This is a genomic window from Streptomyces sp. NPDC096193 (assembly GCF_040302905.1).
Classification (GTDB): domain Bacteria; phylum Actinomycetota; class Actinomycetes; order Streptomycetales; family Streptomycetaceae; genus Streptomyces.
This window is the reverse complement of the sequence record NZ_JBEOSJ010000004.1, coordinates 364,820-475,252: the sequence shown is the minus strand read 5'-3', so window position 1 is coordinate 475,252 and position 110,433 is coordinate 364,820. Positions and strand designations below refer to the sequence as shown.

Annotated in this window: 99 protein-coding genes and 5 pseudogenes; 54 read left to right on the top strand and 50 right to left on the bottom strand. The window is 71.2% G+C overall.

Annotated features, from left to right (window positions below; all coding sequences use genetic code 11):
- Positions 1-158: 158 nt before the first annotated feature.
- From ABTX78_RS09950 to ABTX78_RS09940, 3 genes are all read right to left on the bottom strand, one after another.
- The gene (locus ABTX78_RS09950) at positions 159-1,520 is read right to left on the bottom strand and encodes a carotenoid oxygenase family protein (protein ID WP_352206277.1); all 1,362 of its coding nucleotides are present in this window, start codon (positions 1,518-1,520) and stop codon (positions 159-161) included.
- 63 nt (positions 1,521-1,583) lie between these two features.
- On the bottom strand, positions 1,584-3,509 hold the full coding sequence (locus ABTX78_RS09945) for an MFS transporter (protein ID WP_352206276.1): 1,926 nt from the start codon (positions 3,507-3,509) through the stop codon (positions 1,584-1,586).
- A 138-nt stretch (positions 3,510-3,647) separates the two neighbouring features.
- Positions 3,648-4,214: a TetR/AcrR family transcriptional regulator gene (locus ABTX78_RS09940; protein WP_502993827.1), complete on the bottom strand. Its 567-nt coding sequence runs from the start codon at positions 4,212-4,214 to the stop codon at positions 3,648-3,650.
- 105 nt (positions 4,215-4,319) lie between these two features.
- Between ABTX78_RS09940 and ABTX78_RS09935 the strand changes: the two genes are divergently transcribed.
- Both ABTX78_RS09935 and ABTX78_RS09930 read left to right on the top strand, forming a co-directional pair.
- Positions 4,320-4,493: a hypothetical protein gene (locus ABTX78_RS09935; protein ID WP_352206274.1), complete on the top strand. Its 174-nt coding sequence runs from the start codon at positions 4,320-4,322 to the stop codon at positions 4,491-4,493.
- A 168-nt stretch (positions 4,494-4,661) separates the two neighbouring features.
- Positions 4,662-5,024 carry a DUF3040 domain-containing protein gene (locus ABTX78_RS09930; RefSeq protein ID WP_352206273.1) on the top strand — a complete coding sequence of 121 codons (363 nt, stop codon included), beginning with the start codon at positions 4,662-4,664 and terminating at the stop codon, positions 5,022-5,024.
- 176 nt (positions 5,025-5,200) lie between these two features.
- On the opposite strand, the gene ABTX78_RS09925 is transcribed toward ABTX78_RS09930, so the two are convergent.
- Positions 5,201-5,572 carry a DUF6479 family protein gene (locus tag ABTX78_RS09925; RefSeq protein ID WP_352206272.1) on the bottom strand — a complete coding sequence of 124 codons (372 nt, stop codon included), beginning with the start codon at positions 5,570-5,572 and terminating at the stop codon, positions 5,201-5,203.
- A gap of 225 nt (positions 5,573-5,797) precedes the next feature.
- Here ABTX78_RS09925 and ABTX78_RS09920 point away from each other — a divergent pair, with 225 nt between their 5' ends.
- Positions 5,798-6,610 (top strand): VOC family protein, encoded by an 813-nt coding sequence (locus tag ABTX78_RS09920; protein ID WP_352206309.1) that lies wholly within the window; start codon positions 5,798-5,800, stop codon positions 6,608-6,610.
- A gap of 48 nt (positions 6,611-6,658) precedes the next feature.
- Here ABTX78_RS09920 and ABTX78_RS09915 read toward each other — a convergent pair whose 3' ends face one another.
- Together ABTX78_RS09915 and ABTX78_RS09910 are read right to left on the bottom strand one after the other, a co-directional pair.
- Positions 6,659-7,627 carry an iron-containing redox enzyme family protein gene (locus tag ABTX78_RS09915; protein ID WP_502993839.1) on the bottom strand — a complete coding sequence of 323 codons (969 nt, stop codon included), beginning with the start codon at positions 7,625-7,627 and terminating at the stop codon, positions 6,659-6,661.
- A gap of 107 nt (positions 7,628-7,734) precedes the next feature.
- The gene (locus ABTX78_RS09910; RefSeq protein WP_352206271.1) at positions 7,735-8,433 is read right to left on the bottom strand and encodes a HemK2/MTQ2 family protein methyltransferase; all 699 of its coding nucleotides are present in this window, start codon (positions 8,431-8,433) and stop codon (positions 7,735-7,737) included.
- Between the two features lie 283 nt (positions 8,434-8,716).
- Here ABTX78_RS09910 and ABTX78_RS09905 point away from each other — a divergent pair, with 283 nt between their 5' ends.
- The gene (locus ABTX78_RS09905; RefSeq protein ID WP_352206270.1) at positions 8,717-9,493 is read left to right on the top strand and encodes a 2OG-Fe dioxygenase family protein; all 777 of its coding nucleotides are present in this window, start codon (positions 8,717-8,719) and stop codon (positions 9,491-9,493) included.
- A 43-nt stretch (positions 9,494-9,536) separates the two neighbouring features.
- Here ABTX78_RS09905 and ABTX78_RS09900 read toward each other — a convergent pair whose 3' ends face one another.
- The 3 genes from ABTX78_RS09900 to ABTX78_RS09890 form a co-directional block, all read right to left on the bottom strand.
- Entirely contained in the window at positions 9,537-10,640 is a 1,104-nt protein-coding gene (locus ABTX78_RS09900; RefSeq protein ID WP_352206269.1) for a carboxylate-amine ligase, read from the bottom strand.
- 99 nt (positions 10,641-10,739) lie between these two features.
- Entirely contained in the window at positions 10,740-10,970 is a 231-nt protein-coding gene (locus ABTX78_RS09895; protein ID WP_352206268.1) for a DUF6296 family protein, read from the bottom strand.
- A 74-nt stretch (positions 10,971-11,044) separates the two neighbouring features.
- Positions 11,045-11,650 carry an ASCH domain-containing protein gene (locus ABTX78_RS09890; protein WP_352206267.1) on the bottom strand — a complete coding sequence of 202 codons (606 nt, stop codon included), beginning with the start codon at positions 11,648-11,650 and terminating at the stop codon, positions 11,045-11,047.
- A gap of 78 nt (positions 11,651-11,728) precedes the next feature.
- On the opposite strand from ABTX78_RS09890, the gene ABTX78_RS09885 reads away from it, so the two are divergent.
- A complete protein-coding gene (locus ABTX78_RS09885; protein WP_352206266.1) occupies positions 11,729-12,535 on the top strand; it encodes an alpha/beta fold hydrolase in 807 nt (268 codons plus the stop codon).
- 287 nt (positions 12,536-12,822) lie between these two features.
- On the opposite strand, the gene ABTX78_RS09880 is transcribed toward ABTX78_RS09885, so the two are convergent.
- Entirely contained in the window at positions 12,823-13,932 is a 1,110-nt protein-coding gene (locus ABTX78_RS09880; protein ID WP_352206265.1) for a serine hydrolase domain-containing protein, read from the bottom strand.
- Positions 13,933-14,082: 150 nt separating this feature from the next.
- On the opposite strand from ABTX78_RS09880, the gene ABTX78_RS09875 reads away from it, so the two are divergent.
- On the top strand, positions 14,083-14,262 hold the full coding sequence (locus ABTX78_RS09875) for a hypothetical protein (RefSeq protein ID WP_352206264.1): 180 nt from the start codon (positions 14,083-14,085) through the stop codon (positions 14,260-14,262).
- 45 nt (positions 14,263-14,307) lie between these two features.
- Here the strand turns inward: ABTX78_RS09875 and ABTX78_RS09870 are convergent, their stop codons facing one another.
- From ABTX78_RS09870 to ABTX78_RS09855, 4 genes are all read right to left on the bottom strand, one after another.
- Positions 14,308-14,643, bottom strand: coding sequence for a hypothetical protein (locus tag ABTX78_RS09870; protein WP_352206263.1), 336 nt, complete (start codon positions 14,641-14,643; stop codon positions 14,308-14,310).
- A 121-nt stretch (positions 14,644-14,764) separates the two neighbouring features.
- Entirely contained in the window at positions 14,765-16,021 is a 1,257-nt protein-coding gene (locus tag ABTX78_RS09865) for a Tm-1-like ATP-binding domain-containing protein (protein ID WP_352206262.1), read from the bottom strand.
- Positions 16,022-16,214: 193 nt separating this feature from the next.
- A complete protein-coding gene (locus tag ABTX78_RS09860) occupies positions 16,215-17,429 on the bottom strand; it encodes a cation:proton antiporter (RefSeq protein WP_352206261.1) in 1,215 nt (404 codons plus the stop codon).
- 151 nt (positions 17,430-17,580) lie between these two features.
- Positions 17,581-18,894: a chloride channel protein gene (locus ABTX78_RS09855; protein WP_352206260.1), complete on the bottom strand. Its 1,314-nt coding sequence runs from the start codon at positions 18,892-18,894 to the stop codon at positions 17,581-17,583.
- A 218-nt stretch (positions 18,895-19,112) separates the two neighbouring features.
- Here ABTX78_RS09855 and ABTX78_RS09850 point away from each other — a divergent pair, with 218 nt between their 5' ends.
- A complete protein-coding gene (locus tag ABTX78_RS09850) occupies positions 19,113-19,553 on the top strand; it encodes a DUF7144 family membrane protein (RefSeq protein ID WP_352206259.1) in 441 nt (146 codons plus the stop codon).
- A 122-nt stretch (positions 19,554-19,675) separates the two neighbouring features.
- Here ABTX78_RS09850 and ABTX78_RS09845 read toward each other — a convergent pair whose 3' ends face one another.
- A complete protein-coding gene (locus tag ABTX78_RS09845) occupies positions 19,676-20,542 on the bottom strand; it encodes a (2Fe-2S)-binding protein (protein ID WP_352206258.1) in 867 nt (288 codons plus the stop codon).
- Positions 20,543-20,683: 141 nt separating this feature from the next.
- Between ABTX78_RS09845 and ABTX78_RS09840 the strand changes: the two genes are divergently transcribed.
- The 7 genes from ABTX78_RS09840 to ABTX78_RS09810 all read left to right on the top strand — a co-directional run bounded on the left by ABTX78_RS09840 (position 20,684) and on the right by ABTX78_RS09810 (position 29,618).
- Entirely contained in the window at positions 20,684-21,886 is a 1,203-nt protein-coding gene (locus ABTX78_RS09840) for an ATP-grasp domain-containing protein (RefSeq protein ID WP_352206307.1), read from the top strand.
- Complete coding sequence (locus ABTX78_RS09835) at positions 21,883-23,661, top strand: IucA/IucC family protein (protein WP_352206257.1); 1,779 nt, start codon at positions 21,883-21,885, stop codon at positions 23,659-23,661. Before ABTX78_RS09840 ends, ABTX78_RS09835 begins: the two co-directional genes overlap by 4 nt.
- A gap of 6 nt (positions 23,662-23,667) precedes the next feature.
- Positions 23,668-25,425 carry an IucA/IucC family protein gene (locus ABTX78_RS09830; RefSeq protein ID WP_352206256.1) on the top strand — a complete coding sequence of 586 codons (1,758 nt, stop codon included), beginning with the start codon at positions 23,668-23,670 and terminating at the stop codon, positions 25,423-25,425.
- Positions 25,422-26,684 carry a type III PLP-dependent enzyme gene (locus ABTX78_RS09825; protein WP_352206255.1) on the top strand — a complete coding sequence of 421 codons (1,263 nt, stop codon included), beginning with the start codon at positions 25,422-25,424 and terminating at the stop codon, positions 26,682-26,684. The genes ABTX78_RS09830 and ABTX78_RS09825 overlap by 4 nt, the downstream gene beginning before the upstream one ends.
- A gap of 76 nt (positions 26,685-26,760) precedes the next feature.
- On the top strand, positions 26,761-27,747 hold the full coding sequence (locus ABTX78_RS09820) for a pyridoxal-phosphate dependent enzyme (RefSeq protein ID WP_352206254.1): 987 nt from the start codon (positions 26,761-26,763) through the stop codon (positions 27,745-27,747).
- A 54-nt stretch (positions 27,748-27,801) separates the two neighbouring features.
- On the top strand, positions 27,802-28,398 hold the full coding sequence (locus ABTX78_RS09815; RefSeq protein WP_352206253.1) for a gamma carbonic anhydrase family protein: 597 nt from the start codon (positions 27,802-27,804) through the stop codon (positions 28,396-28,398).
- A gap of 185 nt (positions 28,399-28,583) precedes the next feature.
- Positions 28,584-29,618 carry a CE1 family esterase gene (locus ABTX78_RS09810; RefSeq protein WP_352206252.1) on the top strand — a complete coding sequence of 345 codons (1,035 nt, stop codon included), beginning with the start codon at positions 28,584-28,586 and terminating at the stop codon, positions 29,616-29,618.
- 155 nt (positions 29,619-29,773) lie between these two features.
- On the opposite strand, the gene ABTX78_RS09805 is transcribed toward ABTX78_RS09810, so the two are convergent.
- Positions 29,774-30,160 carry a helix-turn-helix transcriptional regulator gene (locus ABTX78_RS09805; RefSeq protein ID WP_352206251.1) on the bottom strand — a complete coding sequence of 129 codons (387 nt, stop codon included), beginning with the start codon at positions 30,158-30,160 and terminating at the stop codon, positions 29,774-29,776.
- Between the two features lie 127 nt (positions 30,161-30,287).
- Here ABTX78_RS09805 and ABTX78_RS09800 point away from each other — a divergent pair, with 127 nt between their 5' ends.
- On the top strand, positions 30,288-30,710 hold the full coding sequence (locus ABTX78_RS09800) for an STAS domain-containing protein (protein WP_352206250.1): 423 nt from the start codon (positions 30,288-30,290) through the stop codon (positions 30,708-30,710).
- A 248-nt stretch (positions 30,711-30,958) separates the two neighbouring features.
- On the opposite strand, the gene ABTX78_RS09795 is transcribed toward ABTX78_RS09800, so the two are convergent.
- Both ABTX78_RS09795 and ABTX78_RS09790 read right to left on the bottom strand, forming a co-directional pair.
- Positions 30,959-31,312 carry a DUF8825 domain-containing protein gene (locus tag ABTX78_RS09795; RefSeq protein WP_352206249.1) on the bottom strand — a complete coding sequence of 118 codons (354 nt, stop codon included), beginning with the start codon at positions 31,310-31,312 and terminating at the stop codon, positions 30,959-30,961.
- Between the two features lie 156 nt (positions 31,313-31,468).
- On the bottom strand, positions 31,469-33,043 hold the full coding sequence (locus ABTX78_RS09790; RefSeq protein ID WP_352206248.1) for a hypothetical protein: 1,575 nt from the start codon (positions 33,041-33,043) through the stop codon (positions 31,469-31,471).
- A gap of 375 nt (positions 33,044-33,418) precedes the next feature.
- On the opposite strand from ABTX78_RS09790, the gene ABTX78_RS09785 reads away from it, so the two are divergent.
- Both ABTX78_RS09785 and ABTX78_RS09780 read left to right on the top strand, forming a co-directional pair.
- Positions 33,419-37,711 carry a hybrid sensor histidine kinase/response regulator gene (locus ABTX78_RS09785; RefSeq protein WP_352206247.1) on the top strand — a complete coding sequence of 1,431 codons (4,293 nt, stop codon included), beginning with the start codon at positions 33,419-33,421 and terminating at the stop codon, positions 37,709-37,711.
- A gap of 73 nt (positions 37,712-37,784) precedes the next feature.
- Positions 37,785-40,265, top strand: a complete 2,481-nt coding sequence (locus ABTX78_RS09780; protein ID WP_502993823.1) for a SpoIIE family protein phosphatase — start codon at positions 37,785-37,787, stop codon at positions 40,263-40,265.
- A gap of 39 nt (positions 40,266-40,304) precedes the next feature.
- Here the strand turns inward: ABTX78_RS09780 and ABTX78_RS09775 are convergent, their stop codons facing one another.
- From ABTX78_RS09775 to ABTX78_RS09765, 3 genes are all read right to left on the bottom strand, one after another.
- Entirely contained in the window at positions 40,305-40,493 is a 189-nt protein-coding gene (locus ABTX78_RS09775; RefSeq protein ID WP_352206246.1) for a DUF6381 family protein, read from the bottom strand.
- 12 nt (positions 40,494-40,505) lie between these two features.
- Positions 40,506-40,727 (bottom strand): DUF5133 domain-containing protein, encoded by a 222-nt coding sequence (locus ABTX78_RS09770; RefSeq protein WP_352206245.1) that lies wholly within the window; start codon positions 40,725-40,727, stop codon positions 40,506-40,508.
- Positions 40,728-40,822: 95 nt separating this feature from the next.
- On the bottom strand, positions 40,823-41,269 hold the full coding sequence (locus tag ABTX78_RS09765; protein ID WP_352206244.1) for a universal stress protein: 447 nt from the start codon (positions 41,267-41,269) through the stop codon (positions 40,823-40,825).
- A gap of 253 nt (positions 41,270-41,522) precedes the next feature.
- Between ABTX78_RS09765 and ABTX78_RS09760 the strand changes: the two genes are divergently transcribed.
- From ABTX78_RS09760 to ABTX78_RS09750, 3 genes are all read left to right on the top strand, one after another.
- The gene (locus tag ABTX78_RS09760; protein ID WP_352206243.1) at positions 41,523-41,909 is read left to right on the top strand and encodes a hypothetical protein; all 387 of its coding nucleotides are present in this window, start codon (positions 41,523-41,525) and stop codon (positions 41,907-41,909) included.
- Between the two features lie 118 nt (positions 41,910-42,027).
- Positions 42,028-42,522 (top strand): HIT family protein, encoded by a 495-nt coding sequence (locus ABTX78_RS09755; RefSeq protein WP_352206242.1) that lies wholly within the window; start codon positions 42,028-42,030, stop codon positions 42,520-42,522.
- A 218-nt stretch (positions 42,523-42,740) separates the two neighbouring features.
- Positions 42,741-43,748, top strand: coding sequence for an alpha/beta fold hydrolase (locus ABTX78_RS09750; RefSeq protein ID WP_352206241.1), 1,008 nt, complete (start codon positions 42,741-42,743; stop codon positions 43,746-43,748).
- Positions 43,749-43,770: 22 nt separating this feature from the next.
- Here the strand turns inward: ABTX78_RS09750 and ABTX78_RS09745 are convergent, their stop codons facing one another.
- Genes ABTX78_RS09745 through ABTX78_RS09735 form a run of 3 tightly spaced genes read right to left on the bottom strand, consistent with a single transcriptional unit; the run spans position 43,771 to position 45,803 of the window.
- Positions 43,771-44,391 carry a DNA polymerase ligase N-terminal domain-containing protein gene (locus tag ABTX78_RS09745; RefSeq protein ID WP_352206240.1) on the bottom strand — a complete coding sequence of 207 codons (621 nt, stop codon included), beginning with the start codon at positions 44,389-44,391 and terminating at the stop codon, positions 43,771-43,773.
- A gap of 28 nt (positions 44,392-44,419) precedes the next feature.
- Positions 44,420-45,433, bottom strand: coding sequence for a non-homologous end-joining DNA ligase (gene ligD, locus ABTX78_RS09740; RefSeq protein WP_352206239.1), 1,014 nt, complete (start codon positions 45,431-45,433; stop codon positions 44,420-44,422).
- 43 nt (positions 45,434-45,476) lie between these two features.
- Entirely contained in the window at positions 45,477-45,803 is a 327-nt protein-coding gene (locus ABTX78_RS09735; protein WP_352206238.1) for a plasmid stabilization protein, read from the bottom strand.
- A 232-nt stretch (positions 45,804-46,035) separates the two neighbouring features.
- On the opposite strand from ABTX78_RS09735, the gene ABTX78_RS09730 reads away from it, so the two are divergent.
- From ABTX78_RS09730 to nthA, 4 genes are all read left to right on the top strand, one after another.
- Positions 46,036-46,455 (top strand): CBS domain-containing protein, encoded by a 420-nt coding sequence (locus ABTX78_RS09730; RefSeq protein ID WP_352206237.1) that lies wholly within the window; start codon positions 46,036-46,038, stop codon positions 46,453-46,455.
- 207 nt (positions 46,456-46,662) lie between these two features.
- On the top strand, positions 46,663-46,944 hold the full coding sequence (locus tag ABTX78_RS09725) for a hypothetical protein (protein ID WP_352206236.1): 282 nt from the start codon (positions 46,663-46,665) through the stop codon (positions 46,942-46,944).
- Positions 46,937-47,224 carry an SH3-like domain-containing protein gene (locus ABTX78_RS09720; protein ID WP_352206235.1) on the top strand — a complete coding sequence of 96 codons (288 nt, stop codon included), beginning with the start codon at positions 46,937-46,939 and terminating at the stop codon, positions 47,222-47,224. The genes ABTX78_RS09725 and ABTX78_RS09720 overlap by 8 nt, the downstream gene beginning before the upstream one ends.
- The gene (gene nthA / locus ABTX78_RS09715) at positions 47,221-47,808 is read left to right on the top strand and encodes a nitrile hydratase subunit alpha (protein WP_352206234.1); all 588 of its coding nucleotides are present in this window, start codon (positions 47,221-47,223) and stop codon (positions 47,806-47,808) included. Before ABTX78_RS09720 ends, nthA begins: the two co-directional genes overlap by 4 nt.
- 15 nt (positions 47,809-47,823) lie before the next feature.
- On the opposite strand, the pseudogene ABTX78_RS09710 reads toward nthA, so the two are convergent.
- The 3 genes and pseudogenes from ABTX78_RS09710 to ABTX78_RS09700 all read right to left on the bottom strand — a co-directional run bounded on the left by ABTX78_RS09710 (position 47,824) and on the right by ABTX78_RS09700 (position 50,510).
- Positions 47,824-48,785: pseudogene (locus ABTX78_RS09710) on the bottom strand (GlxA family transcriptional regulator).
- Positions 48,786-48,808: 23 nt separating this feature from the next.
- Positions 48,809-49,384 carry an HD domain-containing protein gene (locus tag ABTX78_RS09705; RefSeq protein ID WP_352206305.1) on the bottom strand — a complete coding sequence of 192 codons (576 nt, stop codon included), beginning with the start codon at positions 49,382-49,384 and terminating at the stop codon, positions 48,809-48,811.
- Between the two features lie 223 nt (positions 49,385-49,607).
- A complete protein-coding gene (locus tag ABTX78_RS09700; protein ID WP_352206304.1) occupies positions 49,608-50,510 on the bottom strand; it encodes a DMT family transporter in 903 nt (300 codons plus the stop codon).
- Between the two features lie 198 nt (positions 50,511-50,708).
- On the opposite strand from ABTX78_RS09700, the gene ABTX78_RS09695 reads away from it, so the two are divergent.
- On the top strand, positions 50,709-52,991 hold the full coding sequence (locus ABTX78_RS09695; protein WP_352206233.1) for an FUSC family protein: 2,283 nt from the start codon (positions 50,709-50,711) through the stop codon (positions 52,989-52,991).
- A gap of 13 nt (positions 52,992-53,004) precedes the next feature.
- Here the strand turns inward: ABTX78_RS09695 and ABTX78_RS09690 are convergent, their stop codons facing one another.
- On the bottom strand, positions 53,005-53,742 hold the full coding sequence (locus ABTX78_RS09690; protein ID WP_352206303.1) for an SAM-dependent methyltransferase: 738 nt from the start codon (positions 53,740-53,742) through the stop codon (positions 53,005-53,007).
- A gap of 245 nt (positions 53,743-53,987) precedes the next feature.
- Here ABTX78_RS09690 and ABTX78_RS09685 point away from each other — a divergent pair, with 245 nt between their 5' ends.
- The 3 genes from ABTX78_RS09685 (at position 53,988) to ABTX78_RS09675 (ending at position 56,559) form a co-directional block, all read left to right on the top strand.
- Positions 53,988-54,974 carry an aldo/keto reductase gene (locus ABTX78_RS09685; protein WP_352206232.1) on the top strand — a complete coding sequence of 329 codons (987 nt, stop codon included), beginning with the start codon at positions 53,988-53,990 and terminating at the stop codon, positions 54,972-54,974.
- 115 nt (positions 54,975-55,089) lie between these two features.
- Positions 55,090-55,977, top strand: coding sequence for a SigB/SigF/SigG family RNA polymerase sigma factor (locus ABTX78_RS09680; RefSeq protein ID WP_352206231.1), 888 nt, complete (start codon positions 55,090-55,092; stop codon positions 55,975-55,977).
- A gap of 111 nt (positions 55,978-56,088) precedes the next feature.
- Positions 56,089-56,559 (top strand): hypothetical protein, encoded by a 471-nt coding sequence (locus tag ABTX78_RS09675; RefSeq protein ID WP_352206230.1) that lies wholly within the window; start codon positions 56,089-56,091, stop codon positions 56,557-56,559.
- 66 nt (positions 56,560-56,625) lie between these two features.
- Here ABTX78_RS09675 and ABTX78_RS09670 read toward each other — a convergent pair.
- Positions 56,626-59,079, bottom strand: a pseudogene (locus ABTX78_RS09670) (excinuclease ABC subunit UvrA).
- Positions 59,080-59,466: 387 nt separating this feature from the next.
- Here ABTX78_RS09670 and ABTX78_RS09665 point away from each other — a divergent pair.
- From ABTX78_RS09665 to ABTX78_RS09635, 7 genes are all read left to right on the top strand, one after another.
- The gene (locus ABTX78_RS09665; RefSeq protein WP_352206302.1) at positions 59,467-59,820 is read left to right on the top strand and encodes a nuclear transport factor 2 family protein; all 354 of its coding nucleotides are present in this window, start codon (positions 59,467-59,469) and stop codon (positions 59,818-59,820) included.
- A gap of 473 nt (positions 59,821-60,293) precedes the next feature.
- Positions 60,294-60,485 carry a putative ATP-grasp-modified RiPP gene (gene tgmA, locus ABTX78_RS09660; RefSeq protein ID WP_313942532.1) on the top strand — a complete coding sequence of 64 codons (192 nt, stop codon included), beginning with the start codon at positions 60,294-60,296 and terminating at the stop codon, positions 60,483-60,485.
- A gap of 13 nt (positions 60,486-60,498) precedes the next feature.
- Positions 60,499-61,425 carry an ATP-grasp ribosomal peptide maturase gene (gene tgmB / locus ABTX78_RS09655; RefSeq protein WP_352206229.1) on the top strand — a complete coding sequence of 309 codons (927 nt, stop codon included), beginning with the start codon at positions 60,499-60,501 and terminating at the stop codon, positions 61,423-61,425.
- 186 nt (positions 61,426-61,611) lie between these two features.
- Positions 61,612-62,016, top strand: a complete 405-nt coding sequence (locus ABTX78_RS09650) for an ATP-binding protein (protein ID WP_352206228.1) — start codon at positions 61,612-61,614, stop codon at positions 62,014-62,016.
- Between the two features lie 264 nt (positions 62,017-62,280).
- A complete protein-coding gene (locus ABTX78_RS09645) occupies positions 62,281-63,597 on the top strand; it encodes a phytase (RefSeq protein ID WP_502993820.1) in 1,317 nt (438 codons plus the stop codon).
- 114 nt (positions 63,598-63,711) lie between these two features.
- Positions 63,712-65,019: an ATP-grasp domain-containing protein gene (locus tag ABTX78_RS09640; protein ID WP_352206227.1), complete on the top strand. Its 1,308-nt coding sequence runs from the start codon at positions 63,712-63,714 to the stop codon at positions 65,017-65,019.
- 52 nt (positions 65,020-65,071) lie between these two features.
- The gene (locus tag ABTX78_RS09635; protein WP_352206226.1) at positions 65,072-67,117 is read left to right on the top strand and encodes a CocE/NonD family hydrolase; all 2,046 of its coding nucleotides are present in this window, start codon (positions 65,072-65,074) and stop codon (positions 67,115-67,117) included.
- Between the two features lie 35 nt (positions 67,118-67,152).
- On the opposite strand, the gene ABTX78_RS09630 is transcribed toward ABTX78_RS09635, so the two are convergent.
- The 6 genes from ABTX78_RS09630 to ABTX78_RS09605 form a co-directional block, all read right to left on the bottom strand.
- Positions 67,153-68,196, bottom strand: coding sequence for an NAD(P)/FAD-dependent oxidoreductase (locus ABTX78_RS09630; RefSeq protein ID WP_352206225.1), 1,044 nt, complete (start codon positions 68,194-68,196; stop codon positions 67,153-67,155).
- A 120-nt stretch (positions 68,197-68,316) separates the two neighbouring features.
- Positions 68,317-69,282: a YihY/virulence factor BrkB family protein gene (locus ABTX78_RS09625; RefSeq protein ID WP_352206224.1), complete on the bottom strand. Its 966-nt coding sequence runs from the start codon at positions 69,280-69,282 to the stop codon at positions 68,317-68,319.
- A gap of 270 nt (positions 69,283-69,552) precedes the next feature.
- On the bottom strand, positions 69,553-69,720 hold the full coding sequence (locus ABTX78_RS09620) for a hypothetical protein (RefSeq protein ID WP_352206223.1): 168 nt from the start codon (positions 69,718-69,720) through the stop codon (positions 69,553-69,555).
- A 32-nt stretch (positions 69,721-69,752) separates the two neighbouring features.
- The gene (locus tag ABTX78_RS09615) at positions 69,753-70,109 is read right to left on the bottom strand and encodes a PRC-barrel domain-containing protein (protein WP_352206222.1); all 357 of its coding nucleotides are present in this window, start codon (positions 70,107-70,109) and stop codon (positions 69,753-69,755) included.
- A 295-nt stretch (positions 70,110-70,404) separates the two neighbouring features.
- Positions 70,405-71,712, bottom strand: a complete 1,308-nt coding sequence (locus ABTX78_RS09610) for a hypothetical protein (protein WP_352206221.1) — start codon at positions 71,710-71,712, stop codon at positions 70,405-70,407.
- A gap of 217 nt (positions 71,713-71,929) precedes the next feature.
- Positions 71,930-73,261 (bottom strand): YncE family protein, encoded by a 1,332-nt coding sequence (locus ABTX78_RS09605; protein WP_352206220.1) that lies wholly within the window; start codon positions 73,259-73,261, stop codon positions 71,930-71,932.
- Positions 73,262-73,422: 161 nt separating this feature from the next.
- Here ABTX78_RS09605 and ABTX78_RS09600 point away from each other — a divergent pair, with 161 nt between their 5' ends.
- The gene (locus ABTX78_RS09600) at positions 73,423-74,073 is read left to right on the top strand and encodes a TetR/AcrR family transcriptional regulator (RefSeq protein WP_352206219.1); all 651 of its coding nucleotides are present in this window, start codon (positions 73,423-73,425) and stop codon (positions 74,071-74,073) included.
- Positions 74,074-74,289: 216 nt separating this feature from the next.
- Here ABTX78_RS09600 and ABTX78_RS09595 read toward each other — a convergent pair whose 3' ends face one another.
- The 6 genes and pseudogenes from ABTX78_RS09595 to ABTX78_RS09575 all read right to left on the bottom strand — a co-directional run bounded on the left by ABTX78_RS09595 (position 74,290) and on the right by ABTX78_RS09575 (position 79,808).
- Positions 74,290-74,790: an SRPBCC family protein gene (locus tag ABTX78_RS09595; protein ID WP_352206218.1), complete on the bottom strand. Its 501-nt coding sequence runs from the start codon at positions 74,788-74,790 to the stop codon at positions 74,290-74,292.
- Positions 74,787-75,170, bottom strand: a complete 384-nt coding sequence (locus ABTX78_RS09590) for a metalloregulator ArsR/SmtB family transcription factor (protein WP_352206217.1) — start codon at positions 75,168-75,170, stop codon at positions 74,787-74,789. Before ABTX78_RS09590 ends, ABTX78_RS09595 begins: the two co-directional genes overlap by 4 nt.
- Before the next feature lie 68 nt (positions 75,171-75,238).
- On the bottom strand, positions 75,239-75,637 hold the full coding sequence (locus ABTX78_RS09585) for a nuclear transport factor 2 family protein (protein WP_352206216.1): 399 nt from the start codon (positions 75,635-75,637) through the stop codon (positions 75,239-75,241).
- Positions 75,638-76,083: 446 nt separating this feature from the next.
- A complete protein-coding gene (locus tag ABTX78_RS09580) occupies positions 76,084-76,341 on the bottom strand; it encodes a zinc-binding dehydrogenase (protein WP_352206215.1) in 258 nt (85 codons plus the stop codon).
- A 394-nt stretch (positions 76,342-76,735) separates the two neighbouring features.
- Positions 76,736-77,038 (bottom strand): annotated as a pseudogene (locus ABTX78_RS36125) (alcohol dehydrogenase catalytic domain-containing protein); the annotation flags it as partial.
- An 82-nt stretch (positions 77,039-77,120) separates the two neighbouring features.
- Positions 77,121-79,808: an NPCBM/NEW2 domain-containing protein gene (locus ABTX78_RS09575; RefSeq protein WP_352206214.1), complete on the bottom strand. Its 2,688-nt coding sequence runs from the start codon at positions 79,806-79,808 to the stop codon at positions 77,121-77,123.
- Between the two features lie 341 nt (positions 79,809-80,149).
- Here ABTX78_RS09575 and ABTX78_RS09570 point away from each other — a divergent pair, with 341 nt between their 5' ends.
- Complete coding sequence (locus ABTX78_RS09570; RefSeq protein WP_352206213.1) at positions 80,150-80,638, top strand: GtrA domain-containing protein; 489 nt, start codon at positions 80,150-80,152, stop codon at positions 80,636-80,638.
- Between the two features lie 93 nt (positions 80,639-80,731).
- Here ABTX78_RS09570 and ABTX78_RS09565 read toward each other — a convergent pair.
- Positions 80,732-81,551 (bottom strand): annotated as a pseudogene (locus ABTX78_RS09565) (nitroreductase/quinone reductase family protein).
- Here ABTX78_RS09565 and ABTX78_RS09560 point away from each other — a divergent pair.
- Positions 81,438-81,737: a hypothetical protein gene (locus tag ABTX78_RS09560; RefSeq protein WP_352206311.1), complete on the top strand. Its 300-nt coding sequence runs from the start codon at positions 81,438-81,440 to the stop codon at positions 81,735-81,737. The pseudogene ABTX78_RS09565 and the gene ABTX78_RS09560 sit on opposite strands and share 114 nt — an antisense overlap.
- 893 nt (positions 81,738-82,630) lie before the next feature.
- A complete protein-coding gene (locus tag ABTX78_RS09555; protein WP_352206212.1) occupies positions 82,631-83,683 on the top strand; it encodes a LacI family DNA-binding transcriptional regulator in 1,053 nt (350 codons plus the stop codon).
- A gap of 9 nt (positions 83,684-83,692) precedes the next feature.
- Here ABTX78_RS09555 and ABTX78_RS09550 read toward each other — a convergent pair whose 3' ends face one another.
- Positions 83,693-85,432, bottom strand: coding sequence for a discoidin domain-containing protein (locus ABTX78_RS09550; protein ID WP_352206211.1), 1,740 nt, complete (start codon positions 85,430-85,432; stop codon positions 83,693-83,695).
- 332 nt (positions 85,433-85,764) lie between these two features.
- Between ABTX78_RS09550 and ABTX78_RS09545 the strand changes: the two genes are divergently transcribed.
- The 3 genes from ABTX78_RS09545 to ABTX78_RS09535 all read left to right on the top strand — a co-directional run bounded on the left by ABTX78_RS09545 (position 85,765) and on the right by ABTX78_RS09535 (position 92,935).
- Positions 85,765-87,948 carry a pectate lyase-like domain-containing protein gene (locus ABTX78_RS09545; protein WP_352206210.1) on the top strand — a complete coding sequence of 728 codons (2,184 nt, stop codon included), beginning with the start codon at positions 85,765-85,767 and terminating at the stop codon, positions 87,946-87,948.
- A 241-nt stretch (positions 87,949-88,189) separates the two neighbouring features.
- Positions 88,190-89,248, top strand: a complete 1,059-nt coding sequence (locus ABTX78_RS09540; protein ID WP_352206209.1) for an NAD(+)/NADH kinase — start codon at positions 88,190-88,192, stop codon at positions 89,246-89,248.
- Between the two features lie 309 nt (positions 89,249-89,557).
- Complete coding sequence (locus ABTX78_RS09535) at positions 89,558-92,935, top strand: pyruvate carboxylase (protein ID WP_352206208.1); 3,378 nt, start codon at positions 89,558-89,560, stop codon at positions 92,933-92,935.
- A gap of 30 nt (positions 92,936-92,965) precedes the next feature.
- Here ABTX78_RS09535 and ABTX78_RS09530 read toward each other — a convergent pair whose 3' ends face one another.
- Both ABTX78_RS09530 and ABTX78_RS09525 read right to left on the bottom strand, forming a co-directional pair.
- Positions 92,966-95,869, bottom strand: coding sequence for a helix-turn-helix transcriptional regulator (locus ABTX78_RS09530; protein WP_352206207.1), 2,904 nt, complete (start codon positions 95,867-95,869; stop codon positions 92,966-92,968).
- A gap of 189 nt (positions 95,870-96,058) precedes the next feature.
- Positions 96,059-97,855 carry a S8 family serine peptidase gene (locus ABTX78_RS09525; protein ID WP_502993838.1) on the bottom strand — a complete coding sequence of 599 codons (1,797 nt, stop codon included), beginning with the start codon at positions 97,853-97,855 and terminating at the stop codon, positions 96,059-96,061.
- 407 nt (positions 97,856-98,262) lie between these two features.
- Between ABTX78_RS09525 and ABTX78_RS09520 the strand changes: the two genes are divergently transcribed.
- From ABTX78_RS09520 to ABTX78_RS09510, 3 genes are all read left to right on the top strand, one after another.
- A complete protein-coding gene (locus ABTX78_RS09520; protein ID WP_352206206.1) occupies positions 98,263-99,312 on the top strand; it encodes a glutathione S-transferase family protein in 1,050 nt (349 codons plus the stop codon).
- A 284-nt stretch (positions 99,313-99,596) separates the two neighbouring features.
- Positions 99,597-100,145 (top strand): NAD-dependent epimerase/dehydratase family protein, encoded by a 549-nt coding sequence (locus tag ABTX78_RS09515; RefSeq protein ID WP_352206205.1) that lies wholly within the window; start codon positions 99,597-99,599, stop codon positions 100,143-100,145.
- A 5-nt stretch (positions 100,146-100,150) separates the two neighbouring features.
- Positions 100,151-100,525: a Rossmann-fold NAD(P)-binding domain-containing protein gene (locus ABTX78_RS09510; RefSeq protein WP_352206204.1), complete on the top strand. Its 375-nt coding sequence runs from the start codon at positions 100,151-100,153 to the stop codon at positions 100,523-100,525.
- Between the two features lie 15 nt (positions 100,526-100,540).
- Here the strand turns inward: ABTX78_RS09510 and ABTX78_RS09505 are convergent, their stop codons facing one another.
- Positions 100,541-101,407, bottom strand: a complete 867-nt coding sequence (locus ABTX78_RS09505) for a class I SAM-dependent methyltransferase (RefSeq protein ID WP_352206203.1) — start codon at positions 101,405-101,407, stop codon at positions 100,541-100,543.
- A 176-nt stretch (positions 101,408-101,583) separates the two neighbouring features.
- On the opposite strand from ABTX78_RS09505, the gene ABTX78_RS09500 reads away from it, so the two are divergent.
- Positions 101,584-102,261 carry a winged helix-turn-helix transcriptional regulator gene (locus tag ABTX78_RS09500; protein WP_352206202.1) on the top strand — a complete coding sequence of 226 codons (678 nt, stop codon included), beginning with the start codon at positions 101,584-101,586 and terminating at the stop codon, positions 102,259-102,261.
- Between the two features lie 71 nt (positions 102,262-102,332).
- Here the strand turns inward: ABTX78_RS09500 and ABTX78_RS09495 are convergent, their stop codons facing one another.
- Positions 102,333-102,794 carry a GNAT family N-acetyltransferase gene (locus tag ABTX78_RS09495; protein WP_352206201.1) on the bottom strand — a complete coding sequence of 154 codons (462 nt, stop codon included), beginning with the start codon at positions 102,792-102,794 and terminating at the stop codon, positions 102,333-102,335.
- 136 nt (positions 102,795-102,930) lie between these two features.
- Here ABTX78_RS09495 and ABTX78_RS09490 point away from each other — a divergent pair, with 136 nt between their 5' ends.
- Together ABTX78_RS09490 and ABTX78_RS09485 are read left to right on the top strand one after the other, a co-directional pair.
- Positions 102,931-103,749 (top strand): methyltransferase domain-containing protein, encoded by an 819-nt coding sequence (locus ABTX78_RS09490; RefSeq protein ID WP_352206200.1) that lies wholly within the window; start codon positions 102,931-102,933, stop codon positions 103,747-103,749.
- Positions 103,750-103,850: 101 nt separating this feature from the next.
- Positions 103,851-103,994: a hypothetical protein gene (locus ABTX78_RS09485; protein WP_352206199.1), complete on the top strand. Its 144-nt coding sequence runs from the start codon at positions 103,851-103,853 to the stop codon at positions 103,992-103,994.
- A gap of 16 nt (positions 103,995-104,010) precedes the next feature.
- On the opposite strand, the gene ABTX78_RS09480 is transcribed toward ABTX78_RS09485, so the two are convergent.
- The gene (locus tag ABTX78_RS09480; protein ID WP_352206198.1) at positions 104,011-105,936 is read right to left on the bottom strand and encodes a glycoside hydrolase family 5 protein; all 1,926 of its coding nucleotides are present in this window, start codon (positions 105,934-105,936) and stop codon (positions 104,011-104,013) included.
- Between the two features lie 145 nt (positions 105,937-106,081).
- Here ABTX78_RS09480 and ABTX78_RS09475 point away from each other — a divergent pair, with 145 nt between their 5' ends.
- From ABTX78_RS09475 to ABTX78_RS09465, 3 genes and pseudogenes are all read left to right on the top strand, one after another.
- Positions 106,082-107,359: a 4-hydroxybenzoate 3-monooxygenase gene (locus ABTX78_RS09475; RefSeq protein WP_352206197.1), complete on the top strand. Its 1,278-nt coding sequence runs from the start codon at positions 106,082-106,084 to the stop codon at positions 107,357-107,359.
- Positions 107,360-107,464: 105 nt separating this feature from the next.
- Positions 107,465-107,767, top strand: a pseudogene (locus ABTX78_RS09470) (methyltransferase domain-containing protein); the annotation flags it as partial.
- A gap of 79 nt (positions 107,768-107,846) precedes the next feature.
- Positions 107,847-108,002, top strand: a complete 156-nt coding sequence (locus tag ABTX78_RS09465) for a hypothetical protein (protein WP_352206310.1) — start codon at positions 107,847-107,849, stop codon at positions 108,000-108,002.
- On the opposite strand, the gene ABTX78_RS09460 is transcribed toward ABTX78_RS09465, so the two are convergent.
- A complete protein-coding gene (locus tag ABTX78_RS09460; protein WP_352206196.1) occupies positions 107,994-108,443 on the bottom strand; it encodes an HGxxPAAW family protein in 450 nt (149 codons plus the stop codon). The two genes, ABTX78_RS09465 and ABTX78_RS09460, sit on opposite strands and share 9 nt — an antisense overlap.
- A gap of 102 nt (positions 108,444-108,545) precedes the next feature.
- Between ABTX78_RS09460 and ABTX78_RS09455 the strand changes: the two genes are divergently transcribed.
- On the top strand, positions 108,546-109,055 hold the full coding sequence (locus ABTX78_RS09455) for a MarR family transcriptional regulator (protein ID WP_352206195.1): 510 nt from the start codon (positions 108,546-108,548) through the stop codon (positions 109,053-109,055).
- Positions 109,056-109,202: 147 nt separating this feature from the next.
- Here ABTX78_RS09455 and ABTX78_RS09450 read toward each other — a convergent pair whose 3' ends face one another.
- Entirely contained in the window at positions 109,203-109,613 is a 411-nt protein-coding gene (locus ABTX78_RS09450; RefSeq protein WP_352206194.1) for an ATP-binding protein, read from the bottom strand.
- A gap of 263 nt (positions 109,614-109,876) precedes the next feature.
- Between ABTX78_RS09450 and ABTX78_RS09445 the strand changes: the two genes are divergently transcribed.
- Both ABTX78_RS09445 and ABTX78_RS09440 read left to right on the top strand, forming a co-directional pair.
- The gene (locus ABTX78_RS09445) at positions 109,877-110,140 is read left to right on the top strand and encodes a DUF397 domain-containing protein (RefSeq protein ID WP_352206193.1); all 264 of its coding nucleotides are present in this window, start codon (positions 109,877-109,879) and stop codon (positions 110,138-110,140) included.
- Between the two features lie 87 nt (positions 110,141-110,227).
- Positions 110,228-110,433: helix-turn-helix domain-containing protein (locus ABTX78_RS09440; protein ID WP_352206192.1), on the top strand; the 206-nt coding region annotated here is incomplete at its 3' end.

The following is a 110,433-nucleotide window of genomic DNA, read 5'->3' as shown; positions in this document are numbered from 1 at the left end:
ACCCCCCCCTTTTACCTTTTCGGGCAACCCTTTTCCGGGGGGGGGCCCCGGGCCACTGCCCTATGGGGCCGGGGCCCGGCTAGGCCCGCCCCCGGGCCACGGGGCTCACCGGGCCGTCAGCGGTCAGCCGTCAGCCCTCAGCCCTCAGCCCTCAGCCGTCAGTCGTCGGTGTCGCCGTCCGGCACCCACGAGCCGTGGATGGTCGCGGGCACCCGCCGGGGCAGACGGACGGTGGCCACCGGCGGGCCGGCGACGTCCGAGGCGTCGAGCACCAGCAGCCTGGAGGCGTCGCGGTTCAAGTCGCTGACGGCGGTGAGGAGATAGCCGCCGTCCTCGTCGGCGTCGGACGCACCGGCCGCGGGCACGAAGACCGCTTCACTGGGCAGTTGACCGGTCCCCACGTGATGGATCTGCCGGGCCCCCGTCTTCCGGTCGTACTTCACCACGCCGTGGTTGCCGATGCCCTGGTCGTCCGGGTACGAGACGGCGTAGTGGAAGCGGTGCTCACGGCCCGTGAGTTCGCCGTTGATGGTCGGGAACTCCACGACCAGATCGTCGATCTGCTCCTCCGTGACCCGCTTCGCCGACGGATCGACCGTCCAGCGACGCAGATGGGAGCCCGCGGCGGACTCCGCACCGGGCTCGTCGATCCTGCCGGCCCAGAAGTTCCACGACCGGCGCCAGCCCGATCGGTCGACGCACGGCCCCTCCACCACGATCCGTCCCCGCTCGTCCTCATAGGCGTTCGCGAGGTGCAGCGCACAGCCGGGCGCTATGTCGTACCACGTCGTTCCGGCCGCTCCGCCGGCCCCGCGCGGCATGACCCCGATCCGCGGCTGCTGTGTGTCGCTCCAGCCGTACGGGATGCCCGAGTGCTCGTTCGGATCGAAGGTCACGGACATCTCCAGGAACACGACATGGTTCGTGGTGATGGCGAAGTCGTGCTTCAACGCGGCGCTCGCGCCCGGAACTTCGGCGCTGAAGAGGATGTCGCCGTTCGCCGATGCGACGTGGTAGGTCAGGAACGGCGGGAAGGGGGACGAACCGAAGAAGTGCAGTTCGCCGGTGAGCGGGTCCTCCTTGGGGTGGGCGGTCATGGCCGTCGTCAGCTTTCCGCCGAAGTCGTAAGCCCCGACCGTGTCCAGGCCCCGTGTCAGTTCGAAGGGAAGGTTCGACTCGCACAGGGCCAGCAGCCGGCCGGCGTGCTCGATCACATGGGTGCCCGCGGTGCTCGCGGTGAGATCCGGACCCCGGTCGGTCATGTAGGGGGCGCCGTCCAGGGCGGGCGTGTGGACCCACCGATTGCGGTACCACTCGGCCTTGCCGTCGCGCAGCCGCAGGCCGTGGACCATGCCGCTGCCCTTGAACCAATGGGTGGGCGTCACACCGGGCTTGGGGTTGTGACTGTTGCGGATGAGCCGGCCGCTGAGCTCGGGCGGCAGGGTGCCCTCGACCACGAGCTGCGACGAGGTGAGCTCGTCGACGACAGGGGTGTAGTGGCCGGTGAGGTACGTCGTCATGGTGATGTCTCCTTCTGGCGCGGTGTGTCGGCGATGTGACTCGTGAGGTGTCGGTGGGGTGGTTCACCGGCGGGCGGCGGGCCGCTCGGCGGTCTGCTTGAGGTGCTGGAGCCAGGCGGTGAGCGAGGCTTCGAGTGCTGCGCGCATCTCCTTGGGCCGGGCGTCGATCGGTTCGCCGCTCCAGGACTCGACCGTGTGGACGTGCACTCCGCCCGCGGTCTCCTCGAAGGTCCACAGATGGATTCCGTCGATGCCGTGGGCGGGACCGCCCCATGCGATGCGCTCACCCGGGACGAGATGGCGGACCGTCGAGACGATGTCGAGGCCGTGGGTGTGCCAGCGGAACTCCGCGCCCTTGGCGAGCGGCCCGGCGAGGGTGGCGCGCGTGACGTCCGGGTTCCAGTCGGGCCAGGCGTGGATGTCGGTGTGCAGACGCCACACCTCGGCGATCGGGGCCTCGATGGTGATGTCGCGGCGTACGACGACGGGTGCCTCGGTGTCGACGGTGAAGTTCTCGGTCATGACGGTGTCTCCTTCGGGAGTCGGTGTGGAGGGGAGAGCCGAGGTGCCGCGGCGCGAGGTGAGCAGCACGAGGGCGAGAGCGGCGCCGATGACGGCCGCCGATACGAGGAAGGCGGTGCGGTAGCCCTCGTTGAGGGCCGCGACCGGGCCGTGGGTGTGCTGCGCCGAGGCGGTACGGGAGGCCGCGAGGGTGCTGAGGACGGCGAGTCCGACGGCGCCGCCGAGCTGCCGGGTGGTGTTGACCAGTCCGCCGGCCACCCCCGAGTCGGCGGGCCGTACCCCCGCCACGCCCGCACCTGTGAGCTGGACGAAGGCGATGCCCAGACCGGTGCCGACGCTGACCGAGGGGCCGAGGACATCTCCGGCGAAGGTGCCGTCCGCCGACACCTGCCCGAGCCACAGCAGGCCGGCCGCCAGCAGGACCAGGCCGGTGGCGGTCGTGATCCGCTGTCCCGTCCGGCGCTCCAGGCGCGGGGCGAGGAAGGAACCGAGCATGTTCGCTGCGGCCAGCGGTATCTGGGTCAGTCCGGCCCGCAGGGGTGAGTCGCCGAGAACCTGCTGTTGGTAGAGGGGGAGGAAGAAGAACAGTCCGACCCACACGGCGCCGAGGAGGGCCATGGCCGCCTGTGCGGCCCCGAGTCCGGGGACGGTGAAGATGCGCGGCGGAAGAAGCGGATCCGGGTGCCGGCGTTCCACGGCGACGAACACCGCCAGCAGGATGCCGCCCGCGATCAGCGGGACCACGACCCCGCTGTCCGCCCAGCCCGTGCGCCCGGCCGACGCCAGCGCGTACACGACGGCGACCAGCCCCGCGGTGACGGTGAGCGCACCGATGAGGTCCGGCCGCCCCCGGGGGCGGCCGCTGGACGTACCCGGCACCAGGATCCCGACGCCTGCCGTGACCGTGACCGCGATGGGCACGGTCACGAAGAAGACGGAGCGCCAGCCCAGGGCTTCGGTGAGAACACCACCGAGCACCACCCCGGCGGCTCCGCCCGCGCCGGACACCGCGCCCCAGACCGCGAGAGCCCTGCCGCGCTGATCGCCCCCGGGGAACACGACGAGGAGCAGGGACAGGGCGGCCGGCGCCATCGCGGCCGCGCCGACTCCCTGAGCCGCCCGGGCGGTGATGAGGAACCACGGCGTGCTCGCCAGACCGGCCGCGAGGGAAGCCACGCCGAAGACGGTCAGACCTCCGAGGAGAACCGTCCGGCGCTTCAGCAGATCGGCCGCCCGGCCGCCCAGCAGGAGGAGGGCGCCGAAAGCCAGGCCGTAGGCGTTGACGACCCATGACATCCCCGACTCGGACAGCTGGACACCGTCACGGACGGCGGGCAGAGCCACGTTGACGATGGATGTGCTGAGCACCACGGTGAACTGGGCAGCGGCCAGCACCGCCAGCGCACCCCGGCGCTGCCGCGTGGTGAGAGCGGTGCTCTCTTCCGTGCTCTCTGCCGTGACCGGCATGACGGGCTCCTCGGGTCGATGACATGTGTGGTCAACCACTCACTCACTGGCCATGCTAAGTGCTGAGTACTGTCTGTGCAGTGCTGAGTCGGGTTGGGGGCGGGGGAGGGGGCCCGGGAGGTCAGGCCCCCTTTCGGATCACGGGTGCCTGATGCCGGCCGCGAGCGTCCGCGTCCAGGGCGCGTCGATCTCCTGGGCACCGATGGACACCACGAGATGGCACAGCATGCCCCGGGCGAAGAACTCCTGGACCTGGCTGTCGTCACCGCCCGACGCCCCGCGCACGTACTCCACGAGTCGCGCGTAACCCGCACGGACGGCCTCGCGCACGGCAGGCTCGGAAGCCGACGCGGCCTGCGCGTGGAGCTGGAGCAACAGCAGCTCCTGGTCGGCGATCAGTTGTGCGTACGCCTCGGCCATCGAGGACAGCACCACGTCGGACGAACTGCCCGGCGCGGCGGCCGCGCCCCCTTCCAGGCTCTGCCGGATACGGACGAAGCAATGCTCGACCACCGCGACGAACAGTGACTCCTTGTTGGGGAAGAGCCGGTACACGTACGCCTGGGAGATGCCGGCCCGCTTCGCGACCTCGGTCGTCGTCGTGCCGAAGTACCCGCGGGACGCGAAGGCTCCGATGGCGGTGCGCAGCACCGTCTCCCGGCGTTCTTCGGCGGTGGACAATTGACGAGTGCGTTCCGACTTCATGTGAGTACTCAATCACTTACACTCTTCTCTGGCAACAGAAGGCAGGCCGGCGGCACCGGATCGGGCCCGCACTCCCCGCCTCGAACCGCGCGACGGTTGTGCAGAGTGCCTGGGACGATCCGCGGGGCCGCAGACGCCACCGCCACCGCCACCGCCACCGCCACCGACACCGACACCGACACGGCGATCGGCGGGCTCGTGGTCGACATGCAGCCGCCTCTGTGCTATCTCGCCGCCCCGCGTCCGACTGAAGCTGCCCCCACCGGGTATGCGCAGTGAGACGAAATTCCGGCAGTGGGCCAGCGAATCCGCCGGTTGTCACGCACACTTGAGGGGAAGGTGCCCGCCGTGACCGCGGTCCGGGCCGGCACCCGACGCTGGGCAACATCGTCCGGGGAGACGACTGGGCCCTGAGATGTCTTCTGCGAGCGTAGGGAGGCGCCAGTCATGGACGGAGCCGGACTTTCGGAGCCCGAGCGGGTGATCCTGGCTGAGATCGAGCGCGAGCTGCGCACCGACGAAGCCCTGGACCGCAGACTGCGGACCATGCGCCCGACGGCGCCCGTTGGAGGAGCCTTCGGCTCGTTCCGCGGATTCCGGCAGGCGACACTGGCATCGTTGCTGTCCGCCGTGGCCGTGATGCTGTTCGTCATGGCCGCCGTCAGTTCAACTCCCGCTCTCTTGTGGGCCTTTGCCGGCGTCTGGGTGATCACCGCGGTCTGCCTGCTCCAACTGGCCTGCCGCCGGGGCGCGCGACGTCTTGCTACCCGGCACGGAGTGCCTGCCGAGACGTCGGCCCACGAAAGCTGACGACCTGAACACCACACGGTTCTGACGCCGTGGGACGGGGCCGTGTGTCATCACGGCCCCGTCCGCTGTTGCCGGTCGCCGCGCGAGAGGTGTCGCAGCGAACTCCCCGAAGCGGCAAGGCCGAAGGATGCGTCGCGGCCCTACCCCCGGACGCCGGGGGGAGAGCTGTCGGGGCTTCAGCCTCCGAGCCCGCCGCTGCCGAAGGAGCCGCCGGATTCATCGGTGTCGCGCGGACGACCGCCGGACGCGGGCCTCGATCCCTGGTTCCCGTAGCCGCCGAACTCATGAGGTGACAGCCGTTCACCGTCCGCCCCGAAATCCTCGGGCTCCCGTCGCGCCTCGACGTGAGTCCGCTGCGCGGGCTGCTGGGGCTGCTCCTCCGGACGCGGCGGCCTGTCCCGGCCACGGCGCGCGCCCACCCGCCAGACCACTCCGACGAGCAGGACGAGGAGAGCCGCGGCGATCAGGACGAAGACCATGACTGCTGGAGCACCGTCACCGGCGGCGAGCCTGTGCCCGTCGTCGGCCGGCTGGATGAAAGATCTCATGAACCACGGGTACCCCGCCCCGGCCGCATCGCGCATCCGTGATGTCAATGCGGTGAATCGTGCGACGCAACCACTCAGAAGAGGTCTGGCCAGGATGGACACCCGCCTGCGGGTTTCGCGGCACTCCGCCGGACCGGTCTTTCGATGATCTCCCGGATGGATCGACCCGATTCGGGTACCCATCGGCTGACGACTGCCCGCCTCGATCCCTGGACACCCGGCGTGATGGACAAGAAGACGACGACTACGCAGACGGCACCAGGTGCGACGACCAGCCACGAGGTGTTCGGGGCACCCTGCTGGATCACCCTCATGGCACGCGACCTGCCGGCCTCCCAGGCCTTCTACGGCGCAGTGCTCGGGTGGGACTTCCGGCGGGCCCGTCTGGGCGACGACTTCAGCCTCGCGCTCTACGAGGGAACCCCTGTCGCGGGCATCGGAGCGCTGGCGCCCGCCCTGCGCGTGCCCGTGGCCTGGACGCCGTACTTCGCCGTTGCCGACGTGGACGAGACCGCCGCCCGTATCCGCGAGCGCAGTGCCACCGTCGCCGTCGGGCCGCTGCGTTTCCCGGTGGGCCGCGGGGCTCTCGCGGCCGACCGGGACGGCGCCGTCTTCGGGATCTGGGAGGGCCAGCTCGTCTCCGACTGGCAGGCCTGGCGGCAGAACGCACCGGCCTGGCTGCGGCTGCGGACCCGCGATGCGTTCGACGCCGCGATCTTCTACGGAGAGGTGCTCGAATGGGCCTGTGACCGGCCGGGCTGCTGCGATGTCGACTACCGGCAGGACGAGGTCGTGCTGAGCCAGCACGGGCACGTCCTCGCCCGGCTCAGTTCGGGAGCGGTCGACACCGCCCCCGACCCGCTGATCCAGCCCCGCTGGCACGTCCATTTCCCGGTACGGGACGTCGCCGAGACGACGGCCGCAGCCGTCCGCCACGGCGGGTCCGTACTACGGGAGGGGCCGGCGCTCTACGGCACGGAGACGACGCTGCTGGACCCGGACGGAGCCCTGTTCACGGTCACGAGCCGGCCGCGCTGAGCGCGTCCGAGTGCGGGCGAGACCTCCGCCTCACCCGCACCAGCGGCTTCACAACGGTTTGCGCAGACTCGACTCGCCCTTGCGCCACGACGTGAGCAGCCGGTCGCCCAGCCTGGCGTCGGCCCATTCCGTCGCATCGATGCCGAAGGCCACGTCCGCCTCCAGCCACGGTTCCTCCTCCAGGAGCCCCGCGATCACCTCACGCCGCACCACCTGCTCGTGCACCGCGTCCGCCTCCACGTGCTCCGCGTAGAAGTGGACGGCGGCCGGCCCCGCCTCCAGCCGTCGCATGGCCGCGGCCATGCGACGTGAGCCGGGCGACGACGTCACTTCGACGGCCGCGAAGTGCCCCACCAGGGCCCCGCGCAGTGCCCGGTGCAGCCCGAACAGGGACATCAGATTGGCGAGCGTCAACATCTCCGAGGCCGCCGCGTCGACATAGTGCCCGTACGTCGTGTCCAGGCCGAGATCCGCCATCAGATCGGCGAACAACTGGGCGTGCACACGCTCCGCGCGGCCCGCACCGAACTCGTCGTACTCCACAGCGACCATGGCCGCCTTGGCCCTGCCCCACAGCCGGGGGATGACCCAGGCGTGCGGGTCGGCCTCTTTGAGGTGGTAGAGCGACCGATGGGCGGCGTACTCGCGCAGCTGCCACACCTCGCCCTCGTCCTTGAGAAAGTGCGAGGTACCGGAGCCGTCGACCGGTTCGACCAGGATCTCCTCCAGCGCTTCCGCCACGCTCTCCCGCCGCGGTACGTCGGCACGGAGTGCGGTCAGGAAGCGCTGCTCCATGGCGCCGCGCAGCCGCAGCAGCTCGGGATCCCACTCCCAGTCCGGGTCGACACCCGCGAATCCCCGGTAGTGGAGCTCGTAGCAGAGGTAGAGGGCGAGCTGAAGGTCGTCGCCGTACGGTTCCGCCCGCGTCACCGCGTCGGCCGGGGGGAGCGGCGTACCGGGGCGGGAGCGCAGGGTGGTCGCGACGGCGGACGACAGTTCGCCCCGGTGCTCGGGCAGGGCGGGCCCGGCCGAACACCCACTGTCGTTCCTGCCGGCGGGCCGTTCACCTCCCTGCGGCTGTCCGGACGTCTGTTCGGGGGCCTGTCCGGAGGTCTGCACGGTCGTCACTTCCCGGCCTCCTCGGCGCGTTCGGCACGGATGACCACGAGCTCTTCCTTCTCCTCACCGGGCCTGATCAGCCCCTGCGTCTCCAGCCATTTCCTTCGCGAACTCAGCACCGGTCCGAAAGGCACGTAGCGGCGGTCCTCCACCGTCGCGCGCAGACCGGCCCGGCTCAGGCGATCCAGGGTCGGCGGGACACCGCACAGACCGGAATGCACCAGCAGCAGCACACCGCCGGGGCGCAGCACGCCCGCCGCGCCGTCGCAGATCCGGTCCACCAGCGCCCGGCCGCTGTGGCCGGCGTCCCAGGCGAGCGAGGGGCCGCGCCGCGGGAGCCCCGGCTCGGGCGCAGGGACGTACGGCGGATTGCTGAGGACGACATCGAACCGCCGGTGCGCGACGGGCTCCAGCAGGTCGCCGCGCAGCACCTCGACCCGCAACCCGGAGAGGGCCGCGTTGAGGCGGGTTGTGACGACGGCCCGCCGGGCGCGGTCGACGGCGGTCACCTTCGCTCCGCGCCGGGCGGCGGCCAGGGCCAGGGCACCCGTTCCGGTCCCGACGTCCAGCACGTCCGCCCCCGGCGGCAGTGGGTGGCGCCCCAGGGCGTCGGCGAGGAGGAAGGTGTCCTCCTGGGGTGCGTACACGCGTGGTGGTACCCATACGCGGCACCCGAGACCGGTTCCGTCCACAAGGCCGAGCATCCACATCACCTCTGCAATTCGGGACCCCTGACTCGGCGCCGACGCGGTACCGGACGGTCATGGGCGGGTTCTTCGCGCGGTGGCTGATGTGTCCCAACCTCCGGATCTCTCACGGTGCCCGTGTGCCCAGTGAGACGGACTCCTCACCGCCGAAGGGGACATTTCGCATGGCCGGACTGATCGTCGCAGGTCAGGAATGTTTTCCCGAGGATTGTTATGTGCGGTTCCTCGGGGTATTCGCAGGGGCACACGCTCTGTGTCCCAGGAGGAAGGCAGGCACCTCATGGACCACCTCGTCGACATCTCCGGACGCACTCCCATCGCCCCCTCCGCCGATCCCGCGGCTGCCGCCGGGCAGGCGCTGGCGACCATCGGCGCGCATCTGATGCCCGCGGCCGCCACGATGGCCTGCCTGGGTGTCGATGAGGACCAATGGCGCCGTTTCACCTCCCACTGGGAGTTCCTGACGGCGGATCCTTACGCGTCCGAGCGGGGTACACGCAGGCTGCGCCGGTACGGGCACTTCGTCTTCTCCGCCCCGCGAAGGTGCTTCCACCTGTTGCCTCCGGACACTTTTGTGCAGCCGGAGGACAGTAATCCGCTCTACGTCGACGTCGACCGCCGATTCGATCCCCTGACCAGCTACTTCGTCGCCGACCCCGTGGTGGGTGCCGTGCTGCGGATGCTGGGCCGGCTGGCGACAGGTCTGGACGACAGCGAGCTGTGGGACGTGAAGGTGCATCCCTTCCGGGTCATCGCCTCCGGCGACGCGGAGGGGCTGCCCACCCCCGAGGGACTGCACCGCGACGGCGTCACCCTCGTCTCGTCGCTCATGGTGGGACGGCGCAATGCCACGGGAGGGGAGAGCGAGGTCTGTGACATGGACGGGAAACGGCTGCTCGCCACGACCCTCGACGAGCCGGGGACACTGCTGCTCGGTGACGACCGGCGCACTCTGCACGGGGTATCGGCCGTGCGTCCGCGGGACTCCCACGCCCAGGCGCGGCGGGACGTCCTGGTGGTGACGTTCGCGCCGCGCGGCGACGCGACGACGGACTGACCCGGGTCGGGGCCGGCCGACGGCGACCGCCCGCTGACGTGCGTCAGCGGGCGGTCGCGGCGACCAGGTCGTCCACGACCGCCGCGAGCCCGCCCCGCTCGCTCGCCGCCCTCTGACGCTCCGCGCCGGAGCCACGCGTCGCGAGCCGCCCCAGGAACGCCGTCACCGTGCCGAGGTCACCGTGCTCCTCCAGGGCCGGACGGACGAACCGCACCAGGCGTTCGGCCTGCACCGCCGAGGGGAGGATCCCGCCGCCCAGCGCGTCGACGCCGCTGCCGGCCCAGCCGTCCCGCGCGGCCCGCCAGTACGCGGCCCGCAGCACCTCGCTGCTCACACGCGGCCCCGGATCGCCCTGCCCGACCCGTGCCGCAGCAGTCACCACCAGCGCCCTGACGAGGAGGGTCAGCGCCACGGTGTCCTCGATGTCCGGCAGGACGTCCATGGCCCGGACCTCCAGCGTCGGCAGGCGCGGATTCGGCCGGATGTCCCAGAACGGAGTCGCGGCGTCCAGCATCGCCTCGGTCTCCTCCATGGCGGTGGCCAGGCGTTCGTGGTGCTCGAGCGACTCGGCGAAGGGCGGAGGGCCGAGGCACGGGAACCGGCCACGGATCACCGAACGCCAGCTGGCATAGCCCGTGTCGTGGCCCTGGTGGAAGGGGGAATTGGAACTCATCGCCACCAGAAGCGGCAGCCACGGCCGGAGGTGGTTGCCGACGAGCACGCTCGCTTCCCGGTCCGGCAGATGCACATGGACGTGCACGGCGCAGACGGCGAAGTCGTCGAGCATGGCCCGGTACTGGTCCACCCCCGCCCGATAGCGCCAGTGGTCACCGACCTCCGCGGGATCGCTGTGCCCGAGGACCGGTGTGCCCGAGGCACAGAGCCGCAGACCCTCCTTCTCGGCAGCGGTGCAGAGCGCGGCACGCATGCCGGTCAACTCGTTCCGCAGGTCCGAGGACAGCGCGCACGGCTCGGTCCTGCCCTCGACTTGATACCGCGTGAACTCACCGCAAACACTCTCGCCCACCGCTGTTCGGGCGCGTGCCACGACCCGGGGGCCGGCGGCCTCGACGGCTCGGGTGAGGGGGTCGACAAGGAGATACTCCTCCTCCACTCCCACCGTCGGGCCCTGGGTGCCGAAGGACATCACGACGTGCCCCGTCCGCTCGATTCGCCTGGTTGTGCCGGTCTCTGCCGGATTCCTCGACAGAGCAGATCTACACCTCGGACAGCACGGTCTCGGACTTCACGATTCCAGGGACCGCACGGTCACCGGCATGCCGGGCGCCTGATGGCCGCCGCTGGCCAGCATGCGCACCTCGCCGCGGTCGCTTATCTCGGCGCGCACGATGCCGGTGTCGTCCTCGTACACGGGGGAGCCGCTCGCTCCCGCTCTCTCGGTACGCCGGACGATCACCACATCGTCCTCGACGGTGGACGCGCGAAACACCAGTTCATAGCTGTCCGGGTAGCTCATGGATACTCCTGACACGGGGGCGCAGAGCTGGGACCTGCGTCTTTCCATCGTGACCCAGGTCCGGTCAGGGCGCCTCAGGAAGCGGGCGGTGCGGGCCCTTCACCACGGCCGAGGGCCGCGAGCGCGGCACGGCCGCGTGGGGAGAGCCGGTATCCGACATCCAGGCTCTCGGTGAGCCCCAGCTCCTTCAGCTTGCGGACGTCCGCCTTGAAGGGAAGCCGTTCGCGGCCGACGCGGGGTGCGAGTTCGGCGGAGTTCGTCGCCGGATGGTCCGCGATCAGGGTCAGCACCCGGAGCGTCCACGCACCGTGCCGGGAGGCCGCGTCCAGCCGGTCCAGCCGCCGGCGCAGCTCGTCCAGCGCCACGTCGTCGAATTCGTCGTCACGACGCAGCTCCTCGCGCGGGTCGGCGCCGGCGTGACGCACCTCCATACGGTACGGCGTCCCCTCGCGCCCTTTCAGAAACGACAGAAGGGAGTCGAGCGACGGCGAGCCGGCCCGTACGGCGTCCTGCTCGGACAGCGTGTCCAGCGCGACCGGCTCCACGGACAGCACCTCGACGAGGCCGACGGCAGTACGCATCCGGGTGCCTGCCCGCACGCGTGGCGCCCGCCAGGTACGGAACACCAGATCGACCCGGCCCTCCACGATTCCGTCCAGCACGGTGCGCGGAATGAGCACGACTCACCTCCTCGCTCTTTTCTGCCGCCTCCGCCGTCCATCCTCTGATCCCTCTGCCCGCGGTGCATGCTGGTGGGCATGGCCGACCTTCTCGCGATATCGGGCGACGGCGTCCCGGTCACGGCACTCGTCGAGGGCGAAGGACCCACCCTGCTGGTGGTCCACCCGGGCGGCGGCCCCGTCACCTCCTGGAACGGCGTGACGGCCCACCTCGCCGGCCGCTTCCGGGTGGTCCGCGTAAACCGGCGGATCTATGTCTCACCGCGGTCCGCTCTCCCCCCGACCCACTCCCTGCGGACGGAGACGGCGGACGTGCTCGCCATCGCCGGTCTCCTCGACGGCCCGGTGATCCTGGTAGGCCACTCCTCCGGCGCGGTGGTCGCCCTGGAGACCGCCCTGCGCTCGCCCGCCGCGTTCGCCGGGGTGATCGCCTACGAACCCCCGATGCCCACCCGCTCCCCGGCGGCGGGAGAGGCGGGCCGCCGCGCCCGCACCGCGCTCGACGCGTCCGACCCCACCGAGGCGATGCGCATCCATCTGCGCGACATCGCCGGGATGCCCGCCGCGTCGGTCGACGCGATGCTCGCCGACGCGCCGACCAGGAACGCGCTCGCCGCGTACGCCGCGGCACAGATCACCGACAACGAGGCGATCGACGCACTCGGCGTGGGCATCGACCGCTATCGGCAACTGTCCCTGCCGACCACGCTGATCGAGGGCGACCGCAGCCCGGCACATCTGCACGAGCGCGTGTCCGACCTGGCGACGACGCTCCCGAACGCCCAGGTGATCACCCTCCCCGGCCTGGGCCACACGGCGCACCGGGACGCACCGGGGGTGCTGGCGGGGGTGATCGGGGAAGTGGCGGAGGCAGTGTGGAGGTGATCGGGCCGGGGCGAGCCACACCCGGTGGGGGGACTGGCTGGTCGTGCCGCGCGTCGGCGCGCCGCGGCCGTCCGGACCAAGCCGAACCTGCGGAGAATCGCCGCCGCATGGGCAGAGCTGTCGGGTCACGACCACCCGGATGTACCGGCGCCCACGATGAACTGGGCGAACACTCTTGCGACTTGCGACTTGCGGCTATCGGCACGCGGCGCGGACGACGTACCAGTCCGCCCTGCCGGAACGACGAGGGGCGTCGGTTCGTACGGACGCCCTCCCTCGCACACCCGTCAGCCCTTCTCCAGCCCCTCGTTCACCACCCTGATCAGATCCGTCGCCGCACTGAAGTCCATCGTCAGCCGGTTCTTCGTCATCGCGAACGCGATCCCCGTCGCCGTGTCCCCGTACGCGTAGCTTCCTCCCGCACCGCCCATCGAGAAGGCGCTGCGGGTCGCCTCCTCCGCCCCGGGCAGGCCCAGGGCGTAACCCAGGCCCCACGAGGACTCGTTGCCGAAGACCTGGTCCACCCCGCTCGCCGCCGGTGCCGTCACCTCACGCAGGCGTTCCGGGGAGATCAGCGCGACGCCGGGGATGTCGCCGAGCAGTGCGGCGTACATACGGGCCATCGCGCGGGCCGATGTCTTGCCGCCCGCGGGGATGTCGGCGGCGAGGATGTCGGTGCGGTTGCCGAGTTCGGCCGTCGGGAACAGGGACAGCGGTCCCGCCTTGAGCATCGGCAGGTCCTCCGGCATGCCTGTCATCATGTCGGCCGCGCCCGCCTGATCCTCCAGCCGGGCCAGTCGGCCGTGCTGACTCGTCGGCATGCCGAAGTACAGCTCGTCGGCCACGCCCAGCGGGCCGGTGACCTCGTCGCGCAGGACCTGGGAGATGGGTTTGCCCGTTGCCCGGCGGACCACCTCGCCGAGGATGTAGCCGAAGGTGTAGGCGTGGTACCCGACGGCCGTGCCCGGCTCCCACCACAGTTCGGCGTCGGCGACCTTCGCGCAGATCCTGTCCCAGTCGCAGATGTCCTCGGCGGTGGTGTCGAGCGGAAGGCCGGGGACTCCGGCCGAGTGCGTCAGGACCTGCCGGACGGTCACGTTCTCCTTGCCGTGCGCCGCGAATTCCGGCCACAGTTCGGCCACCGGAGTGTCGTAGGCGAAGGTGCCGCGCTCGACGAGCACGTGCACCACGGTCGAGGTGGCCGCCTTGCCGATCGAGAAGTTGTAGAAGACGGTCTCCGGGGTCACCGCCCGCCCGGTGGCGGGATCGGCGATGCCTGCCACCGCGTCCACGAGCAACTCACCGTGCCGGAGGACGGCGACCTGCACACCGCGCTCGGTCCCTGATTCCACGAGCTGGTCGATCCTCTGCTGCACCTGCGTCTGAATGTCGCTCACCACGGCTCCTCACGGCCTGATCCGGTCATGAGTAGGACAGCTTGCCGAGGCCGAACTCATCGCTGCGGGCCGCGCCGGCTCGCACCGTACGAAGTCGCAGCGGGGGAGTACCGCCCACATGTGTGTTCGCCGCCAGCGTTAGGGTGCAGCATGGGCACCTACAACCTCCCGGAGATCACCCGCACCGAGTGCACCAGGTGCGGGACCGAGGTGCGGGGCGTCAACGGCCGGTACGCGTGCCCGAACTGCGAGTGGGTCAATCACTGGAGCGACGGGCACAACCAGCTGCCGAGCGCCGAGGCGGACCCCGACTGCCCGCGTCCCCGGTAGGGGCCCACCCCGCCTGCCCCGGGGTTCTCCGTTGGTCCGACGCCTCTACCGGGCGGCGGACCCGTGGTCCTGCTCGCCCGCCAGCTCGCCCTGGACGAACGGGTCGGCCTCGGGGTCGTAGGCGCCGGCGTGATCCGCCAGGGCATCCACGATGCGTTCCCACTCCTCGATCTCCGCCTGCATGCGTACGGCTTCGGAGGCATCGGCGGAGGTGTCCTTCTTCGCCGCGTGCCGAGCGGCTTCGAGTGCTGCCTTCGCCTCGTGATGCGTCATGCCGGCGGCACGCTTCCGGGCAGCTGTCCAGCCCGTCTTCTCCGCGGGAGAGGGCATCTCGGACGCCTGCTCCGAGACGGCGCGGGACTGGTCCTGCTGCGTGCTCATCCGGCTTCCTCACGGTCGTGGGGCATGTGGTGCCCGGGTCTGGGTTCAGGCCTGACGGACGGATATCCGCGCCACGCCCCTTCATGCGCGGCGCCGGTCCTCTGCCGGCCGTCGGTGGCCGTCAACTTGCCGCGCGTGCCGCCTCCGCGCCGATCATGCTGTGCAGTTGATCGGCCGCAGCCCGCCCGAACGCGGGATCGTTGAGATGCGTGTCGACGGTACGCAACTCCACGGCCGAGCCGCCGAGACCCGCCGACAGCTCCGCGACGAGCGCGGCGTCCGCCTGCGGATCGTGATATGGCCCTGTGGCGACGCCGAGCGTCGACAGCCCGTGCAGGGGAGCGAGAACCGTCGTCGGCCCCGTCGCCGTCCGCAGTTTCGCGGCCATGAGACGCCCGAGCTCCGCGCACTCCGTCGCGGTGGTGCGGATGACGGTGATGGACGCGTTGTGCACATGGACGTGACGGTCGCGGAACCGGCGGGGGAGGCTGTCCAGCGGCCCGAACTTCACCATGTCCAGGGCGCCCAGGCTGACCACCTGGGGCACGCCGGCCCGCCCGGCGGCCTCCAGCCGGTCGGGCCCGGCTGTGAGGATGCCGCCGACCAGTTCGTCGGCGAGTTCGCAGGTGGTGAGGTCCAGCACACCCGCGAACAGTCCCTGGCCCGCCAGCGACTCCAGTGACCGGCCACCCGCTCCGCTGGCGTGGAACACCAGTACCTCGTAGCCGAGTCGGGTGAGCCGCTCGCGTGCCGCGTCGACTCCGGGGGTCGTCACGCCCGCCATGGACGCCGCGATCAGCGGCCTGCCCCGGTCGCGCAGATCCGCCGCCCTGATGGCTCGCGGTGATCGGGCGAAACCCTCGGCCATGCCGGCGACGGCGTCGGCGGCGTTGGCGAGCAGGGGCGCCGAGATCCGGTTGACGCCCGCGATGTCGACGACGCTGTACATCATGGTGATGTCGCAGGCACCCACGTACGGGGCCACATTGCCCGAAGCCATGGACGAGACCATCACCTTGGGCACACCGAGCGGCAGTGCCCGCATCACCTGGGTGGCCATGGAGGTGCCGCCGCTGCCGCCGAGAGCCAGTACACCGTGCAGCCGGCCTCGTTCGTACAGATCCACGACGACGTTCGTGGCCCCGCGCGCCATGGTCGCCACGGCCCGTCCGCGGTCCAGGCCCCGGACGTTGACGAGTTCGGTGCCCGCGGCCCGCGCCACGTCGGCGCCGGAGATGTCCGGCTGCACCCGGGGTGTCCCGAACGCACTCGTGTCGACGAGAACCGTCTCGGCCCCCCGCCGGTGCAGATGGTCTCGCAGCAGGCCGTACTCCGAACCTTTGGTGTCCAGCGTCCCCACCAGCGCAACGATCGCCATGACAGGCCATCCTCATGCCCGCCCGGTCGCCCGACAAGAGCGCACGGGCACCGCGCACGGAACACCCGGGGGCGCGATGCGGGCCCGGGACCGACCGACCGCGGGCCCGAGCAACCCCGGGCCCGACCGACCGCGGGCCCGAGCAACCCGGCGCCCGCCGAGCAACCCGGGGCTCGATCAACCTGCGCGCAACTCACCACGATTCGTGGCCGTCGCCCCTGCCTCCGGACTGTGACGCCTTCCCGCCCGCGGCCCGCAGTTTGAGAGCCACCAGCGGGAACACGAGAACGGACACCATGGCCGCACCCACCAGGGCCGCCGCCTCGCCCGCGTCCAGGACCTTCTCCTCGACGCCGATCGTCGTGATCGCGACGACGAGCGGCAGACACGTCGAGGCGAAGAGGGTGAGGGCACGGCGGTCGGCGCCGTGCAGGTCGCGCGGCGCGAGTGCGTACGCCGGCAGTCCGCGGACGACGAGGAAGAGCAGCAGGAAGGCCGGCAGCAGTGCCAGGGCCCGTCCGCCGTCGAGGAGGGACGCGAGGTCGAACTCGATACCGGTGACGATGAAGAACAGCGGGACCAGGAAGCCGAATCCCATCGCCTCGATCCGCCCGAGAATCTCCTCGCTGCTTTTGGGGGCCGCGCCGTTCAGGATCAGCCGGGTCAGCAGGCCCGCGGCGAACGCGCCGAGCAGGGTGTCCAGCCCGAACACCACCGACAGGCCGAGCATCGAGACGAGGAGCAGCATCACGAATCGCACGGCGAACTGCGCGCTGCTGTGCAGGGTCTTCTCGATGACGGTGGAGAACCAGGGGCGGCGCGGCCGCAGTGCCCAGAAGACCGCGGCGGCCGTTACGGCGGCGAACGCGACCAGCAGGGCCGCCGATTCGCCGGGCCGGCCGCCGCTGAGGAGCAGGGCCATGGCGATGATCGGCCCGAACTCGCCCACCGCGCCGAAGGCCAGCATCACAGTGCCGAACCTGCCGTGCAGATCGCCGCTGTCGCGCAGGATGGGCAGCACCGTGCCGAGCGCGGTGCTGGTGAGCGCCGTCCCGATGACGACGGTCTTGTCGATCTGCGCACCCGTCAGCGCCAGTGCGACACCGAGGCCGAGCACGAGCGAGATCAGCCAGGCCCGGATCGAGCGCCGCAGGGTGTCTCCGCGGATCGCGGCGAAGTCGATCTCGTATCCGGCGAGGAAGATCAGCATCGCGAGACCCAGATTCGACAGGGTGTCGATCACGGTGCCCGTGTGCGCCCAGCCGAGCACGTCCGGCCCCAGCAGGATGCCGAGGAGAATCTCGAAGATCACGAGCGGGATGCGGATCCAGCGGCCGCATCCGTAGGCCAGCAGAGGCGCGAGCACCGCTGCGGTCATGATCAGGACGAGGGTTCCCGGTTGCACCATGGGTTTTATTTATCAGGAATGTCAGGGTTTGACGGTCATGAGCCTCGCAAGGCTCCCTTCACCCGAGAAGTCGGTCCACCGGATCCTCCGGCCCGACACGGACTCACGGGACGACACGGAGCCCGCAGGACGACGCGGACCCGCCGCCCTCTCAGTTCCCCGGCTTCCTCGTCCGCTCGACCAGTTCGGCGGTAATGAAGCCGACCACCGCACAGAGCACGATGAGGGGCATCTGGTTGTGCGCGTCGCGGCCGAGGAGGAGTACGGCGAGCACGGAGCTGGTGACCGGGAGCCGGGTGACGACGGCCGTCGCGGTGGCCACGCCGAGCGCCAGCCCCGCTGTCGTACCGAGCCCGGGCAGGCCCGAGGCGGCGATGCCCGCCGCGGCTCCGATCAGCACGGCGGGGAAGATGGGGCCGCCGCGCAGACTGCCGAGGCTGATGCCCCAGGCCAGGCCCTTGAAGACGATGAGCAGGATCAGCGCGGAGACGGCGAAGGTGTGCGGTTGCCCCGCCACCACGGCGAGTGTCGCCTGGCCCGACAGCGCCGCTTCGGCCGGTGAACGCCCGGTGGTCAGCGCGTACGCCGAGATGCAGACGCCCACGGCGACGGCGCACAGCACCGTGCGGAGGGCGGTGCGCTTCTGCGTCCAGGCCGCGGTGAGGTGCCCGAGCCGGTGCATCGTCGAGACGACGGCCGCGATCAGCATCGCCAGGGGGATGCCCCACAGAAAGTCCGCCGCGTCCGGGGTGACGTCCGGCGGTACCGCGGGCAGGGACAGCGCCCCGATCGACAGCCCCGTCCACTGGCCGAAGCCGGTGAAGACCAACGCGCCGGTGCCGCTGGCCACCAGACACGGCAGCAGCAGGACGAAAAGCTGTGCACCGCCCATTCCGGCCGCCTCCAGCACCAGCACGGCGGCCACCACGGGTCCACCGAGGATGGTGGAGATCGCGGCGGTCGAACCGGCAGTGCCGAGGACCAGGGCGGTTTTCGGCTCCGTGGCTCTCTTGGACCGGCGCAGAGCGAGCAGAGCGAGGCCGCTGCCCAGCGCCATCAGCGGAGCCTCCGGACCCAGGACGACTCCGAGCGGCAGCGTGGCGACGGCGGCGAGGACCACCCCCGGCAGTTCCCTCGGCCCGAGCATCGGTCCGCCCAGTCCGTGGGCGGGCACATGGCCGCCCGTGCCCGGGAACCGGGTGACGATCGGCATCAGCAACAGCCCTGCCAGCAGCAGCGCCGGCAGGGGCCACCACCACGGCGGCTCGTCGTAGCCCACCGCCTCCGGCAGGGCTTCCCAGACCTGGTGCTGCAGTTCGTGCTGGAGGCTGACGAGACAGAAGCAGGCGAAGGCGATCGGTACGCCGGCGATCACGGACAGCAGCAGGAGTTTGAGGTAACCGCGACTGAGGATCATCTCGTGCAGCGCGGGGGAGGGCGGTGTCTCGGCCGGTGGCGTGGTCATGCGGCTCCTCCGGACACGCGGGCTGAACGGGGCGGACTCGCCCGCGCTTGGATGCTTACCGGGGGACGGGCCCGTGGTGGTGCGGCACGCGCCGTCCCTGCACGGAAAGGACCCGGGCCTCACCCGAACGGACGCATCCGAATGGCGGCGACCCGGGCGGGGACGGAGGCTCGAAGCCCCGTCCGCTACCGGCGTACGGGACGACGAAGGGTTAAGCCATGACCCAGCAAACCCACCCGGCCGGCGCGAGGCCGTCGACGACCGGGACGAACAGCGGCTGGGTGGCAGGGGGAGTCGCCTTCGCCGGTGTGCTGATGGTGTGCAACGGTGTGCTCGCCATCCTCCAGGGCATCGCGGCCATTGCCACGGACGAGGTGTACGACAACGTCGGCAGCTATGTGTACCGGATCAACCTCACCGGCTGGGGCTGGATCCACCTCATCATCGGCGTGGCGGTCCTGCTCGCCGGCGCGGGGGTGCTGCGCGGCGCCTCATGGGCCCGCTACGTGGGCATCCTGCTGGCAGCCGTCAGCCTCGTGTTCCAGTTCCTCTTCCTCCCGTACTCGCCCGTCTGGTCGGTGATCGTGATCGCGATCGATCTCTTCGTGATCTGGGCGCTGGCGTCGTACCACCCGCAGCACCACACGCACACGACCTGAGCGACAGTGCCCCTTGCGGTCACCAGCCGCAGGTGGGATCCGACCCCGGGCGGAACGCATTCGGGCGGACCCGTCTCGTCGTCTCCGGACGACCGGACGGGTCCGCCCGTCGTGCGATCCGCTCAGCCGGCCGGCGTCTCGGCCTCGATCCGCCGCAGCCGCTCGCTGTCACACGTCCTCGGGCAGGTGCCGCACGCTTCCGCGGGACGGATCGTGTAGTAGAGGCAGCAGCCGAGGCGAGTGCGCGTGGGGTGCGAGCGGCCGTGGCGGTCCGTCAGCCGGCGGAAGTCGGCACCTCCGAGGTACGGCGCCACGGGCCCCGGCAGCAGTTCCCCGGCCTCCCGCACACCGCGTTCCTCATCGCCGGCCGACCTGCCGAGGTACCAGATCCCGGACACCAGGTCGTCCCCGACCATGCCCCACAGGGCTCGCGGTCCGCGCCGTATCCGCGGGGCGATCGCCGTCAGCAGGGGGCCCACGTGGTCGGCCACGGCCCGGCGCAACTCGTCCCGCAGCGCACCGGCGTGCGGAAGGACACGTACGCCGGGCAGTCCGGCGGCGGGATCGTCGGGCAGACACGAGAAGCCGCCCGGGACCACGGCATAGGCATCGGCCCTACGGCTGACGCGGACGTCTGCGGGGCGGACACGAGGAACGCGCCGCGCCAGGTACCAGGGGCCGCTCATCAGCAGGCAGACGGACCAGAGATAGCCATGCAGTGCGCGGGAGGCGATGACATCGGGGCGGGCGGTGTGCCCGTACCGCTCCCGGACGCGCGTCGCCTCGGCGTCGAGGAAGGCGTCCAGGAGTTCGGGACGGTGGGCCAGTTCGGCGCCGTCGATCCAGCCCTGTCCGGCCGGTGAGAACGGTTTCGCGACGCTGACGTCCAGAGCCTGGCACAGGGCGGCGAGCCGTCGGTAGTCCGATGCGAGCAGGGTGGAGCAGCTCGGGGCAGCTCCGGCCGGTGCCCATGCCGGGGCCAGGATCACAGGTACTCCTCAGCGCTGAACATGAGTGAGGGGGTAAGGAGAGGCTCACCTTAACCACAACTTCCTGAGGCTCCCTCATCCGGGCCCGCGACACGGCGAATTGGCACTATTAGGGATGCCTAACCTAAGCTCCGGGTGGTGATCCAGACGTACCTCCTCGCCCTCAAGCCGACCGACTCGGTCTCCGAGGGCTTCCTCCCCGCCGCACGCCGGCTCGGACTGCGTGTCACTCTGCTGACGGACCAGCCGGAGGCGCACCGGGCGCGCCATCCCGACATCGAGGTACTGGTCTGCGACGTCCGTGACCACCACGCCGTCATCAGCGCGATCGCGGAACGCACCCGGTCGGGGGCCCGCGCCCCCGCGGCGGTGTTCAGCAACAGCGATCACCTCCAGACCCAGACCGCCCTGGCCGCGGACTACTTCGGTCTGCCGGGCAAGAGCTGGCACACCACGCTCCGCACCAAGGACAAGGCGCTCATGCGGCGCCACCTGGCAGCCGCGGGCGCCGACACCGTACGTTCGGCCGAACTCGCCCCGGGGCAGGAACCCACCGGTCCGTTGGGCGACGTGCCCTTCCCCTGTGTGGTGAAACCACGTGAGGGCGTGGCGAGCGAGGACGTGTTCTGTGTCGGGAACGCCGAGGAACTTTCCCGGCGCTGCGACGAGATCCGTGCGCGCAGGCCCGGCGCGGCACTGGTCGTCGAGGAGTATCTGAAGGGCGAACTGCACACCCTGGAAACCCTGGGTGACGGTGAGCGGCTCCACGTCCTCGGCGGATTCCGCACCGAGTTGTCCCCGCTCCCGTACTTCATCGAGGAGCGCATGTCCTTCGTCGCCTCACGGCCGCCGTCCGTGGAGGACCAGGTGCTCCGCCAACTGGGCGCACTGGGCGTGGGTTTCGGCGCCTGCCACACCGAGTTCGTGGTCGACGACGGCCGGGTGCGACTGATCGAGGTCAACTACCGGGCCATCGGAGACCAGTGCGATCTCCTGCTGGCCGAACTGCTCGGCATCCCGCTCTTCGAGCACATCCTGCGGACGCACCTGGGCGAGGCGCTGCCCGGGGACCTCGGGGCGCGCACCGACGGGGCCGCGCGGCTCGACTACCCCTGCGCCGATCGCGCCGGCACGCTCGCGGCCGCTCCCGGCCCGGCCGATCTGACCCTCGGAGACGTGAAGCTGACGTACCGTCCCGTCCGCGAGGTCGGGGAGCGGCTCGAACTCCATCACACCAACCGCGACTTCCTCGGGATCGTCAGAGCCGTCGGCCGGCGACAGGAATCCGTGGACCGGGTGGTGGCCGACTTCCTCGCCCGGCAGAGCTGGGAGATCACGCCGTGACCGTCAAGGGCGCACCGGGCGCCGCCTCCGCCGGTACACCGGGTGAGGGCGCCCTGGTGACGAGCGTCCTCAGCACGCTGCTGCGCGAGGACGTCGTCGGACTGCGCTCGCGTGGTACGGCACATGAGCGGGCGGACGGTACCTGGCTGCGGCTGGGGACCGGAGACCGCGACGCTCTCCTGATGCCCGTGTCCGCCGCCCGGCCCGGCTTCCAGTGCACGCTCGAAGCCCGTCTGCCTCTGCTGCGACGCGAGTCCGACGGAGTGGACCTGGCCGACATCGACAGCATCATGACCGTTCTCGCGGGCCTCGCCGACCCGGTCGACCGCGACGGCTTCGACGCCTTCGCGACCGAATGGCGACAGGCTCTGGCGGTGCTCCGACTGCACAACGCCACCCGCGACGAGGTGAACGCACAGCTCACCGACACCTACGGCCCCGACCCGGCGCGCTGGACGGGCCCGGCCGCGGGACTCGCCTTCGACACGCTGGCCGCGCGCACCGACCACCCCGTGTATCCGACAGGACGGAGCCGATCCTGCCTCACCGAGGGCGAACTGCGGTCCTACGCACCCGAGTTCCACCAGCGGTTTACGCTGCGCTGGCTGGCCGTACCGCGGGATCGCCTCACCGTGCACGGTGAGGCCGACCGGCTCGCGTGGCCCGCACCGTCGTCGCTCGGACTGCCGCCCGGACTCGACGACACGCATCGAGCCATCCCGGTCCACCCGCTGACGGCCGGCGGCCCCCTGCGGCAGGCACTGGCCGACACCGGGCACGACACCCATCTCGCCCGGACGCCGTACCTGGAGGTCCTGCCGACCCTGTCGATGCGCACCGTGGCACTCACCGCAGACCCCGGCATCCATCTCAAGCTGCCCCTGGCCACCGCCACACTCGGCCGGCTCAACCGTCGCACCATCAAATCCGGCACCCTCACCGACGGAGCGGCTGTGGGGCGTCTCCTGGAAACCGTGATCGGACGCACTCCTCGTTTCCGGGACACCGTCCTCATCGCGGACGAGTCGGTGTTCGTCCACGCCGGCCATGAGCTGCTCGCCGTACTCGTACGCCGCTACCCGGCCGGGCTCGGCGAGACGACCGTCGTGCCGATGGCCGCACTGCTCAGCCCGTCCCCGGGTGGCGGGCTCATCATCGACCGGCTCGCCGACCGCTTCTACAGCGGCGATCCGGTCGCACTCCTCGACGCCGCCCTCACCCTTCTCCTCGACTGGCAGACCACGCTGTTCGGACACGGCATCGCCCTCGAATCCCACCAGCAGAACATCTCGCTGCTGCTCGACCGGGACAGCGGACGCACCCGGCTGAGGCTGCTGTTCAAGGACAACGACGGCCCCCGCGTCAACGCGGCCCGGATGCGGGAGTCGCTGGGCCAAGGCGCCCCGGCGCAGGAGGAGTTCGACGACACCAGAATCCTCACGGACAGCGACGGGCCGGCCCTGGACCTCTTCACCACCATCACCGTCCATCTGTGCGCGGGCGCCTACGCGTTCGGTCTCGCCCGGTACGGGCGCGCCCCCCTCGACGACCTGCTCAGTCTCGTCCGCGACCGCCTGGCCGAAGCGTGCGAGCGCCTCGGCACCGGTCCCGGGCAGCCGGGAGCCGTTCTGCGTGCCCATGTGCTCGATTCCACGGACCTGCCCGTCAAGGCGATGGTCACGGCAGGCACACTTCTGTCCAAGGACAGATCGGGGGCGTCGGACATCAACAAGCACTACAGCACGGGCCCCAACTATCTGCTGCGGGGAGCGTGACCTGCGATGACCAGCACCTCCCCGGACCGTCCCGCCCATTCGCCCGAGCCGCCGAGCGGACTTCCCACGGCCGACGAGGCCGTGGCGCACACCCTCCTCAACTGTCTGCTGCGCGAGGTGTCGGGACCCGAGCACCAGACGGCCGTCATCGACGGCCGCCTGCTGCTGCGGCTGCCAAGACGCGGGGTACTGCTTCGCGTGGCGCTGCGCCGGACGTCACTCATCGGCGCCCACCGCTTCACCGGGCCGGTCGCCGAGGAGACCGGTGCCGGCTGGTCCCCGGTCGGCTGGCGGCAGCTGGCCGAGTACGTACAGTCCGAACTGTCCCTGCGCACCGGCGCGTCCAACGACGAGTTCCTGGACCAGATGGCCGCAGGACACCGCGGAGTCGCCGCCGCGCTCTCCGCCCGCGTCCCCCGCTCGCGGGCGCCGCACGGGGACCCGCTCGCCGCCTACCTCGCCTCCGAGCAGTCGCTCGTCCTCGGTCATCGCTTCCACCCCACACCGAAGGCGCACAGCGGCGACCCGGGGGCCTGGGCCTCCTTCGCCCCGGAGGCGGGCGGGTCCTTTCCGCTCCGTCTGCTGGCCGTACGGAGCGAACTGATCGCGCAGGAGTGCGCCGAACCCGGCGCCACCGATCCGCTGGACCGGCTGGGAACCGTCCCCGAGGGGTACCGGCTGCTCCCCGCCCACCCGTGGCAGTACGACCAGCTCGCCGCACACCCCGCTCTGCGAGCGGCCCTCGGACGGGCAGACATCCTCGATCTCGGCACCGGGGAGCGGCGGTTCACTCCGACGGCCTCGGTCCGCACCCTCTACGACGGCGACACGTTCCTGAAGTTCAGCCTCAACATCCGCATCACCAACTGCGTGCGGAAGAACGCCCATTACGAACTCTCCGGTGCGGTGGCGCTCACCCGGCTCCTCGGTCCCGTCTTCGGCGATCTCGCCACGCGCTTCCCCGGCTCGGGCATGCTCCGGGAACCCGCATACCGCAGCGTCGCCCTGCCCGGCCCGGACGGCTCCGCCGACCGTGCGCTGCTGGAGGGCTTCGGCGTCATCGTCAGGGAAGGACTCGGCCGTCATCTGCGGCCCGGTGTCACGCCCCTGCTCGCCGCCGCGGTCGCCGACGAGTATCCGTCCGGGCCCGGTCATGTCTCCGGCCTGTCCGCAGCCACGGACCCCACGGCCGCTCTCGCCTGGTGGCGCGACTACCTGCGGCTGCTCGTCCCACCCGTTCTCGCCGCCTACTTCGACCACGGGGTCGTCCTCGAACCCCATCTGCAGAACGTGGTGGTCGGGGTGGACACCGACGGCAGGCCCGCCCAGATACTCTTCCGCGACCTGGAGGGGACCAAGCTGGTTGCCGAGCACCACGCCCGCCCGCTCGCCGCCCTGCCCGCCGAGGTCGCCGGGCCCCTCACCTATGACGCCCGGCGCGGCTGGGACCGTGTCGTCTACTGCCTGATCGTCAATCACATCGCGGAGATGCTCGCCGCCCTCGCCGACCTGCATCCGCAGACCGAGGCCGCCCTGTGGTCGCTCGTCCGGCGCACGCTCACGGAGTACGCCGACGAGCACGGGTGCCCGCCCCGGCTGAGCGCCCTGCTGGCAGGCGTACCGCTGCCCGCCAAGGCGAACCTGCTCGCCCGCTGGGAGCGTGCGGCGGACCGCGACGCCGGCTATGTCCGGCTGCCCTCGCCCCTCGCCGAGGACGTGCTGTCCGAGGCGACCCGGGCCGACGCCCACCGGAGTTCCCGATGACCCTGCTGACCGACGCCGTTCGCGACCTCGCGCTGTCGCTTCCCGCCGACCGTCTGCCGGCGTATGTGTACGACCTCGACGCACTGCGGGAGCACGCGGCCTTCGTGCGGTCGGTCCTGCCGGAACGCGTCGAGCTGTACTACGCGGCCAAGGCCAACCCGGAAGCGGAGATCCTGACCGCTCTCGCTCCGTACACGGACGGCTTCGAGGTCTCCTCTGGCGGTGAACTCGCCCATGTCGCACGCGCTGTCCCGGGGCACGCGCTCGCCTTCGGAGGTCCCGGCAAGACCCCCGCGGAGATCGAATCCGCCCTGCTGCTCGGCGTGGAACGGTTTCATGTCGAGAGCGCCTACGAACTCCGCATGCTCGCGGACCTCGCCGAACGCCTGGTCCCCCGGGCCCGCATCGGTGTCCTGCTCCGCTTCAACCTGCCGGTTCCCGCGGAGTACCTGGAGACGAGCGCCCTGGCGATGGGCGGCAGACCCGCGCCGTTCGGGATCGACCCGTCGCAGGCCGACGGCCTGGTCCGCCAGTTGACGGACGGCAGCCTCGCGCAACTCGAACTGCGCGGAGTGCACGCCCATTTGGCCAGCGGCCTGACGGCGCGGCAGCAACTCGCCGTCACCGAGACCGTCGTCGGCTGGGCGACGGAACTCGTCACGCGCCACGGCATCGCGCTGCGGGAGGTCAACGTGGGCGGTGGGATGACCGTCGACTACGCCGTACCGGACGTCCGGTTCGACTGGGCCGCCTACGGCACCGGTCTCGCCCGCGTCGCGGACGATCACCCCGGCCTGCTGCTGCGCGTCGAACCCGGCCGCGCCCTCACCGCTTACTGCGGCTGGTACGCCACCGACGTGCTGGATGTGAAACACAGCCACGGGGAGAACTTCGCGGTCGTGCGCGGCGGGACCCACCATCTGCGCACCCCCGCCACCAAGGGGCACGACCAGCCCTGCGCCGTCCTTCCCCTCGACACCTGGCCGCACTCTTGGCCACGGGCCGCGGTGGGGCGCGGTCCGGTCACCTTCGTGGGTCAGCTCTGCACGCCGAAGGACGTCCTCGCGCGCGAGGTGCCCACGGCAGGACTGCGGTCCGGGGACAGGGTGGTGTTCGCGCTGGCCGGGGCGTACGCGTGGAACATCTCGCACCACGACTTCCTGATGCATCCCCGTCCGGGCTTCCACTTCCTGGGCACGGCCGTGGTTCCCCCGCGTGCGCCGGGAGCCGCCGAGTCGTCGGCCGGCGTGCGCGGGTAGATTCCGGCGTGAGCGGGTCGCGTAGGCACGGGACACGCTCGGCCGCCCGCCGAGGCGGTCCGGCACGAGTGAGGAGATGGTGACGGTGGTCGCCGAGGGATCGGATCCGCAGCGGGTGACACTGGGGACCTGGCCGACGCCGCTGGAGGCCGCGCCGCGGCTGGCCCGCGCGCTGGGTCTGGGCGACGGTGACCTCCTGGTCAAGCGCGACGACCTCATCGGGCTCGGAGGCGGCGGCAACAAGGTCCGCAAGCTCGAATGGACCTGCGGCGCGGCGCGGGCCGCCGGTGCCACCGTCCTGGTGACCACCGGAGCACCGCAGAGCAACCACGCACGGCTGACCGCGGCCGCCGGTGCGCGGCTGGGACTGGATGTCGTCCTGGTGCTGGCCAGGACGGCCGCCTCGTCGGCCTCGGGAAACCTGGCGCTCGACGGCCTCTTCGGCGCCCGTGTCGTCTGGGCCGGTGACGCCGACGCGCAGCAACTCGCCGCCACGGCCGGCGAGGTGGCCGAGCGACTGAAGAAGGACGGGGCGGTCCCCTCGCTCATCCCGTTCGGCGGTTCCAGCGTGCTCGGAGCGCGCGGCTACACCCTCTGCGGACAGGAACTCCTGGCCCAGGCACCCGGGCTGGCCCATGTCGTCGTCGCCGCCGGCTCCGGCGGAACCATGGCGGGCCTCGTCGGCGCGCTGGGAGCCGAGCGAGTTCTGGGTGTCCATGTCGGCGCGGTCGCGGACCCGGCCGCCACCGTTGCCGGGCTGGTCTCCGGTCTCCTGGAGACCCCCTGCGATCCGGCCGCACTCCGCATCCGGACCGATCAGGTCGGCGCCGGGTACAGCACGCTGACGGAGCCGGTCATGGCCGCGCTGACGCTGGCGGGCCGCACGGAGGGGCTGGTGCTTGACCCGATCTACACCGGCCGGGCGATGGCCGGGCTGGTGGCGGCGGTCGAGGGCCGTGACATCGTCGCCGGGCAGCGCACGGTCTTCCTGCACACCGGTGGGATGCCGGGCCTCTTCGGCCACGCGGCGACGATCGCCCGGGCGGAAGCGGCACTGGCCTGAGGGCCGCGTTCGTCGTTCCGGCCCGATCCGCGGGAAAGCCCTTAGGGTCGGCACATGCTGTACGAGCACCGCGGCAGACAGCCCGTCGTCCCTGAGTCCGCCTACGTCGCACCCTCCGCCGTCCTGTGCGGAGCGGTCGTCCTGGGCGAGCGCGCACGCGTGTTGCACGGCGCCGTCCTCACCGCCGAGGACGGCGAGGTACGCGTCGGCGCGGACGTGGTGGTGATGGAGAACGCCCTGGTCCGCGGACGGGCCGAGCACCCGGCCGTCATCGGTGACGCGGTCCTGATCGGCCCGCACGCCCACATCAACGGTGCGGTCGTCGAGGACGAGGTATTCGTGGCCACGGGTGTCTCGATGTTCCCCGGCTCCGTGGCCGGGACGGGCTCCGAACTGAGGATCAACAGCATTCTCCAGGTCAACTCGCGGCTCCGTCCCGCGACGGTCCTCCCCATCGGCTGGATCGCGGTCGGGGATCCGGCCGAACTGTTCTCACCGGACCGGCACGACGAACTGTGGGAGGTCCAGCGAGGGCTCGACTTCCCGGGCACCGTCTACGGGCTGCCGCGCGACGCCTCCATGCGCGAGGTGATGGCGCGTCAGTCACGTTTCTACGGCGCCCACACGGACGATCGCCGCATCGACGGCTGACGGCTGACGGCTGACGGCTGACGGCTGACGGCGTCCCCGGCCACGTGCCCGGCCTTGGCACCGATGCGCCGAAAACACAAGGAACTCAAGCTGTACGGCGGTCGGCATGTCGTCGAAAGTCTCCTCCACCACGTCGACTTCACCAGCCAGTCCGCACCCGCGGACCGATGCGGAGGACATCACGCATGCTCGCGATCAGCAGACACCTGAGGTTTGCACGAGCCGCCGCGACTGCCACGGCACTCACCGCACTGGGAGTGCTCGCGCTCCCCGGCGCCGGACACGCGGCACCCGATCGGGCGCCGGCCCAGGGGCCGTTCACGCCCTCGTACTCGATGCGGTACACGACCTCGTACCAGGAGCCGGACCGGCTCGACGAGCCGGTCCGGACCACCGGTTGCCGCAGGACACCGGTGGTGCCGCCGGGTGTCACGACCGCGCAGGAGATGGAGTCCGGGGGTGTGACCCGGACCTACACCGTCCACCTGCCGAAGCGCTACGACCCCCGGCGCAGCCCCCCGGTGGTCCTCTCCTTCCACGGCCACAAGCGCACGTCGCAGTGGCAGGAGGAGCTTTCCGGCTTCTCGGCCCTCGACACGATCGCGGTCTACCCGCAGGGCCTGATCGGCACCGACGGGGAGTCCGCCTGGCAGGGCGCACCGTACTCGGCCCCGGTGGACGACGTCCGCTTCACCAGCGACCTTCTCGACCGGCTGCAAAGGCAGTTCTGCGTGGACAACCAGCGCATCTACGCTGCCGGAAAGTCGAACGGGGGAGGCTTCGTCGGCGTCCTGGCCTGCCGCATGCCGGGTCGGATAGCGGCCTTCGCCCCGGTGGCCGGCGCGTACTACCCGCAGAGCGGACCGTGCGAGCCGTCCCGCCCCGCCTCGGTGATCGTCTTCCACGGCACGGCCGACGCGACCATTCCGTACGAGGGGAACCCGGCCAAGGGTCTTCCCGCGCTGCCCGACTGGCTCGCGGACCGGGCCGGGCTCAACGGATGCCGACCCGAAGCGAAGTCCTCCCGCCCCCACCCGCAGGTGGAGGTCCAGCGCTGGACCGGGTGCGACACGTCGTCGCGCCTCGTGCACTACCGCGTCGAAGGTGCCGGGCATGTGTGGCCCAGCACCGGTCCCAACAATGACTCGGCCACGCCCACGGTGATCGACGCGACCCCCGTGATCTGGAAGTTCTTCCGGGGCAGCTCGCTGAGGCGCTGACCGGTTCGGATCACCGAGACGCGCGGCCGGGGCGGTACGGGATGCCGCCCCGGCCGCGCGGCCGCGAACGGACCGGTACGGCAGTCGACGAGGCGCGGGCCCGGACCGTCGCAGCTCACGACGTCCGGCCTCAGGGCGCCCATGAGCGCCCGGCCTCAGGACATCCGCCCGTCCGCGTCGACGGACTGCTGCCGACCGCTCTCCGGCCGCGCCGCACCACCGGTGCCGCCGTCGTCACCGGCGAGGTGCGGTGGTGACGAGAGGATCTCCAGCAAGGGGGCGATGTCCCGGTGCTCCTCCGCGGGATGCCGAAACCGGCCGCCTCGCAGCTCGTACTTGTTCCGCCGGCCCTCACGCCTGCGAGAGAGGTAGCCGGCCTCCTCGAGATCGGCGATCACGGCCTGCACGGTCCGCTCGGTCAGCTGCAGTGCCACGGCGAGATCGCGGATCCGGGCCCACGGATCGCGGGAGATGGCCGAAAGCACGCGCGCATGGCTGGTGAGAAAGGTCCATGTGCTGCGGGGCCCCGGTGCTTCTTCCATGGCTTCATCGTACGACGCGCCATGCATGTTTCCCAGTACGTGAAATGAGATTCCGGTATCTCTTGACGTGTGTTGGCGAACGGCCCAACATGAATGACGAGAGCATTCCGTTCAAGGGAGTGGACCGATGGCATCCCCTTCCAGCGGTTACGGGGACCGGGCACCGGACCGGCAGGGCAGCGGTCCGGCCTGCGACGGCCGCCTCGCGGTCACGGTGGCCATGGGTGAGAGTGGGCGTTCCCGCGTTGTCGTCGTGGGCGAGATCGACCTCGAGGAAGCTCCTGCTCTCCGGGTGGCGCTCGACTCCGCCCTCGACGCGGCCACCGGCCTGGACCTCGACCTGACCCGCGTCTCGTTCTGTGACTGCTCGTGTCTTCGCGTCCTGATGGAGGTCCACTACGCGGCGCTCGCCTCGGGCCGGACCGTGGCCGTGACCGAGGCAAGCGGCTGCGTGTGGCGGCTGCTCGACCTGACCGGCACCGGCGAACTGCTCGCCGCGGCAGGCAGCGGCCCCCTGACCGGCGCGGGAGACCAGGAGGGCGGCGTCTGACCGGGGTCGCGTCAGCCGGCGACCGCGTGAGCGCGTCGTCGAAGCGGCCGCCGACACGGTCGATTGGTCTGCGGGCGGCGGTGTCTCCATCCGAGCGGTGCGAGGCCGCCCGGGTCGGCGCTGTACCGCCACTTCGGGGACGAGGAGGGCCTGTTGTCGGGCGGTGGTGGACCGCGGGTGGGCCCGAATCCTTGCAGGGGCCGTCGTGCCACCACCGGGCCCGTCCCTGCGCAATCGGCACGGGAGCCCTAAGCCGCCGCGCCCCCGCCGTCCTTCTCCCCGGTGTGCTTCAGCGCCATCCGCGCGTCCACCACGCCCGCCGTGAGCGACGCCCAGTACGGGTGTGTGCTGACCGTCACCGAGAGGTCGAGGATCCGCCGCCGGAAGTCCTCCACCTGCGCGAGCTCCTCGGCGGTGTATCCAGGGCTGGCCGGGAACGACACCACGCGTTCGTTGAGCATCTGCTTCTCGCTCGTCCAGCCCGGTTCCGGCGTCACCGACCACGGAAGCCTTCGGCACAGCGCCCTGTACTCCGCCTGTGCCTGGTGCAGCTCCAGCTGCGCGTCACGGAGGTCGTCGGGGAAGTCGTACTTTTCGGCCACAGCAGAATGGTACGCCTGTTCGATTTTGAATGGCGAGTGCCGTGCCGTGATGTCGCCCGGGAGTGTCACCGGGCGGTTCACCTGGCCTCATGTCGCCAACGCTGTGGTCCAGTCGCGGGGCCGGTCGCAGGCGCGTGTCGAACGTGTCCCCGCCCGTCAGCCCGTCCCCGCGGCGGCCACGACGCGCGCCTCCTCCCCGGCCACCACCTCCCCCATCACGCTGACCGGTAGAGACGAATTGGACGCCGCCCCCTCCACCACGCGCCAGTCGTCGTCCGCGAACAGGTCGGCAATGACCGGCGGGGGCAAGGCCGCATGGCCGGCGGCCAGGCGTCGTGCCTTCTTGTCCGTCAGGCAGGCGATCAGTGCCGCGGCCGGGGCGTCCGCGCGCCCCGCGATCGCGATGAGTGCCTTGCGGGCCGGCGGGCTGTGCCGCGCGAGGTCCGCGAGCAGTTTCGGTGACGCGTCCGGGTTGGTGGCCACCCCGGCGACGACCTGGACGCCATGGGCAGCGACCATCGCCCGCAGCTGGGTGTCGGTGAGGCCGGGATGCGGCGCCACGGCCTTGACCACCTTGGCGTCGGGATCAGTGGCGAGTGCGTCCCGGATCGCGGGCGGCAGGTCGCGACGTTCGGCCGACAGCATCCGTACGGCCGCAGCCGGCGACGCGCTCACCTCCTCCACCTCTGCCGCCGAGGCGGTGGCGATCCGCGGCAGCAGTACCGGGCCGACCCCGACGAGATCCGCCAATTGCTTGAGCACGTCGAGGGGTATCTGCGGATGGTGCAGGAGCCGGCGCCGGACGTCGTAGCCCGTGTCCGCTGCCAGGGCGCGGATGAAGGGCTCGCCGAGCGACGGATTCCCGGCGAGTTCACCCCGCACCCCGGGATCGGGGTCGGCGGCCAGCCGCGCGCACACCTCCGGCGACAGGTCGGTGCGGGCGGCCAGTTCGCGGCGCATCAGCACGGAGGGATGGTCGGCGAATCCCGTGAGTGCTTCGATCGGTGTGGCCGGGTTCTGGAGCGCGGCCAGCTGTGTGTCGTACACCGTGGACTCGTGGGAGCCGTCGCACGAAGCGCCCGCCCGGAGGTCGCAGTCGGGTCGCGGGCAGTACGGGTCGTGCACGAACGGGATCTCTTCGCGGTCGCAGACCAGACACCGTTCGGCGGGAACCGTGCAGGCGCCCGCGGCCATTTCTGCCAGCACGGCCGGTGGTGTCGCCTCGTTGGCCGCCACTGCCCGGCGAATCTCGGCGTGCGGATGTCCGGCCAGCCGGGTGGCCGTCTCCGCCGTCGTGAACAGCGCCAGCTCCTCGATGACATCCAGATCCGGGTCCGCGGCCAGTCTTGCCGTCACATCCGGCGGCAGATCCGGGCAGGAGGCGAGCGCCCAGCGTCGCCGGGCGTCGGCGTCCTCCGCGAAGCGACGTGCCCACTCGGGCCGGCCGACACCTGCGTCGAGCAGGGCGAGCGCGGCCCGCGGCCGAGTCGCCGGGTCGATGTCGGCGGCGGTCAGACCGCCGCCGTGGACGAGCATCGCTGCGTCGTCGTCGCAGCGTGCGGCGAGCGCGAGCGTCTGAGCGTGGCTGAGGTCCGTGCGGCGGGCGAGGGCTTCGGCGAGATCGTCGGCCGCATCCGCGCACCCATGCCCGTCCGCGATCGTGATCAACCGGTCGGTCAGATCCGACGGCAGGGACGGGTTGGTGGCGATCCCGAGCAGCAGGTGGTTCACGGTCACATCCTGCCCGTGCGGCCGGGGAGAAGCCCCTGGATTACCGCTCCCGCCCACGGCTCCGGTCGGCCGTGGCACCTTCAGGGCCCCGGAGGAGACTAGTTGGATCCTTGGTCAACGTAAATCTGTCATGGCCAATGTAGACATGAAGGCTTTGCCCGGGTAAGGTTCCCCAGCGGCCGACGCCGGGGAGCGGCGGTCGGCAGGGGGGCGGAAGCATACTGGTGACCTCTGAGCTCCGGTGCCGGGCGGCGCCGGAGCTCTTTGTGGGTGTCGCGCGCGCTGAGCTAGCCTTTGACGAATTTCCATGCAGCAGAATCCGCGCAGGTTGCGTGGGTTCTCCGGCGGATTGTGAAGAACTGGAACGAGGTTGGCATGGTTGAGAAGTCCGTATCGCGTCCCGCGGGGGGCGGGGCCGCGCGCGGCACGGGCAAGGTCGGAGAACCCGAACTGCGCCAGTTGCTGGTCGGGTTGACCGCGGTCCGTGACGGAGACTTCGGCACCCGCCTTCCCGACGAGGCCGACGGACTGCTCGGGGACATCGCCACCGTCTTCAACGGCATGGTGGACCAGCTCTCGCTCTTCACGTCCGAAGTGACCCGCGTGGCCCGGGAGGTGGGCACCGAGGGAACGCTCGGCGGTCAGGCCGAGGTGCCCGGCGTCTCCGGCACCTGGGCGGACCTCACCGACTCGGTGAACGCCATGGCCGGCAATCTCACCACACAGGTCCGGGACATCGCCCAGGTCGCCACGGCGGTCGCCAAGGGTGACCTCTCGCAGAAGATCGACGTCGACGCCCGCGGGGAGATCCTGGAGCTGAAGGACACCGTCAACACGATGGTCGACCAGCTCTCGGCGTTCGCCGACGAGGTCACGCGTATGGCTCGCGACGTGGGCAGCGAGGGCCGCCTCGGCGGTCAGGCCGAGGTGCCCGGTGTCGGCGGGGTGTGGCGGGACCTGACGGATTCGGTCAACTTCATGGCCGGCAACCTGACCAACCAGGTCCGCAACATCGCCCAGGTCACGACCGCGGTCGCCGAGGGCGATCTCTCGCAGAAGATCACCGTCGATGCGCGCGGCGAGATCCTGGAGCTGAAGAACACCATCAACACGATGGTCGACCAGCTCTCCGCGTTCGCGGGTGAGGTCACGCGTATGGCGCGCGAGGTGGGTACGGACGGCCGCCTCGGTGGCCAGGCCGAGGTGCCGGGCGTCGGCGGGGTGTGGCGGGACCTGACGGATTCGGTCAACTTCATGGCCGGAAACCTCACGGCCCAGGTCCGCTCGATCGCCCAGGTGGCCACCGCAGTGGCCGAGGGCGATCTCTCGCAGAAGATCAACGTCACGGCCCGCGGCGAGATCCTGGAGCTGAAGAACACCATCAACACGATGGTCGACCAGCTCTCGGCCTTCGCCGACGAGGTGACCCGCGTGGCCCGCGAAGTGGGTACGGAGGGCAACCTCGGCGGGCAGGCGACCGTCCGCGGTGTCTCCGGCACCTGGAAGGACCTCACCGACAACGTCAACGTCATGGCGTCCAACCTCACGGGCCAGGTCCGCTCCATCGCCCAGGTCGCCGCGGCCGTCGCCCGCGGTGACCTGTCGCAGAAGATCACCATCGAGGCCAAGGGCGAGGTCGCCGCGCTCGCCGGCGTCATCAACACCATGGTCGACACCCTGTCCGCGTTCGCGGACGAGGTGACCCGGGTGGCCCGCGAGGTGGGCACCGAGGGGCGGCTCGGCGGGCAGGCGCGCGTGCCCAACGTGGCCGGCACCTGGAAGGACCTCACCGACAACGTCAACTCGATGGCGAACAACCTCACCAACCAGGTCCGCAACATCGCCCTGGTCACCACCGCCGTCGCCAACGGCGATCTGTCGAAGAAGATCGACGTCGACGCCCGAGGCGAGATCCTCGCGCTGAAGACCACCATCAACACCATGGTCGACCAGCTGTCCTCGTTCGCGGCCGAGGTCACCCGGGTGGCCCGCGAGGTCGGCAGCGAGGGCCGCCTCGGCGGTCAGGCCGAGGTCGAAGGCGTCTCGGGCATGTGGAAGCGCCTGACCGAGAACGTGAACGAGCTGGCCGGGAACCTCACCCGCCAGGTCCGGGCCATCGCCGAAGTCACCAGCGCGGTCGCCGAGGGCGACCTGACCCGGTCCATCACCGTCGACGCCTCCGGTGAGGTCGCCGAACTCAAGGACAACATCAACTCGATGGTGGGGTCCCTGCGCGAGACGACACGGGCCAACCAGGAACAGGACTGGCTCAAGACCAACCTCGCGAGAATCTCCGGTCTGATGCAGGGCCACCGCGACCTCGCCGTGGTCGCCGAGAACATCATGGACGAGCTCACCCCGCTGGTGAACGCCCAGTACGGCGCGTTCTATCTCGCCGTCGACGGCCGGCAGGGCACCGAACTGACCCTGGTCAGCGCCTACGGCCGCCCCGCGGGATCCTTCGAGGTCACCCGGTTCGCGCTGGGGGAGTCCCTGGTCGGCCAGGCGGCCCGAAGCCGCCGGGTGATCGCCGCGGACGGTGTGCCCGGTGACTATGTGACCCTCTCCTCAGGCCTGGGCAGTACCGCGCCGGGCAGTCTGATCGTGCTGCCCATCCTGGTCGAGGAACAGGTCCTCGGCGTCATCGAACTCGCCTCCTTCACCGCCTTCACCGCCCTCCACCGCGACTTCCTCGAACGGCTCATGGCGACCGTGGGCGTGAACGTGAGCACCATCGTCGCCAATGCCCGCACCGACGAGCTGCTGGGCGAGTCCCAGCGCCTGGCGGGCGAGCTCCAGGCCCGCTCCGAGGAACTCCAGGTCCAGCAGGAGGAGTTGCAGCGTTCCAACGCCGAACTGGAGGAGAAGGCGGCGCTGCTGGTCGAGCAGAACCGGGACATCGAGGCCAAGAACCTGGAGATCGAACAGGCCAGGGGAGAGCTGGAGACCCGCGCCCAGCAGCTCTCGCTCACCTCGAAGTACAAATCGGAGTTCCTGGCCAACATGAGCCATGAGCTGCGTACGCCGCTCAACAGCCTCTTGATCCTGGCCCAGTTGCTGTCCCAGAACCCCACCAGGAACCTCACGCCCAAGCAGGTCGAGTACGCGGGCATCATCCACTCCGCGGGCTCCGACCTCCTCCAGCTGATCAACGACATCCTGGACCTGTCCAAGGTCGAGGCCGGCAAGATGGACATCAACCCCGAACGGGTGTCCCTGCGCCGGCTGCTGGAGTACGTCGAGGCCACGTTCCGGCCGCTGACTTCCCAGAAGAGCCTCAACTTCACCGTCACCACGGCTCCCGGCGCGCCGGCCGACCTGCTCACGGACGACTCCCGGCTGCGTCAGGTGCTGCGCAATCTGCTGTCCAACGCGGTCAAGTTCACCGAACGGGGCAGCGTCGAGCTGAGGATCGAACCGGCCGTGGACAGCGAACTGCCGCGGGCCCTTCCCCGTGGCGGCCCGGTCGTCGCGTTCCGCGTCCGGGACACCGGGATCGGCATCGCCGAGCAGCAACTGGAGGCGATCTTCGGCGCCTTCCAGCAGGCCGACGGCACCACCAGCCGCAAGTACGGCGGCACCGGGCTCGGGCTCTCCATCAGCCGCGAGATCGCGTATCTGCTCGGCGGCGCCGTCACGGCCGAGAGCACGCCGGGCCAGGGCAGCACCTTCACGCTGTACCTGCCCGTGACCCACACCGAGTTCAAGGACGGCGCCGTGCCCCGCCAGATCGGTGCGGAGCCGTACGGTGAAAAGACCGTCGAGCCCGGTGCCCGGCCCGCTCGTATCGCCATCGAGGCGCCCCCGCGCCGCCGGCGCCTGCTGGTCATCGAGGAGCGCCCCCGCGGGCTGATGTCGCTGGTCACCGAGAGCGTCGTGGCCGAGTTCAGCGGCGGACGCGAACTGGCCGACCCGCGCGCGACGGTCGACGTCATCGGCACGGTCGGAGCCCAGGAAGCGGCCGCCGCACTGGCGGCCGAGGCATGCCACTGTGTCGTGCTCGACCTGGACATGCCCGACGGCGAGGCCTTCCGCTTCCTGGAGGCGATGGACGGCGACCCGGCGCTGCGCAACGTACCGGTGCTGGCCCACAACAACCGCCGGCTGGATGCGGCCCAGGAGCGCATGCTCCAGACACGCGCCGAGAACCGCCCCCTCGAACTGCTTTCCAGCCTGGACGAGTTGAGGGAGCGCATCGCGCTGTACCTGTCGGCGGACCAGCCGGGCGACGTCCTGCCGCTGAAGCGGCTCGAGGAAGCGGCGCACACCTCTCCGCACGACACGGACGCCACTCTCGCCGGGCGCACGGTCCTCGTCGTCGACGACGACGCGCGCAACCTCTACGCGCTCAGCGGCATCCTGGAACTCCACGGCATCCAGGTCCTGCACGCCGAGAACGGCCGCAAGGGCATCGACACCCTCGCCGAGCACCCCGGCATCGACCTCATCCTGATGGACGTGATGATGCCGGAGATGGACGGTTACGCGGCCACCGCGGAGATCCGGCGCATGCCGGCGCACAGCAGCCTGCCCATCATCGCGGTGACCGCCAAGGCGATGCCGGGCGACCGCGAGAAGTGCCTGGCCGCCGGAGCGACCGACTACGTCACCAAGCCCCTGGACGCCAACGACCTGATCGCCTGCGTCCGCCGGTGGGTCACCACCTAGGTCCTGTCCGCCGCCGGGCGGAACCTCCCGCCCACGACGCCCGTCTCTTCATGTCGCCCAGGAGCAGCGGTACGTGAACACTCAGCCACCCGGTGAGCCGGGCCGCAACGACGGTCTGCCGGGACACGCCCCCGGCGCCGTGCCCGCGGCCCGGGGCGGCGATCTCGCCGCGGCCCGCACCGTGGGCCCGGCTCCGGACGCGGACGACCGTTCGTCCACGGTCGGACGGCTGGCCGCGACCGTCGACCGGCTCCGCAAGGAGGTGCAGGCGGCCCACGCCGCTGCGGACGGGCGTGCGCTGATCGAGCTCGCCAAGGGCATGCTGGTCGAGCGGCTGCGCTGTGGTCCCGCCGAGGCGGCCCGGCAGCTCGCGGAGCTGGCCGACCAGGCCGGCCTGTCACAGCTGGAGCTGGCCGCCGACATCATCAACGAGGCGGCGCGCGACCGGCTCTCCGAAGCGGTCGGGGACTTCGTCGCGATGACGGGCGCCACGGCCACGCCACCGGGCGACACCGGCCGGTCCGCCGCGGTACGGCTGCGAACCGCCGAGAGCGCGGCCCTGGCCGCCGACGACACCCAGGCCGTCGCCGAATCGCTCCTGGAGCACGCCCTCATCCCTCTCGGTGCCACCGCCGTCGCCGTCTGGTCAGCCGGCCACGACGGCTCCCTCACCCTCGCGGGCCACGCCGGCTTCCCCACCGAGGAGGCCGGACGCTGGCGCTATGTGCCGCCCGGCGTGGCGACCGTGGCACGCCAGGCGCTGGCGGAGCGCCGGACCGTGTGGCTGCGGGAGTTCGCCGAGGCCGGCGTGCCGTCCATCCACGACGACCCCACCACGGACGGCGGGCGCGTCGCCGTACCCGCCGGCACCGGGGGCCGCATCCTCGGCGTGCTGGAGATCTGCTGGCCCCACCATCTGCCCCCGCAACCGCCGCAGATCCAGCGCCAGGTGGAGGCGCTGGCCGAACTCTGCGCCCACACACTGGGTTCGCACCCGCTGCCCGTTCCCGGCTCCCCGCCCGCCGCGAGCCCGCTCCAGCAGGACCTCGCCGAACTGGTCGACCTCGTCGACGGCCTCCACGACCCGGCCCTCGTCCTGCTGCCCCACCTCGACACCGAAGGCCACCTCGCCGACTTCCGGATCCACCACACCAACCGCAACTTCGTCGATCCGGCCGGGCGCCCCCGAGGGGCCGTGGCCAGGACGCTGATGCTGGAGGCCTACCCCATGGCCGCCGGTGACGGAGGCCTGTTCGAGCAGGCCGAGCGGGTGTGGGCCACGGGCGAGGCGTTCCGCGCCTCCCGGATGGCCCTCACCGCGCTGGTGGACCAGGTCCCGCTGGAAGCCGTCGCCGACGTCGGCATCAGCAGGCACGGCGGCGCGGTGCTCCTCATCTGGCGGGTCGAGGACCAGGCGGCCCGGCTCGCCAGTCTGCTCCAGCACGCTCAACGCCTGGGCCGCATAGGAGGATTCGAGGAGAACACCGTCACCGGGGAGATCACCTGGAACGAGCAGCTCAGCAGCCTCTACGGACTGCCGTCCACCGCCGCGCCCGTCTCACTGGAGCAACTGCCCGCGCACGCCCACCCCGACGACGCGGTCGCCATCGGACGCTTCCTGCGGACCCTGCTGCACAAGCGGCGGCCCGCTTCCACCGCCTTCCGGCTGCAACGCCCCGACGGGGTCACCCGGCACGTCCGCGTCATCGCCGAACCGGTGCTGGACCCCGCCGCCCGGCTCCTCGCCGTACGCGGCGCCTACCAGGACATCTCGTCGCAGCACTGGACCGAGGTCGCCCTGGCCGCGACACGCGACCAACTGGCCCACACTGAGCAGGAGTCGGCCGAACGCAACCGGCTCGCCCTGCAGCTCCAGCACGCGATCATGCCGCCCGCACGCGGTCCGCTCGACGCCCCCGGTCTGCGCGTCGGAGTCCGCTACCGGCCCGCGGAGACCGAGCACCTGGTCGGCGGTGACTGGTACGACGCCTTCGTCCTGCCGTCCAAGCAGGTCCTGGTCTGCGTGGGCGACATCGCGGGGCACGGCATCGAAGCGGCCACGAGCATGATCGTGCTGCGCAACGCGCTGCGCGGTCTCGCCGTCACCGGCGCAGGACCGGCGCAGCTGCTGACCTGGCTCAACATCGTGGCCCACCATCTGACCGAACAGGTCACGGCCACGGCCGTCTGCGGACTGTACGACCCGGACCGCCGCACCCTGCGCTGGGCCCGGGCCGGGCATCTGCCGCCCGTGCTCGTGAGCGGTGAGACGACCGCCAACCTGCCGCTCATCAAGGGCATGCTCCTCGGCGCCGTCGCACAGGCGGTGTACGAGGAGGGAGAGGTCCAGCTGGAGATCGGCGACACCCTGCTGATGTACACGGACGGACTGGTCGAGCGCAGGGACTCCTCGCTCCAGGACTCCCTGCGGCATCTGATCGTCACCGCGGGACTCGCCACCCCCTCGCTGGAGCACCGGCTGGACCGGCTGCTCACGCACAGCAGGGCGGATACCGACGACGACACCTGCGTCGTCGGTATCCAGGTGGAGTGACCGCCGGGCCGCTGCTGAACAGCCGGGAGCCGGCGGCCGCTACTGTGCGGGTTTCACGTCGTCGGTGCCGAGCCCGCGCTCGACCTCGCTCTGGTCCTGGAGCTTGCGCGCCTTCTCCTGCAGCCGCTGCCGCCTTCGCGGGTCCGTCGACTGCTCAGCGGCTTCACTCAGCTGCTGTGCCTTGTCTCGCATCTGCTGGGCTCGGCCGGATTCACCTGCAATGCTCATCGTCACTCCTGCTCAGGCCGTGGTGGGACTACTGCCGCGCGGGCGTACTCCGAGATAGCTCTCCGCCAGACGTACCGCCTCGAGGGCGGTGCGCCGGCCCATCAGGACGCACAACGTGGTTGCGGCATCCCGAAAGCTCGCGCTGATCTCGGCATCGGCCGGGTTGCGCAGCATGCGGCGTTCCTGAAGACGGTAGTTGCTCAGAAGCTCGGCGACCACAGGTTCGTTCGGCATCAGCATCAAGACCTCCCCGGACGCGGGTCTGATCCATTCTTCGCCCGGCTGCCCCCGCTTCGCCATTCGAGACCGCGATCAACCGACACGGAGCGTCAGTCGGGCGGCGGCGGAGGCGGCGGATGACGGTCCACACCAGGCGCGGCCCCGGGCCACACCAGCAGCACCGGACACGGAGCGTGATCGACGACGAACCGGGGGGCGGGGCCGAGGCTGCGGGGGCCCAGGCGACGCCGGTCCCCGTCCCTGGCGCAGACGAGCAGATCGGCACCCTCGGCCGCGGAGACGACCTCACGCTCCACGCGGCCGTGCGCGACACGGCGCTCGGCGGGTCTGCCGAGGCGCTCAGCGGTCCGGTCCAGCAGTTCGGCGGCGGCGGCCGCCGAGAGGGCCGCCACCTGAGCGCTGGGGTCGCGTTCCGAGTGGCCGCGGCCGAGCAGACCCGCGAACGCCCCGTGAGCGGCCTCGGCCACGTCGTCGCCGGTGACGTACAGCAAGGTCACATCGGCCCCGGCGGGAACCTGCGCCCGGGCGGCGTCCACGCACGCCTGCCACGTGCCCTCCGTGATCGGCGAGCAGCAGGGCGACGGAGAGGATCTCGGCGACGACGGAGTTCAGGGCTACCCCAGGGAGCGGGAGGGCGCATCGGCGATCACACCGCTCAGCATCGTACGTGGGCGGCGACTCCGTCGCCGACCGCGCTCGGTCTTGCATCCGGTACCCGGGTACGGGTTTACCGTCGAAGAAGACGCGCCGCACAAGGGGAGTGCGCGCAGCACGGAAGAGGGTGCGGACATGACCATGTGGGTGCCGGAGGCCTGCACGCTGCCGACGACGGAGCAGCCGCTGCGGCTCGGGGAGTTCGACGCCCTGTTCGCCCGCTCGCTGCACCGCGTCGAGCGGGCGGAGCCCGCTTCGGTGCGGCTGGTTCTCGACCCCGCGGCCGACGGACCGGCGCGCGACCTCGCCCGGCGGGAGAGTGCCTGCTGCTCGTTCTTCACCTTCGCTTTCACCGAGTCGCACGACGGCCGGCTGGTGATGGAGGTGACGGCGCCCGCCGCGTACGCCGACGTCGTGGACGCGCTCGCGGACCGGGCCGACGGAGCCGCGGGCCGGGCCGGGCGGGAGCGTCATGACGACGCAGTCTGCGCAGCGGCCAGGTCGCCGAGGCGCCCGGAGTGAATCCCCAGACCCTGGGACGGCGGTGGGCTGCGAGGATCTGACGGTATGTGCGGCGAGCCCGGGATGCCCGTTGCCTTTCACGAATGTGGCGGAGCAGACCTGACGGAGGGGGAACGCGGTGCGGGCGAGTGCTGAGCACACCGGGGGCGGTAGCGGCGATTCGTGTCTGGCGTGCGACCTGATCGCCGGCACCGAGCCGCTGCCGGGCGGGACGATCAGCCGGACCGGTCTCTGGACCGTCGAACACTGCGTGGGGCCGCTCGGCCTCGGCACTCTGGTGGTCAAGCCGCTCAGGCACGTCGTGCACGTCGCGGACCTCACCGCCGAGGAGTCCGCCGAACTGGGCCCGCTGCTGCGCCGGACCAGTGAGGCCGTCACCGCGGTGACGAGCCCCGAGCAGGTCTACGTCTGTCTCTGGTCGCACACCGGCCGCGTACCCGGCCACATCCACTTCGTGGTCCAGCCCGCCCGCGCCGACGAGATGGCCCGGCACGACGCCCACGGTCCTGCGCTCCAGGTCGCCATGTTCGCAGCCGCCCGTGTACCCGGCGAGGTGGACGTGGCGGACGTCTGCGACCGCCTGCGCGCGGTCATGGCCGAGCCGGCCCGGTGACTCCTGTCGGGCCTGTCCGCGGACCAGGCCCTGGCTTGGATCGCGCGCCCGTCGCGGCGCGCAGCCGTGAACTGTGGGACATCCCCGGCGAGTAGGACAGCGGCCCGTTTGCCGGATCGGCAACATCCGTCGCCCCGCCGCCCTCCGCCCCGGCATGATCGTGGGCGGCGGCGGTGCGCCGGCCGCCGAACAGACGCAGACGTTCCCGGGGAGGAACCATGTCGCAGCCCAACGACACATCCGCGCCGCCGACCGATGAGGCCGTACACCGCCTGGTGGACGTTCCGGGCGGTCGAATCCACCTGGTGGAACAGGGCAGCGGCCCGCTCGTCCTCATGGTCCACGGGTTCCCCGAGTCGTGGTACTCCTGGCGCCACCAGCTCCCCGCACTGGCCGCCGGGGGGTTCCGCGCCGTCGCGATCGACGTCCGCGGCTACGGACGTTCCTCGAAGCCCCGCGCCGTGGACGCGTACCGGATGCTCGCCCATGTCGCCGACAACGTCGGCGTCGTACACGCCCTCGGTGAGGAGACCGCGACGATCGTCGGCCACGACTGGGGCTCGCCCATCGCCTCCAACTCGGCCTTGCTCCGTCCCGACGTCTTCACCGCCGCCGCCCTGCTCAGCGTGCCGTACGCACCGCGGGGCGGCGGGCGGCCGACGGAACTCTTCGCCCAGTTCGGCGGGGCGGCCGAGTTCTACATGAGCTATTTCCAGGCGCCGGGCCGCGCCGAGTCGGAGATCGAACCCGACGTACGGGGCTGGCTCGCCGGGTTCTACGCCGCGCTCTCCGGCGACACCGCACCGGCGGGCGGTGACGGCAGTCTGTTCTTCGTCCCGCCGGGGGCGCGCCTGCGCGACCGCTTCACCGGTGACGTCCGGCCGCCCTGGCTCACCGAGACCGATCTCGACGTCTACGCCGAGGAGTTCGAGCGGTCCGGCCTGACCGGAGGGCTCAACCGGTACCGCAACATCGACCGGGACTGGGAGGACCTGGCCGCCTGGGACGGCGCGCCGCTCACCCAGCCCTCGCTGTTCATCGGCGGCGAACGCGACGCCTCCATCGCCTGGCTGGCGGACGCCATCAAGGCCTTCCCGGCGACACTGCCGGGCCTGGTCTCGTCGCACATCATCGAAGGCTGCGGCCACTGGATCCAGCAGGAACGGGCGGACGAGGTCAACCGTTTGCTGGTGGACTGGCTGACGACGGTGCGCCGCGACGCCTGACGCGGCCCGCGCCCTGCGAGCGTCAGGACCGGTTGCTCTCCCAGCGGTCGGCGTCCGGGTCGGCGGCGATCTGCCCGAGTGTGCGGCCGCTGCGGGCCGATCGCGCCCGGTGGGGGTCGGGGGCGTCCTGGTCGGAGGCATGGGAGTCGTTCCGCTTCACCAGCATCCATGCCTCGCGGTCGTCGTCGCCGTCCCCGCCCCGGAACCGCGTGAGCGCGTACCCGCCGCGCAGTTTGCGGCCGTCGAGCCAGAACGAGGCATGGCCCTTCTCCAGTGCTTTCTTGAACTCCTCGGGACTCCCCTTTGGACGGTACGTGCCCTCGTCCCAGATGATCACCGTGCCGCCGCCGTACTGTCCCTCGGGGATGACGCCCTCGAAGTCCCGGTAGTCCAGCGGATGGTCCTCGGTCGGCATCGCGAGGCGCTTGTCGTGCGGATCGTGCGAAGGCCCCTTGGGAATCGCCCAGGACTTCAGGACGCCGTCGACCTCCAACCGGAAGTCGAAGTGCACGTTGCGCGCGTCATGCAACTGCACGACGAACCGGGGGTCGGGTCCGGACGACGGGGCACCGCCCTGGGGCTCTCGGGTCCTGTCGAAGTCCCGCTTCCTGCGGTACTCCGACAGTTCATCCTTCCCGGCCATGGTGAGCCGCCCTTCTGTGCGGGCCGTGTCAGCCAGCCGCCGGTTCTTCCCTGACCACGTCGGCCGGCCCCTTGTCGTCGAGCAGCCCGAGGAACCGGGGGTGTCGCAGCATGCCGTCACGCGTCCACTCGGTGAACCCGACCTGCGCGACGAGCCGCGGTTCCACCCAGTGCACACCTCGCTCACGGACCACTCCGGCGAAGGGGGACTGCCGCCGCTCCAGGGCGTCCAGCATTTCGCGCAGCCGGCGGAGCGCAGCCTGGTCGTAGCCGGTGCCCACCTTCCCCGCGTACCTCAGTTCCCCGTCCGCGTAGTAGCCGATCAGCAGCGCGCCGAAGCCGACCCGGCTGCCCGCGGGTTCGGTGAAGCCGCCGATGACGAACTCCTGCGCCCGAGCACATTTGAGCTTCAGCCAGTCGGGTGAACGCCGCGGCAGGTAGGACCCCTCGGCCCGCTTGGCGATGAGGCCTTCCCAGCCCCGAGCGCACGCCTCGTCGAGCTCGCGCTGCCCGCCCTGGTTGCGGTGCGGTGTGAAGCGCACGGGAGGAGCGAAGTGCAGCGCACGCCGCAGCAGCGACTTGCGTGTCCGCAGCGGCAGACGCCGGAGATCCTTCCCGTCCAGCGTGAGCAGGTCGAAGAGGTAGTAGGTCACCGCGACCCCGCTCGCGCGCGCCTTGCGCGGGTCGGTCAGCTGCATCCGCTGCTGGAGCCTGCTGAAGTCGGTGCGGCCGTGGGAGAACGCGACGATCTCGCCGTCCACCGTGAAGTCCTCGCACGACTGCGTGGCCAGCGCCTCCACCAGCTCGGGATAGCTGTTGTTCATGGCGCGGCCCGTACGCGACAGCAGCCGCGTCCCGTCGGGGGCGCGGACGGTCAGCGCCCGGACGCCGTCGAGTTTGCGCTCGAAGACCCACGTGTCGTCGAAGACACGGCGGTCGCTGAGCACCGCCATCATCGGGTGTGTCGCGAGTTCGCCCCCGGAGGGGGCCGGGCTCAGCAGGCGCTGCTGAGCGGCGGGCAGCGCGTCGAGGAGGCCGCTCATGACGAGTGTGCGGAGTCGGGGCCGCGCGTCGCGGCCCGCGGACTCAGCGGCCTACGGCCCTGGCCAGCTGGGCCTTCGTCATCGAGGACCGTCCCTCGACGCCCTTCTTCTTCGCCTCGGCGTACAGCTGGTCCTTCGTCGGCCCCTGCGCGCCGCTGTGCGAACGCTCGCCGCCACGCTGGGAGGCGGACTTCCTGTCTTGGGTGGACGTCTTGCTCGCCGTCTTCGCCTCGCCCGAACGCGCGCGCTCCTTGTTCACGGTGCGCGAGGCGATCTCCTTGGCACGGTCGGTGGAGGCGCCGCGCTTCTCGGCACCCTCCTTGATGTGCTCGTACTGACGCTCGCGCTTGGGGCTGGAACCTCGCGGCATGGCTTTCTCCTTGTGCTCCTTGTGCGTCCGATTCCCGTGCTGCGCCGGTGTGCGGCCGAACGCCACGCTCCGGTACGGGCCGTCGGTACCCGGATTCCGGCCGGGAACACACCCACTTTCCACCGATTGGTGTCTTCGTGCACCGCGAGCGTGGCGCACGTCCTGGCGGGTACCCGAGCGGCGGAACCGGCGGCCGCGGGCACGCGGTCGTCCGTCGGAGGAGGACTGTGAGATGACTCAGAAGGTTCGCGAGATCATGACCGGCCCGCCCGTCACCGTCGGTGCGCTCACCGCCGTCAGCGAGGTCGCGCACCGGATGCGGGACGCGGACATCGGCGCCGTGCTCGTCACCGACGGGGACCGGCTGCGCGGCCTGGTCACCGACCGGGACCTGGTGGTCAGGGTGATGGCCGAGGGGCGGAACCCCGACGACACGACCGCCCAGGAAGCCTGCAGCGACGAACTCGTCACGGTCGCCGCGGACGACGACGTGCTGCGCGCCGTGCAGCTGATGCGCAAGCACTCGCTGCGCCGGCTGCCCGTGATCGACGGCGGAAAGCCCGTGGGCATCATCGCCCTGGGAGACCTGGCCATCGAGCGCGACCCCACATCGGTGCTCGGGGACATCAGCTCCACTCCGCCGAACGACTGACCGGCGGGTCCACTCCGCCGAACGGCCGGCGGGCCGGGCCGGACGGCGGCGACCGGTCACGGTGCGGGGCAGGTCGCGGTCACCGTGGGGTGCGTGCGACAGCCCGCGGAACCGGCCGGTGGGACAGGTGCCACGCGCCCGTCGGGCTCGGCCCGACTCCGTGACCGGCCGTGTCCCGGGCCACGGGACAGCCTTTAGGCTGGTGCCATGGCCAGGATCAACGACGTCGGTGGTATGGAGGGCTTCGGCCCCATCGACACCACCGACGACACCGAGCCCTTCCACGCGGACTGGGAAGCCCGCGTTTTCGCACTGAACCGCGCCCTGGTCGCCGGCAACGTCTTCAACCTCGACGAGTTCCGTGACGCCGTCGAATCCATGCCGCCGTCCGACTACTTGGCAGCCTCGTACTACGAGCGCTGGTTCCACGCCATCGTCGCCCTCCTGGAGGCGAAGGACGTCATCGAGGCCGGTGAGCTCGATGACTGACACGGTGGATCGCTTCAGGCCCGGCGCTCGGGTGAGGACGGTCCACCACGACCCGCCGCACCACACGCGGCTCCCGCGCTACGCCCGCGGCAAGCTGGGCACCGTGGTCGAGCCCGAGGGCCGGTCCCCGCTGGCCGACATCCGCTCCCAGGGCCGTGACGACGCCCCGGTCGAGCAGGTCTACGCCGTGCGCTTCGCCGCGCGCGAGCTGTGGGGCACAGGCGACCACCACGTCGTGCTCGACCTGTCCGAGAGCTATCTGGAGGACGATCGCCCGTGACCGGAACCCACGCGGACGCGGCCCTCTCCCGTCGCGTACGCCGCCTGGAAACCCTGCTCGAGGAGCGCGGCGTGATCGCGGGCGCCGCCTTGGACGAGGTCATCGACGCCTTCATGAGCGAGGCGTCACCGGCCAACGGGGCCCGGGTGACGGCCCGCGCCTGGACCGATCCGGCCTTCCGCGCCCGGCTGCTCGACGACGGCACCTCTGCCGTCGCGGAGCTGGGGTTCGCGGCCGGGGGAGTGCAACCGCAGCGCCTGCGTGTCGTCGAGAACACCGCCGACACGCACAACGTCATCGTCTGCACCCTCTGCTCCTGCTACCCGATCCGGCTGCTCGGGCCGTCCCCGAGCTGGTACAAGAGCGAGGCCTACCGGTCCAGGGTGGTCCGTGAACCCCGGTCCGTACTGGCGGAGTTCGGCCTCCACCTGCCCCCGGAGATCCGGATCACGGTGTGGGACTCGACGTCGGAGACGCGGTACATGGTCCTGCCACAGCGGCCGCAGAACACCGACGGGCTCTCGGAGGAGGAGCTGGCGGCCCTGGTGTCCCGCAACGCGTTGATCGGCACCGCAGCCATCTGACCGGGCGCACCGCTCCTAGTCGCGGGGCGCCGTGACAGCCGTCGTACGGAACCGGGCGCGGTAGACCGTCGGGGAGACACCGAGCGTCTGCTGGAAGACACGCCGCATGGTCTCCGCCGACCCGAAGCCCGACCGGCCGGCGACCTCCTCGACCGGGTCGCTGCCCGCCTCCAGCAGCGCCTGGGCGGCCTCCAGACGTACCGACTCCAGAAATTGACCCGGCGTCATCCCGATCTCGCTGCGGAAGAGCCTGGTCAGGTGCCGTGCGCTGACGCCCGCATCGCGGGCCAGCGCGTCGAGAGCGTACGGTGCGCCGGGGTCGGCCCCCACGACGTCCATCACCCGGCGCACCACGGGGTGTCCGGATTCGCGCGGTGTGAGGCGCGCGCTGAACTGGGGCTGTCCGCCCGGCCTGGCCATGAACACCACGAGCTCGCGGGCGACGTCCCGGGCCACATCCGGTCCGTGATCCTCCTCGACCAGCGCCAGCGCGAGGTCGATGCCCGCGGTGACACCCGCCGAGGTGACCACGTTGCCGTCCCGGACGAACACGGGATCGGCCTCCACCCGCACCTCGGGGTACGCCGTGGCCAGCTCCCGGCGAGCTGCCAATGGGTCGCTGTACGCCGGCCGTCGAGCACTCCGCTCTCCGCCAGGACGAACGCGCCCGCGCACACGGACGCGACCCGCTTCGAGCGGTCCGTGAGCTCGCCGGCGAACGCGACGAGATCCCGGTCCGCGACGGCGCGGCGCCAGTCCTTCCGGCCGGGTACCACCACCGTGCCGACCCGTCGTGGCAGGCTCTCCGGCCCGCCGTCCACCCCCACCCGCACCCCGGACGACGTCCGGACATCGGCACCGGTGGTGGAGACGATCCGGACGTCGTGGCGCGCGCCGTAGGCGTTGGCCGTGGTGAACACCTCGGCCGGACCGGTCACATCGAGCAACTGCACCTCGTCGAACGCCACCACCGCCACGACATGGGGTGCCGGGCCGCCGGTCACTCGGGCCACGGGGAGTCGAGGATCGTACGGACGAAATCGCCCCGCTGGAAGCCCGGCACACAGTGTTCGAGCACATCGGCCTTGACGTTGCCGAACGTCGTCTCCGGCTTCTGCCGGATCCCCTCCGTGAACGCCGCCAGGATGCGCCGCTTGAAGTCGGGGCGCGGATGAAGTGCGACGACGGCCGCGCGGTCGGCATCCGAGAGGTCCCCGTAACCGATGCCGACGACGTCGTACTCGATGCCCGCCGTCACCAGCGCCACCTCGGGCTCCATGAACGCGGGAATCCCCGGGGTGGTGTGCAGGGCGATCGCCGTCCACACCCGCCGGATGCTGTCCTCCGGCACCTGCCGGGCCGCCAGGAAGCGCCGTGCCTCGTCCGCGCCGTCCACCTCGAAACGCCGCCCACTGGTCCGGAAACGCTCGCCCAGGCCCAGGTCGTGGAACATCGCTCCGACGTACAGCAGCTCCGGATCGTAGGACAGGCCACGGTTACGGCCCTGAAGGGCGGCGAAGAAGTACACGCGGCGGGAGTGGTCGTGGATCAGATCGTCGGTCGTGTCGCGCACCAGTTCGGTCGCCTCGCGGGCGAGCCGGGTGTCCGGAACGCACACTCCGGCGGGCCCGGGAGGTGGTCGTCATCGCTGTCACAGACCTTTCGTCATCCGGGTGCCGGTCGGTCCGACGACTCCAGCTTCGACGTCCGCTGTCCGCGCCGCCATGGCTGTGAGGCCGGACAACCCACAGATACGGACACGCCTTCCGCACGCCGGGCGCACCGCGGGGCGACGTGGCTCAGGGGGCCTCCGCGGCCTTCTCCGGCTCCGAGTCGCCCGGGGCCACCACGGAGCGCGTGAGGGGAATCCGGGACAGGGCGAGGACACCCGCGGCGATCAGGGCGACACCGCAGAGCTGGGGCAGCAGCCACCAGCCGGAACGGATCTCCTCCTCGTACAGGGTGATGCCGAGCGCCAGGCTGACGGCCGCGTCCCCGAGGGTGAGCGCAGGCTGGGACGCCACCAGCGGGCCTGCCTGCATCGCGTTCTCCAGCAAGAAGAGCGCGCAGACGCCGGTCGCGGCGAAGCCGTAGGTCTGCCACGCGGTGAGGAACGCCGTGATCCCCTGGTCGTCGAGAATGTGCGTCGACGCCTTCATCAGCGCCGCCGTCAGGGCGTAGCTGATCGCTGTGGCCCCGCCCAGACAGGCCGCACGCGCGCGGCCCTCGGGACGTTTGAGGCCCGCCAGGGCGAGGACGACGACCGCCCCCAGGCACACGGCCAGCGCGGGAACCCAGCGGTCCAGCGCCACATGGGTGCGGTTGCCGGTCGGGGCCGCGGAGGCCAGCGCGACCACCAGACCGCCCACGACGACCGCCACGGCCAGCCAGCCCGTGCGTGGCAGATGCCGGTGCATCAGAAGGGAGGCGACGACGAGCGTGAGCGGGAGTTCGAGGATGAACAGCGGCTGCACGATCGTGAGCGGCCCGGTCGCCAGAGCCAGCGCCTGGCAGACTCCGGCGGCGATCACCGCGAGGATCCCGGCCAGCCAGACGGGACGCCGCAGCAGATCCAGCATCAGCCCGGCGCGGAAACCCTCCGACCGCGGCACCGTGAGCGCCGCCTTGCGCTGAAGGACGGTGGCGACGGCGTTGCTGAACGCCGCGCAGAGCGCGAAGACGACCGGGAGCAGGCTGTGCAGCGTGGCGGGCCTCCAGAGGACGGGCGAGGCGCGCCCCGCCGGTGGTCTCCTGCCATGGTCGCCTCGATGCGGCCCCCTGCGCGATCCGAACGCGCCCGGGCTGCGGACCGTTGATCACGAGCCGACAATGGGACCGGGGTGCCCCTCGGTCCGTGCGTGGCGCCCACCGGCGGTGCCGCGGCTGAGAGGAACGTGCCCATGCGCGTGCCGAGGGCGGACCGTACGACGATCGTGCACCGCGCCGTCCGGGTGAGCGTGGCGTCCTGCGCCGGGTTCTACCCGTTCGTCTACGCGGTGGACCGGCCCGCGGTCGCGCTGTACGCGCTGTTCGCCCCCGTGGCGCTCGGCATGCTCTCGCCGATCCCCGGGTCCGGACGGGTCCGGGCCGGCGTGATCCTGCGGGCCCTGCCTGTCGGCCTGGTGCTCGTCACCTTGGGCACCGTCCTCGCCGTGGAAACCTGGGCGGCGGTCGCCGGCATGCTGGTCGTCGGCTTCGTCCTGGCCTTCGCGGCCGTCGGAGGACCCCTCCCGGCCGCAGCCGCGCCCGGACTCCAGCTGTTCTACATTCTCGCCTGCTTCCCGCCGTACGCGCCGGGGGCCCTGGGCGAGCGGCTGGCGGGCCTGACCCTCGGTGTGCTGCTGCTCGCGGCCTGCGAGGTCCTGCTGCTGCCCGAGCCGGCCACCGTCTCCTACCGGGAGCTCCTGGCCGGTGCTGTGGCACTCGCCGGCCGCGCCGCGGCCACCACCGAAACACCGGCGGAGCGGCAGCAGACCGGGGGAAAGACTCCGGCCGGGCGGTTGCGGACCGACGGCGAGACTGTGGCCCAGCGGTTGCCTGTCCCGGACGGCAGACCGGGCGCGCACCCCTCTGTCGCCGACGACACCTCGCCCGCCGCGCACCCCTCTGTCGCCGACGACACCTCGCCCGCCGCGCACCCGTCCGTCACGGACGACATCTCGGCCGAGCGGCTGCGGGACTTCGGCGGGCGGCTGCGGCTTTCCCGGCTGCCGACCGCCGAACGGCCGGCCGGCGCAGGACGCAGGGACCGCGCCCTCGCACAGGCCGGCGCCGCCGCCCGCAGACTCCTCGTACAACTGGCGCGGCTGCGGGGCGCCCCCGCTTCGGTGGACCCTGCCTCCGCCGCGATGCTCGACCGAGTCGCGGCCCTCTGCGCCGCCGCCGCGACCGCGCTGCGGGGCGGACAGCCGATGCCTGCGTACGGGACGATGGGGCTCGGCGCCGCGATCGACGAGTTCCAGGCGGTACGGACGGCGCAGACGACCGGTTCGTCCGAAGCCGCGCCGCCCCTGCGGGTACTGCGCCGGCAGGCCGCGGTTCTCTCGATCGCCGAGTCCGCCCGGATCCTCGAGACGTCCGTCCGTATCGGTCTCGACGGCAGGCGCACTCCGGGCGTCCAGCCGCAGGAACTGTTCTGGTACGCCGGTCTCACGTCCGCCCGCCTCTGGTGGCGGCGCATCGCCGGCAACACCACATTGCGCTCGGTCCAGTTCCAGAACGCCGTGCGGATCGCCGTCGGGCTGGGAGCCGCCCGGCTGGTGGCCGGCTCCCTCGATCTCACCCACGGCTTCTGGGTGCTGCTCGCGGTGCTCACCCTCGGCCGCACGACGGCGACGGCGACATGGTCGGCGGTGCGGTCGGCCCTCATCGGCACGCTCGTCGGCGCCATGGCGGCGGGTGCCCTGCTCCTCGCGGTCGGACAGCACACGGACGCGTACGCCGTGGTCCTCGCACCCGCCATGCTCGCCGCGTTCGCCCTCGGGCCGATGCTCGGAGTCGCCTGGGCGCAGGCACTGTTCACCCTGGTGGTGTCGGCGGCCTTCGCCCAGATCGCCCACGTCTCCTGGCAGCTGGCCGAGGTCCGGCTCATCGACGTGGTCACCGGCAGCGTCATCGGACTGCTGTGCGGGCTCCTCGCCTGGCCCACGGGCGCCCGGCGCGAGGTGCGCAGGAACATGGCCGAACTGCTGCGCGCCTCGGGCCCGCTGATCCCCGCGACCGTGCGCGTCCTGCTGCCGGCGGGCCCGGAACCGCAGCCCACGACGCTCCCCGCGCTGCACCGGCTGCGACTCGCGGAGGCGGCCTACCTCCAGTTCGAGAGCGAGCCCGGGCAACGGCCGGCCGCCGCCACGGACTGGCACGCCGTCCTCATCACCGCGAACGACATCCTCCTCGGCGTCCAGCTGCTGCCGCGCTTCGACCCGCCTCCCGCCGCGGGCCGGCCCGAGGACGTGGCGTGGGCGCGCCAGGTCGCCGACCGGCTGGAGCTCGCCACCGCCCGGATCGCCGCGCTCTGCGCCGGTGAGGGGCCGCCGCCTCCCGGCGGCCCGCCCATCGGTCTGTCCCTCGGCCCGCGTCACGGCCGGCCGCTCCCGCTGCTGATGGACCTGGAGCACTGGCTGAGGATCCTTGCCGCCGAACTCGCCCACATCGAGAGGTCGGTGGCCGCCCGGGCGGACTGACGCCGCGCCCGTCTCAGCCGGACGTCGGGCGCAGCACCAGCGAGACGAAGCCCATGGTGTCGCGGTAGACCCGCAACCACTCCTCCCGGTGGGTCGCGGCCACGCGCAGGGCCTCCGCGCTGTCGGGATCGGTGGGCCGCTCCAGCGCCCACGACGCCAGCGAGCCCGTCCACGACCATTCGTAGTCGTCCAGCTCCCGGCGCGTGCTGACATGCCCGTGAACCGGCGTCCATCCCTCGGCGGTCACCCGGTCCATCGTGGTCGCCAGATCGGCGAAGTCACCGAGCATCTCGACGGCTTCCTCGGAGGGCTCGCGCTCCCATATCCCGTCACCGACCAGGACGCGCCCGCCGGGGGCCAGGTGCTTGCGAGCGGCCGCGAGGGTGGCGAGCAGGCCGCCGAAGGCATGCGTCGCGCCGACACTGATCACGAGGTCGAAGGCGTGCGGCGACGTGAAGTCCGCAGCGTCCTGCCGGTGCAGGACCAGACGATCCTCGACTCCCTGTCCCTGTGCGGCCTCGCGGGCGTGGAGCAGAGCGCTCTCGGCGAGGTCGACACCCTCGGCACGCACCTGGGGACGGCCGGCCAGGGCACGCAGCAGCCACTCACCGCCTCCGCAACCGAGATCCAGGACGCGTTCGTCGCCCCGTGGGAGGGCATGGTCGAGCAGGCCGCCTACAGCGTCGTCGTCGAGCGGCGCGGCGATGGGGTGGCCCGCATGGGCGATTCGGGAGATCAGTTCACGGTTCACCGGCGCAGCGTGCCAGGGCAGCGCGTTCGGCGCACGTGGATATCCGACTCGTACGGACGCCGGGCCGTGGCGGGTTCGCTCCAGCGGGACATCGGGCCGGGCGGTGGCGGGTTCGCCCGGCAGTCGGAAGGGAGCCATGGCAAATTCCGTCGGCGGCCGGTGCCTTGACTTCGTGAGCGCTCCAACACCCAGACTCCGGCACATGCCTCGGCCGCCCGGCCGGGGCGATACGGGGAGGACCTGTCATGCGCTACCGCACCATCGGCCAGAACCCGGACCACCGCCGGGAGGTCAGCGTGCTCAGTCTGGGAGCGATGCTGTTCGGGACTGCGACCGACGAACCGACGGCGTTCGCCATTCTCGACCGCTATGCCGAGGCCGGCGGCACGTTCATCGACACGTCCGACAACTACGCGTACTGGTTCACCGGCGGTCAGGGCGGAGAGAGCGAGAAACTCCTCGGCCGGTGGCGCCGCAGCCGAGGCATCGGGAACGAGATCACCATCGCCACCAAACTCGGTGCCCGCCCCCTGGCCCCCGGCACCGGCTACCTCGACAACGCGGAGGGGCTCTCGGCCACGATGATCCGGGAGTCCGCCGAGCGCAGCAGGGAACGCCTCGGCATGGACAAACTGGATCTGCTCTATGCCCACATCGAGGATCCGTCGGTCGCCGTCGAGGAGACCGTGGAGGGGTTCGCCCACCTCGTCGCCGAGGGAACGGTCGGTCTGCTCGGCGTCAGCAACCACTGGACGTGGAAGGTCGAACGGGCCCGCACCGTCGCCGCGGCGGCCGGGCTGCCCGGTTACGAGGTGCTGCAGTACCAGCACAGCTATCTGCGACCGCGTACCGACCGCCCGGGGGACATGTCGCCGGACGGCAGCCAGGGCGTCGCCGGTGGTGATCTGCTCAGCTACGTCCGTCACGACCCCGGGCTGACGCTGGTCGCCTACTCGCCACTGCTGGGCGGTCGCTACGTGCGTGAGGACAAGCCCCTCGGCCCCGAGTTCGACCACGCGGGCACGCTTGCGCGGAAGGCCGCTCTGCGTGCGGTGGCGCAGGAGGCCGGAGCCACCGTCAACCAGGTGGTGCTCGCCTGGCTGATCGGTGGGGAGACACCGGTCGTTCCGTTGGTCGGCGCGTCCTCGGTGGCGCAGCTCGACGAGAGCCTTGCCGCTGTCGACCTGGAGCTGACGGCCGATCAGCGCACCAGGCTGGACGCGGCGTACTGATTCCGTCCGCCTCCCTCGTGAGAGGTCCGGAGAATCGGATGCGTGAGGCGGACGAAGCGGGGAACCTGCACCCACGCAGCGTCGCCGAAGGGGAGGGAACATCATGCTCAGCGCCATGTCGTCCGAAAGCATCCGGATCGGGACGAAGCAGGAGGGCGTTTCCGCGGGGTCCCCCTCGCGCGTGGGGGAACTGCCGTGGGTCGAGAACGCCGGCAAGCTGGCGCCGAAGAACGCGAAGAGCCTGTCGAAGGTGTTCTTCGACCGCCTCCAGGTGCTGGAAGAAGGCACCCATGAGTACCAGTACGCCCGCAACACGCTCATCGAGATGAACCTCTCCCTCGTGCAGTTCGCCGCGCGCCGCTTCCGCAACCGCGGCAGCGGCGAGATGGAGGACGTCATCCAGGTCGGCACGATCGGCCTCATCAAGGCGATCGACCGGTTCGACCTGTCCCGGGAGGTCGAGTTCACCTCGTTCGCGATTCCGTACATCGTGGGCGAGATCAAGCGGTTCTTCCGCGACACCAGCTGGGCCGTCCATGTGCCCCGCCGGCTCCAGGAACTCCGCACCGAACTGGCGAAGGCCAAGGACGAACTCGCCGCCGTACTGGACCGCGACCCGACGGTGAAGGAGCTCGCGGAGCTGCTCGAACTCACCGAGGAAGAGGTGCGCGAGGGCCTGGTCGCCGCCAACGGCTACACCGCCGGCTCCCTCGACACCCCCAACGCCGACAGCGACGACGCCCCGGTCGGCGCCGGCCGTGCGTACGCGGACATCCTCGGCGGTGACGATCCGTACATGGAGCTGGTCGAGGATCTGCATGCGCTCGCCCCTCTGCTGGAGCAGCTGGACGAGCGTGAGAAGCGCATTCTGCAGATGCGTTTCGGGCAGGAGATGACGCAGGCGGAGATCGGCCGGGAGCTGAACGTGTCGCAGATGCATGTCTCCCGTCTGCTGACGCGCACGCTGAAGAAGCTCCGTACCGGCATGCTGACGGACCGCTGAGCGACCGCACGGACCGGGCACCTGGGACGCGGGCCGAGGTGCGACGCTTGAGAGAGGGCCGATCCGGTGGCCACCGGAGGGTTCGCGAACCGGACCTCAGGGAGGCCTTGGATGCAGATCGCTTCGCTGCCGTACCTCGACGAGCACGCGACGGTCGTCGAGGCGGGCGCGGACGACGTCTGGCGCGGTCTCCTCGACACGCTGGACCGGTCGTTCTCGCGTGCGGGCGCGGCCGGTTACGCGCGGCTCGTCCGCTGTGACGACCGCTCCGCGTCCGGGCCACGCCCGCTCGCCGAAGGATCGGTGCTTCCCGGGTTCCGGGTGGTCGCCGCGGTCCCCGGGCAGGAGCTGGTCCTCCAGGGGCGGCATCGCTTCTCTTCGTACGCGCTGATCTTCCGTCTCGACGAGATGGGCCCCGGCCGGACGCAGTTGCGTGCCGAGAGCCGTGCGAACTTTCCCGGTCCGGGCGGGGGTGTCTACCGGCTTCTCGTCATCGGGACGGGAGGGCACGGGGCCGGTGTGCGGCGCATGCTCTCGGGGATCGGACGCCGGTCCGAGGAGCGGAAATGGGCCCGTTCCTGACGGGGTGGCCACTGCCCGGCGCAGGCGCCCGGTCCATTGGCGAGTCGTCAGTCCCGCGTACCGCACTCACCCTGCCAGTCGCCTCGCCAGGTACTCCGCCGTCCGGCTCCCGGGTGTCCGCGCCACCTCCGCCGGGCGGCCCGCGGCCCCGCGTCTCCACCACCCGGGCCCAGGTCCAGCACCCAGTCCGCTCCGGCGACCACCCCATCTCGTGCTCGACCACGCACACCGAGTGACCCGCGTCCACGAGTCCGTGCAACTGGCGCATCAACAGCTCCACATCGGCCGGGTGCAGTCCCGTCGTGGGCTCGTCCAGCAGGTACACCGTGTGGCCACGGCGACTGCGCTGGAGCCCCGACGCCAGCTTGATGCGCTGTGCCTCGCCGCCCGACAGCTCGGTGGCGGGCTGACCGAGCCGCAGATATCCGAGGCCCACCTCCTTCAGCGTGCGCAGGCTCCGCGCCGCCGGAGCGACGTCCGCGAAGAACTCCGCGGCCGTGTCCACCGTCATGCCGAGTACGTCGGCGACGCTCCGTCCCCGGTAACGGACCCGCAGCGTCTTCTCGTTGTAGCGGGCGCCGTGACAGGTCGGGCAGGGCGTGTACGTACCGGGCAGGAACAGCAGCTCCACAGCCACGAATCCTTCGCCCTGGCAGGTCTCGCACCGGCCTCCGGCGACGTTGAACGAGAACCGCCCGGCCCGGTAACCCCGCTGCCGGGCATCGTCCGTGGCCGCGAAGACCTTCCGCACCGCGTCGAACAGACCTGTGTACGTGGCCAGGTTGGAGCGTGGTGTACGGCCGATCGGCTTCTGGTCCACCTGCACGAGGCGGTCCACGACGTCCATGCCCTTGGCCTCGACGCCCACTCCCGCGCCGGCGTCATGGCCGAGCGATCCGACGCCCTCGCCCTCGTCGGTGTCGGTGCCGCCCCGGGCGGCCGGGTCCGCGCCCAGGTGCTGGGTGAGCACGCCCGCGAGCACCTGACCGATCAGCGTCGACTTTCCCGACCCCGACACGCCCGTGACCGCGGTGAAGACCCCGAGCGGCAGGTCCACGTCCAGATCGCGCAGGTTGTGCCGGGTGATGCCCCGCAGATGAAGCCAGGCGGACGGCTCGCGCGGAGCCCGCTCCGCCTCGCGGTCCGGCTCCCCGTCGAACAGGAACCGGCGGGTCACCGACTCGGTGACGGATGCCAGCGCCTCCACCGGTCCGCTGTGCAGGACCCGGCCACCGAGTTCACCGGCGTGCGGCCCGACGTCGACGATCCAGTCGGCCCTGCGGACCACGTCCATGTCGTGCTCGACGACGTACACCGAGTTCCCCGCCTCCCGCAGCCGCACCAGCACGGTCAGCAGCGCCTCGGTGTCCGCGGGATGCAGGCCTGCCGACGGCTCGTCCAGGACGTACACCACGCCGAACAGTCCGGACCGCAACTGCGTTGCCAGGCGCAGCCGTTGCAACTCGCCGGGGGAGAGCGTCGGCGTCGTACGGTCCAGGCTCAGATAGCCGAGCCCCAGCTCGGTGATCACCTCGATCCGGGCGACCAGGTCGGCGGAGAGCGTCGTGGCGATCCGCCACCTCGCCTCGGGCGGAAGGCCGCAGCACCTCGGCGAGAGCGGTGAGCGACATGGCGTTGAGCTGCGCGATGGTGCGGCCGGCGAAGGTGACGGCCAGTGACTCCGGCCGCAGCCGGCTGCCGCCGCAGGCCGGACAGGGCGAGCTCTCCAGGAACCGTTCGGCACGGGCGCGCAGCGCCTGGCTCTTGGAGTCGGCGAAGGTGTGCATCACATAGCGCCGGGCGCTCTGGAACGTGCCCTGGTAGGGCGCCCGCCTCCCGCACCGGGTGCACGGTCACCACCGGTTGCTCGTCGGTGAACAGGATCCAGTCCCCGTCCTGCTGGGGGAGTTCGCGCCACGGACGGTCGATGTCGTGGCCGAGGGTCCGGGTCACATCCCGCAGGTTCTTGCCGTGCCAGGCCCCCGGCCAGGCGGCGACAGCGCCCTCTCGGATGCTCAGCGACGGGTCGGGGACCATCAGCTCCTCGGTGGTGTGGTGCACCCTGCCCAAGCCGTGGCAGACCGGGCACGCGCCGGCCGCGGTGTTGGGGGAGAAGGCGTCGGAGTCCACCGGTTCGGCGCCCGGGGGATAGGTGCCCGCCCGCGAGAAGAGCATCCGCAGGGTGTTCGACAAGGTGGTCACGGTGCCGACATAGGAGCGGGAGGTGGCCGAACCCCGCCGCTGTTCGAGGGCGACGGCCGGCGGCAGTCCGAGGATGTCGTCCACCGCGGGCGCGCCCACCTGGTGGATCAGCCGACGGGCGTAGGGCGCGACGGACTCGAAGTAGCGCCGCTGCGCCTCCGCGTAGATCGTGCCGAAGGCGAGCGAGGACTTGCCCGAACCGGAGACTCCGGTGAAGACGGCAAGCACGTCCCGCGGGATGTCCACGTCGATGTGGCGCAGATTGTGCTCGCGGGCGCCACGCACCCGTACGTACGGGTCGTGGGCCGAACTGCTCATGGTTCTCCGAAGGCATCGGGGACGGGTGGTGCGCACCGCTGTCGGGCGGCAGCCGCGCGGCCTCCGGCCGGTCGCGGCCGCGCTGTGCCTCCTCGACCAGTGTGCCCTCGCGTCCCTTGCTTCGCAGGCGGGGAGCGTGCCTGTGCGTGGCGGCGATCGACCTGGACGGACCGATGCCCGGGACGACGCCGTAGGTGCCGTAGGGGGACTGCACGCCGGGGGCGACCTGCGACCTCGCTGAAATCCGGTTGCCCGGGCAGTGGGCACCCGGACGAAGATGCCTGCATGACCGACGAGGTGAAGAAGCCGGACGCGACGGACGAGCACGACGCATCGGACCAGTGGGACGACGGCGTGCGCGAGGCGATCGCGGGTGAGCTGCGGCTGATGGACCCGACGGTGCGCTCCGCACGGGACCTGGCCGGGCAGTTGCTCGACCCGGACTTCGTGGAGGTGGGCGTATCGGGGCGGCGGTGGAGTTACGAGGAGTTGCTCGCCGCGCTGCCGGAGATGGACGGAGCGGCCGAGCACGGCCCCCGGTACGAGTTCTCGGACCTCATGGGCGCGGTGCCGGCGCCCGGGGTGGTGCACCTCACCTACGAGACCACCATGCGGGGGGAGCGGGCGCGCCGGAGTTCCCTGTGGCGCACGGGACATGACGGGACATGGCGGATGTACTACCACCAGGCCACGGTTGTTCCCGCCCTCGGTCGGCGGGGGGCGAACGAACGAAGTACATGATCATTCGCATGATCCCGTCCTCCTGAGGTACGCGCCCTGTGTCGGGTGTCTTCATCTCTTGCCTTCACCCTTGCGTCGAACGGGGTGATTCGTTTCCACGCCGCCGCGCGGTGTGGCGGAGGTTTTTCGCGCGGGCGGGTGTGTCGGCCGCCGCCACTACCTGCGTGAACAGTGATGAAGCTGTGACTGTTGTGGCGTTTGAGACGGCAGTGACGGAGGTCACGCACCCCTGCGGTGCACGGAATGACTCCTTCAGGCGTCTCTACTTATGTCAGGGGGACGTCAACGACCCGTGTGCGAGGGCCTGTTCGTGAGCAGGTTGTGCGGCCGCTCCGATCCGACGTCCTGTCTGGCGAGCGGTATCCGGAATATGACGGTATGTGATGAAACCAATACATCCATCTCCACGTATTGCTCACCGTGAGGCCACGCAGTGGCCCCCAGACAGCCCTTTGCGGGCCAGGGAGAGAAGCATGAAACCGTTCGCGTGGACCTACGCACGTCCGGCTGCGCTGTCACCGGTGGTCGACCAGTACTCGTACGACGCTGCCCTGCAGCTGAACGTCCTGCCCGACGGGCGCCCCGCCATCATGGACAGGGCCCTGCTCGCGGCGGTCGGCACCACCACCTCGACAGCCGGCTCCGCGACCCACTTCGACGACTGACCCGACGCGCACGATGACGGTACTGATCCTGACCTGTGAGCAGGATGTGACCGCGGACATGGTGGTGGCGGAGCTGCACAAGAGCTGCGTCCCGCTCGTACGGTTCGACCCGGGTGACCTTCCCGGCGAGGGAGCCCTGTCCGCCGAATACGTGCGGGGCGAGTTCCGCGGTTACCTCTCCACGGGTGGGCGGGTCGTCAGCATGGACGGACTGCGTTCCATCTGGATCCGAAGACCCGGTGAGCCGGCTGCCCACGCGTCCGAGCCGTCTCCCTGGCTGTCCGCCGAGACCGGCCAGGCGCTGTACGGGATGCTGGACTCCACCACCGCGCGCTGGATGAACCATCCCGGCGCCGCCGCGCGAGCACGCCTCAAGCCCTGGCAGCTGCGTACGGCACACCGCAGCGGCTTTCCCGTTCCGGCGACGATCATCACGACGTATCCGCAGGTCGCACGCCGGTTCGCCGAGCAGTACCGACACGTCGTGGTGAAGGCCGTGTCGGGCAAGCCGCCGGCCGATCCGCCGATGGCGCTGCCCACGACCCTCGTGCCGCCGGACGCGGACTTCTCCGGGGTGGCCGCGGGGCCCACGCTGTTTCAGCGCTACATCGCCAAGGCCGCGGACATCCGGCTGACCAGCGTCGGCAACGAACTGTTCGCCGCCCGCAAGGTCGCCGAGCCGGGGCAGGTCGACGGCCGGTACGGCGAGAGCGGTCACGACTGGAAGCCCGTCGACGTGCCGCCTCGCGTCGCACGGGCCGTTGCCATGTACAAGGAGATGGCCGGCCTCGCCTACGGTGCCTTCGACTTCGCCGAGGACGGTGACGGGACGTGGTGGTTCCTGGAGTGCAATCAGGGCGGCCAGTTCGGCTTCATCGAACTCCAGACCGAACAGCCCATCGCCGCGGCGGTCGCCGCCTGGCTGAGCACCGAGGGGTGACGCCGCCCGGAACCGGGCGCGGCCATGCGCGGATCGGTCCGGCGCACACCGGCGGACGAACTGTGCCGTGTAAGGACCCGCAGGTCGGGCAGGTGAGGTGTACGCACAACAACGGGGGATGCGAAAGGGCAGGGTACGCCTGTGACCGCTGACGAGGTGACAGCCGGCAGGGAGCGTGGAGACGTCGTGCCGCGATCGGTTCCGACGACGGCTGCCGAGGCACGGGACGAGGTCCAGAGACTGATGGGCGACTGGTTCCGGCGCGTTCGGCAGGGCGTGGCCGACGAGGTCGTACTCGCGGACGCGCTGCTGGTCACCACCGAGCTGGTGACCAATGCGATACGGCACGGCGGCGGCCTGTCCGCCTTCCAGGCCGACCTGACCGAAAGAGGGCTGCACGTCACTGTCAGTGACCGCAGTGAGGCTCCACCCACCGTGATCACCCCGACGAACGCCGAGGGGACGGTGCGAGTGGGCGGCTACGGCTGGCCACTGATCCGCCGCCTCGCCCGGGACATCGCCGTCATTCCCCGCTCCGGCGGCAAGACCATCAGCGTCCTGGTGCCACTGCCGGAAACGCCTGCGGCCTGACGGCCGACCGCCCCCGGTCCGGCTGCCGTCACTCGCTGTCACGCGCAAGCGCTCATGGTGATGTTCAACCGTCGTCGCCAACGTGCTCAGGGGGTGCGGGACGGGTTTGGTGACGCCCGCCCGTGCCGTCCCGACACCCGCGCCCACGGCCCGAGTTCACGGTTCGAACACAGCGCTGTCATCTCGATGACTGCCCCACGTCGCCGCTTCGCCGGAGGCTCCTGACGGACCATCGGCATGTCCCCGACATTTAAGGAAGCGCCCGTGAGACTGAACCGTTCTCCCCGCACGACGGCCGGCGCCGCCCTCGGCACCGCGCTGTTGGCGCTCCTCGTCCCGTCCTCCGCGCAGGCGGTCCCGTCCGCCCTGCCGACCGTCACCCCCTCCGCCGAGACCGTGCCTCTCCACGACGACGAAGCGGGCGGCAACGCCAACGCCGACGACCCGGCGATCTGGCGCAACGACGCCCAGCCCGACCGCAGTCTGGTGGTCGCCACGGCGAAGGAGGGCGGCCTGCGGGTCTACGACCTCAAGGCCGAACAGGTCCAGTCGATCGCCGCGCCCGCCCCGCCCTCGGACGGCGCCGCGCCCGGCCGGTTCAACAACGTCGACCTCCTCTCCGGGCTGCGCACCGCCACCGGCCGCGCCGACGTCGCCGTCGTGACCGACCGGGGCCGTGACCGGCTGCGCATCTACCGCATCGACCCCTCCCGCCCGGGCCACCCGCTGGTGGATGTCACCGACCCGGCCGCCGCGCCCGTGTTCTCGGCGAGCGAATCCGAGGTCGACGACCAGCGGACCGCCTACGGTCTGGCCACCTGGACCGACCGGCGCACCGGCCGTTCGTACGCCCTGGTCAGCCGGCGGAGCGAAACCGCCGTCGCCCTGCTGGAGCTCCGCCCGACGGCCGCGGGCACCATCGGCTACCGGAAGATCCGCACGATCGAGCTTCCCGCGTCCCACCGCCTGCCCGACGGCACGACGTGGACCCCGTGCGGCGAGCCCGGCGAACTGCCCCAGGTGGAGGGCATGGTCGTCGACCCCGCGGCCGGCGTCCTCTACGCGGGCCAGGAGGACATCGGCATCTGGCGGATGCCGGCCGATCTGTCCGGCAAGCCCGTACTGGTCGACAAGGTGCGGGAGTTCGGCGTCCCCGGTGTGTACGACGAGGAGACCGAGGAGTGCGCACCCGGCGCCGATCCGGGGTACGGAGGCAAGCACCTGTCGGCCGACGTGGAAGGGCTCACGCTGTTCCAGGAGCGTGACGGTGACGGCTACCTCGTGGCGTCCAGCCAGGGCGACAACACCTTCGCGCTCTACGACCGGGAGATCTCCGAGCGCAACGAGTACGAGGGCGGCTTCCGCGTCGGCGCCGCCTCCGCCACGCTCGACGGCAGCGAGGTGTGCGACGGCGCGGCCGTGATGAACGAGCCGCTCGGCCGGCGGTACCCCCGCGGCCTCCTCGTGGTCCAGGACGGCCAGGAGACGCCCGCCGTACCGGACGGTGAAGGCGGCGAGCGGGAGACGACGGGCTTCAAGTTCGTCGACCTCGGCGCGGTGGTGGACGCCACCGACATGTGACGGCAGGGATGCCTCCGGACCCGCACCGGGCGACATCGCCCGGTGCGGGCCACGTGTGACGCAGGCGCGAGCGGGTACCGCGACATCTCCGAACACCGCACGGACGGAGGACGCGTGTCCGAGAAGAATGTCTTCGTACTCGGCCTGGACGAGGCCAACCTGCCCACGCTGCACGCCATACCGGACGCAGCGTCGCTGCGCTTCCACCCCCTGCTGACCGTCGAGGAGCTCCAGGGCGGCGAAGTCTCGGTGGCGGCGCTCCTGGAGAAGGCGCAGTCGGTGCTCGACGCCTTCGACGGGAGCATCGACGCGATCGTCGGCTACTGGGACTTTCCGGTCAGCACCCTCGTGCCGATCCTCGGCGAGAGGTACGGCACCCGGACCACCGGACTCGAATCGGTCGTCAAGTGCGAGCACAAGTACTGGAGCAGGCTCGAACAGCAGAAGGTGACCGACAGGCACCCGCGGTTCGGGCGGGTCGACCTCCAGGCCGAGGACCCGCGGCCGCCCGAGGGCGTGCGCTTCCCGATGTGGCTCAAGCCCGCGCTCGCGTACTCCTCGGAACTCGCCTTCGGCGTCAAGAACGAGGAGGAGTTCCGGGCGGCCGTCGCCGAGATCCGCGAGGGCATATCCCGCGTCGGCCGCCCCTTCGAGTACATCCTCGACCGGCTCGACCTCCCTCCCGAGATGGACGGTGTCGGCGGCGAGGTGTGCCTGGCCGAGGAGGAGATGTCCGGCGTCCAGGTTGCGGTGGAGGGATACGTCCACGAGGGCGAGGTCACCGTCTACGGCGTCCTCGACTCGATCAACTACCCCGGCTCCTCCTGCTTCCTGCGCCACCAGTACCCCTCCGCTCTCCCCGAACCGGTGATCAGGCAGCTGCACGAGGTCACCGAGCGGGTGATGCGGCAGATCGGCTTCGCGTCGGCGACCTTCAGCGTGGAGTACTTCTACGATCCGCAGACCTCGGACATCAGCCTCCTGGAGATCAATCCGCGCCACTCCCAGTCGCACGCGGAGCTCTTCCAGTACGTCGACGGCGTGCCCAACCATCACTCCATGGTCCGACTCGCCCTCGGCGAGGATCCCCGGATACCGCACCGGGAGGGCGAATACGCGATGGCCGCCAAGTGGTACCACCGCTGGTTCGCCGACGGGGTCGTGCACGACGTGCCGACGCCCGAGGACCTGCGGCGCATCGAACGGGAGATCCCGGGCATACGTGTCGACGTCGTGCCCGCGGATGGCGAGCGGCTGTCGGAGATGTCCGGCCAGGACAGCTACAGCTACGAGCTGGCCCACATCTTCACCGGCGGCGACGACGAGCAGGACCTGCGGGACAAGTACGACCGCTGTGTGGCGGCGCTGGGCCTCACCTTCGACGAGACCACGCCGGGCGGCCGGGACGAGAAGAACGCCTGAACCGGCCGGCCACCCAGGGGGCGAGCAGCGAGGAAAGGAGCACCACGGCCACATGCGTCACGTGACCCAACTGCCGTACGCCACAAAGGAAGAAGAGCACGTCGTCATCCCCGTGTCCGACGGCGTCGAGCTCTCGGCGCGCATCTGGCGGCCCACGTCGTCGGACAGCGAACCGGTGCCCGCGGTGCTCGAATACATCCCCTACCGCAAGCGGGACCTCACCGCCGTCCGCGACTCGATGCACCATCCGTACATCGCGGGACACGGATACGCGTGTGTACGCGTCGATCTGCGCGGCACCGGCGACTCCGAAGGGGTGCTCAGGGACGAGTACCTGGAAGTGGAGCAGACCGACGCCGAGGACATCCTCGCGTGGCTGGCGCAGCAGCCGTGGTGCGACGGCAACACCGGCATGATGGGGATCTCCTGGGGAGCCTTCGCGGCGCTCCAGGTCGCCGCGCGCCGGCCACCCAGCCTGCGGGCCATCGTCATCGCGTCGTTCACCGACGACCGGCACTCCGACGACATGCACTACATGGGCGGAGCGCTGCTCTCCGACAATCTCGCCGAGGCGGGCACGATGTTCGCCTACGGAACCTGCCCCCCGGACCCGGCGGTGGTCGGTGACCGCTGGCGGGACATGTGGCACGAACGCCTCGAACACACCCGGCCCTGGGTCCTCGAATGGCTGCGCCACCAGCGCCGCGACGACTACTGGCGGCACGCTTCGGTGTGCGAGGACTACGAGGCGATCCAGTGCCCGGTGCTCGCCTCCAGCGGCTGGGCCGACGGCTACTCCAACGCCGTCACGCGGCTGCTGGGCAACCTCGACGTCCCCCGCAAGGGCCTGATCGGCCCGTGGTCGCACAAGTTCCCGCACCTGGGCGAGCCGGGCCCCGCCATCGGCTACCTCCAGGAGGTCGTGCGCTGGTGGGACCACTGGCTCAAGGGCGCCGACAACGGCGTCATGGACGGACCCATGCTGCAGACCTGGATGCAGGAGAGCGTGCCGCCGTCCACGTCGTACGAGGAGCGGCCGGGCCGCTGGGTCGGCGAACCCGGCTGGCCCTCCCCGCACATCGAGCCGGTCGCCCACCCGCTCACCCGGCACCGGATCGAGCCGCCCGGCACTGCCGCCGGGGACGTGCCCGCGGACGGCGAGGCGGAGCCGATGACCGTCCAGTCGCCGCTGTCGGTGGGGCAGTTCGCGGGCAAGTGGGCCTCCTACAACGCACCGCCGGACCTGCCGTACGACCAGCGCGAGGAGGACGGCGGCTCCCTCGTGTTCGACAGCGATCCGCTGACCGAACCCCTGGAGATCCTCGGGTCGCCGACCGTCGAACTGGACCTCTCGGTCAGCGAGCCCGTCGCGATGGTGGCGGCACGGCTGTCCGACGTGAGCCCCGACGGCCGCGCCACCCGTGTCTCCTACGGCCTGCTGAACCTCACCCGCCGGGACAGCACCGAGTCCCCCGAGGAGTTGGTACCGGGCCGCCGCTACCGGGCCACCGTCCACCTCAACGGGGTGGCGCAGGCGTTCCCTCCGGGTCACCGTGTCCGGCTGTCCCTGTCCACCTCGTACTGGCCACTCGCCTGGCCTCCGCCGAAGCCGGCCCTGCTGAGCGTGTACGAAGGCTCCAGCACGCTGACGCTGCCGGTGCGCCCGACGGAAGAGCCCGACGAGATGCCGCGTAGCCCCTTCGGCGAGCCCGAGGGGACCCCGCCCGTCGCGTCGACCCGGCTCACACCCCCGGAGCAACGCTGGGAGGTCAAGCGCGACCTGGTCGACTACCGCGCGGAACTGGAGATCGTGAAGGACCGGGGCATGGTCCGCATCGAGGACATCGGCCTCGATGTCGGCTGCCGCGCCCACGAGCGCTACACGGCCGTCGCCGACGACTTCACCTCGGTCGGCGGCGAGACGACCTGGACCATGCGCTTCCGCCGGGACGACTGGGATGTGCGGGTCGTCACGCATACGCGTCTCTCATCCGACGAGACCGACTTCCACGTCCACGCCACCCTGGACGGATACGAGGGCGACACACGGGTGTTCTCGCGCACGTGGAACGAGAGCGTGCCACGCGATCTGCTGTAGCGGGCGTGCGGGAGGTTGCCCGATGCGTGGTTCGTTCAGAGGCCGTGACGACGGTCGCCGAGCACCCGCTCGGCGACCTCCCGCTCCATCTCCGGGGAGAAGACGGTGCGCCGCGCCGCGACGGCCCGACGGGTCTCCTCCGCGGTCAGGTCGGCGTTGACTGCCGCGCCCGCCCGCACGCCCGCGGCGGCGGCGCCGACGACCTGATCGGTCAGGTTGACGACATTGCCCGCCGCCCACACTCCGGGGACGTCCGTCGCCCCGCTCGGGTCCGCGGCGATGCAGCTGCCGATGACGGCACCGTTCACCTCCTGCTCGGTCGGTCGCAGCCCGAGCCCGCCCAGCAGATCGGCGCGCGCGGTGAACCGCGGGGCGACGACGAGCGCTTGGCGCGCGATGACATGGCCGTCGGCGAGCCGCACCCCGCTGAGCCGTCCGTCCGTCGTCTCCACGGCCGTCACCTCCCCGTCGACCACGGCGATGTCACGGGCGGCGAGCTGCTCGTACTGCTCGGAATCCGGCTCGGGCGCGGTGTGCAGGAAGAGCGTCACGTCCTTGCTCCACTGCCGCCACATCAGAGCCTGGTGCACGGCGAGCGGACCTGTCGCGAGAATGCCGACGGCCTGGTCGCTCACCTCCCAGCCGTGGCAGTACGGGCAGTGGAGGACCTCGCGGCCCCAGCGGTCGGCCAGACCGGGGATGTCGGGGAGTTCGTCGACGAGGCCCGTGGTGACCAGGAGCCGCTTCGCCAGTGCCGCCGTGCCGTCGTCCAGCGTGACGCGGAAGTCACCGTCGGCCCGCCGTTCAGCGGTCACGACCTGGCCCTCGACGATCTCGCCGCCGTACCCGGTGACCTCGTCGCGCCCCATGGCGAGCAGTTGCAGGGGCGGCACGCCGTCGCGGGTGAGAAAACCGTGGGCGTGCGCGGCCGGCGCGTTACGGGGCCTTCGCCCGTCGATCACCAGTACCGAACGCCGGGCTCTGGCGAGGGTCAGCGCTCCGCTGAGTCCGGCGGCGCCACCCCCGATGACGACGACGTCGTAGCGGTGGCCGTTCACTGTCCCGGGTGATGTCCGCATCGTTCGCTCCTTCATGTCCCAGTACCTCCGTACCAGGCCGATGATGGAGCCGTATCGCGCAGAACGACAAACGTGCTTGCTGTATCGGCAAACTCCTGGGAGTGTGCCGACCGGCCCGGATCAGTCGCCGGGACCCGGGTCCGGCCTTACCGCGTCTTCGATGCCGGCCCTCGCTGCCTCCAACTGCGCGGCGAACGCGATACCGAGGAACAGCGCCACGCCGGTCACATTGGCCCACAGCAACAGCGCGACGAATGCCGTCAGAGGGCCGTACACCGCACCGAAGGAACCGCTCTCACCGATGTAGAGGGCGAGGAGCCAGGTGGCTGTGACCCACAGGATCAGATGAATGCCCGACCCGAACGCGAGCCAGGTGTAGCCCGGCTGATCGCGGCGCGGCGACCAGCGGAAGATGACGGCCGACGCGACGCCCGCGAGCAGCACGCCCACCGGGATGTGCAACGGCCGCCACCAATCCAGCAGGGACGGTGACCAGCCCATGGCCTCCACCACGGCCGCGCCGACGTCCCGCCCGGCGACGATCGCAAGGAAACCGCCGCCGAGCGGCAGCCCGGCGAAGAGGGCGAGGACCACACCCCTGCCGTACTTGCGGGGGAACGGGCGGTCCCGCTCGATCCCGTAGATGCGATTGCAGCCCCGTTCGATCTGCCCCATCGCCGACGCCAGATTGACCACGGCGAAGCCGAGGCCGAGCCACATGGCGACAGCGCCGGCCCGGTCCGCGTCGGCGCTGCGGCGGGTGTCCGCGAGTGCCTGCTGGATCAGGTCGGAACTCGCACCGGGCACGATCCTGCCGAGCGTCAGATCGACGATCCGGCCCACGCTCTCCGTGTGCAGCGTGGTGGCCACGCCCACGAGGGCGATCACGAACGGCACGATGCCCAGCACGACCTGGTAGCCGAGTGAGCGGGACGAACTGAAGCCGTCCGCGTAACGGAAGCGGGCGAACGCGTCGAGGAACAGCTTGCGCCCGCCGTAGTGGCGCAGCGCGGCGAAGGCCTCGTCCCCGGAGAGCTCCTCGCCCACCATGTCCCGCGTCTGCGGTACATGCACCGCTGTTCCCATGGTCCGCCTCCACCCCCGCCCCTGTGGGCGAAGCTCCTGGTCCGCTGCACATCGTCCCTCGTCATCGGCTTCCCCGAAGACCGCGGAATCCTCGCACGGGAGCGACCTTGCCTCGCGGGCCGCCGGGATCAGCGGTTCCGGCACGCAGGACGGACGGCCAAGGGCGCGCCGCGATCGCGGCGTTGGTGGAGAGGCAGCCCGGGTGAGTCGGCCGACGTTCCGTTCGCAGACGCTGCGAACCGCGTGGCCGCGCTGAGCCGGACGACGGCGTCAGCGGGCGGGGCGGCGGCCCGCACGGCGCCAGCGCAGTGCCGCGTAGACCAGGTCGGCCAGCAGGACGAGGGCGCCGATGACCAGCAGATAGGCCAGCCCCTCGGCCGCGACGCCGATGATGCCCAGCACGAGGGCCACGATGACCACGAACAGGACCAGAGCCATGACGTGACTTTCTGAGAGAAGGCGGAACCGGGTCAGCGGCGCGCCAGCTGACGTTCGCCGCCGGGGCCCGGCTGGTAGGGCAGTTCGTAATGCTCGAAGATCCCCTTCTCGTCCTCGGCGGGGAGCACGTCGTCGGTTCCGATCGACGGCGCCTCCTTCACCACGGACTTGGGATACGCGACCCGCACATAGCCGGGCCCGACCACGGCGCCCGCCAACGGCACGAACACGAGCCGGTGCCGCGTCGGCAGCCCGACGAGAACCGTCGCCACCGCCGGCTCGTCGGTCCTCGTGTCGACATACACGGCCTCCAGCGATCCGATCTTGCGGCCCTCGGGGTCGATCACACCGTGGGTGCGCCATTCCCGGATGTCTGCACTCTTGATCACGTCGGTTCTCCTCGTCTCACCCCCGTGCCAGGGGATCGTTCAGTGGCACCGCACCGGTGATCCTCGCGCACGAGGAAGCCGTACGACGCGAACGCCACCCCGGCGGCCGGTGACGGCCGAGGCGGCTGCGACGCCGGTCGGGCTCCTGCTCTCTCGTGTGACCGCTCGACGCGGATCCACGCCACCGTGCGGCACCAAGACACCCGGAAGGCACCTGGATTGCGCGGGGGAGTGGGCCGGAACGCCGGATCGCCGCCGCCCTGGTTCGGGCGGCGGCGATCCGGCGTTGCGTCCGTCAGCTGTCGCCGGCGGGCCCGGCCACCTTCTGCCGGCGGAACAGAGCGGCAGCGGCCAGTACCGCGGCGAGTGCCGCGCAGCTCACCGCCGTCAGATCCGCCCAGGCGAAGGCCTCACCGAGCGTGTTGCCGAGGACGTCGATGGCGCCGAAGCCCGACGTCGAGTAGACGGCGAGCACCCCGATGGCCGTGGCGGCGGCCGCCGCCCAGGTGCCCACCGACTCCTGCACCGCGAGCCAGATACCGAAGACGAGGCAGAGCACGGCGATGGCCGGCGACACCACGTCCGCGTACCCGCCGTCGCGCAGGGCTCCCAGATCCGTCGGGAGATGCATCGCACCGCACCCCAACAGGGCCAGTGCCGCGGCCCAGCGCGGGAGCGAGCGCACGACCGACGAGCCGCCGCGGGCAGGGGTGGCCGCCTCGGCGGGGGGCGTGGACGGCGCGGTGGTCGGGACGGAGAGAGGCGGAACGAGGACCGGCAGGGCGGGACCGGCAGACGTCGTGAGCGTCGGCGCGGGCGTGCGCACCGTGACCGGCCGGGTCGCGGCCTGCGTGGTGGGGCGGTCGGCCACCTGCGTGGCGGCCGCGGCGCCGACGTGGACGGCGGGCCAGCCCTCACCCGTGGCGAAGTGGGTGGTGTCGTGGACGCCGGGGAGTTCGTCGAAGGCGGGGGGAAAAGCGGGAGGATGAACGGCCGCCGCCGGCTCGGCCACCCCGGTCGGCGCGTGGGGGTCCGCGCCGAACCCCGTGCCGAACTCGGTGCCGAGGGGTGCCTGCGGCTCCGTGCCGAACGGTGCCTCGTCCTCCGTGTCCGACGTGTCCGATTCCGTGCCGGACTCCGGGCGGGGCTCGGTGCCGGATTCCGCACCGGGTACGGTCATCGACCCCGTGCCGCTCCGTGTGCCGTGGTCCGTACCCAGGATCGCCACCAGTTCGGCAACGTCCTCGATCGACCTGCCCATGGCTGCGGCGCGAAGCGTCGTACCGGCCTCGCCGGTGTCGTGGGGTGTCTCGTTGAGCAGAGTGACCAACTGGCGGACCTCTTCCAGAGGACGGGCCACAGCGGCGGCGCGCAGTGCTTCGTCGCCGGGACGCGACAGTTCACCGGTCCGGTTCAGCAGACTGACGAGTGCGGCGACCTCGTCCAGGGGACGGTGCGTCGCCGCGGTCCACAGGAGGGTGCGTATCGGTTCGTCGTTGCTGCTCGCGGTCGCGTCCGGTCGTCCCGCGGGGAAGGGACCCGTCCGCCCCGCAGAACCGTCGTCGGAACGGTCCTCCGGGGAGGGGGTGGGTGCAAAGGACATGGCGGGCTCCCTGTGCCAGATTCCACGGTGACGGCACCGTGATGGCCTCTGTGCGCCATGAGGCGCACGCTTCGCTTCATCCAAACGCGATGTCAGGGCGTTCCGCCATCCGGGACCGGCATTCGGGGGGTGGACGGCGGCCTCGGCGTCGTGCGGCAGGACAAGGGCCGGACCGGTCGGCCGGTCCGGCCCTTGCGCGGAGCCCGCTGACCGGCAGTCAGGGGGCCTCGGGACCGGTCCAGCCGGCTGTCACATGCGCGATCCGCACCCGCTGCGGGTGGTCGCCGACGTCCACGGACGCCACCTTGCGACCCGTGGCGAAGTCGATCGCCGTCACTCGGTCGGCGCCGGCCTCGGAGATGACGCAGGAGGCTCCGTCACCGCTGACGGTCGCCCAGTAGGGCTTGGAGGCCGTCACCAAGGGCCCCTCTCGCAGTGAGGCCCGGTCGACGACCGTGGCGTAGTCGTCCATCGTCCCGGCGACGCAGAGCTTGTCGCCCGCGGGGCTCATCGACATGCCGTGGTGACGGGAGTCGTTGACCCAGGTCGTACGGTCCTCACTGGTCGCCGGGTTCTTCGGCAGCGTCTTGAGGCGGGTGATGGTGTCGGAGGCGACGTCGTACTCGAGGAAGCCGTTGAAGAAGGAGACCTGGAAGTACAGCTTCGACTCGTCGGGTGTGAAAGCGACCGGACGCACCGAGTCCGACAGGTCCTTGCGGCCGAAGGCGTCGAGGCGGGCCCGCATGTCGATCACCTTGACCTGCTTGTAGGTCTCGGTGTCGACGACCGTGATGCGACGGTCGCCCTTGGTCCAGTCCATCAGCGGGTCGTCCAGCGCGGTGTTGACCTCGCCGATCGACATGTTCCACAAGTACCTGCCGCCGCCGGTGAAGACGTTCTCGTGGGGCTTGTCGCCGGTCTTGAACGAGCCGAGTTGCCTGCCCGTCCGAATGTCGAGCACATGCACGGTGTTCGACGTCGACGCCGACACGGCGACGCGTGTGCCGTCGGGCGAGACCGCCATGTGGTCGGAGCGGAAACCGGAGACGGGGAAGCGCCAGTTGATGCGTCCGGTGGCGAGGTCGATCGACACGACGTCCGCGAAGCTCGGGCGCGAGACGACCATCGCCGTGCCGTCGGGTGTGGCGTACATGTCGTCGACGAACTGGTCGTGGCCCTCGCCGGGGCCGCTGCGGATGCCGAGGAAGAAGACGAGCTTCAGCGGGTTGAGATAGATCTCCGTCAGGCGCTGGTCCTTGTCGGGGATGACATTGATCCTGCCGATCCTGGCGAAGTCGCCGCGGGCCTTGATGACATCGGCGGTGCCGTCCCAGTTGTTGCCGACGAACATCACCTGCTGGAGGCCGGGGGCCGGGTCCTGGGTGGTGGGGTTATGGGGTGACGTGGGGGTGGCAAGTGCCGTGGCCGAGCCGGTGACCGTGAGGGCGACCACGGTGGCGAGGGTGCCGAGCGTGCGCAGTAACGGGCGCTGTGGGGAAGCGGCCGAGGGGGAGTCGCGCCAGGGACGCCGGCGTGCGGGCAGGGACATCTGCGGTCCTTTCCGTGGGGGCGGGTCGGGCCTTGCGATGCTGGGCGAGAATCTGAATACGGATGACTTCAGACTGAGCTACTGGAAAGTAACGACAGGCGGGCGACGCCACAAGAGTCGTGACAGGAGAAAATGGCCGGGACGTCAGCGGGGGAGGCACAGTGGCCGGCAGGCTGAGACAACCGACCGGCCGCTACGGAGGCAGGTCGGCAGCGGAGCGCCGGGCCGACCGTCGGCAGCGGTTCCTGGCCGCGGGGCTCCAGCTCTTCGGGGACAGCCCGGGCTACCGGGCCACGACCGTCTCGGCGCTGAGCGAGGCAGCAGGCCTGTCCACGCGTCAGTTCTACGAGGAGTTCCGGACCCTGGAGGACGTGCTCGCCGCCGTCCACCTCCAGGTCAACGACTGGGCGGAGGCAGCGGCCGTCGCCGCGCTCACGGAGACGGAGGGGCGGCCCATGGCGGAGCGGGCCGCGGCTGCCTTCCGCGCGTATGCGGCCGATGTCACCGGTGACCCGCGGCGCATCCGCATCTCCTTCGTCGAGATCATCGGGGTCAGCCCGCGGTTGGAGGAGCAGCGACTGAACCGGCGTTCACGCTGGGTCGACCTCATCTGCGCCGAGGCGACCGCGGCGGCCGAGCGCGGCGAAGCGGCGACGCGGGACTACCGCATCGCCGCCGCGGCGTTCATCGGCAGCGTGAACGGACTGCTCCACGACTGGAGTGCCGGGCGCGTCGATGCGACGCTCGATCAGGTCGTGGACGAGCTGGTGCGGATACTGCTGGGAATGATGAGACCGACCAACGGCGGCTGATCCGACCGGCTGCTGAGCCCGGGCGCCGGCTGACCTGGGCCACCGGCCGACCGCGGCCCGGCAGCGCGGGGCGCGACCGGTGCCGTCGGCTTTTCAGAGCGGGACGGGCCTGGCGCCGTCGGTGGCGCGTGGTCAGGTGGGACCCCGGCGTATCAGTGGCGGGGCCGGGTGTGCGCGGCGCGTCGGTGGCGCGTGGTCAGGTGGGATCCCGGCGTCTCAGTCGCCCTTGGCCAGGTCCTCGAAGTACGCCTTCTGGGCCGGGTAGTAGTCGTCGAAAGCAGGCGCCGGCGTGCCGTCGCGCGAGGCGACCAGATTGTCGAGGTAGTACTCCCAGCCGGGCCCCATCTCGCCGACGCCCTGGTCGGACCTGAGGTGGTGGACAAGCTGGAGTTCCGTGCTCCCGCCCGACTCGGACAGCCGCAGCTCCAGGTGCCATTCGCCCGCCTCGTCCGTCGTGGTGAGGGCAAGACGCCGCGGGGGCTCGCACGCGTTGATGTACGCGTCGAACCACGGCGCCCCTTCCTCGAACGACATCCGGACCTTGATCGTGCGTCCGGGTGCGGCGTCGCCCTCCCAGGGTCCGAACCAGCGGGCGGTGCGCTCGGGCTCGGTGACACTGGCCCAGACGTCGTCGATGGGCGCCCGCATCGTGCGGGTGACCACCAGATCGCTGCCGTCGGCGGTACGCAGAAGCCGGCCGGTGGGTGTGGGGTTCATGCGGTGTCCTCTGTGCGTTCGACGGATCCTGGGACGGGCTGTCCGGTGCGCTCGCGCCGGTTGCGGTCACGCGTGGTGCGGCGGACCTCGGTCTCCAGGGCGTCGAGCCGGTGCGCCCAGCCCTCCGGGGCCCGGAGGGCCGTGATCCACTCCGCGACTTCGACGAGCGGCGCGGTGTCGAGCCGGTAGAACCGCTGTCTGCCGACCAGTTCGTCGTGGACCAGGCCGCTCTCGCGCAGGACACGCAGATGACGGCTGACGGCCGGACGGCTGATCGTGAACCGCCGCGCGATGTCGCCGGCGGTGAGCGCGGCGCCGCGCAGCATGACGAGGATCTCCCGGCGCACCGGATCGGCGATCGCCTCTGCCACCTCGTCCATGGAAAAAGCGTAACCCATCGGTTACGGGTTTTCCAGGCTGCCGGAGAGCGCGGGGGCGGGCTTGGGCGTCAGACCCTGGCCGGGAAGGAATGGTGCTCGTGCGCGACGACCCAGCGGCCGGCCTCCTTGCGCAGCCCGACCGTCAGACGCAGCCGGCCCCCGGGGTCCTTGCGCAATTCATCCTCGGTGCCGCAGCGCAGCAGCGCGTGCGCGAAGGCGACATCCTCCCCGGCCGTGATGTCGAGCGAGAGGAGGTCGAAGCAGGCACCGAGCTGCTGCCAGACGAAGAACGGCGGCCAGGTCTCCCGGTAGTGGTCGATGCCCCGGACGCCGTCGTCCGGCGGCGGGACATCGAACATGACGATGTCGTCGGCGTGGTCGGCGAGGACACCCTCGATGTCACCCTCGTGCGCGGCCTTCGCCCAGCGTTCGATCAGTGTCCGGATCTGTGTCTCGTCGTCGGTCATGACCTCGTTCCTCTCCGGTCGTGTGCGTGGACGGACGCTCGCACCCGTCCACAGGGGCAGACCGTCGCGACGCGCGCGACTCATCGCCCGCTCCGCCCCTCCTGGTCCGACGGCTCGGCTCGGCGCCGGCGCGGATACGCCGCTCGGCTTCGTCGGTGACGAGACCGGGGGCCTCGCGGTCCGCCGCGCCTGCCTCGACGGCCCGCCCCAACGGGCGCAGCAGGTCGGCCCGTGTCGCCGACGGGCAGTACCCCTTCAGCCTTTCACCGTCGGCCAGGGTGTCCACCGGAGCACGGACCTGCCGGACCGCGGTTCAGGGTCGTGTCCGGCAGGGCGGTGCCCTCCGCGAATCCCGTCACGGCTCCGCCGGTCGCGGTACCGCTTCCCAAGGAACGCCCGACCGCGCGGCCCCCGTCCACCACGCGGGCGCGACACCCACGGCCGCGTCACGACGCCGTACGAACCACGAGCTTGCCCATCTTCTTGCCCTGCTCCAGGTCGTCGTGAGCGGTTCTGATCTTGTCCAGCGCATAGACGTGGACGGGACCGAGAGCGATGGCGCCGTCCGCGATGCCGTCGAGATGGCCCTGCAGCACCTCGGGCGGCAGGTCGGCGGCCTCGCCTCCGTAGCCGGTCAGCCGGACACCGTTCGGGAGGTAGCCGATGGGATAGAAGTCGGGCACGATCCACTCGTTCGACAGCATGCCCGCGAAGCAGACGGTGCCATGGCGCGGGTGGCGGCGAGGGTGTCGGGCAGCTCTTCCGTACCTGGTCGGCGATGCCGTCGTCGTCGAGGAGCGGATGATCGACACCGTGGGCGGCGAGGTCGTCGAGGCGACCCGCGCTGCGGGGCGTCGCCGGCACGGTCGCGCCGAGCTGCTTCGCCAGACCGGTCGCGGCCGGCCCGAGCGCCGAGGTGCCGCCCCGGATCAGCAGCGTCTGCCCGCTCCGGAGGTCCAGGCCGGTGGTCAGCGATCCGTACGCGGTCTGGAGGGTCTCCGGGACGGCGCCGAGGATCTCCCACGGGAGGTCCGAGCGGAACGGGATCACCTGGGACCGGGGCACCACGGTGTACTCCGCGTATCCGCCGTCGTACGTGCGGCCCATGCCGCCCATCATGGTGGCCACCTGCATGCCCCGCGGCAGTCGACCGTCCGGGTCGGCGTCCACCGTCCCCGTCGCCTCGATGCCGGGCACATGGGGGAAGGTCACCCCTTCGGCGAGCCCGAGGCGTGTGTGCAGCTCCGACCGGTTCAGCCCGAACGCCTCGACCTTGATCCGCACGTGGCCGGGACCGGGCTCGGGGACCGGGAGACGCCGCAGGTGCAGGTGGTCGACCGGCCGGGTGCATCGAGCACCACGGCGTTCATCATGGCGTCCACGACGTCCTCCTGGATCCATCGGGCCCGCCATGGTGCACCGGCGGTGTACGGCGGCGCCACCTGCACCGCCGTACACCGCCGAGGCCAGAGGGAATCGTGCCTCAGGAGGCGTCTGCCGCCCGGAGTTGAGCGTCTCCCCAGTCCGCGTGGTCGAAGTTGATGCCGTCGCCGCCGTCCGTCGCGCGGAGCGTCAGCCGTCGTACACCCGTGACATCGACATCGATCGGGTGTGGACCATCGGCGCGGCTCAGCACCCCCGTTGTCGCCAGTACCCGCCCGTCGCCGATGACCTGGAAGACCACCGTGCCCTCGCCGCTGACCTCGTCGTCGACGCCGACCCGCGCGGTGAACCGGTTGTACGCCCCGCCGATGTCGACGGCGACCTCTCCCTCGGCATGCATGCCGAGGCCTTTGTCGTACCGCTCTCCGCGGATGGCCAACGGGCCTCCGTCACCCGCGCTGTTCTCGCCGTTGGACAGATCGCGCTCCACCGGTCCCCAGCCATTGCTCTCGCTGACGAACGGCAGGTCGCTCACGTAGTCGACCCCTGGCGGGGAGACGAAGACGCGCACCGTTCTCAGCGAACGCAGCGGGGGAGTACGGGGCGAAGCGCCGGGAGCCCGGTACTCCGCGGTGACCACCACGTCGTGGTTGCCGTATGCGGTGTCCTTCGGCACCTGTACCGTCCAGTTCGCATCGAGTTCGCTGCCTGTGGGCAGCCGGTCGGCCCCGGCGCCCGCGCCCCGGACCGTCCAGCCGCTGGGAGCGCTCGCCGTGAGCCTGACGTCCGCGGCGGGACCGAACTCCTCGACGAGGAACCGGCCGTCGACCGCCACGCTTTCACCCGGCTCCGCGTCCGTTTTCATCGGCGTCGCTGTGAGAGAGGTCAGCGGCACACGACGTACCGGCTCGTCACAGGTGGTGCGCCCGGGCCTGTCCCGGCAGACGAGCGCGGCGAATCCGCCGTTGCGCACGGTCGGGACCGACAGGGTGTCGTGACGGTCGACGATTCGGGACTCGCGGACCAGCCCGTCCGCTCCGTCGCGTACGACCTCGACCCGCCAGCGACCGGAACCGAGGAAGTCGAGCGGCACGCGTTCGGTGGCGGGTCCGCCGGCGGTGACGCTGCCCAGGAACCAGCGTTCGCCGTTCCGCCGTGCGAAGGCGGCACCGTCGCCCGGGTGCCCGGACAGGAGCCTGGACTCGTCCCAGACGGTGGGTACTTGCTCCAGGAACCGCTCCAACTGCGGCCGGTCGCGGTAGGCCTGGACCGAGCCGGCGTAGTTCTGGAACCCGGATTCGTAGACGACGGACAGGGCCAGTTCGGCGGCCTCGGAGGTGTTGCGCGTACCGAACTGGAATCCCATGGGGGTGTAGTCCATGGACCCCACCGCATTGCGCGTGAACGGCAGGGTGGTGACGTCAGCGATGGAGACGTTGCCCTGCTCGGCGCCGTAGACCGCCTCCATCGTCATCACCTGCGGCCAGGTGCGCTGGATGCCGTGCGGCAGCGTCGAACCATGGAAGTTGACCAGCAGCTTGTGCTCGGCGGTGGCCTGCAGGATGTCGTCGTACCAGCGGAAGCGTGCCTGGGAGTCGGAGTCCATGAAGTCGATCTTCAGCCCGGCGGCGCCCCACTTCTTGATCCTGGGCAGCACCTCCGCGCGCTCGGCGGCGGTGTCCAGATCGCTCCAGTGCATCCACAACAAGACCTTCACGCCGCGCTGTTGTGCGTACGTGATCAGCTGGGGCATCCAGTCGGTGGTCTTCCAGCCGTCGTCGACGAGCGTGTACTCCCAGCCGTGCGCGGCGCTGTAGTCGACGAACCGCTGCTGCGTCTCCAGGCTCCGCTGCGCGGCACCGAATCCGGCGAGCCATGACCACGCGACCCTGCCCGGCCGTATCCACGACGTGTCCCGGATGCGGGACGCCGGGGCGAGGTCGTCGACGAGCGTGGACCCGGTGACCGTGGCCAGGTCGCCGACGACGGCGGTACGCCAGGGGGTGACCAGCGGGCCGGGCGAGCTGATGCGTTCATCCGCGAGCCGGACCGTGTACCGGGTGCTGCCCGCCTCGTGGCTCAGACGGCTGCCCGCGTATCGGCCGTCGACGTCCGACTCGGTCAGCAGCACGAAGCTGTCGCCGGCCCGGAAGAGCGAGGGATAGCCGTAGTCGCCCGCGGCCGCGCCGCCTGCGGTCGTCTCGGTGCGCGGGCGCTCGTAGTTGACGGTGTAGGGCATGAGCCAGGCCGGCGATGCGGCGGGAAGCTGGAAGGCGGACGCTTCCCGCAGGACGGTCACACCGTCCTCGTCCGGCAGCACATAGCGGTACGCCACGCCGTCGTCGGACACCCGGACATCGAGATCGAGCCGGGCGCCGCCGTCACCGGCGAAGGAGAAGCGGGTCTGTGTCATCCGTGCGGTTCGCCGGCGCTCCTTGCCGGTGGTCGTGGTGTAGCGCTCGGTCACCTCGCGGGTGTCCCGGTCGCGCAGCCGCAGACCGGTGGTCAGATCGGCGGCGTCGGTGACGATGCCGAGGGGCGCGGGTTCCAGTACGGTCGCGCCGCCTCGGCGGACGGCGAAGGACAACGTGCCGTCCGTGCCGTCGAGCCGCACATCGGCAGACAGAGGAGCCGGAGCCTCCGTCTGCCGCGTGACCGTCCAGGATCCGCCCTTGCGCTCCTCGGCGGATGCCGGGGCCGTGAGCGTGCCGACGCCGAGCACGGTGCTCAGTACGACGGCCGTCCATGTCAGAAGTCCGAACTTCGAGCTGGGTGACACAGTGAGCACCGAAAGCCTCCACCTCGCCATATGGCAACGTTGTCAGTCTCGCCCTGCGCGCCGATGTGTGCGGCTGATGGCTCCTCAACTACCAACAGGGTCAAACGAAATCGGACGGCGCACCAACAGTGACTACAGCGTTCTCCTGAGGCTGTAAACCCCTCGCGTCACGGTCCGGGGGCGCCCAGGGCGGAGGGCGACCGTGCGGCCCCGGGGAGATACCCCCCGGGTCGTAGGGGGCAACCCTGATCGAAGTGGGGGGTGAACCCCATCGCTGGGCCGACGCGCTCCCCCTAGGTTCTGGACTGGAATGGAGCACCAGCCCAGCAATCCATATCGGAGGCCCTCCCGTGACCGCGCAGTCGAACCAGCCGAAGCCGTCAGGGCATGTGGGCGCGGCCTTCGTCCGGTTCGTCCTCTGTGGTGGCGGCGTGGGGCTCGCGTCGAGCGGAGTCCTGGTCCTGACCCACGGCCTGCTGCCGGTGGCAGTGGCCAACGCGGTGATCACTGTCGTCTCGACCCTGATCGCCACGGAACTGCACGGAAGGGTCACCTTCCGCAGTGAGCGCGGGGGTTGGGGTGTCCACCTCCGGTCCGGACTGACGGTGGCCGTCAGCTATGCCTTCACGACGGGAGCGCTACTCGTCCTGTACGCGGTGCGGCCGACCCCGTCCGTCATCACCGAACAGACCGTGTATCTGACGGCCTCAGCGCTGGCGGGCATCGCGCGGTTCGCGGTACTGCGTGTGGTGGTGTTCGGCGGGGAGCGAAAGGTGCGCCGGGAGCCGGTGCTCGCGAGGACGGGTGTCGCGAGGACGGGCGTGGCGATGGCGGCGTGAGGGGTGGGTGGTGGCGTGGCGTGCGGAGCTGCGTGAACCGGGCGGGCGGTGGATCCTTTCCTCCGCCCGCCCGCCCGGTTCGGGCCTCGGGATCTACTCGGCCGGACGCGGACCCGGCGGGAACGGCACCTCCGCCAGCACCGGCAGCAGCCACTGCTCCTCGTCGTCGAGATGCGCCGTCAGTTCGGCCGTCATCCGGTCCAGTTCGGCGAGGAACCGCCGCCCGCGGATCGGCGGTGGCGATGTCGGCCAGTAGCGCCGCGAGCTCCTCCTTGATCCGGGCGACGGACCGGTGCTCCTGGCGGAGCCGGCTGAGCACGGGCTCCAGGTCCGGGTGGTAGTGGGCGATGGCGGGGAAGATGTGCGCGTCCTCGCTGGTGTGGTGGAACGTCAGGGTTTCGCAGAACGCGAGACAGTGCTGGCGGATCTGGAATCCGAGCCCGGGCGCCACTGTCGCGCCGGGCCCCCGCGCCGCGCGTGCGGCGAGGTGCGCGTCCGCCTCGGCCCGTACGTGGCGCAGCTGGGAGCGCAGCCAGGTGTGCACCTCCAGGAGCTTGTCGGCCAGGGTGTTGACCGGCCGCGGCTGCTCTTCAGGTTCGGTGCGTTCGAGCACCACGACCGGCAACGTCCGGGTGGTGAGGGCCTGGTAGTCGGCATAGCCGGGTGAGACCGCGACAACACGATCGAACAACCGGTCACGGCGGGCCCCTTCGGCTGGTACCGCGACGGCTTCGAAGGACTCCGTGCCGATCTCCACCTGGACGAGGGGGTGGGCCAGCAGATTGTGGTACCAGTCGGGGTGGCTGGAGGCGCCGAGGTTGGACGCGACGACCAGCAGCAGATCGTCTTCGCGTACGAAGCCGAGGGGCGTGGTGTGCTCCTTGCCGGACTGCGCGCCGGTGGTGGTCAGCAGCAGGAGATCACCCCCCTCGAACGGGCCGCCGACCTTTCCCCGGCCGGCTCGGAACTCCTCGATGACGTGCTGGTGGGACGACGTGGGCATACGGTCTCGATACTCCTGAACGTGAGTGACGGCGATGACGCCGAGGGATCGCCCTGGATCGCCGACATATGGCGACGGGCGGCGGGATGGCTGTGACCTGGGACGGCCGGCTGCCTCCGGGCATCGCGCGTGTTGCCGGACACGAGACCGATAACGCGACCCGGCAGCCGTGCACCACACCCCCTCCGGGACACAAGGGTGATGGCGGCAAGACCGGTTGAGGCTGCGCATGGACCGCGGCGCGGCTGCGTACGGATGCCCTATGGAGCGGCAGAACGAGGCGAATGAAGGGGAAGGGGCGAATGAGGAGCGTCGCGCGCAACCGCAGAGGGTGCGCGGGGGCGCTCAGGTCAGACGCAGGTCGCGGAGTGTGAACTCATGGCGGGACCCTTCGGTACGTGGTGATCGCTCGGATCGCCGGCCAGCCCACTGCTCTGTGGCCGACGCCGCGCGTCACGCCGGTCATTACAACCACCCCCGCGCGGGTCTGTCAACGCCTGCCCGGGCGCGCTGTCGCGCCTCTCCTCGCGCTCTCGGTACCCCGTGACACCTCGGGGAGCGCTCTCCGGCCTTGATGGGAGAGCGCTCCCCGAGCCGGCGGTCAAGGAAGCTCCCTCTCGCCGGATTCCGAGAGCCGTGTTGTTCACACACCACTGCCCACGACCCCGGCGCCGTCCGCCGCTCCGGCCGCGACGCAGGAGCAGAAGGCGCCGGGCCCCGCCCCCCGCCCCCGCCTCGGCCGGACCCGGCGGGGTGCCGCCTTCGAGGCTCCTCGGCCGGGAGTTCGGTGCCCCCTGGTGCGGTTCGCCCACGGCTCCCTCTCCGAGTCCCGAGGCGAACCGGCGCGGAGGCGGACGGCTCGCCGCGGATCTCGCCGCCGCCCACACCGCCGCCCTGGACGCACTGCCGTCCCGCGGGCTTGGGTGTCGGGTCCAACCATCGTGGGGACAGGCCGCCGTACCGCCGGTACCTGCCGGTATAAAGAGGTCATGACTGCCGACGTGCCCCCGACCACACGTCCCGTGACCCTCGAGGACGTGGCCCGGGTGGCAGGTGTCTCCCGGGCCACCGTCTCCCGTGTGATCAACGGTGCGACGACGGTGGATCCGGCGCTTCGGCAGATCGTCGAGGAAGCCATCGCCGCCACTCACTACGTGCCCAACCGCGCCGCCCGGTCGCTGGTGACGCGGCGTACCGACTCCATAGCACTCGTGGTGTCCGAGCAGGAACAGCGGTCCGTCGCCACCCCGTTCATCGGGCGGATGTTCACGGACCCCTACTTCGGGCGGGTGGTCGGCGGGCTGCTCGACGTACTGCGCCCGGCCGGGGTGCAGATGATGCTCATGCTGGTGGACGACGAGGTCTCCCGCGGGCAGTTGCTGTCCTACCTGCGTCAAGGGCACGTCGACGGCGTGGTGCTGGTCTCCGCCCACGGCGCTGACCCGCTGCCGCAGATGATCACTGAGACGCGGCTGCCCGCCGTGCACGCGGGGCGGCGTGCCCAGCTCACCGGTGTCACGTATGTCGAGGTGGACCAGCGCGCCGGCGTCCAGCTCGCCGCCGACCATCTGGTGGGGCTCGGCCGTCGGCGGATCGGCACCGTGACGGGCCCGCAGGACATGCCGGCCGCGCAGGAGCGTCTCGACGGGTTTCTCGGCGCGATGGCGCGGCACGGCATCGACGATGTCGCCTGTGTCGAGGGCGACTTCACCCACGCCGGAGGCGCTGCGGCGATCAAGCGGCTCCTGGCCGAGCGGCCCGACGTCGACGGTGTGTTCGTGGCTTCCGACCTGATGGCGCTCGGCGCGCTGCCGGTGCTCGCGCGCGAGGGTCGCAGGGTGCCGCAGGACGTTGCTGTCGTCGGTTTCGACGACAGCAACGCCGCGCTCGCCTGCGATCCTCCGCTGACGACCGTGCGTCAGCCGGTGGAGGAGATGTCGTCCGAGATGGCCAGACTGCTGCTGCGGCAGATCAACGAGCCGGGTCTGCGCCCGCCGTCGGTGATCTTCCATCCGGCGCTGGTGGTACGCGAGTCGGCCTGAGGGCCGCGCCTACTGCCAGACCTTCACGTAGTCGACGCTCATCTTCTGCGGGAAGCGCGTCGTGGTGTCCGGCGGGCCCGGCCAGTCGCCGCCCACCGCGTTGTTGAGGATCAGGAAGAAGGGGTGGTCGTAGACCCACGGGCCGCGCGTCCGCTCCAGTGTCTCCTTGTCGACTGTGTGGATCACCGTGCCGTCGACGGTGAACACCATGCCCTTGCTGTTCCAGTCGACGGCGAAGGTGTGGAAGTCGCTGGCGAAGTCCCCGCCGCCGGGCAGCGCGTAAGGCGATCCGTGGCCGTTGGCGCCGAAGTACGCCGGGGCGTGCAGCGTGGAGTACGTGGTGTCCGGTTCCTTCCCGACGTGCTCCATGATGTCGATCTCCCCGCAGTGCGGCCACGGGCGGCCTGCCGAGAAGTAATCGGCTCCGAGCATCCAGAACGCGGGCCACAGCCCCTGGGTGCCCGAGACCTTGATCCGCGCCTCGACCCTGCCGTAGGTGAAGGCGAACTTTCCGTAGGTGTTCAGCCGGGCCGAGGTGTACTGGCAGGTGGTGCTGCCGCTCAGCGGGTCGGGCGGGCACGCCGATCCCGGCGTGGCCTCCCGGCGTGCCTCCAGGACGAGATTGCCGGCCCCGTCATGGGCGGCATTCTTGTTGTTGGTGTAGTACTCCAGCTCGTTGTTGGGGCCGGTGCCCGTCTCGGGCACCCACTTCGCCGGGTCGGGTGCCGTACCCGCGGCGCCGTTGAACTCGTCGCTGAACACCAGCCTGCCGCCGGTGGGGTCGGGGGGCAGCGGCGGGGGAGTGGTGGGCGCGCCGCCCGTCCCCCACACCTGGAACTCCCAGAGCGAGTAGCCGTACGCTCCGCTGCGCTGCGTGCCGTACATCCGCACATGGCGTCCGGTGCCGCTGACGGTCAGGGTCTCCTTGAAGCCGGTGCCGTTCGTGGTCCGGTGGATGGTCGACCACTGCGTGCCGTCGTCCGAGACCTGGATCTCGTACGCCTTGGCGAAGGCCGGGTCCCACTGGAGGACCACCTTGTGGATCTCGGCGCGCGCACCGAGGTCCACCGCGATCCAGCCCGGGTCGGTCCAGCCGCCGGTGGGGTTCGTCGCCCAGCGGCTCGCCGGGTCGCGGTCGAAGGCCTTGTCCGGTGTGCACTGCCAGCAGGTGCCGTCGTGCTGGGAGGTCGACGCGGTTCCCTGCTTGCCATAGGACAGCAGGACGTCGCCGCCGGGCGGGCCGCCCGTGCCCGCGGAGTAGATCTGGAACTCCCAGAGCGAGTAGCCCCAGGCGGTGGCCCGCTGGGTGCCGAGCATGCGGACGTAGCGCCCGGACCCCGAGACGTCGAGGGTCTCGGTGCCGCCGGCTCCTGTCGTGGTCGTGTGCAGGGTGCTCCAGTGCTGCCCGTCCGGCGAGACCTCGATCCGGTACCCCTTGGCGTACGCGGCCTCCCAGCGCAGCACCACGCGGCTGATCGCGGTGGTGGCGCCCAGGTCGACCCGGATCCACTGGGCGTCGGTGAACTGGCTGGACCAGCGGGTGCCGGGGTCACCGTCCACCGCCGCCGCCGCGGCGAAGGGGCCCTCGGCGCTGGAGGCGGTGGCGGGCCTGCCCTGCGAGACGAGGACGGGCTCGGCGGCCGCCGGTTGCACCGCGATGGCGAGTGTGAACAGCAGCGCAACCGTGACCAGTAACGCGACGGGGCCGCGTCGTCGGGGTCTTCCTCGGTGCCTTCCAGGGACGTCCATGCGAACTCCTCCAGCGGATGAGGGTGTTGCGAAAGGGAGAGAGCGCTCCCCCGCAACCGGGAGCGTGGACGTCACCTTTTGAACCGTCAAGTGCTGCGGACAGGTCAATTCAACTCACCTCCCCCGTTACGGCGTTGGGCTCCGCGAGCGCATTCGGCTCCCCCTGTGCGCCTTCGGATCCTGAACCCAGCAGCCATGCATGGGCAGTTGGCGAACGATCGTGCGCACAAGCCTTGACGCGGCCGTCCGACAGGTTGAGCATCGACAAGGGTGAGAGAGCGCTCTCTCATGCGCGCTTTCCACCCCCACCCCTGACATCACAGGAGCCGCTGATGCCCGCCACCCTCGTCAGACCCCCGCGCCCACCCGCCGGCCCCGCGCACCACCGCACACTGACGGCGCTCGTCATCACCGCGCTCGTCGCGACCCTGCTCGGCATTCTGCCCGCCACGTCGGCGCACGCGGCGCCCGTCCTGCTCTCCCAGGGCAAGACGGTGACCGCCTCCAGCCAGGAGAACGGCGGAACACCCGCATCCGCCGCGGTGGACGGCGACAACGGCACGCGATGGGCGAGCGCGTTCAGTGACCCGCAGTGGATCCAGGTCGACCTCGGCACCAGCGCCACGGTGAACCAGGTCGTCCTCGCGTGGGAGACGGCCCACGCCAAGGCGTACCGCGTCGAGTTCTCCACCAACGGCACCAGCTGGACCACGGCGCACTCGACCACCACCGCCACCGGCGGCACCGAGACGCTCAACGTCTCGGGCACCGCGCGCTACGTCCGGGTGTACGGCACGGCGCGTGCCACCCAGTACGGCTACTCGCTCTGGGAGTTCAAGGTCTACGGGACGACGGACGGCGGCCCGCAGATACCGGGCGGCGGTGACCTCGGTCCCAACGTCGTCGTCTTCGATCCGTCCACCCCGGACATCCAGGGCCGGCTCGACCAGATCTTCCGCCAGCAGGAGTCCGCGCAGTTCGGCAGCAGCCGCTACCAGCTGCTCTTCAAGCCCGGCACGTACAACAACATCAACGCCCAGATCGGCTTCTACACCTCTATATCCGGCCTCGGGCTGAACCCGGACGACACCACCTTCAACGGGGACGTGACCGTCGACGCCGGATGGTTCAACGGCAACGCCACACAGAACTTCTGGCGCTCCGCCGAGAACCTCGCGCTCAACCCCGTCAACGGCACCAACCGCTGGGCGGTCTCCCAGGCCGCGCCCTTCCGCCGTATGCACGTCAAGGGCGGGCTCAACCTCGCGCCGAGCGGATACGGCTGGGCCAGCGGCGGCTACATCGCCGACAGCAAGATCGACGGCACCGTCGGCCCGTACTCGCAGCAGCAGTGGTACACCCGTGACAGCTCGGTCGGCGGCTGGACCAACGGCGTGTGGAACATGACCTTCTCCGGTGTCCAGGGGGCACCGGCGCAGAGCTTCCCCAACCCGCCGTACACCACGCTGGAGACCACACCGGTCTCACGCGAGAAGCCCTTCCTCTACCTCGACGGCAACGAGTACAAGGTGTTCGCGCCCGCCAAGCGGGTGGGCGCCCGTGGCACCTCGTGGGGCAACGGCACGCCGCAGGGCGAGTCGATCCCCCTCAGCAGGTTCTACGTCGTCAAGCCCGGTGCCACCGCGGCCACCATCAACGCGGCACTCGACCAGGGGCTGCACCTGCTGTTCACCCCCGGCGTTCACCACGTCGACAGCACGATCAACGTGAACCGTGCCAACACGATCGTGCTCGGTCTCGGGCTCGCCACGATCATTCCGGACAACGGTGTGACCGCCATGAAGGTGGCCGACGTGGACGGTGTGAAGCTGGCCGGCTTCCTCATCGACGCCGGCCCGGTCAACTCCCCGACCCTGCTGGAGGTCGGTCCGGCCGGATCGTCGGCGGACCACGCGGCGAACCCGACGACCGTCCAGGACGTGTTCATCCGCGTCGGCGGCGCGGGCCCCGGCAAGGCCACCACCAGCATGGTCGTCAACAGCGACGACGCGATCATCGACCACACCTGGGTGTGGCGCGCCGACCACGGCGACGGCGTGGGCTGGGAGACCAACCGCGCCGACTACGGGGTCCGGGTCAACGGTGACGACGTGCTGGCGACCGGACTGTTCGTCGAGCACTTCAACAAGTACGACGTGGAGTGGTACGGCGAACGCGGCAGAACGATCTTCTTCCAGAACGAGAAAGCCTACGACGCACCCAACCAGGCCGCCATCCAGAACGGCGCCACCAAGGGGTACGCGGCCTACAAGGTCGCCGACTCGGTGAACACGCACGAGGGCTGGGGGATGGGCAGCTACTGCTACTACAACGTCGACCCGACGATCCGGCAGGACCACGGCTTCCAGGCCCCGGTGAAACCGGGCGTGCGATTCCACGGCCTCCTCGTCGTCTCGCTGAGCGGCAACGGGCAGTACGAGCACGTCATCAACAACACCGGCTCACCCACGTCGGGAACGTCGACCGTGCCCTCGGTCGTCGCCAACTTCCCGTAGAGCAGGTCCGGCGAGGCGGGCATGTCCGCCCCGCCGGCCGCACGGACGTGCCCCTCGGGACATCGCCCCCGGGAGCGCGCCTCACCGGCCGGCGCCGCACACGCGGCGCCGGCCGGATGCCGTGCCGCCGACTACCGGGTGAACGTGCACGGCTCATCCAGCCGCCTGCGGCGCGCCGCGTCCGCTCCGCACTCCTCTCTGATCGTTGATCGTGCGAGGCGCGCGACGGAGAGGACACGACATGACAGTGAAGCGGGTAGGACTCGTGGTGCACCGGGGGCGCCCCGAGGCCGTGGCGGCGGCCGATGTCGTGACCGCATGGTGCGCGGAGCACGACATCGCCTGCACCGAGACGGACGTGTGGAACCTGGGCGAGCAGCGGCACAGCGCGCGCGAGGAGGTCGACGCCGCCGGGCATCCCGATCTGATCGTCAGCCTGGGCGGTGACGGCACCTTCCTGCGGGGAGCCCGCCTGGCAGCCGAAAGCGACGCTGTCGTCCTCGGGGTGGACCTGGGCACGGTGGGTTTCCTCACCGAGGTCCCCGCCGCGGACGTCCGCCGGGCACTCGACGCCGTGCACGCCGGGCGCGCCCGGGTGGAGACCCGCATGCTGCTCACCATGCGAGCCTCCCGTCGCCTCCAACTGCCCCAGGAAATGGAGACGGTGCTCTGCTACGGCCGGGGCCCGATGCTTCCGCCCCCGGTCGTCCCCGACGAATCCGATCAGGGCGGGTGGGGAATGTCCTTGCACGTCCGGGCGGTCAACGACGTCGTGGTGGAGAAACTCGTCCGCGACCGCCAGGTGGCCCTGGGCGTCTACGTCTCGGGGCGGCTGCTCGCCTCGTACTCCGCGGACGCCGTCCTGGTCGCGACCCCCACCGGGTCCACCGCCTACAGCTTCGCCGCCGGCGGTCCGGTCGTCTCGCCGTTCGCCGAGGCCGTGGTGTTCACTCCGGTCGCCCCGCACATGACGTTCAACCGCTCCGTCGTCGCCGCCCCCGACGAGCCGATCGGGCTCCGGGTCCTGCCGCACTCCGGCCGCGCCGCGGTGAGCGTCGACGGCCAGTTGCGGGGACTGCTCGACCCCGGCGACTGGATCGGTGTCTTCGCCGCCGAGCGCCGGCTGCGGGTGATCCGGCTCGGACCGACCGACTTCTACGGCCGGCTGCGGGACCGGATGGGGCTCACCGACGCTCCGGCGGCCGCGGCAGCGGGCGACCCCGCGCGCCTGTGGCCGGCCTCGGAACCGGTCCCCGCCGATCTGCGGCACCTGCGCCTGCCCCCCGGTGACGAGGTCTGAAACGAGCGGGCGGTGTCGGTCATCCCACGGCGACATCCGTTGCGAGCTGGACGAACCGGCCGGTAACTTACGCGGACCGGTCGTCACCGGCTTCGCGATCCGTCGCAGGTCGTCCGGTACGGTGGCCAACGCTCCGGCCTCCCACCACCCGACGTCGGCCGGCGCGGTGCACAGCGTGGTGCACCGATCAGCGAACGCATCAACACCGTCCACGACGACACCCTCCACGAGGGCACCGGACGCCCGAGGCTCCGGTGGCGACAGCGCCCGTCCCGAGGCCGCCGGCCCGCGACACGACTGGGGAGTTTGATGTTCGGCAAGGTATTGGTCGCCAACCGCGGTGAGATCGCCATTCGCGCGTTCCGCGCTGCGTTCGAGCTCGGCATCTCCACGGTGGCGGTCTTTCCGCACGAGGACCGCAACTCACTGCACCGGGCCAAGGCGGACGAGGCATATCAGATCGGTGAACCCGGCCATCCCGTACGGGCGTACCTGTCCGTCGACGAGGTCGTCAAGGCCGCCAAGAAGGCGGGGGCCGACGCGATCTACCCCGGCTACGGATTCCTCTCGGAGAATCCCGACCTGGCCGCCGCCTGCGCGGAAGCCGGCATCACGTTCGTCGGGCCCCCGGCCTCGGTCCTTCATCTGACCGGCAACAAGGCCCGTGCCGTCGCGGCGGCGAGGGAGGCCGGCGTCCCGGTCCTCAAGTCGTCGGAGCCGACCACCGACGTGGACACGCTCGTGGCGGCCTGCGAGGACATCGGTTTCCCCGTCTTCGTCAAGGCGGTCGCGGGCGGCGGCGGCCGGGGCATGCGCCGGGTGGCCGAACCCGGCGAGCTGCGCGAGTCCATCGACGCGGCCATGCGCGAAGCGCAGTCCGCGTTCGGCGACGCCACGGTCTTCCTCGAGCAGGCGGTCGTCAACCCCCGCCACATCGAGGTGCAGATCCTCGCCGACGCCGAGGGCAACGTGGTGCACCTGTACGAGCGGGACTGCTCGGTGCAGCGGCGTCACCAGAAGGTGGTCGAGATCGCCCCGGCCCCGAATCTGGACCCCGACCTGCGGGCGCGCATCTGCGCCGACGCCGTCGCCTTCGCCCGGCACATCGGCTATGTGAACGCGGGCACCGTCGAGTTCCTCGTCGACGAGCGCGGCAACCACGTCTTCATCGAGATGAACCCCCGCATCCAGGTGGAGCACACGGTCACCGAGCAGGTCACCGGCCGTGACCTGGTGATCGGACAGCTGCGCATCGCGGCCGGGATGTCGCTGCCGGAACTGCGGCTGACCCAGGACGACATCGAGCTGAACGGCTCCGCGCTCCAGTGCCGCATCACCACCGAGGACCCGGCCAACGGCTTCCGGCCCGACACCGGCACCATCTCCGCCTACCGGTCGCCGGGCGGCCCCGGCGTACGGCTCGACGGCGGGACCGTGCACACCGGCGCCGAGGTCTCCGCGCACTTCGACTCGATGCTCGTCAAGCTGACCTGCCACGGGCACGACTTCGCGAACGCGGCCCGGCGTGCGCGCCGCGCCATCGCCGAGTTCCGTATCCGCGGTGTGTCCACCAACCTGCCCTTCCTCGGCGCCGTGCTCGACCATCCCGACTTCCGGGCCGGCCGCATCACCACGAGCTTCATCGACGAGCACCCGGAGCTCATCCGGGCGCGTCCCTCCGCCGACCGCGGCAGCCGGATGCTCACCTATCTGGCGGAGACGACCGTCAACCGGCCCCACGGCCCCCGGCCGCAGGTCATCGACCCGGTCGACAAGCTGCCCGCCGTCTCCCTCACCACACCGGCGCCCGACGGCTCCCGGCAGCGGCTCGCGGCTCTCGGACCGGAGGCGTTCGCCGCAGAATTGCGCAAACAGAAGGCCGTGGCGGTCACCGACACCACGTTCCGTGACGCCCATCAGTCCCTGCTCGCGACCCGGGTGCGCACCCGCGATCTGCTCGCCGTCGCTCCCTACGTCGCCCGGACGGCCCCGGAACTGCTCAGCCTGGAGTGCTGGGGTGGTGCGACGTACGACGTGGCGCTGCGCTTCCTCGCCGAGGACCCCTGGGAGCGGCTCGCCCAACTGCGCGAAGCGGTGCCCAACATCTGTACGCAGATGCTGCTGCGCGGCCGCAACACCGTCGGCTACACGCCCTACCCGACCGAGGTGACCGAGGCGTTCGTGGCCGAGGCCGCCGTGACCGGCATGGACATCTTCCGCATCTTCGACGCGCTCAACGACATCGACCAGATGCGGCCGGCGATCGACGCGGTACGGGCCACGGGGACGGCACTCGCGGAGGTCGCCCTCTGCTACACCGCCGATCTGTCCGACCCCGCCGAGTCCCTCTACACGCTGGACTACTACCTGCGCCTCGCAGAGGAGATCGTCGAGGCCGGGGCACACGTCCTGGCCATCAAGGACATGGCGGGCCTGCTGCGTCCGCCGGCCGCCCGCACCCTGGTGACAGCCCTGCGGGAGCGGTTCGACCTGCCGGTGCACCTGCATACCCACGACACCGCGGGCGGACAGCTCGCGACGCTGATCGCCGCGATCGACGCGGGAGTCGACGCCGTGGACGCCGCCGTCGCGTCGATGGCCGGCACCACCAGCCAGCCGCCGCTGTCGGCCTTGGTCGCCGCCACCGACCACAGCGAACGGGAGACCGGGCTTTCGCTCCAGGCCGTCGGTGACCTGGAGCCGTACTGGGAGGCGACCCGGAAGGTGTACGCGCCGTTCGAGTCCGGCCTCGCCTCGCCCACCGGCCGGATCTACCACCACGAGATTCCCGGCGGCCAGCTGTCGAACCTGCGCCAGCAGGCCATCGCGCTCGGCCTGGGCGACCGGTTCGAACTGATCGAGGACTGCTACGCCGCGGCCGACCGGATGCTGGGCCGCTTGGTGAAGGTGACCCCGTCGTCGAAGGTCGTGGGCGATCTGGCGCTGCATCTGGTCGGTGCAGGCGTGGAGGCCTCGGACTTCGAGTCCGATCCCGGAAAGTTCGACGTACCGGACTCGGTGATCGGCTTTCTCCGCGGTGAGCTGGGCGACCCGCCCGGCGGGTGGCCGGAGCCCTTCCGCACCCGCGCGCTGCAGGGCCGCCCCGAGAAGGCGGACGCCCCGACCCTGGACGACGAGGACCGGCGCGGCCTCGCGCAGACGCGCAGGGCGACCCTGAACCGGCTGCTGTTCCCCGGCCCGACCAAGGAGTTCGAGGCGCACCGCGAGGCCTACGGCGACACCTCGGTCCTGCCGACGCGGGACTTCCTCTACGGCCTGGAGCCGGAGACCGAGCACACCGTCACCCTCGAACCCGGCGTGACCCTGCTGATCGAGCTGGAGGCCATCTCCGAGGCCGACGAGCGGGGCTTCCGTACGGTCATGGCCACCCTCAACGGGCAGTTGCGGCCGGTGGCCGTGCGGGACGAATCCGTCGCGACCGAGGTCAAGGCGGCGGAGAAGGCGGAGCGCGGCAACGAGCGTCATGTCGCGGCACCGTTCGCCGGAGTGGTTACGCTCCAGGTCGCCGAGGGTGACGCGGTGGACGCCGGTCAGACGGTCGCCACCATCGAGGCGATGAAGATGGAGGCATCCATCACCGCCCAGAGCGCGGGCACCGTGAGCAGGCTCGCGATCGGCAGGATCCAGCAGGTCGAGGCGGGCGATCTGCTCATCGAGCTCGGCTGACGCACACCGCGAACGGTCCGGCGCCGCCCCTCAGGGGCCCGCCGGGCCGTCCGTCGTCTCCGGTGGCGCACGGTGCGCGGGCCAGGAGTTGAGCGCGGTCGCCAGCTGCGCGCGCGAACGGACGTCCAGCTTCTGGTAGATGCGGGTCAGCCGAGCCTCGACCGTCTTCACACTGAGGTAGAGCTTCGCCGCCGCCTCCTGGTTGCTTGCGCCCTCGCGGACCAGTGTCGCGAGGCGCAGCTCCGCCTCCGTCAGGGAGGTCGGAGCGCCGCGGGCGGGAGCCGGCTCGGCCGAGCGGGACGGCGTCTCCGCGGCCAGTGCCAGCCAGGGCAGCGCTCCCGTGCGTTCGAAAACGGCGGCCGCCGTCTGGAGGGCGTTCTGCGCTGAGGAGCGCCGTCGGCGGCGGCGCTCGACCCGGGCCAGCGCGATGAGCGCCCGTCCCCGCTCCAGCGGCAGGCCCGCCGCGTCGAACCGTTCGGCGGTCTCCGTCAGCAGCTCCGCCGCCTCCTCGGGCTTGCCGCTCGCCGCCAGATACAGCGCGTACGCCCGGTCGCAGCCCAGCAGCACCGTGGTACGCCCGAGCCGCTCGGCCACCGGGCGGACACCGGCCAGCAGGAAGGCGGCCTCCTCCGGGGCATCGCCGGCGACCAGCGCCTCCGCCAACTCCTCGTGCCAGCGCAGCATCGAAGGGTCGACGGTCGACTGGGCCTGCTCGTCCGCGCGGACACGGCGCAGCGTCTCCACGGCGTCCGCCACGTCGCCTGCGACGAGTTGGACCCGCCCGAGCGCGTACAGACTGCGGGAGAGGAAGACCCGGTCACCCTCCTCCTCGGACGCCTGGACGCTGCGCCGGGCGTAGCTCGCGGCGCGCGCGAAGCTGCCGCCCGCGGTCTCGGCGAGGGCCAGGGCGTACCAGGCGGGTCCCGGGGACAGCCCGGCCTCCAGGGTCAGGGCGAGCGACCGTCCGGCGTGGGCCACCGCGGCGGCACACAGTCCCTGGCGTGCTTCGATCTCCGCGAGCGTCCGGAAGAGTTCGATGGCGTCCTCGACCGTGCCCCGCCGCTCGACGAGCGGCAGGAGCGCGTTCAGCTGATCGCGGGCGTCGGTGAGCCGGTCGTCGAACAGCGCATGACGGATCGTCAGGATCTGGGCCGCGTTGCGGATACCGAGCGGGCGGTCGACCAGTTCGAGCGCGCGCGCCTCCGCGAGCACCCGCTGCTCCTCCGCCGAGCCGAGGACCCGTTCCATGCGTGCCTGCACGGTCAGGGCCCGGGTCGCCGTCTGCCGGTCGCCGACGGAGGCGGCGAGCCGGGCCGATTCGACGGCGGCCGCGCGCGAGCGTACGGGATCGCCGTCGGCGAGCACGTACTTGACCGCCAGCCGGAGCTGGACGGCCGCGCGCAAGGCGGTGTCCTCCTCCGAGTCCTCCATGGCGTGCACATAGGTCTCGTCGAGGTCGCCGAGCCCCTGGCCCGCCGTGTCCAGCACCGCGAGGCGTGCGCGCACCCGGTCGGCGGGGGTGGCGTCGCGGGCCAGCAGATCGGTGGCCGCGCGCATCGCGAGGTCCGCCCGCGCCGCCCGCGCGGCCTCCTCGGCCGCTTCGACGAGCCGGGCTATCCGCTGCCCGCCATGCTCGACGGGGGTGGACTCGGCGGCGAGCAGGGCGAGTTCGGCGGCCAGGGCACTGTTGCCACGACGCCGGGCCGTGTCGGCCGCCGCGGCGACCTCGTACGCGAGGTGCTCGTCGGGCGCGTCGGCGGCCAGTGCCCGGTGCCGTACCGCCTCGACGGGGTCGTTGACCACCCGGGCGAGAGCGGTGTGCCCCGCGCTGCGCTCGTTCCAGCAGGCGTCATGCACGAGGGTGGACGGCAGGACGCCGGCGCTGAAGGCGACGGTCCCGTCCTCGGTGAGCGTGATGAGGTTGGCCCGCTCGGCGGCGGCGAGGTCGGCCTCTGCCGTGGCACGGCCCGCGCGGCGGATCAGTGCCGCCGTCGGCCGCAGGGCCAGGGCGGCGAGCAGCAGGGTGCCGCGTACGGCCGGGGAGGCCGCCCCCAGGAGCTGCCGGGCGAGGTCACGGGCGCGGCCCGACAGGGACAGCGCGTCGGCGTGGTGGACCGGTGTCCGGGCGTCGGCGAGCGAACGGCCGACGGCGAGCGCGAGCCGGGGGTTGCCGCCGCTGGCCCGGTGGATACGGCCCGCCATCCGGGACGGCAGCCGGTGGTGGAGGAGGAGTTCGGCGATCTCGTCGGCGTGCAGGGCCGGCACGAACAGCACATCGGCCTCGGAAGGCACCCACAGGGCGTCGGGACCGGCCGAGTCCTGCGGGGGCGCGCCGGGCCCGGGAGTCGTGGGGGCGTACGCCGAAGGGGTTTCGGCGGCGATGACCCGCAGCGCCGGCGGAGCCAGATGCAGCGCGAAGCGCAGCAGGTCCGCACTGTCGGCATCAATGTGCTGGACACCGTCGACGACGAGCAGGACCGGAGCCTGCGCGGCGAGGGTCCGCAGGATCTGGGCCAGGGCGAGCCGCAGCGCGATGGGGTCCCAACCACCTTCGGGGATGGGCGCCTCGCGGCACAGCATGGCGACGGCGCCGCGCTGCGGTCCGGGCAGTGCTTCGAGTGCGTCGACCGCTCCTGGGCCGCCGGGCCCCGCGGGGGAGTGGACGGCGTGCCAGGACACGGACGCGCGGACGGACGCGAGCAGAGCGGCTGCCGCCGCTCCCGGTATGTCCCGGTCGGCGGGCAGTGTGGCGAGCCACAGCACGGTCTCGCCGCGGGACTCGGCCTGCGCCGCGGCGGCCAGGGCCATCTCCGTCTTCCCGATTCCGGCGGGACCGGTGAGGAGTGCGCGCCCCCGCGTGTGCAGGACCCGCTCGAGCCGGGCGAGGAGCTCGGCCCGCCCCACCGGCGCGGGGCGGTGAACCGTCGTCGTCACGCCCTTCACCCCCCTTGCGACCTGCGCAGGTCTCTGCCTGTGAGTGCAGAGCATACGAATCAGGCCACGGCAGTCCAGGCCCCGCGTCCGGCATTCGGACGTGAGGTCCGGGAACAGCGGTGGGGCGCGCCCGCGGAATGTGCCGCGAACGCGCCCCTGACCTGCCCTGTGCTGCTGTGGTGCGGGTGCTCAGAAGGTGAGACTCCAGGTGTCGATGTAACCGGTGTCACCCGAGGCCACATCGCGGACCTGCAGCTTCCATACTCCGTTGGCGACCTCGCTGGAGGCGTCGACGGTGTAGGTCGCCACGACGTTGTCGGCGCTGTCGGAAGACGAGGACGCCTTCAGGTTGCGCACGGTGCCGTCGGGGGCGACCAGATCGACGACGAGGTCACCGCGCCAGGTGTGCTTGATGTCGACGGCGACCTTGAGCGCGGCGGGGGCGTTGCCCGCGCGGCCCGAGACGGCGATCGTGGAGCTCGCGGTCGCGTTGTCGCTGATCGTGACGTCCGCGGCGTTGGTGAACGTGGTGCCACCGGGAGTCGTGGTCGTCACGGCGTTCACGGTCTTGGTGGCGTCGGCGATGCCGGTGCCACAGCCGCCGGTGCACGTGCCGGGCAGCGCACGGGCGTTGGTCTTGATCGCGGACTCGATGTCGGCGGGCGTCAGGGCCGGCTTGGCCGACTCCAGCAGCGCGGCGAGCCCGGCGATGTGCGGGGCGGCCATCGACGTGCCCTGGTAGGGCTTGTAGTTCTCGGCCGACTGCGTGGTGGTACCGGAGTTCAGCGTGGAGAGAACGCCGTTCTCGGGGGTCGTCACGGTACCGGGGGTGTCGGTGGCGCGACGGGTCTCACCGCCGGGCGCGGCCACATCGACGCTGGTGCCGAAGTTCGAGTAGAACGACCGGTTGCCCTCACGGCTGGTGGAGGCCACGTTGATGATGTTGGCGCAGTTCGCGGGGGTGAAGCCGGAGGCGTTCGCGTTGCTGTTGCCTGCCGCGACGACGACCGTGGTGCCGCGGGAGACGGCGCCGTTGATCGCGTTCTGGTAGACGCTCGGGCAGGTGGCGCTCGAACCGCCGAGGCTCAGGTTGATGACCTTCGCGGGGGTGGCGTTGGCCGGGACGCCGGGCACGGTCCCGCCCGAGGCCCAGGTGATCGCGTCGGCGATGTCGGCGGAGGAGCCGCCGCACTTGCCGAGCACCCGGACGGGCTGGATCTTCGCGTTGTACGCGATGCCGGCGACGCCCTTGGTGTTGTTGGTGGTGGCCGCCACGGTGCCCGCGACGTGCGTACCGTGCCAGGACGAGTTGCTCGCCTTGGAGCCCGCACCGCACTCGCCGTCGGTGGCGTTCCAGTCGCCCTCGTCCTTGGCGTTGTTGTCCCGGCCGTTGCCGTCGCGGGCGTCGGCGGAGGAGGAGATGAAGTCGTAGCCCGACACCACGTTGCCCGCGACGTCGGAGTGGGTGGCGTAGCCGGTGTCGATGACCGCGACGGTGACGCCGCTGCCGGTGGTCTTGTCCCAGGCGCCGGGCACATTCATGCCGCCGGTGGCCTCGAACAGGTCCCACTGCTTGGCGTACTCGGTGTCGTCGGGCGCTACTGCCATCGCGTAGGCACGGATGTCGGGTTCCACGGAGGCCACCGAGGGGTCACCGCGGAAGGCGTTCATGACCTCGGTGAGGTCCTTCTTCGAGGTCTCGCCGCCCAGGTCCACCAGGGCGGCTCCACCGGCGAGGCGGCGCTCGAAGGCGAGGCGCTCGCCGGTCTCGGACCCCTTGGCGGTCGCGTCACCGGCGGCGGCGGTGTTGGAACGTGCCTCCGCCGCGGCCGCCTTGTAGGTGACGATGACCTTCTCGACCGGCGCGACCGGCAGGCCGGCCATGGTCTGCGAGGCCGGAGCCGGCTTCGGCGGCGGGGTCGGGGTGGCGGCGAGGGCTACGGAGGACGTGGCGGCCACGGCGGCAATCGTGGCACTCGCGGCCACGACGGTTATGAGTCTCCGTCTGGAACCGTTCAAGGTGTACCCCTTCAGATGACGGCGCGGAGCGCGGCGGACGGCGCGGGAACCGCGGTTCGCTGTGGGGGTGCGACCCGCGATTCCCTGGGCCGGGTACGCCCGAGCGCCCCCGCCGCCGCAAACGGCCCCTGGTCAAGGGCCGCCACCGGCGAAACCCCTGATTTCCATGCACCTGACATCAGTGAGTCGGGGCACGAGATCCGCCGGTTCGGCAGACAGTAGGGAAAGCCGAGATGAACCCGATACGGGGAAAACCCTTGTCACCCCCGTGCTGGGACCCGCGAGAGCGCAGGGCGCGGCGCAGACTGGGCATGCGTACAGCGCACGGCCGCACCCGGCCGCGCGGCAGGACGCGGAGCGGAAGGAGACAGGACATGAGCCGCCCCACCGCCAGTGACGGCAGCACGCGCGACGACCAGGGGGGCAACGCCGCGTACGGGAAGAAGCCCTTCAAACGGTCCACCAGTCATTTCGCCGACCGCATCACCGCCGACGGGAGGGAAGGCCGGCCGGTGGAGGCGGACCGCTACCGTCTGGTGGTGAGCCGGGCCTGCCCCTGGGCGAGCCGCGCCCTCGTCTCCCGACGGCTCCTCGGACTGGAGAGCGCGCTGTCGCTCGCCGTCACCGACCCGATCCAGGACGACCGCAGCTGGCGCTTCACCCTCGACGCGGGCGACCGGGACCCCGTCCTCGGGATCCACTTCCTCAGCGAGGCGTACGACGCGCGGGAGAAGGACTACCCGGGCGGCGTCAGCGTGCCGGCGATCGTGGACGTCCCCACCGGTGAGCTCGTCACCAACGACTACCAGCAGATCACCCTGGACTTCGCGACGGAGTGGACGGCGCTGCACCGCCCCGGAGCCCCCGACCTCTACCCCGAACGGCTCCGCGACGAGATGGACGAGGTGATGGGCGACATCTACCGGAACGTCAACAACGGCGTCTACCGCGCCGGGTTCGCCTCGGAGCAGAAGGAATACGAGGCCGCGTACCACGACGTGTTCCGACAGCTCGATCTGGTCTCCGAGCGGCTGTCGGACAGGCGCTACCTCATGGGGGAGACGATCACGGAGGCGGACATCCGGCTGTTCACCACGCTCGTGCGCTTCGACGCCGTCTACCACGGTCACTTCAAGTGCAACCGCTCGAAGCTGACCGAGGACCCGGTGCTGTGGGCGTACGCCCGGGACCTCTTCCAGACCCCCGGCTTCGGCGACACCGTCGACTTCGACCACATCAAGCGGCACTACTACCAGGTACACGAGGGCATCAACCCGACGAAGATCGTGCCGCTGGGACCGGACACGTCGGGATGGCTGACCCCGCACCACCGCGAGGAGTTGGGCGGACAGCCCTTCGGCGACGGCACACCCCCGGGCCCGGTGCCCGCCGGGGAGGAGGTCCCGGCGGCGGGGCGCCCCTGAGCCCCGCCGGCCCGCGGCCTCCGCACCTGTGGGGGGGGATCTGTGACGACTCCGCCCGCCCGCCGTCGCCGGGAACAACCGTGGACGCCCGCGGACGGCGGACCTGTCACAGGCGCGCCCCATACGTACCGACGTGACGATCGCCCCGTGCGCCCCCTGTGCGGCGGTACCTTCGTTCTGCGTACCGAAGCCTTGGGGGGACACCGAGGCGCAGGACCCTGCTCGCCGCTGCCGTCGCCGCAGCGAAGCGCGACCGTGTGGTGACCGACCTTCGAGGAGCTGCGATGACCTCGCCCGGCGATGGGCTTCATGTGGTGTTCGGCGCCACCGGTGCGATCGGGAGCACGGTGGTGGCCGAACTGCTGCGCCACGGACGCCCGGTGCGGGCCGTGAGCCGCGGAGGCCGTGCGCCAGAGGGCGCCGAGGGCGTCGCCGCCGACGCCGCCGACCCGGCCCAGGCCGCTTCGGCGGCTGCCGGGGCAGCGGTCGTCCACCACTGCGCCAGTCCTCCCTACACCCAATGGCCCGAGCTGTTCCCCGAGTTGACCCGCTCGGTGCTGGCCGCCGCCGAGTCCGCGGGCGCCAAGCTGGTGTTCGCCGACAACCTGTACTCCTACGGACCCGTGGACGGGCCCCTGCGCGAGGACCTCCCGGCCGCGGCGCAGGGCCGCAAGGGCCGGACCCGCACCGCCATGGCGGCCGAACTGCTCGACGCGCACCGCACGGGGCGGGTGAGGGTCGCGATCGGCCGGGCATCGGACTACTACGGGCCGCGGGGCACCCACTCCACGGCGGGCGAGACCCTGTTCGGGGGTCTCCTGGCGGGCAGGTAGCCCCAGTGGGTCGGCAGTACGTCCCAGGCGCACACGCTGCACCATCTGCCGGACATCGCGCGCGGGCTCACCCCGAGGCGGACGGCCAGGTCTGGCACCTTCCGGCCGACGAAGCGCTGACCGCCCAGCAGTTCACCGATCTCGCGGCCGGGGCTGCCGGACGACCCGTGCCCGCGACGATCGCGGTCGCGGGACCGGCCGTGCTCGCCGTGGGCGGCCTGTTCTCACCGATGCTGCGCGAACTGCGGGAGACCGCCTACCAGTTCAGCGCTCCCTTCGTCGTCGACAGCTCGAAGTTCGGCTCCGCCTTCGGCCCCTTCGAACCCACACCCCACGCGGAGGCGGTGGCCGCGACCGTCGAGTGGTACCGCTCCCGGTGACGGCCCGGCAGGGCCTCAGGCGCTCCTGCGGGCGGTGACGAGGAGGTACTCCCAGTCCAGCGCGGTGGTCCCGGAGGCGTCCGCGTGGCGGACGGCGAGTTCGTCGAGGTCACGGTCCAGCGCGGCGACCTTCTCGGCGTCGTCCGCGATGTTCCGGTAGGTCGCGATGGTCGGACCGTAGTTCGCCCTGAAGTACTCCCGGAACGCCTCGGGCTTGTCGAAACGGCCGATCCGCACGGTCTGCCGCCGCGCCTCCACGGCCGTCACCCGGTCCCCGAGGAGTTCGCGGACATGTGCCTCCTGACCCCACAGCGGCGGGGGCTGGGCGCCGGGAGGCGGCTTGGGGGCGTACGGCTTCATCACCGCGAACATCTGCCCGATGAAGCCCTCCGGGGTCCAGCAGATCAGGCCGATGGTGCCGCCCGGCCGGCAGACCCGGACCAGTTCGTCCGCGGCGGCCTGATGGTGCGGCGCGAACATGACCCCGAGACACGACATCACCGTGTCGAACTCACCGTCGGCGAAGGGCAGCGCCTCGGCGTCGGCCTCCCGCCACTCCACCTCGGCCCCGCGCTCGACGGCGAGCTTGCGCCCGACGTCCATCAGCTCCGGGGTGAGGTCACTGGCGACCACCTCGGCCCCCGCGAGGGCGGCGGGAATCGCGGCATTTCCCGTGCCCGCGGCGATGTCCAGCACCCGCCGGCCACTCCGTACACCGCACGCCTCGACGAGCGTCGCGCCGAGATCGGGAATGAGCTCCGCCGCCACGGCGGAGTAGTCGCCGAGCGCCCACATCTTCCGGTGCCCGGTCTTCAGTGCACGGTCGGCATCGACCGTTTCGGTGGCTTGGGTGGCTTGGGTGGCTTCGGTGGCTTCGGTCATGACGGCTCTCCTCGGCTCTCGCGCCGCACGGATACGGGCCGGCGCCTGTATCGAGCGTAGGAAACGAACGGACACCGCCCCTAGTACGGAATCTGTACCAGCGGCCCAAGGGACGGAAGCCGTATCCCTCGCCGTCGACGGTGGTCGGCTCACCGAACCGGCCGTAGCCTGCTCGTATGGGGTCCTCGTACTACCAGTTCTGCCCCGTCGCCAAGGCGATGGAGCTGCTCGACGAACGCTGGACCCTGCTCGTCGTACGGGAGCTGGTGACCGGCACCGAGCACTTCAACGAGCTGCGTCGCGGAGTACCGCGGATGTCGCCCACGCTGCTCTCGAAACGGCTTCAGCAGCTGGTGCGCGCGGGGATCGTGGAGCGGCGCGCGGAGGGGCACGACGTCCGGTACGTCCTGACACCGGCCGGCGAGGAGCTGCGTCCGGTGATCGAGGCACTGAGCGTCTGGGGCGTGCGCTGGATCGGGGAACTCGGCGACAAGGATCTCGACCCGAAACTGCTGCTGTGGGACATGCGTCGCCGCGTCGACCACCGAGCCGTACCCGACGGCAGGTCGGTGATCCGCTTCCTGTTCCCGGATGTAGCCCTCCCGGTGCGGGACTGGTGGCTCGTGATCACGCCGACCGAGGCGGACGTCTGCGACCGGGACCCGGGGTTCGACGTGACCGTCACGGTCTCCGCCGCCCTGCGGCGCATGATCGAGATCTGGCGCGGCGACCTGGCCTGGGCCCAGGCTCTGCGCTCGGGTGCGGTCGAGGTACAGGGACCGGAGGCGCTGCGCAGGGCGGTCCCGCTCTGGTTCACGCTGCCGCCGTTCGCGGCGGTGCCGCGGCCCTTCTGAGACGCGAACCCTGGAAGACAGGGGTACCGGTGGGGAACCGCTGCGGTCCCGTCGCGGGCGCAGTCCCGTGCCTACGGCCCCGGCTTCCAGACGTAGCGGACGTCCGGCTCCCGCTCCTCGTTGCGCGAACCGTCGGTGCGCTCCACCTCCGCGAAGCCGTGGCGCTCGTAGAACCGCCCCGCGGGCCCGTTGACCTGGAACGTCCACAGCGCCAGCCCCTCGGGGCGCTGCCGCTTGGCCAGCCCGACGAGCCGGTCGCCCAGCCCGCGGCCCCGCCATGACGGATCCAGGTACAGCTGCTCCAGTTCCCGGCCGTCGAGCACCAGCAGCCCGGCGACCGTGCCGCCGGCGACCGCGACCCAACTCTCGTGGTGGGGTACGACCACGTGCGCGAACCACGCACGCACCTCGTCGTCGCTGTGTGCCCGCCGCACCGTGGGAAGGGCCGCGGAGAAGGAACGCAACCATGTGCGGGCCATCCCGTCGGCGTCCGCGTCCACGGCACGTCGCAGGACCAGGACGTCTCTGTTCATGGGTGCGACTCTCGCACAGACGGGCGGGCACCAGGGGTGCGAGCATGGGACCAGACGGCGGCCGACGTGACGACCGGCGAGGAACCGGCCACATGGCCGGTGGACGACCAGTGAGCTCACTCCGGAAGGGGACGCCATGGGGGACTCCCGACCGACCTCCGATTTCCACACGGAGAACATGTCCGCGTCGGGTGTCGAGCGGCTCGTCGCCGCCCTGGACGCGCAGGAGGGCACGCCTGGCGTGCGCCGCCTGCGCGCGTGGGCGCATCGCGGGCTGTCCGCTCGGCCCGGGGAGCGGGCGCTCGACATCGGCACCGGCACCGGGTCGGAGGTGCGGGCACTCGCCGCGGCGGTGGCGCCCGGCGGCGATGCGCTGGGTGTGGAGCCGAACCCCGGTCTGCGTGCGGTCGCCGAGCGGCGAGCCGCTGAAGCGGGCAGCACGGCACGCTTCGCCGAGGGCGACGCCCTGGCGCTGCCCCTCGGTGACGCCTCGGTCGACCTGGTGTGGTGCGAGCGGGTGTTCCAGCACCTCGACGAGCCGCAGAAGGCGGCCGGGGAGATCGCACGCGTCCTGCGGCCCGGCGGCCGCGTCGCCCTCATGGACACCGACTGGGCGACGGCCATCCTGCACCCGGGAGAGCCCGAGGTGGTGAAGGCCCTGAGCGCCGCCGCGCTCGCCGCCGCGGCCAACCCCTATGCGGGGCGCCGGCTCGTCGGTCAGCTGAGGGCCGAGGGGTTCGAGATCAACGACGTGGGCTCGCAGGCCCTCATCCAGAACAGTCTGGAGACCGTGGAGCCGCTGATCAGAACGCTGGGGGACACGGCCGTACGCAGTGGGCTGATCACCGAGCCGCAGCGGGAGCGCCTCTACGAAGAGCTGATGGCGGCAGGCGAGCACGGTGCGCTCCATCTGTCCGTGACCATGTTCGGCGTCATCGCGCGTCGCCCGGCCTGAGCGGAATGGGCCGAACCGCGGATGCTTCCCTCCTGACGCACATCGACCGGGCGTCCCGGGGTAAGCAGTCCCTGACACGTATGTGATCAGTTGGAGGAGACATGGCCGGAATCCTGGACCGCATCAAGTCGTTCGCCCGGAGTCCCAAGGGACGCCGGATGATCGACCAGGGTCGGAGGGCCGCCGCCGACCCGCGCAAGCGCGCCCAGGCGAAGGAGACGCTGCGGAAGTTCCGGTCGCGCTGACCGCGATCGGAATGCTTCAGCGGAGCCTTCTGCAGAGCAGGGCGTCAGGCGTTCTCGACGAGCCGACGCGGCCGGTGTAAGCGACACCGGCCGCGTACTCGTCGTCCGCGCACTGTCCCTTGTAGCGCCCCTGCGCGAAGTCTCCGCCCTTCGCTGCGGCGGGACGGTTGTCGCCGCGGTCGAACCAGACGGTCCGGCCGCCGCCACCGGGCGCCGCGTCGGAGGGGGCGCACAAGACGGTGGAGACCGCGGCCCCGCGGACGCTGTAGCCGATGAGCAGGTGGCGGGGCGGGCACTCCAGCTTGGTGTACCCCAGGGCCCAGTCGCCGGTGCCGACGTACCGTTCGTCGCGCACCACCTCGTGCCCGGCACCCGGGGTCCAGGGGTCGCGCGCGCCCGCGTCGGTGCACAGCCCACGGTTGCCGGTGTGGCCGAGGCCCGCGAGCCGCTGACCGTCGGGGCAGACCGCCTTGCGGGCGCCGGAGTCCCAGTCGGGCAGGGCGCGCATCCGCAGGGACTGGACGAAGTCCCCGTGGTCGGGGCTGAGCATCGACCAGCGGTCGACCGGGGCCACCTGGCCGCTGCGCCCGTCGGCGGCGATCAGCCGGCTCCAGGCACCGGCACGCCAGTCGTCACCGTCGAACACCCCGATCCGCCCGCCGGCCGCGTCCCAGTGCAGCAGGGCCCAGCCGTTGCCCTCGCGGTTCTCGTGCCATCCGACGAGCGGCCAGTACGCGAAGTCGGCGTCCGTCCGGACGAGGAAGTCGACGAAGTTCTCGAACCACGCCCGTTGCTTCTCCCCGTGCTCGTCCCGGCCCCCGACGCCGAACTCGCTGATCCACACCGGCGCGGTGAAGTGCCGGTCCCCTTCGCCACTGACGTAGAACGCCTGTCGGCGCAGTACGTCGTGGAGTTCGGCGCGGGTGAAGTCCCGGTAGCGGTTGTCAGAGGTCTCGCCGGTGCCGGTCGCGCCGCTGTGGTGGGGGCCGGTGTAGTCGTAGAAGTGCGCGGAGTAGACGAGTTTGCCGGACCTGACCAGGGTGTGCGAGAGCCGCTGGACGGGCTCCAGGGTGGGGCGCTCGTGCGGAAGACCGTCGACGGGAATGCCGGTCCAGTTGATGCCCTCGACGACGATCAGGAGGTCCGGGTTGGCCTCCTGGAGGATGCGGTCGCCGAGCCGCTGTGTCGCCGCGAACCAGTCGTGACGGTCACCGAGGCCCCAGTTGGGGTCGTCCCACACCGAGCGGCGCACTTCGTTGTAGAGGTCGGCGCCCACGACGCGCGGGTTCGCGCGGTAGCGCCGTGCCATGAAGAGCCAGTCGTTCTCCCATGTCGCGTCGCTCTGGCTCGTGTTCCACCGCTCGTTGCCGTCGACGCCGCAGCACCAGCGTGTGGTGTTGGTGTGGTTGTTGAGGACGACCGCGAAGCCGGCACCGGTGAGTGCCGCGACGGCCGCGTCGTACACCTGGAGCGGGGTCCTGCCGCGCAGCGACGGGTTGGCGGCCACCGACGCGTCCGCGACCGGACGGGTGTCGCGCAGCATCTCGTTGGAGAAGGGGAGCCGCACGCTGTTGAGGCCGAGTTCGCGGAAGCCCGCGACGATCTCGCCCATGGAGGCGCGGTCCAGGCCGAGCGGCATACGGTCGGACTTCTCGCCGGCGTGGTTGTCCGCGGCGTTGTCCGGGCTTCCCGAGCCCGTCCAGGTACCGCTCGCCCCGTGCCAGTTGCCCGACTTCAGCTTGAACCGGTTGCCGTCCGCGTCGACGATGTAGCGGCCGCGGGTGCTCAGCGGAGGGGTCCACGCCGCCTGCCGCACGGCCGGCTTCTCAGCGACCTCGGGGCGGGGCGGTTCGGCCGCCTGGGCCGGCAGCCCGGCGGAACCCGCCAGCAGGACGAGCACGGCGGCGGGCACCAGCCTGATCAGGGACCTGTTCACGGCCATCCATTCGACGAACACCGGCCACGGGCACCCGGTCGGTGGTTGACATGACTGCGCCATAATCGCGGGACCGGGCGGCCGTGACCAGAGCACCTCCGGACACCTTCGCGGCCGCCGAGGCTGACTGAGCACCGTCATAATGCTGGGCATGGTCGCCGTCCCCCCGTCTTCCGACGCCTCTTCGTTCCCCGCCCTCGCCTCGTCGCCCCGAACGCCGCCGTACCGCACCCGGGTCGTCGTCATCGGCGCGGGCCCCGCCGGGCTCACCGTCGCCAACATCCTGCGGGCCGCATCCGTGGACTGCGTGGTGCTGGAGACGGAGAGCAGAGAGTTCATCGAGCAGCGGCCGCGTGCCGGCTTCCTCGAGGAGTGGGCCGTTCGGGCACTCCAACGGCGGGGTCTGGCCGACCGGTTGCTCCAGAACACCGAAACTCACGGGGAGTTCGAGTTCCGCTTCGCGGGGGAGCGCCATCGCTTCCCGTACGGCGAGATGACCGGCAACCGTCACTTCGTCTATCCGCAGCCGCTGTTGGTCACCGACCTCGTCCGCAGGTACGCCGACGAGCTGGGTGGCGAGATCCGCTTCGGTGTCCGGGACGTGGAGCTGCACGCCGTCGACACGGACCGGCCCGAGGTCTCCTACACCGACCCGGAGACGGGCGAGCGCCGGCGCATCGTGTGCGAGGCCGTGGCCGGCTGCGACGGGGCGCGGGGAGTGACCCGCGCGAGCATGCCCCCGGAGCACGCGGCCGTGGCGCGGCACGACTACGGCGTGGGCTGGCTCGCCCTCCTCGCCGAGGCGCCCCCGTCCAACGACTGTGTCGTCTTCGGCGTGCACGGCCGCGGCTTCGCCGCGCACATGGCCCGCAGCCCCCAGGTCACCCGCTACTACCTGGAATGCCCGCCCGGCGACGACCCGGGCAACTGGCCGCACGACCGCGTGTGGTCCGAACTGCGGACGCGGCTGTCGGCCGACGGAGCCCGGCCGCTCGCCGAGGGCCCGCTGATCGAGAAGCGCGTACTGGACATGCACAACTACGTCGTGGAGCCGATGTCCTACGGCCGGCTGTATCTGGCGGGCGACGCTGCCCACCTCGCGGCGCCGATCGCCGCGAAGGGCATGAACCTGGCGCTGCACGACGCACTGCTGCTCGGCGACGCGCTGGTCGCCCACTGCGCCAAGGCGGACGACAGCGGGCTGCGCGGCTACTCGGCGGCCTGTCTGCGGCAGGTCTGGCAGTACCAGGAGTTCTCGCAGTGGCTCGCGGAGGTGATGCACGGGGCCTCGTCGGGCGACCCGTTCCGGGCGGCGTCCGCGACGGCCCGGCTGCGGCGGATCTTCGAGTCACCCGCGGCGGCGGCCGCCTTCGCCGAGCTCTACATCGGCAAGGACATCGACGGCGGGGGACACCCCGGCACGGCATGAGCCGCACTGGAACCGTGGTTCCGTGGCATATCCGCCCGGCCGGCTGCTGCCGTCCGGCGATACGCGGATGACGAGTGCGGTCCCCGGGTGTGAAGGAGCCGGACCATGAGGGCTGCGCGGGCCGCCGTGCCGGACCGTATCCGCTGGGCGGTTGACCTCCTCGATCCGGGACCCGCCGACCGAGTGCTGGAAATCGGATGCGGTCCGGGAGTCGCGGCACTGCTCGTGTGCGAACGTCTGAGGACCGGTCGGCTGCCGGCCGTCGACCGGTCGGCCGTGGCGCTCGCGCGCACGGCCGACCGCAACGCCGCCCACGTGGCGGCCGGCCGCCTGGAACTGCGCTGTACGGAACTGGCGTCGCTGGAGGTCCCGGACGGCCTCCTGGACGCCGCCCTCGCGGTCAACGTCAATCTGTTCCGGACCCGCTCACCCGGCACCGAACTGGCGCTCCTCCCCCCCCGTGCCGCGACCTGGCGGGGTGCTGCACGTGTGCTACGGGCCGGGCGGACCGCAGTCGGCCGAGCGCGTGACCGCGCCGGTGGCCGACGCGATACGTGCGCACGGGTACACCGATGTGCGGGGCCGCACCGACACCGCCGGTCTCGCGGTCTCCGGCCGGGCGCAGGACAGCGGATCACCCTGACGTCTGCAGCGCGGCTGCTTCGACGCTGACCGGAGAACCGGCATCGATCCGAGTCCCGGCAGCGACCCGAGTCCCGGCGGTGACCGGAGAGCCTGCGGTGACCGGTGGGACGTGCGGTGCGCTGACTGGGGCCGCCTGCGGCCTGCGCCCCGCCAGCCGGCAGCCGACACAGCCCGGGTGCCCGTACCGGACGGTGGTGTCCCGGATGCGAGGGCTGCGAAGGTCCGGGGGCCGGGGCCCGCTGGGCTTGCCCCACCCCGCGAGGTGCAGCAGCCAGGTGGTGATCGCGGAGAGCACGACGACCGCTCCCCCCAGACCGAGGCCCCACGGCGAGCCGGCGGCGAGTCCCGCCCCGAGCACGGCGGTCCCGGCCGTGGCCAGCGCGGTGCCGGTCCAGCCGGCCACCGTGTGGCCCATGTCGTGATCGCCGTGCACACTCATCTGTGGCTCCTCACCGGTGGTGTGATGGATCAGCGACCTGGGCACACCCACACCCAGGAACGTCTTACGAACTAAGTAACTTAGATGCTAAGGGGATTTCCGGTGGAGGGCAAGGCGCGCCCGGAGGCGACGGCCGCAGAGGCGCAGTACGCGATGGACCGCATGATCGCGCTGGCGCAGTTCGGGCAGCAGGACATCGCGGGGCGGCTGGGACTCAACGTCACCGACCTCACCTGCCTCGGTTTCGTCATCGAGGCCGGTATGGCGGGAGAGTCGCTCGCGGCGGGCGACCTGGCCGAGCGGGCCCGGCTGACCACGGGCGCGGTGACGGGTGTGCTCAACCGTCTGGAGAAGGCCGGCTATGTGCGTCGCCGGGCCGATCCGGGAGACCGCCGTCGGGTGCGCGTGGTGATGGAGGAGTCGGCCCAGGCGCGCATCCTCGAGGTCTACGGCCCGTTCTACGAGCGGATCGCCGCGCTCTTCGCGGACTATTCGCCGGACGAGGTGGCGGTGCTGGCCGACTGGTTCACGCGGGCCAGGGACGCGATGCAGGCCTCACTGGAGGAGACGCGGGGTGGGGGCCCGGCGTCCGGCGATCGGCAGGTGCCGTAGTCCGGCGTCCGAGCGGCCCGTCCGCGGCCGGGGGCCCGGCAAGGCGAAGGCGGGCTCATCGGGCAGGCTCGCCGCAGGGGCGCGGTTCCGGACCCGCACGAGGCGGGCGTCATCCGCCCGTACCTCACTGGCGTCGTCGCGCCGGCGTCACTGAAGGGGCAGCGTCGCCCAGACCGTCTTGCCCTTCGGCGGGGTCAGGGACCACGACCACGTGTCACAGAGCGCGCTGATGAGGTGCAGGCCCCGGCCGCCGAGTGCGCATTCGTCCGCGCTGCGCGGACGTGGTGCGGTGGAGCTCGGGTCGGTGACCGCGCACACGAGGTCGCCGGGCTGCCGGAAGATGCCGAGCCAGACCGGGTAGTCGCCGTCCGCGGGCGATGCCGGGTCCAGTGCGTGCTGCACCGCGTTGGTGACGAGTTCGCTGACGACCAGCTCGGCGTCCGGGACAAGCTGCGGAAGCGCCCAGCCGGTGAGAGTCGTGGCGACGAACTGCCGTGCCTGTGAGGCGTTCTGGAGCCGACCGTCAAGTCCGCACGCGGCGAATCCGGTCTGGCTCATGCTCTGGTTCCAGGCCCACTGAGGTTCGCCCGCGGGGTTCGTCGCGGGGAGTGGTTCCGCGCCAGGCTCCGCACCGCAGAACCGGCTTCCGTGCCTGGTGCTCGTGCTCGATGAGGCTGACACGTGAGTTGTCACTGGTCATGTCCCCCTGGAGGAAATGGACTTCGGCGCTGCACCGGCCGCCGTGGAGCGAGTATGGTCGAGCGCCACCCAAGAATGCAATTGCATCTGGGATTGCAATGGTTGGGTGTCGGTGCGAACGAATGTACGAAAATGAAAGGGCTGTTGCAGTGGAGTCTTTCTTCAACGGCATGCGGGCGACTGGGCTGGGCTCCGTGGCGTGGACCAAGAGCAGTCACAGCAATGCGACCGGGAACTGCGTTGAGCTGGCAGAGCTCCCTGAGGGGCGTGTGGCGTTGCGCAACTCCCGTGACCCTCAGGGGCCCGTGTTGATCTATACGCGTGATGAGATCGCTGCGTTCGTGGCGGGCGCCCGAGGCGGAGACTTCGACTTCTTCATCGGCTGAAAATCGCTCCAAGAGCGACGTATTCCGAGCCATGGAAGCCTCATTGGTGGATACTGGGCGTCTTCCCCGCGTCCGCAGGAGCGCCCAATGGCTGCAGCCGATCCGAATGCGTCGTTGTTCGTACGACCGCTAGGGGCGGTGGAGAAGAACCCGACGGCACTGAAGCTCATCGTCGGCGGCAAGTTGCGCGAACTGCGCGTCGCCGCCGGACTGGATCCCGCCGATGTCGACAGCAAGCTGGGTTTCTCGCAGTCGAAAACCAGCCGCATCGAGCTCGGACGGCACGGCTGCAA

What these genes read in the sequence shown, in the direction of transcription:
- ABTX78_RS09950 (WP_352206277.1), bottom strand. Translation starts at nt 1,520, where the DNA reads ATGACGACGTACCTCACCGGCCACTACACCCCTGTCGTCGACGAGCTC.
- ABTX78_RS09945 (WP_352206276.1), bottom strand. Translation starts at nt 3,509, where the DNA reads ATGCCGGTCACGGCAGAGAGCACGGAAGAGAGCACCGCTCTCACCACG.
- ABTX78_RS09940 (WP_502993827.1), bottom strand. Translation starts at nt 4,214, where the DNA reads ATGAAGTCGGAACGCACTCGTCAATTGTCCACCGCCGAAGAACGCCGG.
- ABTX78_RS09930 (WP_352206273.1), top strand. Translation starts at nt 4,662, where the DNA reads ATGGACGGAGCCGGACTTTCGGAGCCCGAGCGGGTGATCCTGGCTGAG.
- ABTX78_RS09925 (WP_352206272.1), bottom strand. Translation starts at nt 5,572, where the DNA reads ATGAGATCTTTCATCCAGCCGGCCGACGACGGGCACAGGCTCGCCGCC.
- ABTX78_RS09920 (WP_352206309.1), top strand. Translation starts at nt 5,798, where the DNA reads ATGGACAAGAAGACGACGACTACGCAGACGGCACCAGGTGCGACGACC.
- ABTX78_RS09910 (WP_352206271.1), bottom strand. Translation starts at nt 8,433, where the DNA reads ATGCTCGGCCTTGTGGACGGAACCGGTCTCGGGTGCCGCGTATGGGTA.
- ABTX78_RS09905 (WP_352206270.1), top strand. Translation starts at nt 8,717, where the DNA reads ATGGACCACCTCGTCGACATCTCCGGACGCACTCCCATCGCCCCCTCC.
- ABTX78_RS09900 (WP_352206269.1), bottom strand. Translation starts at nt 10,640, where the DNA reads ATGTCCTTCGGCACCCAGGGCCCGACGGTGGGAGTGGAGGAGGAGTAT.
- ABTX78_RS09895 (WP_352206268.1), bottom strand. Translation starts at nt 10,970, where the DNA reads ATGAGCTACCCGGACAGCTATGAACTGGTGTTTCGCGCGTCCACCGTC.
- ABTX78_RS09885 (WP_352206266.1), top strand. Translation starts at nt 11,729, where the DNA reads ATGGCCGACCTTCTCGCGATATCGGGCGACGGCGTCCCGGTCACGGCA.
- ABTX78_RS09875 (WP_352206264.1), top strand. Translation starts at nt 14,083, where the DNA reads ATGGGCACCTACAACCTCCCGGAGATCACCCGCACCGAGTGCACCAGG.
- ABTX78_RS09870 (WP_352206263.1), bottom strand. Translation starts at nt 14,643, where the DNA reads ATGAGCACGCAGCAGGACCAGTCCCGCGCCGTCTCGGAGCAGGCGTCC.
- ABTX78_RS09865 (WP_352206262.1), bottom strand. Translation starts at nt 16,021, where the DNA reads ATGGCGATCGTTGCGCTGGTGGGGACGCTGGACACCAAAGGTTCGGAG.
- ABTX78_RS09860 (WP_352206261.1), bottom strand. Translation starts at nt 17,429, where the DNA reads ATGGTGCAACCGGGAACCCTCGTCCTGATCATGACCGCAGCGGTGCTC.
- ABTX78_RS09855 (WP_352206260.1), bottom strand. Translation starts at nt 18,894, where the DNA reads ATGACCACGCCACCGGCCGAGACACCGCCCTCCCCCGCGCTGCACGAG.
- ABTX78_RS09850 (WP_352206259.1), top strand. Translation starts at nt 19,113, where the DNA reads ATGACCCAGCAAACCCACCCGGCCGGCGCGAGGCCGTCGACGACCGGG.
- ABTX78_RS09830 (WP_352206256.1), top strand. Translation starts at nt 23,668, where the DNA reads ATGACCAGCACCTCCCCGGACCGTCCCGCCCATTCGCCCGAGCCGCCG.
- ABTX78_RS09825 (WP_352206255.1), top strand. Translation starts at nt 25,422, where the DNA reads ATGACCCTGCTGACCGACGCCGTTCGCGACCTCGCGCTGTCGCTTCCC.
- ABTX78_RS09820 (WP_352206254.1), top strand. Translation starts at nt 26,761, where the DNA reads ATGGTGACGGTGGTCGCCGAGGGATCGGATCCGCAGCGGGTGACACTG.
- ABTX78_RS09815 (WP_352206253.1), top strand. Translation starts at nt 27,802, where the DNA reads ATGCTGTACGAGCACCGCGGCAGACAGCCCGTCGTCCCTGAGTCCGCC.
- ABTX78_RS09810 (WP_352206252.1), top strand. Translation starts at nt 28,584, where the DNA reads ATGCTCGCGATCAGCAGACACCTGAGGTTTGCACGAGCCGCCGCGACT.
- ABTX78_RS09805 (WP_352206251.1), bottom strand. Translation starts at nt 30,160, where the DNA reads ATGGAAGAAGCACCGGGGCCCCGCAGCACATGGACCTTTCTCACCAGC.
- ABTX78_RS09800 (WP_352206250.1), top strand. Translation starts at nt 30,288, where the DNA reads ATGGCATCCCCTTCCAGCGGTTACGGGGACCGGGCACCGGACCGGCAG.
- ABTX78_RS09785 (WP_352206247.1), top strand. Translation starts at nt 33,419, where the DNA reads ATGGTTGAGAAGTCCGTATCGCGTCCCGCGGGGGGCGGGGCCGCGCGC.
- ABTX78_RS09775 (WP_352206246.1), bottom strand. Translation starts at nt 40,493, where the DNA reads ATGAGCATTGCAGGTGAATCCGGCCGAGCCCAGCAGATGCGAGACAAG.
- ABTX78_RS09770 (WP_352206245.1), bottom strand. Translation starts at nt 40,727, where the DNA reads ATGCCGAACGAACCTGTGGTCGCCGAGCTTCTGAGCAACTACCGTCTT.
- ABTX78_RS09760 (WP_352206243.1), top strand. Translation starts at nt 41,523, where the DNA reads ATGACCATGTGGGTGCCGGAGGCCTGCACGCTGCCGACGACGGAGCAG.
- ABTX78_RS09750 (WP_352206241.1), top strand. Translation starts at nt 42,741, where the DNA reads ATGTCGCAGCCCAACGACACATCCGCGCCGCCGACCGATGAGGCCGTA.
- ABTX78_RS09745 (WP_352206240.1), bottom strand. Translation starts at nt 44,391, where the DNA reads ATGGCCGGGAAGGATGAACTGTCGGAGTACCGCAGGAAGCGGGACTTC.
- ligD (WP_352206239.1), bottom strand. Translation starts at nt 45,433, where the DNA reads ATGAGCGGCCTCCTCGACGCGCTGCCCGCCGCTCAGCAGCGCCTGCTG.
- ABTX78_RS09735 (WP_352206238.1), bottom strand. Translation starts at nt 45,803, where the DNA reads ATGCCGCGAGGTTCCAGCCCCAAGCGCGAGCGTCAGTACGAGCACATC.
- ABTX78_RS09730 (WP_352206237.1), top strand. Translation starts at nt 46,036, where the DNA reads ATGACTCAGAAGGTTCGCGAGATCATGACCGGCCCGCCCGTCACCGTC.
- ABTX78_RS09725 (WP_352206236.1), top strand. Translation starts at nt 46,663, where the DNA reads ATGGCCAGGATCAACGACGTCGGTGGTATGGAGGGCTTCGGCCCCATC.
- ABTX78_RS09720 (WP_352206235.1), top strand. Translation starts at nt 46,937, where the DNA reads ATGACTGACACGGTGGATCGCTTCAGGCCCGGCGCTCGGGTGAGGACG.
- ABTX78_RS09695 (WP_352206233.1), top strand. Translation starts at nt 50,709, where the DNA reads ATGCGCGTGCCGAGGGCGGACCGTACGACGATCGTGCACCGCGCCGTC.
- ABTX78_RS09685 (WP_352206232.1), top strand. Translation starts at nt 53,988, where the DNA reads ATGCGCTACCGCACCATCGGCCAGAACCCGGACCACCGCCGGGAGGTC.
- ABTX78_RS09680 (WP_352206231.1), top strand. Translation starts at nt 55,090, where the DNA reads ATGTCGTCCGAAAGCATCCGGATCGGGACGAAGCAGGAGGGCGTTTCC.
- ABTX78_RS09675 (WP_352206230.1), top strand. Translation starts at nt 56,089, where the DNA reads ATGCAGATCGCTTCGCTGCCGTACCTCGACGAGCACGCGACGGTCGTC.
- ABTX78_RS09665 (WP_352206302.1), top strand. Translation starts at nt 59,467, where the DNA reads ATGGACCCGACGGTGCGCTCCGCACGGGACCTGGCCGGGCAGTTGCTC.
- tgmA (WP_313942532.1), top strand. Translation starts at nt 60,294, where the DNA reads ATGAAACCGTTCGCGTGGACCTACGCACGTCCGGCTGCGCTGTCACCG.
- tgmB (WP_352206229.1), top strand. Translation starts at nt 60,499, where the DNA reads ATGACGGTACTGATCCTGACCTGTGAGCAGGATGTGACCGCGGACATG.
- ABTX78_RS09635 (WP_352206226.1), top strand. Translation starts at nt 65,072, where the DNA reads ATGCGTCACGTGACCCAACTGCCGTACGCCACAAAGGAAGAAGAGCAC.
- ABTX78_RS09630 (WP_352206225.1), bottom strand. Translation starts at nt 68,196, where the DNA reads ATGCGGACATCACCCGGGACAGTGAACGGCCACCGCTACGACGTCGTC.
- ABTX78_RS09625 (WP_352206224.1), bottom strand. Translation starts at nt 69,282, where the DNA reads ATGGGAACAGCGGTGCATGTACCGCAGACGCGGGACATGGTGGGCGAG.
- ABTX78_RS09620 (WP_352206223.1), bottom strand. Translation starts at nt 69,720, where the DNA reads ATGGCTCTGGTCCTGTTCGTGGTCATCGTGGCCCTCGTGCTGGGCATC.
- ABTX78_RS09610 (WP_352206221.1), bottom strand. Translation starts at nt 71,712, where the DNA reads ATGTCCTTTGCACCCACCCCCTCCCCGGAGGACCGTTCCGACGACGGT.
- ABTX78_RS09605 (WP_352206220.1), bottom strand. Translation starts at nt 73,261, where the DNA reads ATGTCCCTGCCCGCACGCCGGCGTCCCTGGCGCGACTCCCCCTCGGCC.
- ABTX78_RS09595 (WP_352206218.1), bottom strand. Translation starts at nt 74,790, where the DNA reads ATGAACCCCACACCCACCGGCCGGCTTCTGCGTACCGCCGACGGCAGC.
- ABTX78_RS09590 (WP_352206217.1), bottom strand. Translation starts at nt 75,170, where the DNA reads ATGGACGAGGTGGCAGAGGCGATCGCCGATCCGGTGCGCCGGGAGATC.
- ABTX78_RS09585 (WP_352206216.1), bottom strand. Translation starts at nt 75,637, where the DNA reads ATGACCGACGACGAGACACAGATCCGGACACTGATCGAACGCTGGGCG.
- ABTX78_RS09580 (WP_352206215.1), bottom strand. Translation starts at nt 76,341, where the DNA reads ATGCTGTCGAACGAGTGGATCGTGCCCGACTTCTATCCCATCGGCTAC.
- ABTX78_RS09555 (WP_352206212.1), top strand. Translation starts at nt 82,631, where the DNA reads ATGACTGCCGACGTGCCCCCGACCACACGTCCCGTGACCCTCGAGGAC.
- ABTX78_RS09550 (WP_352206211.1), bottom strand. Translation starts at nt 85,432, where the DNA reads ATGGACGTCCCTGGAAGGCACCGAGGAAGACCCCGACGACGCGGCCCC.
- ABTX78_RS09545 (WP_352206210.1), top strand. Translation starts at nt 85,765, where the DNA reads ATGCCCGCCACCCTCGTCAGACCCCCGCGCCCACCCGCCGGCCCCGCG.
- ABTX78_RS09540 (WP_352206209.1), top strand. Translation starts at nt 88,190, where the DNA reads ATGACAGTGAAGCGGGTAGGACTCGTGGTGCACCGGGGGCGCCCCGAG.
- ABTX78_RS09535 (WP_352206208.1), top strand. Translation starts at nt 89,558, where the DNA reads ATGTTCGGCAAGGTATTGGTCGCCAACCGCGGTGAGATCGCCATTCGC.
- ABTX78_RS09520 (WP_352206206.1), top strand. Translation starts at nt 98,263, where the DNA reads ATGAGCCGCCCCACCGCCAGTGACGGCAGCACGCGCGACGACCAGGGG.
- ABTX78_RS09515 (WP_352206205.1), top strand. Translation starts at nt 99,597, where the DNA reads ATGACCTCGCCCGGCGATGGGCTTCATGTGGTGTTCGGCGCCACCGGT.
- ABTX78_RS09505 (WP_352206203.1), bottom strand. Translation starts at nt 101,407, where the DNA reads ATGACCGAAGCCACCGAAGCCACCCAAGCCACCCAAGCCACCGAAACG.
- ABTX78_RS09500 (WP_352206202.1), top strand. Translation starts at nt 101,584, where the DNA reads ATGGGGTCCTCGTACTACCAGTTCTGCCCCGTCGCCAAGGCGATGGAG.
- ABTX78_RS09495 (WP_352206201.1), bottom strand. Translation starts at nt 102,794, where the DNA reads ATGAACAGAGACGTCCTGGTCCTGCGACGTGCCGTGGACGCGGACGCC.
- ABTX78_RS09490 (WP_352206200.1), top strand. Translation starts at nt 102,931, where the DNA reads ATGGGGGACTCCCGACCGACCTCCGATTTCCACACGGAGAACATGTCC.
- ABTX78_RS09485 (WP_352206199.1), top strand. Translation starts at nt 103,851, where the DNA reads ATGGCCGGAATCCTGGACCGCATCAAGTCGTTCGCCCGGAGTCCCAAG.
- ABTX78_RS09480 (WP_352206198.1), bottom strand. Translation starts at nt 105,936, where the DNA reads ATGGCCGTGAACAGGTCCCTGATCAGGCTGGTGCCCGCCGCCGTGCTC.
- ABTX78_RS09475 (WP_352206197.1), top strand. Translation starts at nt 106,082, where the DNA reads ATGGTCGCCGTCCCCCCGTCTTCCGACGCCTCTTCGTTCCCCGCCCTC.
- ABTX78_RS09460 (WP_352206196.1), bottom strand. Translation starts at nt 108,443, where the DNA reads ATGAGTGTGCACGGCGATCACGACATGGGCCACACGGTGGCCGGCTGG.
- ABTX78_RS09450 (WP_352206194.1), bottom strand. Translation starts at nt 109,613, where the DNA reads ATGAGCCAGACCGGATTCGCCGCGTGCGGACTTGACGGTCGGCTCCAG.
- ABTX78_RS09445 (WP_352206193.1), top strand. Translation starts at nt 109,877, where the DNA reads ATGTACGAAAATGAAAGGGCTGTTGCAGTGGAGTCTTTCTTCAACGGC.